Annotated in this window: 88 protein-coding genes; 74 read left to right on the plus strand and 14 right to left on the minus strand. The window is 39.3% G+C overall.

What is annotated here, in order from left to right; genetic code table 11:
- Positions 1 to 72 precede the first annotated feature (72 nt).
- The 3 genes from EF384_RS00230 to EF384_RS00240 all read right to left on the minus strand — a co-directional run bounded on the left by EF384_RS00230 (position 73) and on the right by EF384_RS00240 (position 3553).
- Complete coding sequence (locus EF384_RS00230) at positions 73 to 1392, minus strand: GntP family permease (RefSeq protein ID WP_123779000.1); 1320 nt, start codon at positions 1390 to 1392, stop codon at positions 73 to 75.
- A gap of 104 nt (positions 1393 to 1496) precedes the next feature.
- Complete coding sequence (locus EF384_RS00235) at positions 1497 to 2825, minus strand: FAD-binding oxidoreductase (RefSeq protein ID WP_123779001.1); 1329 nt, start codon at positions 2823 to 2825, stop codon at positions 1497 to 1499.
- A gap of 89 nt (positions 2826 to 2914) precedes the next feature.
- The gene (locus EF384_RS00240) at positions 2915 to 3553 is read right to left on the minus strand and encodes a YigZ family protein (protein WP_123779002.1); all 639 of its coding nucleotides are present in this window, start codon (positions 3551 to 3553) and stop codon (positions 2915 to 2917) included.
- A 238-nt stretch (positions 3554 to 3791) separates the two neighbouring features.
- Between EF384_RS00240 and EF384_RS00245 the strand changes: the two genes are divergently transcribed.
- The 28 genes from EF384_RS00245 (at position 3792) to whiA (ending at position 38019) form a co-directional block, all read left to right on the plus strand.
- On the plus strand, positions 3792 to 4658 hold the full coding sequence (locus tag EF384_RS00245; RefSeq protein ID WP_123779003.1) for a DegV family protein: 867 nt from the start codon (positions 3792 to 3794) through the stop codon (positions 4656 to 4658).
- Between the two features lie 102 nt (positions 4659 to 4760).
- A complete protein-coding gene (locus tag EF384_RS00250; protein WP_123779004.1) occupies positions 4761 to 6134 on the plus strand; it encodes an ATP-dependent helicase ComFA in 1374 nt (457 codons plus the stop codon).
- Positions 6127 to 6876, plus strand: a complete 750-nt coding sequence (locus EF384_RS00255) for a ComFC family protein (protein WP_123779005.1) — start codon at positions 6127 to 6129, stop codon at positions 6874 to 6876. Before EF384_RS00250 ends, EF384_RS00255 begins: the two co-directional genes overlap by 8 nt.
- A 124-nt stretch (positions 6877 to 7000) precedes the next feature.
- Positions 7001 to 7591 carry a ribosome hibernation-promoting factor, HPF/YfiA family gene (hpf, locus tag EF384_RS00260; RefSeq protein ID WP_123779006.1) on the plus strand — a complete coding sequence of 197 codons (591 nt, stop codon included), beginning with the start codon at positions 7001 to 7003 and terminating at the stop codon, positions 7589 to 7591.
- A 331-nt stretch (positions 7592 to 7922) separates the two neighbouring features.
- Positions 7923 to 10301, plus strand: coding sequence for a preprotein translocase subunit SecA (gene secA, locus EF384_RS00265; protein ID WP_123779007.1), 2379 nt, complete (start codon positions 7923 to 7925; stop codon positions 10299 to 10301).
- Positions 10302 to 10394: 93 nt separating this feature from the next.
- Positions 10395 to 11514 (plus strand): peptide chain release factor 2 gene (prfB, locus tag EF384_RS00270; RefSeq protein WP_199729682.1). Its coding sequence is split into 2 segments (ribosomal slippage): positions 10395 to 10466 and positions 10468 to 11514, totalling 1119 coding nucleotides; the frame shifts between segments, so codons are not numbered across the junction.
- Positions 11515 to 11694: 180 nt separating this feature from the next.
- Positions 11695 to 12459, plus strand: coding sequence for a response regulator transcription factor (locus tag EF384_RS00275; RefSeq protein ID WP_123779009.1), 765 nt, complete (start codon positions 11695 to 11697; stop codon positions 12457 to 12459).
- A complete protein-coding gene (pnpS, locus tag EF384_RS00280; protein WP_123779010.1) occupies positions 12459 to 14330 on the plus strand; it encodes a two-component system histidine kinase PnpS in 1872 nt (623 codons plus the stop codon). The genes EF384_RS00275 and pnpS overlap by 1 nt, the downstream gene beginning before the upstream one ends.
- Positions 14331 to 14543: 213 nt before the next feature.
- A complete protein-coding gene (locus tag EF384_RS00285) occupies positions 14544 to 15464 on the plus strand; it encodes a substrate-binding domain-containing protein (RefSeq protein WP_123779011.1) in 921 nt (306 codons plus the stop codon).
- 208 nt (positions 15465 to 15672) lie between these two features.
- Positions 15673 to 16548 (plus strand): phosphate ABC transporter permease subunit PstC, encoded by an 876-nt coding sequence (gene pstC, locus EF384_RS00290; RefSeq protein ID WP_123779012.1) that lies wholly within the window; start codon positions 15673 to 15675, stop codon positions 16546 to 16548.
- Entirely contained in the window at positions 16548 to 17363 is an 816-nt protein-coding gene (pstA, locus tag EF384_RS00295; protein ID WP_123779013.1) for a phosphate ABC transporter permease PstA, read from the plus strand. The genes pstC and pstA overlap by 1 nt, the downstream gene beginning before the upstream one ends.
- A 2-nt stretch (positions 17364 to 17365) precedes the next feature.
- Complete coding sequence (gene pstB / locus EF384_RS00300; RefSeq protein WP_123779014.1) at positions 17366 to 18160, plus strand: phosphate ABC transporter ATP-binding protein PstB; 795 nt, start codon at positions 17366 to 17368, stop codon at positions 18158 to 18160.
- Positions 18161 to 18404: 244 nt separating this feature from the next.
- On the plus strand, positions 18405 to 21224 hold the full coding sequence (gene uvrA, locus EF384_RS00305; protein ID WP_123779015.1) for an excinuclease ABC subunit UvrA: 2820 nt from the start codon (positions 18405 to 18407) through the stop codon (positions 21222 to 21224).
- 100 nt (positions 21225 to 21324) lie between these two features.
- Positions 21325 to 22473, plus strand: a complete 1149-nt coding sequence (locus tag EF384_RS00310; protein ID WP_123779016.1) for an exonuclease SbcCD subunit D — start codon at positions 21325 to 21327, stop codon at positions 22471 to 22473.
- A gap of 1 nt (position 22474) precedes the next feature.
- On the plus strand, positions 22475 to 25705 hold the full coding sequence (locus EF384_RS00315; RefSeq protein ID WP_123779017.1) for an AAA family ATPase: 3231 nt from the start codon (positions 22475 to 22477) through the stop codon (positions 25703 to 25705).
- 115 nt (positions 25706 to 25820) lie between these two features.
- Positions 25821 to 27296: a DUF4097 family beta strand repeat-containing protein gene (locus EF384_RS00320; protein ID WP_123779018.1), complete on the plus strand. Its 1476-nt coding sequence runs from the start codon at positions 25821 to 25823 to the stop codon at positions 27294 to 27296.
- 2 nt (positions 27297 to 27298) lie between these two features.
- The gene (locus EF384_RS00325; protein WP_123779019.1) at positions 27299 to 27481 is read left to right on the plus strand and encodes a PspC domain-containing protein; all 183 of its coding nucleotides are present in this window, start codon (positions 27299 to 27301) and stop codon (positions 27479 to 27481) included.
- A 12-nt stretch (positions 27482 to 27493) separates the two neighbouring features.
- Entirely contained in the window at positions 27494 to 27808 is a 315-nt protein-coding gene (locus tag EF384_RS00330; RefSeq protein ID WP_123779020.1) for a PspC domain-containing protein, read from the plus strand.
- 2 nt (positions 27809 to 27810) lie between these two features.
- Positions 27811 to 28158 carry a phage holin family protein gene (locus tag EF384_RS00335; RefSeq protein WP_123779021.1) on the plus strand — a complete coding sequence of 116 codons (348 nt, stop codon included), beginning with the start codon at positions 27811 to 27813 and terminating at the stop codon, positions 28156 to 28158.
- A gap of 176 nt (positions 28159 to 28334) precedes the next feature.
- A complete protein-coding gene (gene hprK / locus EF384_RS00340; RefSeq protein ID WP_123779022.1) occupies positions 28335 to 29261 on the plus strand; it encodes an HPr(Ser) kinase/phosphatase in 927 nt (308 codons plus the stop codon).
- 15 nt (positions 29262 to 29276) lie between these two features.
- Entirely contained in the window at positions 29277 to 30137 is an 861-nt protein-coding gene (gene lgt, locus EF384_RS00345; protein ID WP_123779063.1) for a prolipoprotein diacylglyceryl transferase, read from the plus strand.
- Positions 30138 to 30149: 12 nt separating this feature from the next.
- Positions 30150 to 31202, plus strand: a complete 1053-nt coding sequence (locus tag EF384_RS00350) for an NAD(P)H-dependent glycerol-3-phosphate dehydrogenase (protein ID WP_123779023.1) — start codon at positions 30150 to 30152, stop codon at positions 31200 to 31202.
- Positions 31203 to 31247: 45 nt separating this feature from the next.
- A complete protein-coding gene (gene galU / locus EF384_RS00355; protein WP_123779024.1) occupies positions 31248 to 32120 on the plus strand; it encodes a UTP--glucose-1-phosphate uridylyltransferase GalU in 873 nt (290 codons plus the stop codon).
- A 188-nt stretch (positions 32121 to 32308) separates the two neighbouring features.
- Positions 32309 to 33190 carry a thioredoxin-disulfide reductase gene (trxB, locus tag EF384_RS00360; RefSeq protein ID WP_233569990.1) on the plus strand — a complete coding sequence of 294 codons (882 nt, stop codon included), beginning with the start codon at positions 32309 to 32311 and terminating at the stop codon, positions 33188 to 33190.
- Between the two features lie 185 nt (positions 33191 to 33375).
- On the plus strand, positions 33376 to 35100 hold the full coding sequence (locus tag EF384_RS00365; RefSeq protein ID WP_123779026.1) for a phospho-sugar mutase: 1725 nt from the start codon (positions 33376 to 33378) through the stop codon (positions 35098 to 35100).
- 45 nt (positions 35101 to 35145) lie between these two features.
- Positions 35146 to 36033 (plus strand): RNase adapter RapZ, encoded by an 888-nt coding sequence (rapZ, locus tag EF384_RS00370; RefSeq protein ID WP_123779027.1) that lies wholly within the window; start codon positions 35146 to 35148, stop codon positions 36031 to 36033.
- Positions 36027 to 37049: a gluconeogenesis factor YvcK family protein gene (locus EF384_RS00375; protein WP_439647001.1), complete on the plus strand. Its 1023-nt coding sequence runs from the start codon at positions 36027 to 36029 to the stop codon at positions 37047 to 37049. The genes rapZ and EF384_RS00375 overlap by 7 nt, the downstream gene beginning before the upstream one ends.
- A gap of 25 nt (positions 37050 to 37074) precedes the next feature.
- Entirely contained in the window at positions 37075 to 38019 is a 945-nt protein-coding gene (whiA, locus tag EF384_RS00380; RefSeq protein ID WP_123779029.1) for a DNA-binding protein WhiA, read from the plus strand.
- 362 nt (positions 38020 to 38381) lie between these two features.
- On the opposite strand, the gene EF384_RS00385 is transcribed toward whiA, so the two are convergent.
- The gene (locus EF384_RS00385; protein ID WP_123779030.1) at positions 38382 to 38762 is read right to left on the minus strand and encodes a single-stranded DNA-binding protein; all 381 of its coding nucleotides are present in this window, start codon (positions 38760 to 38762) and stop codon (positions 38382 to 38384) included.
- 262 nt (positions 38763 to 39024) lie between these two features.
- Here EF384_RS00385 and EF384_RS00390 point away from each other — a divergent pair, with 262 nt between their 5' ends.
- The 4 genes from EF384_RS00390 to EF384_RS00405 all read left to right on the plus strand — a co-directional run bounded on the left by EF384_RS00390 (position 39025) and on the right by EF384_RS00405 (position 43177).
- Positions 39025 to 39747, plus strand: coding sequence for a response regulator transcription factor (locus EF384_RS00390; RefSeq protein ID WP_123779031.1), 723 nt, complete (start codon positions 39025 to 39027; stop codon positions 39745 to 39747).
- Between the two features lie 2 nt (positions 39748 to 39749).
- Complete coding sequence (locus tag EF384_RS00395) at positions 39750 to 41192, plus strand: ATP-binding protein (RefSeq protein ID WP_123779032.1); 1443 nt, start codon at positions 39750 to 39752, stop codon at positions 41190 to 41192.
- A 121-nt stretch (positions 41193 to 41313) separates the two neighbouring features.
- The gene (locus EF384_RS00400; RefSeq protein WP_123779033.1) at positions 41314 to 41964 is read left to right on the plus strand and encodes a VanZ family protein; all 651 of its coding nucleotides are present in this window, start codon (positions 41314 to 41316) and stop codon (positions 41962 to 41964) included.
- Complete coding sequence (locus EF384_RS00405) at positions 41957 to 43177, plus strand: class I SAM-dependent rRNA methyltransferase (protein ID WP_123779034.1); 1221 nt, start codon at positions 41957 to 41959, stop codon at positions 43175 to 43177. The genes EF384_RS00400 and EF384_RS00405 overlap by 8 nt, the downstream gene beginning before the upstream one ends.
- Positions 43178 to 43267: 90 nt before the next feature.
- Here EF384_RS00405 and EF384_RS00410 read toward each other — a convergent pair whose 3' ends face one another.
- On the minus strand, positions 43268 to 43690 hold the full coding sequence (locus tag EF384_RS00410) for a cupin domain-containing protein (RefSeq protein WP_094518145.1): 423 nt from the start codon (positions 43688 to 43690) through the stop codon (positions 43268 to 43270).
- A gap of 254 nt (positions 43691 to 43944) precedes the next feature.
- Between EF384_RS00410 and EF384_RS00415 the strand changes: the two genes are divergently transcribed.
- The 4 genes from EF384_RS00415 (at position 43945) to EF384_RS00430 (ending at position 50460) form a co-directional block, all read left to right on the plus strand.
- Complete coding sequence (locus tag EF384_RS00415) at positions 43945 to 44646, plus strand: ABC transporter ATP-binding protein (RefSeq protein WP_094518146.1); 702 nt, start codon at positions 43945 to 43947, stop codon at positions 44644 to 44646.
- Between the two features lie 13 nt (positions 44647 to 44659).
- Positions 44660 to 47500, plus strand: coding sequence for an ABC transporter permease (locus EF384_RS00420; RefSeq protein WP_123779035.1), 2841 nt, complete (start codon positions 44660 to 44662; stop codon positions 47498 to 47500).
- 125 nt (positions 47501 to 47625) lie between these two features.
- Entirely contained in the window at positions 47626 to 47862 is a 237-nt protein-coding gene (locus EF384_RS00425) for a hypothetical protein (RefSeq protein WP_094518148.1), read from the plus strand.
- A 216-nt stretch (positions 47863 to 48078) separates the two neighbouring features.
- Positions 48079 to 50460, plus strand: coding sequence for a 5'-nucleotidase C-terminal domain-containing protein (locus EF384_RS00430; RefSeq protein WP_123779036.1), 2382 nt, complete (start codon positions 48079 to 48081; stop codon positions 50458 to 50460).
- A gap of 351 nt (positions 50461 to 50811) precedes the next feature.
- Here EF384_RS00430 and EF384_RS09925 read toward each other — a convergent pair whose 3' ends face one another.
- Entirely contained in the window at positions 50812 to 51741 is a 930-nt protein-coding gene (locus EF384_RS09925; RefSeq protein WP_094518150.1) for an AEC family transporter, read from the minus strand.
- A gap of 594 nt (positions 51742 to 52335) precedes the next feature.
- On the opposite strand from EF384_RS09925, the gene EF384_RS00440 reads away from it, so the two are divergent.
- The 15 genes from EF384_RS00440 to gatB all read left to right on the plus strand — a co-directional run bounded on the left by EF384_RS00440 (position 52336) and on the right by gatB (position 72482).
- A complete protein-coding gene (locus EF384_RS00440; RefSeq protein ID WP_094518151.1) occupies positions 52336 to 53517 on the plus strand; it encodes an ABC transporter substrate-binding protein in 1182 nt (393 codons plus the stop codon).
- Between the two features lie 412 nt (positions 53518 to 53929).
- A complete protein-coding gene (locus EF384_RS00445; RefSeq protein WP_123779064.1) occupies positions 53930 to 55114 on the plus strand; it encodes an ABC transporter substrate-binding protein in 1185 nt (394 codons plus the stop codon).
- Positions 55115 to 55345: 231 nt separating this feature from the next.
- Positions 55346 to 56539, plus strand: coding sequence for an ABC transporter substrate-binding protein (locus tag EF384_RS00450; RefSeq protein WP_123779065.1), 1194 nt, complete (start codon positions 55346 to 55348; stop codon positions 56537 to 56539).
- A 539-nt stretch (positions 56540 to 57078) separates the two neighbouring features.
- The gene (locus EF384_RS00455) at positions 57079 to 57957 is read left to right on the plus strand and encodes a branched-chain amino acid ABC transporter permease (protein ID WP_094518154.1); all 879 of its coding nucleotides are present in this window, start codon (positions 57079 to 57081) and stop codon (positions 57955 to 57957) included.
- 7 nt (positions 57958 to 57964) lie between these two features.
- Entirely contained in the window at positions 57965 to 58951 is a 987-nt protein-coding gene (locus tag EF384_RS00460; protein ID WP_123779037.1) for a branched-chain amino acid ABC transporter permease, read from the plus strand.
- Between the two features lie 2 nt (positions 58952 to 58953).
- A complete protein-coding gene (locus EF384_RS00465; protein ID WP_094518156.1) occupies positions 58954 to 59727 on the plus strand; it encodes an ABC transporter ATP-binding protein in 774 nt (257 codons plus the stop codon).
- Between the two features lie 9 nt (positions 59728 to 59736).
- Positions 59737 to 60450: an ABC transporter ATP-binding protein gene (locus EF384_RS00470; protein WP_199445725.1), complete on the plus strand. Its 714-nt coding sequence runs from the start codon at positions 59737 to 59739 to the stop codon at positions 60448 to 60450.
- A 195-nt stretch (positions 60451 to 60645) separates the two neighbouring features.
- Entirely contained in the window at positions 60646 to 61374 is a 729-nt protein-coding gene (locus EF384_RS00475; RefSeq protein ID WP_123779038.1) for a glycoside hydrolase family 73 protein, read from the plus strand.
- Between the two features lie 92 nt (positions 61375 to 61466).
- Positions 61467 to 62123 (plus strand): GntR family transcriptional regulator, encoded by a 657-nt coding sequence (locus EF384_RS00480; protein ID WP_123779039.1) that lies wholly within the window; start codon positions 61467 to 61469, stop codon positions 62121 to 62123.
- 1167 nt (positions 62124 to 63290) lie between these two features.
- Positions 63291 to 65822, plus strand: a complete 2532-nt coding sequence (locus tag EF384_RS00485) for a UvrD-helicase domain-containing protein (protein WP_123779040.1) — start codon at positions 63291 to 63293, stop codon at positions 65820 to 65822.
- A gap of 38 nt (positions 65823 to 65860) precedes the next feature.
- Positions 65861 to 67873, plus strand: coding sequence for an NAD-dependent DNA ligase LigA (gene ligA / locus EF384_RS00490; protein ID WP_123779041.1), 2013 nt, complete (start codon positions 65861 to 65863; stop codon positions 67871 to 67873).
- A 72-nt stretch (positions 67874 to 67945) separates the two neighbouring features.
- Positions 67946 to 69067 (plus strand): CamS family sex pheromone protein, encoded by a 1122-nt coding sequence (locus EF384_RS00495; RefSeq protein WP_094518160.1) that lies wholly within the window; start codon positions 67946 to 67948, stop codon positions 69065 to 69067.
- Positions 69068 to 69280: 213 nt separating this feature from the next.
- Positions 69281 to 69586: an Asp-tRNA(Asn)/Glu-tRNA(Gln) amidotransferase subunit GatC gene (gatC, locus tag EF384_RS00500; protein ID WP_233487688.1), complete on the plus strand. Its 306-nt coding sequence runs from the start codon at positions 69281 to 69283 to the stop codon at positions 69584 to 69586.
- Complete coding sequence (gene gatA, locus EF384_RS00505) at positions 69586 to 71040, plus strand: Asp-tRNA(Asn)/Glu-tRNA(Gln) amidotransferase subunit GatA (protein WP_123779042.1); 1455 nt, start codon at positions 69586 to 69588, stop codon at positions 71038 to 71040. Before gatC ends, gatA begins: the two co-directional genes overlap by 1 nt.
- Positions 71041 to 71054: 14 nt before the next feature.
- Entirely contained in the window at positions 71055 to 72482 is a 1428-nt protein-coding gene (gene gatB / locus EF384_RS00510) for an Asp-tRNA(Asn)/Glu-tRNA(Gln) amidotransferase subunit GatB (RefSeq protein ID WP_123779043.1), read from the plus strand.
- 573 nt (positions 72483 to 73055) lie between these two features.
- Here gatB and EF384_RS00515 read toward each other — a convergent pair.
- A complete protein-coding gene (locus EF384_RS00515; RefSeq protein WP_123779044.1) occupies positions 73056 to 73973 on the minus strand; it encodes an MBL fold metallo-hydrolase in 918 nt (305 codons plus the stop codon).
- A gap of 47 nt (positions 73974 to 74020) precedes the next feature.
- On the minus strand, positions 74021 to 75205 hold the full coding sequence (locus EF384_RS00520) for an acetyl-CoA C-acetyltransferase (protein WP_123779045.1): 1185 nt from the start codon (positions 75203 to 75205) through the stop codon (positions 74021 to 74023).
- A gap of 731 nt (positions 75206 to 75936) precedes the next feature.
- Between EF384_RS00520 and EF384_RS00525 the strand changes: the two genes are divergently transcribed.
- Positions 75937 to 76347, plus strand: a complete 411-nt coding sequence (locus EF384_RS00525; protein ID WP_094518580.1) for a cupin domain-containing protein — start codon at positions 75937 to 75939, stop codon at positions 76345 to 76347.
- 74 nt (positions 76348 to 76421) lie between these two features.
- A complete protein-coding gene (locus EF384_RS00530; protein WP_123779046.1) occupies positions 76422 to 77234 on the plus strand; it encodes an HpcH/HpaI aldolase family protein in 813 nt (270 codons plus the stop codon).
- A gap of 571 nt (positions 77235 to 77805) precedes the next feature.
- Here EF384_RS00530 and EF384_RS00535 read toward each other — a convergent pair.
- Both EF384_RS00535 and EF384_RS00540 read right to left on the minus strand, forming a co-directional pair.
- Positions 77806 to 78372 (minus strand): hypothetical protein, encoded by a 567-nt coding sequence (locus EF384_RS00535; RefSeq protein ID WP_123779047.1) that lies wholly within the window; start codon positions 78370 to 78372, stop codon positions 77806 to 77808.
- Positions 78373 to 78475: 103 nt separating this feature from the next.
- Complete coding sequence (locus tag EF384_RS00540) at positions 78476 to 79009, minus strand: transcription repressor NadR (RefSeq protein WP_123779048.1); 534 nt, start codon at positions 79007 to 79009, stop codon at positions 78476 to 78478.
- Positions 79010 to 79560: 551 nt separating this feature from the next.
- Here EF384_RS00540 and EF384_RS00545 point away from each other — a divergent pair.
- Together EF384_RS00545 and EF384_RS00550 are read left to right on the plus strand one after the other, a co-directional pair.
- Entirely contained in the window at positions 79561 to 80034 is a 474-nt protein-coding gene (locus EF384_RS00545; RefSeq protein ID WP_094518576.1) for an S-ribosylhomocysteine lyase, read from the plus strand.
- A gap of 24 nt (positions 80035 to 80058) precedes the next feature.
- Positions 80059 to 81198 carry an ArgE/DapE family deacylase gene (locus tag EF384_RS00550; RefSeq protein ID WP_123779049.1) on the plus strand — a complete coding sequence of 380 codons (1140 nt, stop codon included), beginning with the start codon at positions 80059 to 80061 and terminating at the stop codon, positions 81196 to 81198.
- A 90-nt stretch (positions 81199 to 81288) separates the two neighbouring features.
- Here the strand turns inward: EF384_RS00550 and EF384_RS00555 are convergent, their stop codons facing one another.
- Positions 81289 to 81999, minus strand: coding sequence for an LrgB family protein (locus tag EF384_RS00555; RefSeq protein ID WP_123779050.1), 711 nt, complete (start codon positions 81997 to 81999; stop codon positions 81289 to 81291).
- A 6-nt stretch (positions 82000 to 82005) separates the two neighbouring features.
- Positions 82006 to 82392 (minus strand): CidA/LrgA family protein, encoded by a 387-nt coding sequence (locus EF384_RS00560; RefSeq protein WP_123779051.1) that lies wholly within the window; start codon positions 82390 to 82392, stop codon positions 82006 to 82008.
- A gap of 191 nt (positions 82393 to 82583) precedes the next feature.
- Here EF384_RS00560 and EF384_RS00565 point away from each other — a divergent pair, with 191 nt between their 5' ends.
- Both EF384_RS00565 and rlmD read left to right on the plus strand, forming a co-directional pair.
- The gene (locus EF384_RS00565) at positions 82584 to 83510 is read left to right on the plus strand and encodes a LysR family transcriptional regulator (RefSeq protein ID WP_123779052.1); all 927 of its coding nucleotides are present in this window, start codon (positions 82584 to 82586) and stop codon (positions 83508 to 83510) included.
- A 162-nt stretch (positions 83511 to 83672) separates the two neighbouring features.
- Entirely contained in the window at positions 83673 to 85064 is a 1392-nt protein-coding gene (rlmD, locus tag EF384_RS00570; protein ID WP_123779066.1) for a 23S rRNA (uracil(1939)-C(5))-methyltransferase RlmD, read from the plus strand.
- Between the two features lie 201 nt (positions 85065 to 85265).
- Here rlmD and EF384_RS00575 read toward each other — a convergent pair whose 3' ends face one another.
- Together EF384_RS00575 and EF384_RS00580 are read right to left on the minus strand one after the other, a co-directional pair.
- Positions 85266 to 86165: a GIY-YIG nuclease family protein gene (locus EF384_RS00575; RefSeq protein WP_123779053.1), complete on the minus strand. Its 900-nt coding sequence runs from the start codon at positions 86163 to 86165 to the stop codon at positions 85266 to 85268.
- A 25-nt stretch (positions 86166 to 86190) separates the two neighbouring features.
- Positions 86191 to 88992 carry a type I restriction endonuclease subunit R gene (locus tag EF384_RS00580; RefSeq protein ID WP_199729684.1) on the minus strand — a complete coding sequence of 934 codons (2802 nt, stop codon included), beginning with the start codon at positions 88990 to 88992 and terminating at the stop codon, positions 86191 to 86193.
- Between the two features lie 121 nt (positions 88993 to 89113).
- On the opposite strand from EF384_RS00580, the gene EF384_RS00585 reads away from it, so the two are divergent.
- From EF384_RS00585 to EF384_RS00665, 17 genes are all read left to right on the plus strand, one after another.
- Positions 89114 to 89695, plus strand: coding sequence for a hypothetical protein (locus tag EF384_RS00585; RefSeq protein WP_033860800.1), 582 nt, complete (start codon positions 89114 to 89116; stop codon positions 89693 to 89695).
- The gene (locus EF384_RS00590) at positions 89692 to 92163 is read left to right on the plus strand and encodes a glycosyl hydrolase family 18 protein (RefSeq protein ID WP_033860799.1); all 2472 of its coding nucleotides are present in this window, start codon (positions 89692 to 89694) and stop codon (positions 92161 to 92163) included. Before EF384_RS00585 ends, EF384_RS00590 begins: the two co-directional genes overlap by 4 nt.
- A 78-nt stretch (positions 92164 to 92241) precedes the next feature.
- Positions 92242 to 92649 carry a phage holin family protein gene (locus EF384_RS00595; RefSeq protein ID WP_033860798.1) on the plus strand — a complete coding sequence of 136 codons (408 nt, stop codon included), beginning with the start codon at positions 92242 to 92244 and terminating at the stop codon, positions 92647 to 92649.
- Complete coding sequence (locus EF384_RS00600) at positions 92649 to 93350, plus strand: N-acetylmuramoyl-L-alanine amidase (protein WP_033860797.1); 702 nt, start codon at positions 92649 to 92651, stop codon at positions 93348 to 93350. The genes EF384_RS00595 and EF384_RS00600 overlap by 1 nt, the downstream gene beginning before the upstream one ends.
- A 135-nt stretch (positions 93351 to 93485) precedes the next feature.
- The gene (locus EF384_RS00605) at positions 93486 to 93716 is read left to right on the plus strand and encodes an SHOCT domain-containing protein (RefSeq protein ID WP_024400884.1); all 231 of its coding nucleotides are present in this window, start codon (positions 93486 to 93488) and stop codon (positions 93714 to 93716) included.
- Positions 93717 to 93768: 52 nt separating this feature from the next.
- The gene (locus EF384_RS00610) at positions 93769 to 95334 is read left to right on the plus strand and encodes a recombinase family protein (protein ID WP_024400883.1); all 1566 of its coding nucleotides are present in this window, start codon (positions 93769 to 93771) and stop codon (positions 95332 to 95334) included.
- Entirely contained in the window at positions 95335 to 95748 is a 414-nt protein-coding gene (locus tag EF384_RS00615; protein WP_000510187.1) for a recombinase family protein, read from the plus strand. It begins immediately after the preceding gene.
- A 3-nt stretch (positions 95749 to 95751) separates the two neighbouring features.
- Complete coding sequence (locus tag EF384_RS00620) at positions 95752 to 97323, plus strand: recombinase family protein (RefSeq protein ID WP_123779054.1); 1572 nt, start codon at positions 95752 to 95754, stop codon at positions 97321 to 97323.
- A 433-nt stretch (positions 97324 to 97756) separates the two neighbouring features.
- Entirely contained in the window at positions 97757 to 98983 is a 1227-nt protein-coding gene (mef(A), locus tag EF384_RS00625; RefSeq protein ID WP_123779055.1) for a macrolide efflux MFS transporter Mef(A), read from the plus strand.
- Between the two features lie 113 nt (positions 98984 to 99096).
- Positions 99097 to 100560 (plus strand): ABC-F type ribosomal protection protein Msr(D), encoded by a 1464-nt coding sequence (gene msr(D) / locus EF384_RS00630; RefSeq protein ID WP_123779056.1) that lies wholly within the window; start codon positions 99097 to 99099, stop codon positions 100558 to 100560.
- Between the two features lie 135 nt (positions 100561 to 100695).
- A complete protein-coding gene (locus tag EF384_RS00635; RefSeq protein ID WP_123779057.1) occupies positions 100696 to 101142 on the plus strand; it encodes a DUF5946 family protein in 447 nt (148 codons plus the stop codon).
- 34 nt (positions 101143 to 101176) lie between these two features.
- Positions 101177 to 101815 (plus strand): Vat family streptogramin A O-acetyltransferase, encoded by a 639-nt coding sequence (locus EF384_RS00640; RefSeq protein ID WP_123779058.1) that lies wholly within the window; start codon positions 101177 to 101179, stop codon positions 101813 to 101815.
- A 196-nt stretch (positions 101816 to 102011) separates the two neighbouring features.
- Positions 102012 to 102506, plus strand: coding sequence for a nucleotidyltransferase domain-containing protein (locus tag EF384_RS00645; RefSeq protein ID WP_123779059.1), 495 nt, complete (start codon positions 102012 to 102014; stop codon positions 102504 to 102506).
- A gap of 62 nt (positions 102507 to 102568) precedes the next feature.
- Complete coding sequence (locus EF384_RS00650) at positions 102569 to 102826, plus strand: hypothetical protein (protein WP_052514478.1); 258 nt, start codon at positions 102569 to 102571, stop codon at positions 102824 to 102826.
- A 143-nt stretch (positions 102827 to 102969) separates the two neighbouring features.
- The gene (locus EF384_RS00655) at positions 102970 to 103848 is read left to right on the plus strand and encodes an AraC family transcriptional regulator (protein ID WP_041844908.1); all 879 of its coding nucleotides are present in this window, start codon (positions 102970 to 102972) and stop codon (positions 103846 to 103848) included.
- A gap of 769 nt (positions 103849 to 104617) precedes the next feature.
- Positions 104618 to 106159, plus strand: a complete 1542-nt coding sequence (locus EF384_RS00660) for an ATP-binding cassette domain-containing protein (protein WP_123779060.1) — start codon at positions 104618 to 104620, stop codon at positions 106157 to 106159.
- A 414-nt stretch (positions 106160 to 106573) separates the two neighbouring features.
- Positions 106574 to 108124, plus strand: a complete 1551-nt coding sequence (locus tag EF384_RS00665) for a helicase HerA-like domain-containing protein (protein ID WP_123779061.1) — start codon at positions 106574 to 106576, stop codon at positions 108122 to 108124.
- Positions 108125 to 108314: the final 190 nt, after the last annotated feature.

Consider the following 108314-nt stretch of genomic DNA (forward strand, 5'->3'; position numbering starts at 1 on the left):
GGTAAATAAAAAAGCCCAGGACATCAGTGTCCTAGGCTTATTCAGCAAGTATATGCTGATACTTTTTACAGATTAATAGAATAAAGTTGCTACGATTACGACTGCAATCAAGGCAAGTACATTGGCACCTGTTACGGCGATGAAAATGTTCTTGAAGCTGTTTTTGTGGTTCAATCCGGCTAGGGCCAAGAATGAGATGATACCACCACTATGCGGCATTACGGCAAGTGTTGAAGAGGCGATTGCGGCTACTCTGTGGATGACTTGTGGATCAAGTCCCATGTCGATATAAGTTTGGCCGAATGCTTCCATGACGATACCTAATGAACCTGTTGCTGAAGCGGTAATGCCACCGAACAAGGCTGATGCGAATGAAAGTGAAATTAATGGATTGCTTGACATGTTCAAGATGAAGTCTGAAATGAAGCTAAATCCTGGTGCTAAGGTAATAATTACCCCGAAAGCTACGGCTGAACCTGTTAATAACATGGGGATAATCCCTGAGTTCGCACCTTCGTTGATCACTTGTTTTTGTGAATCGATTTCTTTATTGAATAAGATGGCTGATAAAATGATGGCCACAGCTAGGGAAATCAAGACGATATTTTCAACTTTGTAGAATGAACCTACAAGGTTGATGATGATTAACACGGCAATCGGTGTGATGGAACGTGCAAATGAAGGACGCGCTTCTTCGGTGATTTCAACGTCGTTACCAGTGTAATAATCGGCGAAGGTTTCATTTTTCGCAAGACTCTTGTCCATTGCATATTTCATGTACCATAAGCCGAATAGCAAGGCTACAACGGAACCGATGATACCAAGTACGGGTGCTGCGGTTAGGGTTGTACCTAGGTATGCTGTTGGGACAACGTTTTGGATAGATGGTGTACCTGGTAGCATGGTCATTGTAAAAGTACCTAAACCTAATTCAATCGGAATAGCAACCATGTTCCAAGCGATGTTTAGTTTCTTGAATAATGGTTTTGCTAGTGGAATCAAGACGAAGATAACTACGTAAAGGCTAACACCACCGTAAGTTAATAGGGCAGTGATTAATAATAAAGCAACCAATACTGAGTATGGTTTTTCAGTACCGGTTAATTTTAAGATTTGGTTGGCAATAGATTCTGCCGCACCACTCTTGTCTGTATATTTGGCTAAAATTGCACCTAATAAGAAAACAGCAAAGAATTTCAAGATGAATCCAGTTAAACCGGTTAAGTATGATGCCTCGCTACCTAAAAGGGCAGTTGAGATGTTCATACCGTTCGTTAAGATAACGATTAGTGATGCGATAGGGGCTGCAACTAAAATGTTTAAGTTTTTAGCAGTCGAATAAATGATAAAGGCAATAGCTAAAATGATACCGCTGATTTGTAATAAGTCCATGTGAATTCCTTCCTAAAGTAAAATGGCCTAAAAAAAGAATTGATGGCTTAGCACCAATTCCCTTTTGTTTGTATGAATATTCAGTTAGTTTGTTTAATAGATAATTAGTCGAACATTTTACCTGGGTTTAATAAACCTTTTGGATCCAATGCTTTCTTAATTGAACGAAGTACGTTTAGGTAAGCTTCGTCTTTAAAGTATGGTAAGTATTCTTTCTTTTCAAGACCAACACCGTGTTCTGCTGAAAGTAATCCACCTTGTTTAGCAACGTATGGGAATAAATCATTTTCGTAGTCTTCTTTTAATTTTTCCCATTCTTCGTCAGTTTGGTCTTCACGTAATACACAAATATGGATGTTACCATCTCCGGCGTGTCCGAAGAAACCAGTTTGAACGTTGTATTTAGCACCTAGACGTTTACCTTCTTGCACTAAGTCAGTGAATAAGTGGTTTGGTACAACTGGATCGTACATTTTCCAGTCACCGTTGTTTACGATACCGTTTAAGATATTGTCACGGATTTCCCACATTTCTTTGGCTTCAGTTTCAGAAAGTTCGCGTGTTTCAATAGCGCCGGCTTTTTTACCTAAAGCTTGGATAGCTTGTAATTGGAACGCTAAACCATCAGCAGCGTTGTCTGCAACAGTTGCTAATAAGAATGCTTCACCTTTTACTTCAGGCATTTTCTTGTTGATGAATTTTTCAGAGTAGTGGATACCTGATTCTTCCAACAATTCCAAAGCAATTGGTTGAACTGGTGATTTCACCACTTCAAAGATTGCGTTAGATACGCCGTCTAAGCTTTCGAAGCCCATGATTAATGATTTTTCGTAAGCAGGTTTTGCTGTTAATTTCAATTGCATTTCAGTGATGATACCTAAAGTACCTTCAGCACCAATGAATAAGTCTTTCAAGTCGTAAGCAGTGGCATCTTTTTTGTTTAAAGAACCAACGTGGATTGTTTCACCACTTGCTAAAACGACATCGTAACCACGGATATTATCACGTGTTACACCATATTTGATGGCACGCATACCACCAGCATTTGTAGAAGCGTTACCACCTACAGAGGCATTTTTATTACCTGGGTCAGGCGCATAGAAGTATGGTGTTTCAGCAAGGAAATCTCTGATTTGGAATAAAGTCACACCAGCTTGAACATTCAAGGTTAATGTTTGTTCATCCAATGATAGGATTTTATCCATTTTTTCCATGCTGATTAACCATGCGTCATTTTGTGGATAAGTCGCGCTAGTCAAACCAGTTTGACGTCCAATGGTGATGACTGTCTTGTTTTCAGCGTCCGCTTTTTTTACAAATTCGGCAACTTCTTCCGTTGAAGTTGGGAAAGCGATTAGGGCTGCTGAACCGGGTTCATCTTCTGCCATGTAAGTTTTTAAATACTTATCGGCAACTGTTTTTTCAATTTCCATTCTTTGACCTCCTATTTGTAAATGCTTGCATCATTAATTGTCTACCAAAGGCTAATAAAAATCAATATTGAATCATAAATACCTAAAAATTATGCATTGATCGGTAAATCGACATAGATTTCGTCGCCGATTTCAAATTTTACTTGACCTGATGTTAAATTAATTAAACTATTTTGTACTTTATCTAGTTCATTTGTAGGGATTCCTAGATGGAAAGTCACATCCGCCAAATAGCTGGTATCCAATAATTGATAGGTGGACTCTTCAATCCAATGTTCCACTTTGCCACTCAAAGTATAGGCAACTTCGATTGCTAATTGTGTTTGTAATTTACGCTCTACCTGACCAATAGTATCCAAACCTTCGGAAACGGCCGATGAATAAGCGCGAATTAAACCACCCGAACCTAATTTGGTACCACCAAAATAGCGTGTTACTACCACCACGATATTTTTTAGGTCACGTTGTTTTAATACTTCAAGCATTGGTACGCCGGCAGTACCGGATGGTTCACCGTCATCTAAAGCACGTTGTATTTCATTGTTATCACCAATTTGAAAGGCAACACAATTATGTGTCGCTTTGTAATGTTCTTTACGAATCGCTTCAATAAATTCAATTGCTTCTGCTTCAGAAAACACTCGCTTGGCATTACAAATAAAACGAGATCCCTTTACATCAATTTCGTGCGTCCCACCCTGGGCGACCACCGTACGGTATTCAATCATACTAAAACACTCCTTATTCGAACTGATTTTCATAACTTGAGCCTAGCATATTTACCACAATTTCGCTAACAAGTAAGTTTTATAATTAAAGTGATAATTTGCGTTTGAAAAGGCTTTTCTACATATATATGTCGAAATTTTGCTTGAGTTTTGATAGAATAATTGATATGTTATTCTTTCAGTGCTTTATAGAAAGAACAGTCAGTATTAGAGATCTAGGGATAAAGGGGAATCATTCATGTCAGTTGCCATTGTTACGGATAGTACAGCCTATCTTACCGACGAATTCGTCAGTAAGCACGATATCACAGTACTACCATTAACCATTACATTTAGTGATGGATCATATCTAGACAATATCGATATCTCAATTGATGCCTTTTATGAAAAAATGGCGACCCTTGACGAAATCCCAACTAGCTCTCAACCAGCTCCTGGTATTGTAAAAGAGGCATTCGAACGCCTAGCCAAGACCCATGACGAAATTATCGCCATTACCTTATCTAAAGGTATCTCAGGCACTTACCAAACCTTTACCATGATTGGGAATCAGGTAACGGAAGACACAGGTGTGCTAGTGAAGGTCTACAATTCAGGTATTTCATTAGTTGGTCAAGCTTTCTATGTATACGAAGCTGTTCGCTTACGTGACCAAGGCTTGTCAGCAATGGAAATTTTACCGAAACTGGACCTATTGAAAAAATCGACTAACGCCTACTTCTCAGTTGATAACCTAGGTCACCTAGCTAAAGGAGGCCGTATCAATCCAGGTGCAGCCAGCATTGGGAACTTACTACAAGTAAAACCGATTCTACATTTTGACGATGGCTTGATCAATGTATTTGAAAAAGTGCGTACCCACAAGAAAACAGTGCGTCGTATTACCGAATTATTTGAAGAAGACTTCAGTCAAAATCCAAATTTACGTGTAGCCATTGTCGGTGACGATGCTACACCTCAAGTGCAAGCTTTGGTGAGCTATTTTAAAACAGAACATCCAGACTTATTGTTGGAAAGAACACCTGTTGGTCCAGTAATTGGGACGCATTTAGGTCCAAATGCCTATGCCTTAGCATGGTGCGAAGATACGACAAAAGAGGCATAATATAAATGATTTGAATGAATCAAAACAAATTCTTGTTTTGATTCATTTTTTTTTTGCGCAATTTTACTTTTGTCTCGTATATATTTACTGAGGGGGTTAAGTATGGATATTGCTGCACAGATTCAAGGTCGTTTGGTTTCGGCCAAAGAAATAGCTACAAGTGACCGACAAATTAGGGACCTAGGTATGAATCAACTCCAGATATTTCCGGCCATTCAACAAGACGGCAAACAATTGACTTGCCAACGTTGTGGGAATCAAAGGCATTTCATGGAAAACATCTGTAATTGTAGTCAGGACTGTTTTTATTGCTTGCAATGTCTGGCTTTCGGCAAACTGCGGACCTGTGATTTTCTCTATCATTTACCAGCGGATGGACAAAACTACACCTGGGCACGGAAGTCGACTTATTTGACTTGGTCAGGTCAATTGTCTGCCCAACAAGCTCAAGCATCTATGGAAATTTGTCAGTCTTATCAGGATCATGTTGATAAGCATCTTGTTTGGGCGGTGACAGGGGCAGGAAAGACAGAAATGGTGTTTCAAGCCATTGATATAGCCTTATGTGCAGGCAAAAAGGTAGCTGTTGCCACACCAAGAATTGACGTGGCCAACGAATTAGCTCCACGATTTCAAGCTGCCTTTCCAAATATATCTATTCAAGTTTTACACGGTCAGTCTGAACAAACCTATGACCCAAACAGACCCATGACAGTTTGTTCCACCCATCAATTGATTCGTTTTCGCCAAGCTTTTGATTTACTCATCATCGACGAAATTGATGCCTTTCCCTATGACGGAGACCCCATGCTTTACCGAGCTAGCCAGGTTGCCGTCACTGAAATTGGGACCCAAGTTTTACTGACAGCAACACCTAATACCAATCAAATGGCTGCAATTCAACAAAAACAGGTAGCTGTGTCGATTTTACCAGCCCGTTATCATCGCCACCATTTACCAGTACCCAAACATGTTTGGGTAGGTGATTGGCGAGAAAGTGTACAAAAGGGCAAAGTGCCGACAGTTTTAAAACGGACGTTGTTGTCGTTATTAAGCCTGAAACGTCGTGTGTTAATTTTTGTGCCCAATATCGACTATATGTTGCAGTTGGTAAAAGCATGTCGGGGCATATTCTATAATTACCAGTTTGAATCTGTATCCTCCAAGGATCCAGACCGTATTACAAAAGTCCAAGCCATGCGGGAGGGGCAATATGATTTTCTTTTTTCGACAACGATTTTAGAGCGAGGTGTGACCTTTGCGGCGATTGATGTCATTGTCCTAGGTAGTGAGGACCGGACCTTTACAACGGCATCGCTCGTTCAAATAGCCGGTCGGGTTGGGCGTAAACCAGATTTTCCGGATGGCAGTATTTATTTTCTACATTACGGGAAAACGAAAGCATCCAAGGCAGCTATTCAGCAAATTCAAGAGATGAACCGTCAAGCTCGGGAGAGGGGGCTAATTGATGATTAAGCTAGCGAATAATAAAGTAGCGCCGCTAACACCTGCATGCCTGATTTGTCAGGAGTCTTTGCCAGATACCTTGACCTTAAGACAGGTATTGTCATGGTCAAAAATAGACCAGCCCTTATTTTGCCAGTCTTGTTTAGAGGGATTTTGTAAAATCCAAGGACCAACTTGTGGTCAGTGTGGCCGAGAGATGGCTGAAGAAGACCAAGAACACTGGTCTGATGGGGTGTGCCGAGATTGCCAGCGCTGGCGTCATTTTCACCAATGGACTTTCCGCCATCAAGCAAGCTACCATTATAATGAAAGTTTTAAGCAATGGTTGGTGGTGCTGAAGGGGCAAGGGGATATTCGGGGGCGTTTTCTGTTTAAGCGTGATTTACAAAGTGTGTACCGCAAGCACAGTGATGCGGTATGGGTGCCAATGCCATCATCTAGCAGTAAGTTGACGAATAAAGGGTTTAACCAGACGGCTTTGTTGCTGGATGCTGCGAATATTCCTTATGTGGATATGCTAGAAATGAAGCCGACAACGACTAAGCAAGTGTATAAAAGTCGCCTGGATCGGTTGAAGGATCGTGATAAGATTCAAGTGAAGGCAGACAGTGGTGTTGAATTAATGGATAAGCAAAAAAATATCCTTTTATTTGATGATGTTTATACGACGGGAACGACCATGTTTTCGGCCTATAAAGCCTTACGAAACGAGGGTTTCAGTCATATTGGGGGCTTTAGTTTAGCTAGATAATTTTTCAGAAAAGAGAGTGTCTTATTTGTATAAGAAAGCGATTTCGAGTATAATTAATATACTATAAAAGAAGCAGAAAATGCTTCCCAGTAAATTTATTTACTGGTAGAAAGGATGAAAGATTATGTTTACATATAATGTCCGCGGTGAGAATATTGAAATTACGCCAGCAATTAGAGAGTACGCTGAAAAGAAAATCTCTAAAGTGGAGCGATTCTTTACGAATTCACCAGATGCAACTGTTTATGTAAATGCTAAAGTTTATCCGAACAAGGATGCCAAAGCAGAAGTTACGATTCCTTTAACAGGTGGTTTAACTTTACGTGCAGAAGAAACGTCTCAAGATTTATACGGATCTATCGATTTAGTGGTAGATAAGTTGGAACGTCAAGTACGTAAGTATAAAACTAAAATGAACCGTAAGTCTCGTGAAGGCGAAGGTTTAACGGAGGCAGTGAACATCCAAGTAGAAGCTGACCGTCAAGAGTTTGAAGCGACTGATGAAACTTCAAATGAACAAATCAAAATTGTTCGTCGCAAAACCTTGTCTGTTAAACCAATGACAGCTGAAGAAGCCGTTCTTCAAATGGAAATGCTAGGCCACAATTTCTTCATCTTTGAAGATGCAGAAACTGGTAAAGGAGCTTTAGTTTACGCTCGTCGTAAAGGTTCTTATGGTCTAATTGCTATTGAAGAAGATGCTGACGAAGCATAGAAACACTTCTTTCTAATGTTTTTGAAGGAGGGTAGGATATCATGTCCTACTCTCTTTTTTGCATTTCCGAGCAAATACAAGCTAGGACATATTCTGAATCCATCCTTACAGCGTACCTTCCATTCAGTTGTTTTTATTCATTCGATGGCTTTATTTGAAACGCTTGTCTCAGATATTTCGAAAATCCTTAAACAATAGTGGTTTTAATGACAAAATTTTAATGCTATCATATAATAGAATATAAATAAATTGGGTTAGTGGGCACTAAACGATTACATGAAGCCTACAAAATCAACATTTATCCAAGTTTCTAACACCGAAGGAGAAAATAATGGCTAACGTATTAAAGAAAATCTTTGATAACCAAAAGAAAGATTTGAAAAAATTCAATAAACAAGCAAAACAAGTCGAGGCTTTAGAGGATCGATTTGCTAAATATACTGATGACCAATTAAAAGATATGACTAAGTCATTCCAAGATCGTTTGGCTTTAGGTGAAGATCTAGAAGATATCTTAGTAGAAGCTTTCGCGACTGTTCGTGAAGGTGCGAAACGTGTGTTAGGCTTATTCCCTTACCATGTACAAATCATGGGTGGTTTGGCTTTACACTACGGTAATATTGCCGAAATGAAAACGGGTGAAGGTAAAACTTTGACTGAAACAATGCCTGTATACTTAAATGCCTTAACTGGTAAAGGTGTTCACGTAGTAACAGTCAATGATTATTTGGCAAGTCGTGACTCGGCGCAAATGGGTGAGTTATACCGTTTCTTGGGCTTAACAGTTGGGTTGAACCAAGCAGGTATGAATAATGATGAAAAACGTGCTGCTTATGCATGCGACGTTACGTATTCAACAAATAATGAATTAGGTTTCGACTACTTACGTGACAACATGGTCGTTTACAAACGCCAAATGGTACAACGTCCATTGTATTATGCTGTTGTCGATGAAGTGGACTCTATCTTAATTGATGAGGCGCGTACACCATTAATCATCTCAAACCAAGCAGAACAATCAACTGCTTTATACCAACGTGCAGACTACTTTGTAAAGAGCTTGAAAGAAGATGAAGATTACATTATCGATGTATCTTCTAAAACAATCGCTTTAACTGAATCTGGTATTGAAAAAGCGGAAGAAGTTTTCCATGTGAAAAACCTTTACGATATCGAAAATGGTCGTTTAATTCACCATATCGATACAGCTTTACGTGCCAACTACATCATGATCTTAAACATCGACTATGTTGTTGTAGATGGTGAAGTAAAAATCGTTGATGGCTTTACTGGTCGTATCATGGAAGGGCGTCGCTTCTCAGATGGTTTACACCAAGGGATTGAAGCGAAAGAAAATGTTGGGATTCAAAACGAATCTAAAACAATGGCAACGATTACTTTCCAAAACTACTTCAGAATGTATGAAAAATTATCAGGTATGACTGGTACAGCGAAAACTGAAGAAGAAGAATTCCGTGAAATTTACAACATGAACGTTATTCAAATTCCAACAAATAAACCAGTTATTCGTGAAGATAAATCGGACGTTTTATATCCAAACTTGAAATCTAAATTTAGAGCGGTTATTGCTGACATTAAAGAACGTCATGAAAAAGGACAACCAGTACTTGTAGGTACGGTTGCTGTAGAAACATCTGAAATGCTTTCAGCTGAATTGGACCGTATTGGCATTAAACATAATGTGTTGAATGCGAAAAACCATGAACGTGAAGCGCAAATTGTAGCGGATGCTGGTCAACAAGGTGTCGTTACGATTGCGACAAACATGGCTGGTCGTGGTACCGATATTAAACTTGGCCCTGGTGTTCGAGAATTAGGCGGTTTAGCTGTTATTGGTACTGAACGTCATGAATCTCGTCGTATTGATAACCAGTTACGTGGTCGTGCTGGTCGTCAAGGTGACCCTGGATACTCTCGTTTCTACCTATCATTAGAAGATGACGTAATGCGTCGTTTCGGTTCAGAACGTATCCAACAATTATGGGAAAGCCTAAATATTGATCAAGATGATCCTGATATGGTGATCGAATCAAAAATGATTACACGTCAAGTTGAAGGTGCACAAATTCGTGTTGAAGGGAATAACTACGATACACGTAAAAACGTCCTTGAGTACGATGAAGTAATGCGTCAACAACGTGATATCATCTATGCACAACGTTTTGAAGTGATTTCTGCTGAAGAATCATTGGATGATGTAATGTGGCCAATGATTGAACGTACAATTCAACGCCAAGTTGACCTATACACATCTGGTGACAAGGCTGACTGGAACTTAGAAGCCCTTGCTGACTTTGCGGAAACTAGCCTATACCGTAATACGAAAGTTGAAATTTCAGATTTAGAAGGTAAGAATCCTAAAGAAATTACAGCGTATATTACAAACAAGGCGGCTGACCGTTTTAACCAAAAACTAGACTCAATCAACAATAAAGATTTAGCCCTAGAATTTGAAAAAGTAGTCATCTTGCGTGCGGTTGATAGCCACTGGACAGATCATATCGATGCAATGGACCAATTGCGTCAAGGTGTGGGTCTACGTGCTTATGCGCAAAATAACCCATTGGTAGAATACCAATCTGAAGGTTTTGAACGCTTTAATGAAATGATTGCTGGTATCGAATATGATGCAACACGTATGTTTATGCAATCAGAAATTCGTCAAAACTTAGACCGTAGCCAAGTATAATTATATAAATTGTAAACAAATAGAGACTAAACACGGTATCATATTTGAATGATTAGGTTTGGTCTCTATGTTTTTATGAGGAGAGAACGACAAATGGAACAATATGAAATAAATGCCTTATTAGAGCAAAACAAAACACAAATCGATAGCTTCAGGGGGTCTCTTTGACTTAGATAAATTAGAAGCTGATTTAGCTGCACTTGAAAGTGAAATGGTTCAACCCGGATTTTGGGATAACTCTGAAAAAGCCCAAGCTGTGATTGACCAAAACAACAATTTGAAGAAAGTCTATGACAGTTTCAATGATTTGGCAGCTGAATGGGAAAATTTATCTCTTTTAAATGAGATGGTAAAAGAAGAGCCGGATGCCGAATTACAGGCTGAATTAGAGGAAGGTATCACGGCATACCAAAGTAAAATTTCGGCTTATGAACGGAATATTTTACTGAGTGGAGAATATGACCATAATGATGCCTTATTAGAAATCCATCCAGGTGCTGGTGGTACAGAATCCCAAGACTGGGCTAGTATGTTACTTAGAATGTACCAAAGATGGGCAGAGCAACATGATTACCAAGTTACCACTTTGGAATATCAAAATGGTGATGAAGCAGGGATTAAATCAGTAACCTTGGAAATTAAAGGCCTAAATGCTTATGGTTTCTTGCGTTCTGAAGATGGTATCCATCGTTTAGTTCGTATTTCGCCATTTGATTCCAATAACCGTCGTCATACATCTTTTGCGTCGGTAGAAATTATGCCTGTACTTGATCAAAATACAGAGATTGATATCGATGAATCGGATATTCAAATGGATGTTTTCCGTGCCTCAGGTGCCGGTGGACAACATATTAATAAAACATCATCAGCGGTTCGTTTGACCCATGTGCCTACAGGTATTGTGGTGGCGTCTCAAAGTCAACGTTCGCAATTCCAAAACAGGGATACAGCGATGAAAATGTTGCAAGCAAAATTAGCGCATTTGTTGGCTGAGAAAAATGCTAAAGAATTGGATGAAATCCGCGGTGAAAAATCTGAGATTGCTTGGGGTTCGCAAATTCGTTCGTATGTCTTCCATCCGTATAATATGGTAAAAGATCACCGTACCGGACACGAGACAGCCAACGTTCAAGGCGTAATGGATGGCGATTTAGACGGTTTTATTGATGCTTATTTGAAAGGTCAATTAGGCGACGACGATACGACTATTTAGAAGTCGGCTGGCTGTTGCTTTGCGTGAAAAAGGCCGTGCTTGTCTTTTTCACCTTAGGAACGGCATTTTCAAATTGCAAGTATTCGTTATATAATAAGGCGAAAGCACACGTATGAATCAATTGATGGGGTTTAGCTTGCGTAAGCTATGGAATCCTCAAATTTTCTTTGGAGGAAACGAATGAAAAAAGTATTAATTGTGGATGATGAGCAATCTATCCTAACCTTATTGAAATATAGCTTAGAAAAAGAAGGTTATGAAGTGATTCAAGCGGAAGATGGTCAAACTGGATTTGACATCGCTATGAAGGATGACCTTGATTTTATTATTTTGGACTTAATGTTGCCCAAAATGGATGGTATGGATGTATGTAAAAATCTACGTTTAAATAAGGTGAATACACCAATTTTAATGTTAACTGCCAAGGACGATGAGCTTGAACGTATCATTGGTTTGGAATTAGGTGCAGATGATTATATGACAAAACCCTTCAGTCCGCGTGAAGTATTAGCGCGTATGAAGGCGATTTTACGTCGTGCTTCTTATTCTTCATCAAATGTTGTCGTTGAAAAAAATGATGAAAAACATGAAATTACCTTAACAAAGGATTCAGTGGGTAATTATAAAGATGAAGATGTTGAAATTATTCGTGCTGGTGACATCGAAATTCACGTCAATGACTACGTGGTCTACGTGCGCGGTGAATCTATCGAAATGACACCGAAAGAATTTGAATTGCTTACATATATGGCGCGTCGTGTGAACCGTACCTTATCTAGAGAGCAATTGTTACAAAAATTATGGCGCTTTGACTACGCAGGCGAAACACGTATTGTGGACGTTCATGTGAGTCATTTGCGCGAAAAAATCGAACTAGACACCAAAAATCCTGAATACATTATTACTGTACGTGGATTCGGCTATAAATTCGAGGTACCAAACTAATGCAAAAATTGATTCAAAGCATAACAACAGTGTTCGCACTGTTGTTTATTTTATATAGTGTGATCTTTGCTCTTACCGTAAATAATTTTGTGTCTGAAACTGTGAATACTGAGGTCCAAAATACCTTGGTCAATGTTGTGTCCACAATCCGACCAAGTTTCCGTTCAGTAGAACCGGATGATTTGGTGGAAAATACCAATGAATTTAGGGAACTAAAACAAATCATTCAACCCATGGTCAATCTCAATGACCGTATCTTGATTTATTCTGCGGATGGGAAACGTGTGTATAGCATGGGGAATGAGCAATTATCCAATGATGCTGCCTTTAGATCCTATGAAGCTAATATGGATAACCGTTTTGAGCAAGAAACTACAGAAGAAAATTCAGTGATTTATTCCTATACAGAACGTATCTCCAATTCAAAGGGAGAGGTTTTAGGATATATACAAGTCTTACGTAACTTCCCAATGAATGAGCAAGTTCAAGATAATATCACAAAAATAGCTGTCTTCATGGGATTGGCAGCAGTATCCTTACTTGTGGCATTTTTCATGCATTTTAACCGCAAAATGGTGCTACCTATGGCTGCAATTAACGATCAGCTTACGCATATGGCCAATAATGACTATGATGTGCAATATAAAAAGGTTGATATCAAAGAGTTTGACGAAATCGGTGAGAATATCAATATTTTAGCCGATGAATTGGCCTTACAAGAATTTCAAATTTCTAGCCAAGCCCACCGGATGAACAAGTTAGTAGAAGCGATGATGTTAGGTGTCGTAATGGTAGATAGCAACCACACCATCCAATTGGCCAACCCAGCCGTCTATGATATTTTAGGCTTGGATGAACAAATTGAGGGGCGCCGCTTCGAAGAAGTTTTGCAATCCTACCGTTTGATTCAAATGTTGAACAAGGCATCAAAAACCAAACAAAAAATCAACGAAGAAATTTACCTATACTATCCGCGCGAAGTGATTCTAGATGTCAATATCATCTATTTAAGTGCCCAAGAAATGGACGTTGCTTACAACCCAGATAGCGCACATGAATACGATGGAAACGACTCATCGGAACAAATCATTCTATTAATATATGATATTACCGATATTCGCCGTTTGGAAAAAGTACGAAGCGACTTTATTTCTAATGCCTCTCATGAGTTGAAGACGCCGGTTACCGCATTGCAAGGTTTCTCTGAAACACTACTGGATGGTGCCATCGAAGATCACGACACAGCAGTAGAATTCGTTAAGATTATGCAGAAAGAAAGTAATCGCCTCGGTTCATTGATTCAAGATATTTTAGATTTAGCTAAAATTGAACAAGATCAAGTGCAACAAAAAGTTGAATTGCTAGTGCCTGAGGACATTGTAAATGATGTCTTCCAACACTTAAGTGGACGTGCACAGGCTAAATCGATTGATATACGTTTGATTAATTCAAGTGGTCAATCCGTTCATTTTAGAGGAGATAAGGGACGGGTCATGCAAGTCTTGACCAATCTAGTTCATAACGCAATTATTTACAATAATCCATATGGCTATGTAGAAGTTGCAGTGGGCGAAGAAGGGGATTTTGTCCGTTTTGACATCAGCGATAATGGTTTAGGTATCCCTCAAGAAGATTTACCACGTATCTTTGAACGTTTTTATCGGGTAAGTAAAGACCGATCTACCGCATCAGGCGGGACAGGCTTAGGACTTTCCATTGTACGGAATATTATCGAGCATATGAATGGGCGTATCGAGGTAGAAAGTACCTTTGGAGAAGGCACTCATTTTACAGTCTATATTCCTAAAGTAGCAGTAGAAGTAGCGGCTTATGACGTTGATGAAGACGAAGATATGGATGACGATGATTAATTTTTATGCAGATATTGTCGTTTGAAAATGAAAACCTGGATTAAATGAGCATTCTTTAATCGAATTTACACAACCTTTACAATTAATTTACACAAAACCACCATATTTACATTTAAACATCTTATTTTTTAACAATCGTTCTATATAATAAGCACTGTAATCGTTTGGAACTATGTTTTTATGGATTAAGAAAAGAAAAGGTGGAAATATTAAATGACTTTTAACAAGTTTTCTAAATTAGTTTTAGCTTTAGGTGCATCAGCTGCATTAGCTGCATGTGGTAACTCTGCATCAACTGAAGAATCTTCAGCTGCATCATCAGATGCAACTTCAACTGAATCATCTTCAGCAGAAGCTACAAACGCTGTTACAGGTGCTATCTCAGTAATCTCTCGTGAAGAAGGTTCTGGTACTCGTGACGCTTTCATCGAAGCTACTGGCGTTATGGAAGATGACGTTGATAACACAAGTGCTGCTGCAACAATCATGAACGGTACTGACCAAGTTATGACAGCTGTTGCTGATGATCCAAATGCAATTGGTTACATCTCATTAGGTTCATTAAACGACACAGTTAAAGCTGTATCTGTTGACGGTGTTGCACCAACTGAAGAAACAGTTGCTGACGGTTCTTACGCTATTTCTCGTCCATTCAACATTGTATACCAAGGCGAATTAGAAGGCGTTGTAGCTGACTTCCACGACTTCATCTTCTCTGAAGAAGGTCAAGCAATCGTTGTTGAAGAAGGTTACGTAGCAGCAGATGCTGAAGCAGCTGCTTACGAAGGTGACGGTTCTCAATCTGGTTCAATCAACGTTGTTGGTTCAACTTCAGTTTCTCCAGTAATGGAAAAAATTGCTGAAGCTTACCAAGCTGCTAACCCAGATGTTCAAGTAAACATCACTTCTAACGGTTCATCTGCAGGTGTTACTGCTGCTGCTGAAGGTACTGCTGACTTAGGTATGGCTTCTCGTGCATTAGCTGAAGACGAAACTGGCGTTACTGCTGAAGCAATCGCTACTGACGGTGTTGCAGTTATTGTTAACCCTGAAAATGGTTTAGAAGACATCTCAGTTGAAACAATCAAAGGTATCTTCACTGGCGAAATCACTGACTGGGCTGACGTTCAATAATTAACACTCGTTAGTAACAACTAATGATTTATCTTATTAGAGCTGCTACTCCTATATAGTAGCGGCTCATTTTTTATTAAAAAGGAAGAACAATCAATTATGGTATCAGCAAGAGGATTATGAAATTATGGGTGCAAATAACCCTTTGAATACGTTATAATTCTTTGGTAGATATTTTTTATTCAATTGAATTTGATAAGGAGAGCATATGAAACAAAATAATTTGTTGGAAAATGTCATGAAGTATGTCTTCATGTTTGCGGCTTTTACATCAATTCTTGCTTTGTTAGCTATCTGTTACTTTATTTTTGCAAGAGGTATTCCATTTATGGCCGACTATGGCTTTGGTAATTTCTTGTTTGGTGACACTTGGCAACCATCTCAAGAAGTATTTGGCTTAGCACCAATGTTAGTAGGATCACTTTATGTAACGCTAATTGCATTTGTTTTAGGAGTACCAACTGGTATTTTTACAGCAATGTTTATGGCATACTACTGTCCACCAGCATTACATAAAATTTTAAAACCTGCGACTAACTTAATGTCAGGTATTCCTTCTATTGTATTTGGTTACTTTGGTTTACAAGTTTTAGTACCCGCTATTCGTTCACTTGCAAGAGCGTTAGGTTTTGCTTCAAATGGTATGAGTATCGCAACTGCAGGTATCGTATTAGCAATTATGATTTTACCTACTATTATTACAATGTCTGAATCTTCATTACGTGCAGTACCGAAAACTTACTATCAAGCATCTGTTGGTTTAGGTGCCGACCATGATAGAACTTCATATTCAATCATGATGCCTGCTGCTCGTTCTGGTATTTATTCATCAGTAATCTTAGGTATTGGTCGTGCTGTTGGTGAAACAATGGCCGTAGTAATGGTTGCTGGTAACCAAGCAATGTTCCCTCAGAGCTTGTTCTTAGGTGCCCGTACAATGACTGCCAATATCATCTTGGAAATGGCTTATGCAACTGGTACACACCAAAGTGCATTGATCGCTACTGGTGCTGTTCTATTTGTTATTATCCTAATCATTAATGCTATTTTTGCATACGTGAAGAGAACGGGGGTAAATAACTAATGTCTAAAGTATTACGTGGATTCACTTATTTCTTTGCGGCAATTACATTTGCTTCTTTAATTTGGATTGTTGGTTACGTTCTTGTATCTGGTATCCCACATTTAACAAGTGACTTGTTCGCATGGAACTACACAACAGATAATGTTTCTATGGTTCCTTCCATTATCACAACTTTATATGTTATTGCAGGTTCATTACTAATTGCCATTCCTTTTGGTGTATTTGCTGGTTTTTATCTAGTAGAATATGCTGGTAAGAACAACAAATGGGTTGAAGGTATCCGTATCGCAACAGATACTTTAACAGGTGTACCTTCTATCGTATTCGGTTTGTTCGGTATGCTTGCATTTGTTTCCGCTGCACAATTGCAGTATTCATTAATTTCTGGTATCTTAACCATGGCAATCATGGTTTTACCGTTAATTATTCGTAACACAGAAGAAGCATTAATGTCTGTAAAAGATAGCTTACGTCAAGCAAGTTTTGGTCTAGGTGCTGGTAAATTACGTACAATCTTCAAGATTGTTTTACCAATTGCTATGCCTGGTATCTTATCTGGTATCATCCTTGCAATCGGACGTATCGTTGGTGAAACGGCTGCGTTAATGTATACATTAGGTACGTCAACTTCACTTCCTAACTCAATCTTCTCTTCTGGTCGTACATTAGCGTTACATATGTATGTACTATCAAGTGAAGGTTTACACCGTGATCAAGCAAATGCAACAGGTGTTGTCTTATTGCTTGTTGTGTTGATTGTTAATGGTTTGTCAACTTGGCTATCACAACAGTTTACAAAAGGAGAACAAAAATAATTATGGCTGAGAATAATTTAAATATTAAAATGAATGCTGAGAACATGGATTTATTCTATGGTAATTTCAAAGCTTTAGAAGGCATTAATATGCCAATCTATGAAAAACAAGTAACTGCGTTAATCGGACCTTCAGGTTCTGGTAAATCTACTTTCATTAAAAGTTTAAACCGTATGAATGACCTTGTAGAGGGCTGTAAAGTAACAGGTCAAATTACTTTAGACGGTAAAAACATTTATGATCGTGACGTAAACTTAAACCTTTTACGTAAAAACGTTGGTATGGTTTTCCAACAACCAAACCCATTCCCAATGTCAATCTACGATAACATCGCTTACGGTCCACGTACCCACGGTATCAAAGATAAAAATGAACTAGACGAAATTGTAGAAACTTCATTACGTGGTGCTGCAATTTGGGATGAAGTAAAAGACAATTTAAACAAGAGTGGTATGTCTATTTCTGGTGGTCAACAACAACGTGTATGTATCGCTCGTGCCTTAGCAGTAAAACCTGATGTTTTATTGATGGACGAACCTACATCTGCATTGGACCCAATCTCAACTTTAAAAGTTGAAGAATTGGTACAACAATTACGTGATGACTACACAATCGTTATCGTTACACACAACATGCAACAAGCTGCGCGTGTTTCTGACTACACTGGATTCTTCTATGCTGACCCAGAAACAGGCCCAGGTAAATCACATATCATCGAATTTGGTGAAACTGATCAAATCTTCAATAACCCAACTAATTCGCAAACTGCGGACTACGTTGCAGGACGCTTTGGTTAAGCCATTTAAATTCAAATTTGACTACTCGGAGTCACCAACGTTGGTTGGTGGCTTTTTTTGTAATTACTAGCTGAAATATTGCATGACTTTTAACCGTTAACATTGAACAAAGAACATGTGTTTGGTATAATTTAAATGCAATCAAGCGATTTGATGAAATGACTTTTAAAAAATATGTCATAATAAATAAATGAAGAAATATCGTTCCAACTACTAAGAGAAAAGATTGTAAGGAGTGGCATTAGTGAGAGATTTGATAAAAGTAAGAGGCGCACGTTCCCACAATTTGAAGAATATTGATATCGATATTCCACGTGATCAAATGGTCGTTGTGACAGGTCTATCAGGATCTGGTAAATCCACTTTGGCCTTTGATACCCTATATGCAGAGGGACAACGTCGTTATGTAGAAAGTCTATCTGCATTCGCTCGTCAATTTTTGGGTAATACAGAGAAACCTGAGGTAGACAGTATTGAAGGATTAAGTCCAGCTATCTCTATTGACCAAAAAACAACAAGTCGTAATCCACGCTCAACAGTTGGAACAATTACTGAAGTGAATGATTATTTACGACTTTTGTATGCGCGTGTAGGACAACCTATCTGTCCTAATGACGGCACAGAAATTACGAGTGAATCTTTGGACCAAATGATTGACCGTATATTAGACTTACCAGAGCGTACAAAAATCCAAATTTTGTCACCCATTGTCTATGGCAAAAAAGGACAACATAAAAAAATTATCGAAGGTATCCAAAAGCAAGGATACGTTCGTGTGCGTATTGATGGCGAAATTTATGACATCGATGATATTCCTGAATTGGATAAAAATAAAAAACATCAAATTGATATTGTCATCGACCGTTTGGTAATTAAAGACGGTATCCGTTCGCGTTTGGCTGACTCTTTAGAAGCAGCTTTACGTTTAGCAGATGGTTATGCAGTATGTGACTTAATTGATGGTGATGAAATTTTATTTTCTGAACATTATTCATGTCCACACTGTGGTTTTACAGTAGGTGAACTAGAACCTCGTTTATTCTCTTTCAATGCGCCTTATGGTGCCTGTGAAGAATGTACTGGTCTTGGCTCTAAAATTGAAGCTGACCCTAATTTAATCGTACCCGATAGAAACAAGAGCCTTGAAGAAGGGGCTATCCAACCTTGGAATTCAAAAGGTTCAGCTTACTATCCAACAATTTTAAAACAAGCAGCTCAAGCATTTGATATTCCAATGGATGTGCCATTCAAAGAATTGACGCAAGAACAACAAGACCTTATCTTGTACGGTTCCGGAGATAAGGAATTCCATTTCCATTTTGAAAATGAATTTGGATCCGTTCAAGATAAAATGCGCGTATTTGAAGGGGTTATTCCAAACGTACGTCGACGTTATCAATCGAGCCAATCTAAAGCAATGCGCGAAGCGATGGGCCAATATATGACTGAACTTGAATGCCAAGTTTGTCATGGGAAACGTTTAAACCGTCAAGCTTTATCTGTTAAAGTTGGCGGGCAAGATATCGCTGAAGTAACACATAAAGCCATTGTAGATACGGTAGATTTTTTCAACGGATTAGATATGTCTGATCAAAATAATACGATTGCCAAACCAATCATGCGTGAAATTGGTTCACGCTTGAATTTCTTACAAGAAGTAGGTTTAGATTACTTAACCTTGGATCGTTCAGCAGGTACCCTGTCTGGTGGGGAAGCACAACGTATTCGTTTAGCTACTCAAATCGGATCAAATCTTTCAGGTATTATGTATGTCTTGGATGAGCCATCTATTGGGTTGCATCAACGTGATAATGACCGTTTAATTAAATCATTGAAACGTATGCGTGATTTAGGCAATACCCTAATCGTTGTAGAACATGACGAAGAAACAATGAAGGAAGCAGATTACTTAATCGATATGGGACCAGGTGCAGGCGAATTCGGTGGTCAAGTGGTTGCCGCAGGTACACCAGAAGAAGTTGCAAACAATGAGAACTCTATTACGGGACAATATCTAAAAGGTGTTCGTAAAATTCCATTACCGGAAAAACGACGTACAGAAGATAAAGGTGCTATCCATATTAAGGGTGCTAGTGAAAATAACTTGAAAAATGTAGATGTCGATATTCCAATTGGTCGATTGAATGTGGTGAGTGGGGTTTCTGGTTCGGGTAAATCTTCATTAATTAACGAAGTAATGAAAAAATACTTGTTGCACCAATTGAACCGTGCCAAGACTCCACATGGTGCTGTAGAGGAAATTACGGGTTATGAATCCTTAGATAAAGTGATTGATATCGATCAAAGTCCAATTGGGCGTACACCTCGATCAAACCCAGCTACTTATACGTCAGTATTCGATGATATGCGTGATTTATTCGCGCAAACCAACGAAGCTAAGGTACGTGGATATGGCAAAGGGCGTTTCTCTTTTAACGTTAAAGGGGGCCGTTGTGAGGCTTGTAAGGGTGATGGTATTTTGAAGGTAGAAATGCATTTCCTACCAGATGTATATGTACCTTGTGAAGTGTGCCACGGTACCCGTTACAACGCGGAAACTTTACAAGTTAAGTATAAAGGCAAAAATATTGCTGAAGTTTTAGACATGCGTGTAGAAGAAGCATTGGAATTCTTTGCTGCTGTGCCAAAAATCCGTCGTAAACTGCAAGCTATCGTTGATGTAGGTTTGGGTTATGTGACATTGGGTCAACCAGCACCATCTTTATCAGGTGGGGAAGCACAACGTATGAAATTAGCTTCTGAACTACAAAGAGTAGCAACAGGTAATACTTTATATGTGCTAGATGAACCAACAACTGGATTGCACTCAGAAGATATTAAGCGATTAATTGATGTTATTCAACGCCTAGTTGATGCAGGTAATACGGTTGTAGTGATTGAACATAATTTAGATGTCATTAAGACTGCGGATTATGTTATTGATATCGGACCAGAAGGCGGGGCAAATGGGGGTACGATTGTAGCAACCGGAACGCCAGAAGAAATAGCTAAAGTAAAGGCTTCTTATACAGGTAAATATTTAAAACCCTTGTTGAAAAAATAAGATTGTCGGACAAATGTAAGTAAAACACTATGAGATGTGAAGTATCATGACGCTCATAGTGTTTTTATCTAGCAGAAATTGCAGAAAGTAGGTTGATTACGTGAAAATTATACATACTGCCGATTGGCATATTGGCAAAATCGTAAATGAGCATCCTTTAATTGAGGATCAGGCAGCCATTTTAGAAGACTGGTTAAATCAAACAATTGCCTTAGCCCCAGATTTGGTTATTATGGCTGGCGATTTATATGACCGGACATTGCCAAGTCGCGATGCCGTTCAATTAGCCAATCAACTGTTGACACGTATGACCCGCGAATTAAACTGCCCAATTTGTATTATCTCTGGAAACCATGATGCAGGCGAACGTGTTGCTTATGCGAATGACATTTTAGCTAACCAGGGCTTGTATATGATTGGTTTGCCAACACAAGAAATTGCAAAAGTTTCAACTGAAGAAGCAGATATTTACTTACTACCTTTCAGTGATCACTTGACCCTTAAACGCATTTATCCAGATGAAACCATCCATAGTATTGAGGATGCAACACGCGTTCAAGTGAAAGCAATTAAGGAACAATGGGACCAAAGTCGCTTAAACATCGTCTTATATCATGGTTATGTTACAGCTAGTAGCATGGCCAATCCTGGTGAGGATTTAGAGAAATCAAAATCAGAACGACCTTTGAGTATTGGAACGAGTGAATATGTCCCAACAAATGTTTTCGAAGGCTTTGACTATGTTGCCTTGGGACATTTACACGGCAGTCAAAAAGTAGGATCTGAGCGTATTCGTTACTCAGGATCTCCTTTGAAATTTTCAAAATCTGAAGTCAACCACCATAAAGGATTCTTAGAAATCGACTTGGATAAAGCTAATGACAGTATTGAGGTGACTAAGCACGAATTAGTGCCAAAAATCGATATGCGGGTGATTCGAGGGGAATTCGAGGACCTTTTAGCTGGGAGTTCGGATGATTATATCTTCTTTGAATTAACGGATGAGTTCACACAACACGAAGCCATGAATCGCTTAAAACAACGTTATCCCAATGCGATGAGTTTGGAATATACGGCTTTGAAAAATGAGCAAAGTATCAACCATACTGCAGAACGTAAAGTGTTTCAGGAAAAACCTGTATGGGACCAGTTTGGTGATTTCTATGAGGCAAATACTGCTAAAGAATTGTCAGAATACCAAACAACAATCGTCCAAGATGTATTTAAAGAGATTTTAAAGGAGGACTAATATGAGACCCTTAGAACTTGAAATCCAGGCGTTTGGCCCATATAAAGAAAAGGTCACACTTAATTTCACCGATTTAGTCAATCAACATTTATTTCTAATTACAGGGCCAACAGGTGCAGGTAAGACGACGATTTTTGATGCTATTGTGTATGCCTTGTATGGTAAAACTTCGGGTTCATCACGAAACGTGAATGAGCTAAAATCACAATTAGCGGATGATGAAACAGTCTCATATGTGTCCTTAGTTTTTGAAATCCATGGAAAAACTTATACGATTAAACGAATTCCTAAACAACGCCGACCACAAAAACGAGGCAAGAAAATTTCTGAACAAGCGGCAGAAGTGTCACTTGAAGGGGAAGATTTTGTATATACAAAAACAACCGAAGTTGATACCAAAATCCAAGAAATTCTAGGTTTAACAGTGGATCAATTTCGCCAAATTGTTATGCTACCTCAAGGTGAATTTAAAAAATTGCTAGAATCAAATTCGGGTGATAAAGAAACTATTTTACGAAGTATTTTTAACACAGGATATATCGAAAAATTTCAAGCATCACTGGCAGAAAAGTATAAAGAGGCAGCCCAAGAAGTTGGGGTTTTGAAAAAACAAGTTGATGCGGGTAGTCAGGCTTTCATTCAGTTTGCAGACCCAGAAGTGACGATTGAGGTAGCCGATGAAACGGTAGCAATGCAAGGTGAAAATGACGATACAGCTGATAGTCAAACGAGCACAAGTCTAACTGAAAAAGAGTGGGTAGAAAAAGCTGTAACGCTAGGTAACCACTCTGAATTAGCCGCGTGGGCACAAGAAAAATTAGACTTTTTCAATCAAAAGATTGCTACTTTCGATGCTGAAATTCTTGCGGCTGACAACAAAGGGCGTGCGACAACCGAGAAAATTCAATTATTGGACGCCGCCGAGAACCTGGTTATTCGCAGACAAGCATTAGCAGAGCGTGAGCCAGCAATTCAAGACTTACGTGTGGCTTATCAAAAATATCGGGAGAGTGCCAATAGCTACCAAGTCCACAAACAAATTTTGAATTACCAAACTAGCAAAAATCAAATTGAGCAACAGTTACAAATGTCTAGTGATCAATATACAGAGGTAACGAAGCAAAAAGCAGCAATTGACCAATCTTTTAAAGAGTGGCAACCCTTTATCGATAAAGTGCCTACACTTCGTCAAGAAATTCAAAATATGGCAGTTGCTAAGAACCAGTGGCAAAGATACCACAATGATGTCACTAACTTGCAAGCGAAACAAACATTGAATCAAGATCTTATCGCGAAGGAAGGGACCTTAACCCATCAAATCGATACCTATCAAAAAAATGATTTAGCCAATCTCCAAGCAGACTTAACTGATAAGCAAACTCGTTTGGCACAAGTTAGTGATTTAAGTCCGTTTGAAAAAGACTACTTATCTAAAAAACAAGAAGTTCAAATTATGGCTGATGAATACGAAAAAATAAAGACCTTGAGGAATGGCATTTTTACGAATTATCAACAAGGGCAAGATGAATATGCTAAATATGTACAAACCTATAATGACGGAATGACTTTATCAAAGCAATATAACGATAATATGGCTGGTGAATTGGCTAAGAAATTAGTTGACGGGCAACCTTGTGCTGTATGTGGTAGTGTGCATCATCCATCGCCAGCAGTACTTCAGTATGCTGAAGTTACTAAAGAGATGGTGAATGCCAAGATGACTGAGTCACAAAATATGTTTAATCAGTATACTGTTACTTTTGAACGAGGCAAGTCACAACAAATGGAGTTGGATCATTTGATTTTTAAATATCTTCAAGAAGCGTCAATGGCTAGCAATATCGATCAGATGAATGCACAATATCCTGATAACGAATCAAAGGTGAATGCTTTTACATATTTGCAATCCCAATATGGGCAACAGTTATCTGCTGCAGAGAATGTCTATAATGCGAAAAAGACAGAAAAAACTCAGTTAGAACAAGCTGTAGTATCAGCTCAAGAAGCCCTTAATAAGGCTAATAGCACGCTTCAAAGCATGCAAATTTCTCTATCAAGTGTGAAGGGACAAATTGCAAGCAACCAACAAAGTATTCAAACAACACAAGCAGAGATTGAACAAACAAAAACACAATTAATTGGCGAATCATTGGAAGCCTTGACAGCTCAATTTAACAACAAAAATGCTGAATTAACACGTACAACAGATGCAGAGAAAAATTTGACTGCCAGCTTGAACGCGGTAACCAATGAATTAACCAAATTAGAAGCGCAAATGAATAATTTGCAGGCACAATTGCAACAAACTAACCAACAACTCGCTCAATTAGATGCATCGTTAAAAGAGATGCTTACACAAGGTAAATTCAGCCTTGAAGAAGTAATTGCCATCCATGAATCCAACAATAACTGGGGGACGATTGAAGCACAGATTAAACAGTTTGATCAAGATGCCTATGTATATCAAAATGAATTCCAGAAAAATGAAACTGCTATGGCCAACGCCTCAATTGACGACACGAAAGAGAATTATCAAGCTTTAGTAGTTGAAATCCAAGCAAGCTTAGCCCAATTGAGATCTGAAAAAGACACACTCATTGGTATTCGGGCACAACTTTCTCAAAGCTTGCTTCAATTTAATCAGAATTTACAAGCCTACCAAGATAAAGGTCAACACTATGGTGAATTGGAGCGCTTAAATCAAGTTGCTAATGGTAAAGTGAATGAATATGGCAACATTTCCTTTGAACGCTATATTCTAGGTTTGTATTTTGATGAAATCCTATCATTTGCGAATGCCCGTTTGTTAGAAATGACGCAACAACGTTATATTTTCAAACGAAATATCGAAGGTAAGGGTGGAAATGGCGCGAAGGGACTAGATTTAAATGTCTTTGATTACCAAGCAGGCGCTGAACGAAGTGTACAATCATTATCAGGTGGTGAAAGCTTTAAAGCAGCCCTAGCCTTAGCAGTAGGTCTATCCGACGTTATTCAAAATGAAGCGGGTGGAATTGAGATTGGTACCTTATTCGTAGATGAAGGTTTTGGTACGCTTGACCAAGAGTCATTACAACAAGCAATTGAAACCTTAACCGACTTACAACAAGCTAGTGGTCGTATTATCGGTATTATTTCCCACGTAGAAGAATTAAAACAACAAATTCCAGTCCACCTTCAAGTAGATAAGAGCGAACAAGGTGCTACAGCAAAATTCACTGGTCTTATATAAAACTGCCAAAAATAAGTAAATGCGAAATTAGGGCTATAGACCTATGACAAGTACTCCGCAAAATTGCACAATATAGCTATCAAGGGAAGTACAAAACAACTAGGAGGTTGTCATTATGTCAAACGATAAAGAACGCATTTTAAAACTTGTAAAAGACGGCATGTTAACCAATGAAGAAGCAATTATCTTATTAGAAAACAGAGCAAATCAAAAAACTGAAACAACAAAAACTGAAAAAACGGTGGCAGATCAAGAAGTAGAAAAAGATGTCTTAGATGATTTCTACGCTGAATGGTCAGCAGATAAGGAAGCAAGTAAACCTGACTACAGCGGACGTGACCAAAAAGTTGCAATCCAAAAAGAGTTAGAATCAAATCTTGCTGCTAAATTGACTGAACGTAATCAACTTGAAAATAGTGTTGAAAAAACACAAGGTACCAATATTCAAATTGATCGTTTAACTGAAGAAATTAATCAGTTATCTGAGCAAATTGAACAAGTGAAAGCTGATATCGCAAAAATCGATATAGAAAATCCTAAAGTTGCCACTGATTCTGCAGATACAACTGAAGAGGCAACTAATGAAACTGAAGAAACAACAACTTCTCGAAATACAAATGATTATGACTACAAAGATATTGTGAGTGATTTATTTAATAAAACACGTACGGTTATCGACCAAGTGCAAGACAAATTCAGTAAAACTGTGAAGTTTGAAAAAACTAGTGGCGGTATTCCAGTACCTAAATTAATCACACATGCTTTTGAAGCAGCTTATGATTTTGAGGCTCCTTTATCAATGGTCGATATTCAAATTGCCAACGGTAATGTTACTTTAGAAGGTTGGGATCAACCAACAAGTAAAATGACTGTTACTGGTAAATTGTACGGTGATTTTGAAGAAGCAGATGCTAAAACAGCATTTGAAAATCGCGTAAACTTGAATTTTGTGGAAGGTGCTTTAACCTTAAACATGATTTCTCGTTTTATCCAATCAGATATTCTATTACAAGTACCAAATGAACGTCTAGATTATTTAAAACTTAGAACGATTTCAGGTCCGGTAAATGTAACAAATGTAGATACCAATGATGTTTATATCCAAACTGTGGACGGCCAAATTCAATTAACAGATTTCACCGCTTCAATGATTGAAGTGGATACGAAAAATGGTCAAGTCTTATTAGGCAACGTGAATGCCTTAGACTTAGTAGCCAAATCACTGAATGGTAATCAACGTCTAAAAGGACATGTTGAAAATGTATTAATGAATACCTTAAATGGTGATATTATCGTAACCATGTTTGAAACCCCATTAGTTCGGGCACAAGTCGACACGAAAAACGGTAATATTAAATTCAATATGCCAGCAGCAACAGCTGTTGACGGCATTGCGCAAACTATGCAAGGCGAAATCATGTTCCGCAGTGATCATTTCAAGAGTCAAACACAAACTAATGAACAATGGAGCAAAGAAAAAGCCTTCTATCATGAAGTTGCTGGTGAAAAACCATATCGAGTGAATCTTAAAACGTTACATGGTAATATTCAGGTGAAAGATGATGCAGATATTCGTAAAGGAGATGCATAATCATGACAGGGAAACTAAAAAAATCAGTCAATGACAAGTGGTTATTTGGTGTTTGTGGTGGTATAGGTGAGTATTTTAATGTATCAGGTAATTTAGTCCGAATTATTGCGGTACTAATTAGCTTGACCCAGTTCCCAGTGTTCATTTTGTATATTATTTTGGCATTGATAATGCCATCGAAATAGGAGGAGATTGACATGGCAAAAACATTGACGAAATCTAACAGCAATATCATGGTTGATGGTGTGTGTGCAGGGATTGCAGAATATTTTGATATTGATCCAACGATTATCCGCGTACTTTTTGTAGTTATTAGTATTTCTGGCGGTGCAGGTATTTTGGCTTACATTATTCTGGCCTTGATTATGCCACGCGCTAGCGCTAACCGTAATGACGGTGGTCCACGTGTACGTGAAACCAAACCGTTTGATGATTCAGAGGATATCAATTATAATAAAAAAACTAAAACAAATGATACTCCGAATGAGGAAGAAAGTTGGCGTGATTTTTAATTATGAGACGTTTTATATTAGCAACACTGATTGATGCGTTAGGATTGATGGCAATTTCTTGGTTGTTGGCACCGAATGTTTACGTTGCTGATTTCTGGTCAGCAATCTTGGTAGCTATCGTATTGAGTATTGTTAATTCAACAATTCGTCCAATCGTAAATCTATTAGCATTACCGTTAAACATTATTACTTTCGGTCTATTCCGTTTAGTCGTAAATGGGTTAATGTTTATCATTGTAGGTCTGTTCTTCCCAACATCCTTTGTCTTTAGCAGTTTCATCTATGCCATTATCGCGGCATTTCTGTTTGGGATGTACCACTGGTTCTTTGAACAGTTTATGAAAGATTAAGTAAATCAAATCAATATATGTAAGGTTGAAGTAGTTAAAATACTTCAACCTTTTTCTTTTGCGGGCAATTATTTTTATAAAGATTGTTTTTCGCAATATTTTAAACAATCCAACTGCCCATATGTATTGAATATGGTAAAATGGTTACAAAGTGACGTGAAGAAAGGAACTCGAGTATGACAAAGGTAACCGTAAAAGACCTTGTAGACCAATTTGATTTTAAAATCGTTTCTGGTGACGAGTATTTAGATAGAGAAATTATCACTAGTGATATTTCCAGACCAGGTTTGGAGATTACTGGGTATTTTAACTACTATCCATCAGAACGTGTCCAACTATTTGGCCGAGCAGAATTCACTTATTTAAGCAAGATGACAAGTGATGAACGATTATTGATTATGCGCCGTTTAGCGCGCGATGACACACCACTATTTATTTTTTCAAGAGGGCAAGAGCCTGAATATGAGGTCTTACAAGCGGCAGCTGAAAATCATATTCCTGTCCTAAGTTCCACAACTACCACGACGCGTTTATCTAGTAATTTAACAGAATTCCTTCATTCCTTGTTAGCGGAACGTATTTCTAAACACGGTGTATTCATTGATGTTTATGGGTTGGGAATCTTAATTACAGGACATTCTGGTGTTGGTAAATCAGAAACAGCTTTGGAATTAGTCAAAGGTGGTCACCGTTTAGTAGCGGATGACCGTGTGGATTTCTATCAACGTGATGATACAACCATCATGGGTGAGGCACCGGAGATTTTACGTAATGTGATGGAAGTACGAGGGCTTGGCATTATTGATGTGATGACCTTGTATGGTGCAGGTGCTGTGCGTAAAGAACAACAGCTGAACTTGATTATTGACTTACGTGAATTGAAGAAAGATTCTACTTTTGACCGTTTAGGAACGGCCGAAGAACGTGAGCGCATTTTGGATGTGGATATTCCGAAAATCGCGATTCCAGTCCAAACTGGACGGAATATTTCTAGCATTATTGAAGTTGCAGCGATTAATTTCAGAGCGAAATCGATGGGATTTGATGCAGCGAAGATGTTTGACGAGCGCTTAACGAGACTGATTAATAACAACACGAATTAGAGGAGAAATAAATTGATGATGAATATTGCTGCAATCGATCCAGTGGCCTTTAGTATATTTGGTTGGCCCATTCGCTGGTACGGTATTTTTATTGGCGCTGCCATTTTAATCGCCTTAACCTTAGCGTCTAGAGATTTCCGCCGTAAGGGTTGGGATGAAGAATTTATCTTAGATGCAGCGATGTGGTCAATCTTGATTGGTTTTGTTGGTGCGCGTATTTATTACGTACTATTTGAACTAGATTATTATTTACAAAATCCAGGTGAAATTTTACAAATATGGAACGGTGGTATTGCTATCTATGGTGGTGTGATCGCCGGTGGTTTAACGCTTTACTATTACTCTAAGGCGAAAAAAATGGATCCACTTTTTGTGATGGATACTGTTGCACCCTACCTATTATTGGCCCAAGGTATTGGCCGTTGGGGAAATTTCGTTAACCAAGAGGCGCATGGTGGTGAAGTGACGGAATCATTTTTACGCGACACCTTACATTTACCAAACTTTATTGTTGAGGGTATGAATATTGATGGTGTTTACTATCAACCGACTTTCCTATATGAATCTGTATGGAACTTCATTGGGGTAGCCATTATTCTATTCCTACGTTCTCGTAAAGAGACATTGCGTATTGGTGAAACCACCTTGTTATACCTTATTTGGTACTCATTCGGTCGTTTCTTCATCGAGGGATTACGTACCGATTCGTTAATGTTTGGCCCATTCCGTGTGAGCCAAGTGTTAGCCGGCCTATTATTTATCGCAGGTATTTTCATTTTTATGTCACGTCGATTAAACGACAAACATTATGATTACTATAGTGAACACAATGGACCAGCTTACAAAGCAAATGCTGGTAAATCAGATAAAGCATAAAGGAGCGGTTGCATGACAGCCAGAAAAATTGCGGTACTCGGTGCAGGTTCATGGGGTACAGCCTTGGCAATGGTCTTAGCAGAGAATGGCCACGATGTTCGTTTGTGGACACATCACCAAGATCAAGCCGATGAAATGATAGCTACAGGCAAAAATGCTCGCTATCTTCCAGATTTACAATTACCTAAAAATATCAGTATCACAAGTGATTTAGCACTGGCGCTTGAGGGTGCAGAACTGATTAACTTCGTGGTACCGACAAAAGCAATGAGACAAGTGGCATCGCAAGTTCTTGCTGTTTTCCAAGAAGCAGGCGTTACAAACTTACCAATTTTGATGCATGCATCAAAAGGGCTTGAACAAGGAAGCCATTTACGCATCTCCCAAATTTTAGAAGATGTTTTTTCACCTTTAGGGGAAGCAAAAGTTGTTGTTTTATCAGGCCCAAGTCACGCTGAGGAAGTAGCCCAACATGATATCACAGCTATTACAGCTGCAGGGACAGACCAAGTAGCATGTGATTTCGTCCAAGAAGTGTTTATGAATGATTACTTCCGTGTCTATACCAATCCTGATATTATTGGGGTAGAACTTGGTGGCTCGTTGAAAAATATTATTGCCCTTGGTGCAGGTGCACTTGTTGGTGCAGGTTTTGGGGATAATGCCAAGGCTGCACTTTTAACCAGAGGTCTCGCTGAAATTACGCGACTAGGTGTAACAATGGGCGCTAATCCATTGACCTTTATGGGCTTATCTGGTGTGGGCGACTTAGTGGTTACCGCAACAAGTGTTCATTCGAGAAACTGGCGTGCTGGTCAACAAATTGGTCAAGGCCAGTCTGTTGAAGAAGTGGAAGCACATATGGGTATGGTAGTAGAAGGTTTAGCAACTGCTGTGTCGGCCTACGAACTTGCTCAAGAAAAAGGCGTAGAAATGCCGATTACCCAAGCCATTTACTTGGTCATTAAAGAAGGTTTAAGCATTAAAGAAGTAGTAACAGCCTTGATGACCCGTGAACGCAAGGGTGAATTACAATTCGAAGATAATTTAGCTGATTTATTCTAAAATCACTCGCCTAGTGCGATACATATAAAATTGGAGGATGTAAATATGACAAAAGTACGTAAAGCGATTATCCCGGCAGCGGGTCTTGGTACACGATTCTTACCTGCAACAAAAGCAATGGCTAAAGAAATGTTGCCAATTGTGGACAAACCAACGATTCAATTTATCGTGGAAGAAGCAATTGCTTCAGGTATTGAAGATATTTTAATTATTACTGGTAAAAGCAAACGTCCAATTGAAGACCACTTTGACTCAAACGTAGAATTAGAATCAAACTTAGCAGACAAGGGTCGTGATGATTTACTAGAAATCATTGGCGAAACTGTTGGTTTGAACCTATTCTTTAAACGTCAATCTTATCCAAAAGGGTTAGGGGATGCAGTATTACAAGCCAAAGCGTTCGTTGGGGATGAACCATTTGTTGTTATGCTTGGTGATGACTTGATGGTGGACGAAGTACCTTTAACAAAACAATTAATTGATGCGTATGAATTAACACATGCATCTAATATTGCCGTAATGCCTGTACCACATGAAGATACAGACAAATATGGTGTGATTGATCCAGAAGCACAATTTAACGAAACTATTTATAATGTGCGTCAATTTGTGGAAAAACCAAAACCAGAAGATGCCCCATCTAACTTAGCGATTATCGGTCGCTACTTATTAACACCTGAAATCTTCGAATTGTTAGAAACACAAGAAGAAGGTGCGGGTAATGAAATCCAATTAACAGATGCCATTGACCGTTTGAACAAAACGCAACGTGTATTTGCTTATGAATTTAAGGGACGTCGTTACGATGTTGGGAACAAATTAGGATACATGCAAACAAGTATTGAATACGGCTTGCAACACCCTGGTGTTAAAGATGGCTTGAAAGATTACTTGTTGTCAATTGAAGACCAACTGTAAGCTTTTTGGACAAAATAAATGATTGGAAAGATTGTGGCTTGCTTGAGCGAGTTACAATCTTTTTCGCTTCAAACATGGTAAAATAGAAATTGAACGATATATAAAATGAAAAGAGAAAGGATGTGTACATTTTGGCAGAAGAAACAAAACAATTTGATGTCGTAGTCCTTGGTGCTGGACCAGCAGGGATGACCGCTGCCTTATACGCATCACGGGCTAACTTGTCCGTAGCATTAATTGAACGAGGCGTTCCTGGTGGGGAACTAATGAACACAGCAGAAGTAGAAAACTACCCAGGATTTAAGAGCATTATGGGGCCAGACTTAGCAACAGATATGTTTGAAAGTGCTATGCAATTTGGTGTTGCACATGAATTTGGTACTGTAAAAACAATTACGCCTGGCGAAGGCATTCATACCATTCAAACTGATATGGGCAAGACTTACGAAGCAAAAGCTGTAGTCATTGCAACAGGATCAGTTCACCGTAAATTAGGTGTACCTGGTGAAGAACAATACGCCGGTCGCGGTGTATCTTACTGTGCTGTTTGTGATGGTGCATTCTTCCGTGATAAAGAAGTCAAAGTTATCGGTGGTGGGGACTCTGCAGTTGAAGAAGGTACTTATTTAACACAATTCGTTAAGAACGTAAATATCGTTCACCGTCGTGATGAATTACGTGCACAAAAAATCTTGCAAGACCGTGCTATGGCGAATGATAAAGTAGATTTCACTTGGGACACAGTTGTCAAATCTATCAAAGGTGACGACAAAAAAGTAACCACTCTTGAAATGGAAAACGTAAAAACTGGTGCCGTAACAGAAGTACCAGCTGACGGAATCTTTATCTATGTAGGCTTACTACCAAATACTGAAGCCTTCAGAGACTTAGGTATTACCGATGAAGAAGGTTGGATTATTACGGATCAAGATATGCATACAAGCATTCCAGGTATCTTCGCTGTTGGAGATGTACGACAAAAGAAATTACGTCAAATTTCGACTGCTGTTGGTGATGGTGCCATGGGTGGTCAAGAAGCTTATAATTACATCGAAAGTTTAAATGACTAATGATATAAGCAAGGTGAAGGGAGGTTGAGCCAAGTAGGGTTCAGCCTCTTTTTTTGCCTATAGATATGATCAATGGCGATGCCATAATTTTTCTCATAGCTATGTGCTTTGATATATCTTTTTTCATAATATTTGATACAATAAGAACAAAGATGTTATCGCTTTATTTTAAGGGAGGCCACATGATGGATTGGAAAGAAACTTATTTACAATGGAAAAACTTTGATGCGCTAGATGCTGATTTAAAAGCAGATTTAGCAGCCATTGAAGGCGACGAAAAATTGGTTGAGGATGCTTTTTATCAACCATTAAGTTTCGGTACTGCTGGTATGCGTGGCGTGTTAGGCGCTGGTATCAACCGTATGAATATTTATACCATTCGCCAAGCCACTGAAGGATTAGCTAAATTGTTAGAAGACTACGGTCAAGACGCTAAAGACCGCGGTGTAGCGATTGCTTATGACTCTCGTCACATGTCTCCTGAATTCGCTATGGAAGCAGCCAAAACTTTAGGGGCACACCAAATCAAATCTTACGTATTTGAATCGCTACGCCCAACGCCAGAATTATCATTTGCGGTACGTGAATTAAATGCCTTTGCGGGTATCATGATTACTGCAAGTCATAATCCAGCTGACTACAATGGCTACAAAGTTTACGGTGAAGATGGTGGACAAATGCCACCAGTTGACGCTGATGCAGTGACTGCTAACGTGCGTGCAGTTGAAAATCCTTTAACAGTTGAAGTTGGAGACGAAGCTGCTTTGAAAGCGGAAGGCCTAATCAACATTATCGGTGCGGATATCGATAAAAAATACTTAGACTTATTGCAAACAGTCATCGTTGACCAAGATTTAATCGATGAAATGGCAGACCAAGTGTCTATCGTTTATACACCGCTACATGGTACAGGACAAATGCTAGTTGAAAATGCTTTAGCAAATGCCGGTTTCACTAACGTAACTTATGTTGCTGAACAAAAAGAAGCAGATGCAGATTTCTCAACTGTAAAATCACCAAACCCTGAAGAAGCAGGGGCATTTGAATATGCAGAACGTTATGGTAAAGATAACGACGCAGATATCTTAATCGCAACTGACCCGGATGCAGACCGTATGGGTGCAGCTGTGAAATTACCAAATGGTGACTACCAAGTAATTACAGGTAACCAAATTGCCGCTTTGATGACGCATTACCTATTAACTGCAAAACAAAATGCAGGTGATTTACCTGAAAATGGTGTGATCTTGAAATCTATTGTTTCAAGTGAAATGCCAACAACTATTGCCAAATCATTTGGTGTTGAAACAGTCAACGTGTTAACTGGTTTCAAATTTATCGCAGAAAAAATCAAAAACTATGAAGAAGACAATTCAAAAACTTTCTTATTTGGTTTTGAAGAAAGCTACGGTTATTTAGTGAAAGCTTTCGTTCGTGATAAAGATGCTGTTCAAGCAACCTTATTATTAGCTGAAGTAGCTGCTTTTTACAAAAAACAAGGTAAAACAGCATACGATGGCTTACAAGACTTATTCAAGGAATTTGGTACATTCCAAGAGAAAACAATTTCTGTGACTTTACCAGGACAAGAGGGTGCAACGAAGATTGAAGCTATCTTAGCAAAACTTCGTGGTGAAGGTTTAAGCGAAATTGCTGGTCAAAAAGTAGAGGTAACAGAAGATTATCTTGAAGATAGCCGCGTATTTGCTGATGGCCGTTCTGAAGCTATGGGCATGGAAAAATCAAACGTATTGAAATATTATTTAGCAGATGAAACATGGATTGCCGTTAGACCATCAGGTACTGAACCAAAAATTAAATTCTATATTGGTGCAGTTGCAGATTCAAGTGAAGCAACACAAGCCAAAATTGAGGCTTATGAAGCAGCTTTAAATGAATTAACTGCCTAAACGTTCGAGGTAAGACAGTTTCCCCTATGAGGAGGAAAAAACAAATTGAATGATCAATTAAAATTAGTCATTATTACAGGTATGAGTGGTGCGGGTAAAACTGTAGCCCTTCAAAGTTTCGAAGATATGGGGTACTTCTGTGTGGACAATATGCCACCTTCTTTACTACCAAAATTCTGGGAATTAATTAAAGAGACCGGAAAAATTAGTAAGATTTGTTTGGTAATCGATTTACGTTCACGTTCATTCTTTGATGAACTAATGGATGAAATCGCAGGCATGGATAATACCAATACTGTTGAAATGTCGATTATCTACTTAGAAGCCGACGAACAAGCCTTAGTTTCACGTTATAAAGAAACACGCCGTTCTCATCCATTACAAACAGACGGTGTTTCTGTACTTGAAGCTATTCGTCGCGAAAAAGAAATCCTTAGCGATATTCGTACAAAGTCTTTAGTTATCGATACATCCGATTTAACACCACGTCAATTCCGTGAAAAATTAAACGCCGAATTCAGAACTTCTGACGTAGATACCTTTACGGTGAATGTGATGTCATTTGGCTTTAAGTACGGTTTGCCAATTGATTCGGATATTGTTATGGATGTACGCTTCTTGCCAAATCCCCACTATATCGATGAATTACGTCCTTTAACAGGACTAGATGCACCTGTATATGATTATGTAATGTCTCAACCAGAATCTGAAGTTTTCTACCGTAAATTTACGGACTTATTAGATTTTGAATTGCCGTTATATGAAAAAGAGGGTAAATCAAGTTTGACGATTACGATTGGTTGTACAGGTGGTCAACACCGTTCAGTTGCCTTTACTGAACGTGTTGCACACCATATTCAAGACCAAGGATTCAAAGTCAATATAATCCATCGTGATCGCAATAAAAGAAAAGAGTCGATGAATAGATCGTGATAAATCAAAAACCACCAATTAAAAAAAGACGACCAAAAGTAACGGTCATCGGTGGTGGGACAGGCTTGCCCATTTTATTAGAAGGGCTAAAAGCAGCCGATTGCGAAGTAACAGCTATTGTCACAGTCGCAGATGATGGCGGTTCAAGCGGTTCATTACGAAACGCTGTGAATACTATCCCACCTGGAGATATTCGTAACTGTTTGATTGCCTTATCTGATATGAAAGATATATACAAAGATTTCTTCCAGTATCGTTTTGGAAATGAAGACAAAGAATTCTCTGGCCACGCAATTGGGAACTTAATCATTGCGGCCATAGCTGAAATGAGAGGCGATGTTTTTTCAGCGCTTCGTTTATTGTCGTACATGATGGAAGTTGATGGTAAGGTATTGCCAGCATGTGAAGAGCCCTTGATTTTACAAGGGCACTTTGCTGACGGTACCATGATTGAGGGCGAGACAGCCGTTGTAAGCCATCCAGACCAAATCCAACATGTTACAGTACGTTTAGCTAACGAAGACCCTACAGGACCAGTTCGTCAACCTCAGGCTGGTCGTGAAGTGGTGTCTGCAATTATGCAAGCAGATACTGTCATTTTAGGGCCAGGATCCCTATTCTCTTCTATTTTGCCTAATGTAGCAATTGAAGATATTCGAAAAGCAATTGTTGACACGCCCGCCAAAGTTGTCTATATTTGTAATATCATGACACAACTTGGTGAGACAGAACATTTTTCTGATGCCGACCATGTGCGAGTGATTAATGAACACTTGGGTGCTAAGGCGATTGATACCGTCTTGATTAACAAAACCCCAGTGCCATACGAGTTTTTAGAAAGCGCTAGTGAGAAAGATTATTTGGTGCAAATTACGCACGACCGTAAAGGGTTAGCGGAACAAGCAGCACAAGTGATTGGGTGTGACTTCCTGAATATTGAAAAATCAGGTGTTTATCATAACCAAGACAAACTAGTAGATTCTATTATGGACGTTATGAAAGATACAGAAAAATAAGAGAATATCAGAAAGAGGTGAGCTGATGGGTTCGTTCGCAGGAGATGTGAAGAAAGAACTCACCCAGCTAACAGTGGATTATGAGCACGCCCGTTCAGAATTAGCAGCAATTTTACGTATGAACGGTTCAATTACCATTATGAATGGCCAATTGACCCTAAACGTACAAACAGAAAATGCCGCCATTGCACGACGAATCTACACACTGTTGAAGGAGTTTTTTCATACCAATGGTGAGTTGGTTGTTCGTAAGAAAATGAAATTAAAGAAAAATAATATCTACATCGTGCGTGTGCAAAATCATGTGGAAGAAATTCTAAAAGATATGCATATCCTAGATCAGTTAGTGATCAATCCTAATATTTCGGAAGAAATGATGGAAAATGATCAACGAAGTCGTTCTTATTTACGTGGGGCTTTCTTAGCGGGTGGTTCAGTAAATAATCCTGAAAAATCTTCTTATCATTTAGAAATTTATTCAGTTTATGAAGAACACTGCCAAGATTTAGTCACCATGATGAATAAATATAACCTGAATGCGCGCTCAGTTGAACGTCGCTCTGGTTATATTGCCTACTTAAAAGGGTCAGAACAAATTGCTGATTTCTTAGCTTTAATCGGGGCAACTGCCTCTATGCTAAAATTTGAAGATATTCGAATTGTGCGCGATATGAGAAATTCGGTAAACCGTATTGTCAATTGCGAAAATGCCAATTTGAATAAGACAGTTACGGCTGCTTCAAAACAAGTAGAAAATATTGAATTGATTCAATCCACTGTTGGTATTGGTGAATTACCAGAGAAATTGCAAGAAATTGCTTTATTACGTCTGGAAAATCCGGAAGCAAGTATCAAAGAATTAGGTGAACTCGTTGAGGGTGAGCCAATTTCTAAATCAGGTGTAAATCACCGCTTACGTAAAATTAACCAATATGCTGAACAATTAAGAGGTTCAGTAGTGAGTCGATAGACAAGTAAAAACGTTGGAATTTAGCTGATCAGGCTAAGTTCCAACGTTTTTTTTGTGAGAATTTTTGTCGTATATAGATAATCTGTGTTGCAGGTTTAAAATATGGTTGAGGTGGGCGACAAGTGGCTATCTACCCGTTGATAGCCGGATGTCACCGCTAAACATTTTTGAGGTAAATGTTTGATAATCTATTTTAAGAATGGAAGAATGATTCATTAAAAATTTTAAGCTTAGAAAATTGAAGGTTCAATGATGAGTTGAATGCATGTAATTAAATAACAACTCGAAAAATGTGTATTTCAGAAGGATGAGCAAAGTTGGAAAGCTGCTATGAACGAACTATAGGGATGAGTCAGTTATGGCTATTCTACAACCAAGGTTTCGATATTATCCAAGATTTGTTGTTCTTGGGTACGTGCTTGGTCTGTAGCAATTTTCTTGCGTAAGAACTGAACTTCAGAAACCAGTACTTCAACAGTGGACACATTTTGTCCTTGTTTTGTTTCAAATTGGCGCATGCGTAGTTGACCAACAATCGCTAATTCGTCGCCTTTTTGCATATAGGCATGGATAAGTTTGGCTGTGCCATTCCAAGCCGTGATAGGGATGAAGTCAACGTAATCAACACCGTCTTTACTTTTACGGTTGATAGCAATCGCATTGTTGATGACTTGACGGTTGTTTGATATTTCAGTCAATTCAACATCACGTGCGATTCGACCAATTAATTGGACTTGATTCATTTTTTAGCCTCCTTGTAAGTATTTGAAACAAGAGGATTACACCCTCCACTTAATATATACGTATTATGTTCTCGAAATCTGCGAAAAAAATTCAAATTCATATGTTATTTTGTAAATTATGACAAAATTTAATAGAAACTAGACGGTGATTAGCCCAATTTAGGGTACAATATAAAAGAGATAATAATGGTATTTCGTCGGATTTCTTTGAACTCAAATGACTAATATATAAAACTTAAGAAGGTTTAGGAGGATATTGAGCATGAATATCTTAATGATTGAAGACAATGAGAGTGTTGCTGAAATGATGAGCATGTTTTTCGAGCAACAAAAAGGTTGGGAAGCAACTTTTATCCAAGATGGAGAAGAAGGTTGGCAGTACTACTTAGCGAATGAAGCTGCGATTGAAATGATTATCTTAGATTTGAACTTACCAGGTAAAGACGGGATTCAAATCTGTCGGGATATTCGTAAACAAAATAAATTGGTGCCTATCATCATGTTAACTGCCCGCGATGCGGAAAGTGAACAAGTATTAGGTCTTGGTCTTGGTGCAGATGACTATGTGACGAAACCATTTGATCCAATTACTTTTATGGCGAGAATGCGTGCTTTATACCGTCGTAGCCAGTTAACTGAAGAAATTGCTAAAGATGGTGAAGTTGAAAATGCGAGCCAATACGATATTGAAACGAAATTTATACGCATTAATAGCCAGAATCGTGAAGCCTTCTTTGAAGATAAATTGATTGAACATTTAACACCAAAAGAATTTGAAATTTTACAACTATTGGCTAGTCATCCGAAACAAGTTTTTACCCGTGAACATTTATTGACGACACTTTGGGAAGATCCTTTCTATGGAGATGAACGTACAGTTGATGCACATATTAAAAAACTACGTCAAAAAATGGAAGAATATGGTCCACAGTTGATTCAAACAGTGTGGGGAGTAGGGTATAAATTCGACGAAACTGGTGTTTAAGTATGAAGTTAAACTTTTTTTACCAACAAATACTGAGTTTTCTGGTGGTAATCGCAGTGACCATTGCTGCGATGGGGGTAACCTTGTTTTCTTTTTCCAGAGACCAAGTGTTACTACGTCAGGAACAACAACTAAATGATATTGCTAAATTTGTTGGTGGTCAGACCATTACGACGGATTTCTTAGCTTCTATGGAGCCTTTGTTATCTTCATCAAATATGAAATTATTTTATTTCGATGCGAATAATAATTTGCTGTATCCAACGGAAGAAGCTGAAGAAATTCCGACAAATCAACTATCTGATGAAGCTTTGGCAGATTTGCAGAACGGTAAACCTCTAGGCTTACAAAGTTTTGAAATGGGTTTTGCTGAGAAAAATGGCGATGCGCTAGCTATTTTCATGCCACTGACAAGTGCTGAAGACCAGTCTTATGCGGGGTATTTGGTATTAGGTGTGCCATCCAGTCAATCGGATGCGATCATCGACAACTTAATGCAGAATGTGTTGAAAGGCATTGCGATTGCCTTAATTATTGCGGTACTATTCAGTGTATTTATCGCGGGTTATCAAAATAAACGTATCCGACGTTTGCGAGAGGCAACCCAACAAATTGCGCAAGGCGACTATTCGGTACGCTTAGAAGTGAGTAACATTGATGAGTTTGATGATTTAGCGGAGGATTTCAATCAGATGGCCCTATCCTTAGAGAAATCTGAAGTTGAAATCGACCGTCAGGAAAACATTCGACGTCAATTGATGATGGATGTGGCACATGAAATCCGGACACCGCTAACAACAATGATTGGTCTCTTAGAAGGATTGCGCCAAAAGGTACTACCTGAGGATAAGATTGATCGCAGTGTTGACTTGATGTACAAGGAAGCGAATCGCTTGAACCGTCTAGTAAATGAAAACTTAGATATTGAAAAAATTCGTTCTAATGAAATTGTTTTATCGAAGAGCAATTTCAATGCTGGAGATGTTTTACGAGATATTGCCTTGCAACTAACGGAAAGCGCCAAAGCGAAACATACTGTATTTGATGTCGATGTGCCGGATAATGTACCAGTCTATGCCGATTACGATAGATTCCATCAAATTATCTTTAATATTGTGCAAAATGCGGTACAATTTACCAATGATGGAGAAATATATTTGAGTACACTCTTCCAAGACGGGAAGACTTATATTAAAATAAAAGATTCAGGTATGGGCATGACGAAAGACCAAGTAGAAAATATTTGGGAAAGATTTTATAAGGCCGATATTTCACGAAAAAACAATGAATTTGGTGAATCAGGTTTAGGCCTTTCCATTGTGAAACAATTGGTTGAGCTACATAAGGCTACGATTCATGTTGAAAGTGAAGCGGGCGTTGGTACGATCTTTACGCTTGTTTTCTTAAGTCGCGAATTATTAGCACAACAAGCAGATGCAAAATAAGGAAAAGAAGAAGTTGAGTAAAAGGCTTTTATGATAGGGGCAAGGACCCTATATTTGTTTCGACAAGTAGCATGTGAAGTATAGATACTTGGCTCAACTTCAACAAAAGGATTGAATAGGTATGTATTTTTTAGGACCACTCCTTGAGTGGCTAAGAGACCTATCGAATGGACGCATCCTGAACTTTCATTTGGTGGAACTCTCGATTTTTAGTTTAGACAAAACAATTATATATATGATTGCTTTGTTGGTGATTCAAGCAAGCTATCTCATTTACAAAAAGAGAAAGCAAGACAATTTTACAATCAATTGGTTTCGCGAATTGGTGAAATTTGTCTTCGTCACATATATGATTTTATTAGTCCATTTAACGGTCTTGCGTTATGATTGGATGTGGTGGCAAGACAGTTTCAATTGGCACCGATCTTTTGATGAATTAAATTGGGTACCATTAGTTGATACAATCAAGTTAACCAAAGGTTCTACCTTTTCATATTGGTATAATTTCTTTGGTAATATCCTTTGGTTTATGCCATTTGGGCTTGTGGTGCCCTATATATTTAGAATGAAGCATGCTTTTTTCAAAACTTTATTTTGGGGATTAATGTTTAGCTTATCAATTGAAACGATGCAATTTTACTTAGAAACCGGCGTAAGCCATATAGATGACGTCATTTTTAATGGCGCTGGGGTAATTTTGGGTTATCTCATGTATGATGTATTACAAATAGGACACATGTATTTTAAGAGGAGAAGAAATAATAATGGCTAGAAAAAGCGCACAATTACCAAAGAAGGAACTTCGTAAATGGGCAACAGTCCAGGTTAAGAAGGGCCAAATTTTATTAACAGAAAAAGACTTCGTAAATCCACCACAATTTACTGAAGGTGAATTGGTGGAAATTATTGGGATTGACCACGAATTCTTAGGTTATGGTTATATGGCCAAACAACAAAAAGGTGTTGGTTGGATTTTAACAAGAGACCAAAACGCGGATACAGGTTTGTTGGATAATTTAGTATTTGTGCAAGAAAAATTGCAAGAAGCTAAGAACCAACGTCAAAGCTTATTAATCGATGATACAACAACAGCTTTCCGTATTTTCAACGGTGAAGGTGATGGTATTGGCGGTTTCACAATTGATTGGTATGCTGGATATGCCTTAATTCAATGGTATTCAGAAGGTATCTACCGTTACCGTAAAATTATTTTAGAAGCCTTGAATAATGTATTCCCTGAATTAAAGGGCATTGTTGGTAAAAATCGCTTTAACTTAGATGGTAAAGCAGATTTCCCACAATCAGAAATTCTAGCTGGGGATATTCCAGAAACATTAACTGTTCAAGAAAATGGTGTGAATTATGTTGTACGTCTTGATGATGGCTGGATGACAGGTATCTTCCTGGACCAACGTAATGTTCGTAACTTTATTCAATCTGAACTTGCACCAGGCAAAACAGTCTTAAACATGTTCTCATACACGGGTGCCTTTTCAGTGGCTGCTGCCTTAGGTGGTGCAACTGAAACCATGAGTGTTGACGTAGCCAAACGTAGCCAACAATTGACTGAAGAACAATTCCAAGCGAATGGTCTTGAAATTGGTGAACAACATAAAGTTCGTGTGATGGATGTATTCAATTACCTAGACTTTGCTAAATCACATGATTTACGCTTTGATATTGTGATTCTTGATCCGCCTTCATTCTCACGTACCAAAAAACATACCTTCCAAGCAACGAAAGACTATCGTAGCTTAGTGGCTGATGCGTTATCAATCTTAAACCGTGGTGGTTACTTGGTAAGTTCTACTAATGCAGCAAACATGTCAAGAGAAGACTTTATCAAGCAAATTGGTGAAGGTTCGGACGATGCACATGTGGATCTTGTGCCTGTAGAATCATTCAGTTTACCAGCAGATTTCCCTGCACCTAAAGGTAACCCAGAAAGTGACTACCTAAAAGTAGAAATTTTCCAAAAAGCATAACATAAGGGCTATCCTTTGAAACGAAATATGCAGCATGTAAAAAAGCTAGGACTTCATAGGTCCTAGCTTTTTTGAATGGATATATTATGATTAATGTTCGTTTGGATCGTTACGTGCGTCGTCATGGGTAGGGTGGATTGTTCCTGGTACGTGGTCGGGACCTGCGTAAATTGTGTACAATTTCAATGGTTCATCACCTTTGTTTGTGATGTTGTGCCATTTGTTAGCAGGAACAAATACTGCGTCATCAGCACTTACTTCTTTTTCGAAGTCTAAGTTGTCTTCAGTTTCCCCAATTTGGCATAATCCTGTACCTTGTTCGATACGGATAAATTGATCGATACCATGGTGAACTTCTAAGCCAATGTCATCGCCAGGAAGGATATTCATTACTGTTACTTGTAATTTTTCGCCTGTCCAAATTGTCGTACGATAATTATCGTTATTGATTGTTGTTTCTTCAATGTTAGTTACATGTGGTTGTTTACCATAATCTTTTTCGTCAATTGCCATTGTAAAAACCTCCTAATTTTAGTGCATATAGTAATGGATACTATATAATTAATTATATACCTTGCATATCGAAAACACAAATGAAATGGGGTTCAAAAATGTTGTTATTAAATCATTTTTTGACACAAAGGCGTCTTCATGCAAGTCTTGAGAATATTGACGGATGGGGCTTTTTGGCTTTCCTTTTTAAAATAGTATATGATAGTTATAGTAGATAAATATATATTAAGATGAGTGAAAAGAGGAAAAAATGTATGTCATATATCAAATTAAAGGATGTCGTGAAACAATATGGTTCAGGTGACACAGCCATCTTAGCCAATGATCATGTGAACCTAGAAATTGAAGAAGGAGAGTTTGTTGTGATTCTCGGACCATCAGGCGCGGGGAAATCAACACTACTGAATATTCTAGGTGGAATGGATGCTGTTACGTCAGGCGATGTGATTGTTGCTGATAAAAATATTGCTGGCTATGATGAAAAAGGTCTGACGAATTATCGTCGTGATGAGGTTGGCTTTATTTTCCAAAATTATAATCTCATTCCCAATTTAACAGCACTAGAAAATGTAGAAGTCTCAGAAGAAATTTCTAAAGATTCCCTATCAGCAGCGGAAGCGTTGGAAGGTGTGGGGCTTACCAAACGTAAAAATAATTTCCCAGCACAATTATCTGGTGGGGAACAGCAGCGTGTGTCGATTGCACGTGCAATCGCGAAGAACCCTAAACTCTTACTGTGTGATGAACCAACAGGGGCATTGGATTATGAAACAGGGAAAAAAGTACTCGGTTTCTTACAAGATTTAACCACTGATCATGGAACGACTGTCGTCGTAATTACCCATAACCAAGCGATTGCACCAATGGCTGACAGAGTGATAAAAATTAATGATGGTACTGTGTCCTCCCAAGAATTAAACGAGCACCCAACACCAATTCAAGAGATTGAATGGTAAGGGGGCGAATGTAATGAAATATAAGAAAATTTGGTTGGATGGTTTTCGTGAAATTAAGAATACCATCGGACGTTTTTTAGCGCTATTACTGATTATTGCCATGGGTACGGGTTTCTTCGTAGGTATTCGAGCAGCGGGGCCAGACATGATGGCTATTGCTGATAAGTATTATCAACAAGTGAATTTAGAAGACATGTCGATTCAATCAACCATGGGTCTGACTAGTGAAGATACGGCCATTTTGGATGATATAGATGGTATCCAATATGAAGCTTACGCCTTTGCCGATAGACAGGTTGCGGATAGTGAGGATTTAGTCCGTTTTTATCCCAACTTTAATGCATCCGGTGAGCTCAATCAATTTGCAGTGACAGAGGGTCGTTTGCCAGAAAGTAAGACAGAAATCGCTTTGGATAGCCAACTAGCGCAAACCAATGAATCTATTTATGGCATTGGTAAGGAGATTAGCTTATCCGATTTAGGTGTCACAGAAAGTGAAGATATAGAAGCGCCAGCCCTTTCTGAAGAAACCTTTACGATTGTTGGTTACGTGAATTCACCACTACAAATTTCAAATATCTCACGGGGTGCGACCAGTATTGGGGACGGGAAACTAAATGGTTTTGCTGTTGTTTCACCAGAGGTCATTACGGGTGATATCTTTACTAGTATCGCAATTGACATCACCGCAGCAGATAATTTAACAGCTTATTCAGATGAATACAACGAAGTGATTGCAGATAAGAAAGCGGAAATTGAAACTGCGTTTGAAGGTCGACCACAAACAGTCTATGATGAAACAGTCACCGAGGCTACTGAAGCAATTTCAAGCGGTCAGGCAGAGATTGATAGTGCACAAAAAGCATTGGCCGATGGAGCTAGCAAAATCAGCCGTAGCCAATCACAAATTGATGAGGGGCGGGATGCCTTAAATCGTCAACAAAGTGAAGTTGAAGCGCAATTACCTGAGGGGGTTACGCTAGCACAAGCCGGGTTATCTAGTGTAGTGGCACAATTAGAAGCTGGCTCAGCATCTCTGGATGATGCTCAAAGCCAAGTGGATTCAGCCCGCAAAACCTATGAAAGTGAAAGTATCAAAGCTAGCGAATCGCTCTCGTCTGCTGAATCTGAACTTGCTGAAGCACAATCGACTGTGGATGACTTGGAAGTACCTGTGTATCACATAAATGACCGCTCGAGTGTGAATGGGTATACCGCTTGGGAAAATAATGCCGCCAATATGTCAACAATTGGTCAAGCCTTTCCGGTTATTTTCTTCCTGATTGCAGCCCTCGTTTCCTTTACCAACATGCAACGAATGGTAACGGAACAACGGACACAAATTGGTACCTATAAGGCACTAGGTTATTCACCACGCGTCATTCAGATTAAGTATTTGATGTACGCCAGCATTGCCGCCATTTTGGGTATGGTCATTGGGATTCCAATTGGCAATTATCTATTCCCTAACATTATTGTGACGGCATTTGCGGATACGGTAGCTTTACCTGGCATGATATACACATGGCAAATCACGGACATTAGCTTAGCAGTATTGATTTCATTACTGACGACTGTTTTACCAGCTTACATCACTACACGCAAGACCTTGCGTGAACGTACAGCACCATTGTTACAAGCTGTAGCCGGTAAAAATGGTAAACACATTTTCTTAGAACGATTCAAAGGTTTTTGGCATAAGTTGAGCTTCCAATCTAAAATTACTTGGCGAAACATCTTCCTCTATAAGGGCCGTAATCTGATGACGATCATTGGGGTTGCTGGGTGTACGATGTTGATTGTAACGGGATTTGGTCTAAGTGATTCAATCTCAGACTTACCACAAGATCAATTCCAACAAATCAAAACCTATGATGGTTCCGTCACTTTAAATATGGATGCAAGTCAGGAAGAACGTGAAGCAGTTATTCAAACACTGAATAACCAGGAACAAGTAAATCAAACGCTAAGTTTACACCAAGAAGTAATGACAACAAATGATCCGGCAATCACCCAACAAATTGTGACTGTGATGGCTTTTAATCCTGAAAGTGATTTTGAAGATTTCTTCTTATTAGAAGATTTATCTAGCGAACAACGACTAGATCTACCGGATGATGGAATTTTGATTACGGCCAAGTTGGCATCCTTGTTAGATGTAACGACAGGAGACAAGATTGTACTAACAGACACCGAAAATGTGGAACAGTCTTTTGTGGTGAAAGGCATCGTGACGAATTATTTGGGCCACGATATCTACATGTCTGAACAATACTATGCAGATACATTGGGCACAGATGCTGAGGTGAATTCAGCCTTTGTTCAATTCGAAGCTGGCACATCAAACGATGATCAAACAGGTATCATGGAGAAGGTAAAAGATATGCCAGGAACGATTGGCAGTCAACTCAATGCAGGTTTGATATCAGACTTTGAAGAAACCCTTGCAGCCTTAGATTTAGTGACAGTTGTCTTAATTATTTCTGCTGGTGGATTAGCTTTTATCGTCCTTTATTCGTTGACCAATATCAATGTATCTGAACGGATGCATGAGTTGGCAACGGTGAAAGTACTCGGTTTCCGTTCACTTGAAGTGAGTATGTATGTGTATCGTGAAACCTTATTCCTTACATTGATTGGTATTATTGTTGGAAACTTTATGGGGTATGGCTTACTATCCTATATACTTGAAACAATATCTATTGATCAAATTTACTTCCCTATCGTGATTAATTGGGATTCCTATTTATTTGCTAGTTTCATTACCTTGGTCTTCTCACTCATTGTTATGGTATTCATGCATATCAAGTTGAAGAACATTGAAATGGTATCCGCATTGAAAGAGGAAGATTAATACAATCGAAGTACCATTATTTCTAATGAAAGTTTTAGGTTTGCAAAAATTGACAATACCCCTGAATGTATATAGAATAGGGTTGAACTGAATGTCAAGAAGGATTTACATTGTAGGAGATAATCATGTTGATGAATAGGGTAGCAATTGTGGTACAACCGGTCACTAAAGATCACTCAGGAGAGATTCGTGTCTTAGTGGATCAAACAGTATATAAAGCAAAGAGCGCCATTCCTGACGGAGAATTCATGCAGAACGAATTAGTTAAAATTTGTCGCATTGAGGACAATGTCGCTTATTGCCAACGTGGTATGCTAGACAAACAATATGATCAAGATATTGCCATGTCTACAAGCATGTAAGCATACTAAATAAATAATTATGAAAGACAGATTAGGGTAGACCTAGTCTGTCTTTTTTAATTATAATAAATGCAAGAAGCGGATGTGAAAACTGCGGAAATATTTGAATACACAAAAGGTTTACAAAACTTTTACACGATTCAAAGACAGATATTTACATTTTCACAGTAAGATAGTTGTGGGACACTTATTGGGATTTTTTCGGAGGAGGAAAACATGTCTAAGAATCATTTTATTACGACTAGTCGTTTTGTATTATCACTAACCGCAGCGGGTATCGTTGGTTTAACAACTACTCATGCAGTTCAAGCAGATGAAGTTGCCACTTCAACAAGTTCGCTAGCAGCTGAAGCTGTTTCAAGTGAAGTGACTACTGACGTTACTACCGAGACACCAACTGAAACAACCGAGGCAACAACACAAGCATCTGTTGTTGAGACGACTGCGGTTGAATCTGCAACACCAACTGAAGCAACTACTGAAACTGTTGTAGAAGCACCTGTTGTCGAAGAGATTGTGGCGGCTGAAGCTGTTGTGGCAGAGGATGTAGCAAGTGAACCAGTAGCAACTGAGGAAAAGGTTGTAAATCCTGAAGCATCAAGTGAAACAGATACTGATGGTGACGGTCGTGTTGATACCATTACGATTGCACATACAAATGATATGCATGGTCGTATTGAGCAAAGTGGTTCAAGTGTGATTGGGATTGCTAATGCCTCTCAATATTACGAAGAAGTAGGCGCAGATGTGGTCGTTGACGCTGGTGATGCATTCCAAGGTTTACCAGTATCTAACCATGATCAAGGTGCAACTATGGCGGAAGCGATGAACCAAGCTGGCTACGATGCAATGGCAGTGGGTAACCATGAATTTGACTTTGGTCAAGATGTGGCAACTGCCTATGAAGACAAAACAGGTTTTCCTGTACTATCCGTAAATACTGTATATGCTGACACACAAGAATATGTATTCACACCAAGTACTAACGTTAGTACACAAGGTTACAACTTGGGTGTTGTCGGTGTAACTACACCCGAAACAGCAACTAAAACACATCCTAATAATGTAGAAAATATCGAATTCTTATCACCAATTGAAACAACTATTTCTGAAATTTCACGCTTAATCGCAGACGATACAACAGTTGAAGATGCTTTTATCGTTTTAGCACATTTAGGTATTGATGCAACAACAAACGAAGAATGGCGTGCAACAGCTTTAGCAACAGCACTTGATGATGTTGAAGCTTTCAATGCATTCCAAATTGTCATCTTAGATGGTCACTCTCATAGTGCATATGCAGATGAACATTATGGTAACGTGTTATTACAACAAACAGGTACTGCATTAAATAATATTGGTTTGGTTTCACTTAATTTTGTAGATCCAAGCCAAACGAGTGGTCAATTAGTAGCTGCTAGTGATGTATTAACTTCATTAGGTTACGAGTTTGATGCACGTGGTAATGTGACAGTTGAAGGTCGTACTGATGAAGCGATTCAAGCAATTTTGGATGAAGCTAGTCTAGCTTATGAAGAAGAGACAGGTCGCATTATCGTTGAAGAAAATCCAGTTTGGTTTAACGGTGTACGTGAATATGTACGTTCACATGAAACAAATGCAGGTACCTATATCACTGATGCAATGGTTGAATATGGTCGCAATGGCGGTTTCGTAAACGCAACTGATTTTGCCATGATTAATGGTGGTGGTATCCGTGAACAAATCGCTGAAGGGGAAGCAATTACTGAAGGTGACGTGATCGCTGTTTTACCATTTGGTAACATCATTTCGCAAATTGAAGTGACTGGTGAAACGATTTACGAAATGTTCGAGTTAGCATACTCAGCAGCAACAATCACTGAACCATATACTTCTTCAGATGGTAATTACACTGTAGAGACAATTGATGAAGATTCTAGCTTACCTAGCCTTGCAGCTTTAGGTGGATTCTTACAAATTTCTTCTGATATCAAAGTATACTTTGATCCTACTTTAGCAGCGGGTCAACGTGTATTAGGTGTTTATGTGTTAAACCGTGAGACAGGAGAATTTGAGCTAGTAGCAAATGATACAACGGCTACATACTTCATGGCTACTAATGACTTCCTGGCACAGGGCGGGGATGGTTATACCATGCTTTCTGGTGAACGTGAAGAAGGTCCTTCTCTTGATCAAGTAGTGATGGATGCAATGGGATTTGGCTATGTAGATTTAGCTTCATACGCTGATCCATTACCACAAAATCAAATTATCCCAATCTTGACTGCGGATTATAAAGCCTTACTTGCAGCTGGTGAAGAAACGCCAGTTGAAGAGGAACCGACAACTGAAACACCGGGTGAAGAGGAACCGACAACTGAAACACCGGTCGTTGAATCAGGTGCTGCAACTACAGAAGATACAGAAACTGAATCTAATAAGGAAGAAGCGACTGATGTAACTTCAACTGAAGATGATGCAGAGAAAGTTGCTGTAGCAGCTGCAGCGACTGCAAGCTTACCAGAAACTGGTTATGCTGGTAACTTTGGTTTAGCAATCTCAGCAATCTTAGGTGGTTTAGGCCTAAGCTTATTCCCAAGCCGTAAACGTAAATAATGCAAAAAGACTGATGGACGTCTTATATAAAGATCCGTCACAATAAATAAAAAAGGCTGGGACAAAAGGCCTCTAAAAAGGCGTACACAATTCTTAATAAGCGTTGTGTACGCCTTTTACTTTGAAAAAATTCTTATACATTTTGATTGAAATATATCATGGGAACAGGTGTTAAAGTACTGAAAGTGTAGTTCCTTAGCCGTGAGAGAGGATGAAGTCGAGACCTTGGCTCGATTTCAAATTGAAAGACCTTGGCTTTCAATGGCCCCACGGCTTACAAGGAACGTACACTGTAAGGACAAAAAAGCTATGATTTTAATTCTTTGTCCTAATCTCTTTTTGCATGTACATTTACTGTAAACCAAGTAGGTTGATTAATAGTGGAATCGTGACGACTGAAACAAGGGTGGATAAGAACACATAGTTAGTTGAAAATTGTACATCTCCACCATAGAGTAAGGCATAGGGTGTAGCTACGGCTGGTCCAGGTGTTGCGATAATGACAATTAGGGTAGATAGAATAATCGCATTATCAATAAAGTTACGGAATAAGAGGAAAATAATAATTGGCAAAGCAATCATTTTGATAAACATCAGGGCGTATAACTTCGCGTTGGAAAAAGCTTGGCGAATGTTTGAATGGGCAATAGCCATTCCGATAACCATCATGGCAAGTGGTGTGGTTGCCCCACCAATCACGGTGGTTGTTTCTGCAATTAAACTAGGCAAGCGCCAATCCATCAGGAAGCAGATGAGTGAAGCTAGACCAGCTAAGAAGCCAGGTGACAAAAATAGGCGCTTAGTTAATTGTACAAAGTCTATGTTATGTTCACTATGTCTGCCCATGACCCAGACGCCAAATGTGTACACAAATAAATTACTGGGGATATTAATGAGAGAAGCATAGAACATAGCGCCCGTGCCATATAAGGCAAGAATCAATGGCAAACCCATAAAACCATTATTTTGGAAAACAGTCAGGAATTGTACAGTCCCCTCAGTGGCTCTTTGTACAACTATTATTCTGGGTACGAAGAAGGAAGCAATAATGAAGATAATCCAGGTGAGTGAAGCTATCACGAGAAATTCTAAGGCGTCAGACTTGGTGCCTAGTTCCCCCGAGGCATTAATTGTGGACAGGATGAGGGCTGGCGAGGTGACAACCGTAATCATTTGGGAAAGGTCGTTTTGAATATGGTCACTGAATATATGTTTTCGTTCAGTAAGGTGGCCTAAAAACATGATGATAACGAGAATCATCATTTGCGTAACGGACGTCATAACTCCACTCCTTATGTTGAATTTATTTCATTATATCAAACAATTTGCATGTAAAATGAGGAAAAAATCAGCTTCATAAAGATAGCTTCAATAGCTAAAAAAACCGGCAAATAAAGCAATTAAGGTCAATGTTTAGCAAATAGGATGGACGGGGTTTTGATCTTAAATGATAAAATGGTTAAAAATAACATTGAAAATGGCCAGAAATTTTGTTATATTGGATGTAACGCATAGATTAGGAAAGGGGCGAGGTTACGTATGTTTGCGGAAAATGAAATGAAGTTTGATGCGATAGCCTCAAACCAAGTACCAATTTCAAGTACATCTTTATTATTATTATTAGCTTAGTTAGGATTCTACACGATTTGGTAGGGTCCTATTTCTCATGAAATATGGGCCAAGCTAATCAGCCGGTTGCTCGTATTTCACGAGTAACCGGCTTTTTTGTTTCGTCTAACCAACGAAATCAATGATGGTACTTGCATCTATGAGGTTGATTACATCCGATAGGCAAATTTTATAAAGCGTAAGACACTTTAGCTGACTGATAGAAAAAATGTAGCGGTGATAGGTTCAAGCAAATAGGAGAAAATTATGAATAATGCAATCGTAAAGAAATTCGGGATGGTTATGGCATCAGCAATGATGATTGTGGGTTGTGGTAGTGTAACGCAAACTTCAAGTACCGCAACCAACGCGGATGACAGTGATACGATCGTAGTTGGGGGTAACTTTGAATTAACAGGTGCTGTTGCTGCCTACGGGAATGATATTTCCAATGGTGCTAAATTAGCGGTTGAGGAAATTAATGCCAATGGTGGCGTCAATGGTAAACAATTAACTTATGTCGAGGCAGATAATAAATCAGATTCTAATGAATCGGCAGCTACAGCGACACGTTTAATTGATGAAGAAGGAGCTTCTGTCATCATCGGCCCATCTACAACGGCTAACTTTGAGGCCCAAGTTAATCCAGCTGAGACAGCTAAGGTACCTTTCATTGGACCAGCTGTAACAAGTGATGGGGCGACTACGGACGAAAATGGCGACGCTTATGATTATGGTTTTTCCGTTGCCTTCTTAAATTCTTTCCAAGGTGGCGCAATTGCCCGCTTTGCTAATGACAAAGGTTTCCAAAAAGCGGCAGTCCTACAAGATAATTCAGCTGATTATGGTCAAACGTTAGCAAGTGAATTTACGGATGCCTTTGAAGGCCAAGTGGTTTCCACAGAATCTTATGTATCAGGGGATAGTGATTTTAGCGCGATTCTTACCAATATTAAGGGTCAAAATCCCGATGTTATCTTTATTGCGGGCTACTACACAGAGGCAGGAACAATTATTAAACAAGCGCGTGAAATGGGCATTGAAGCCGCGATTGTTGGACCGGATGGTTTCGGTTCAGAAGAATTGTCTGCACTTGCCGGTGAAGACAATATGAATGACATCTACTACGTGTCACATTTTGCAACTGGTGAAGATGCACCACAAGCAGCACAAGATTTTTCAGCCGATTTTGAAGAAACATATGGTAAAGCACCGGATGCCTACGCAGCACTAGGTTATGATGCGGTAAATATCTATGCTGCAGCAGTTGAAGCGGCGGGTACTACTGAAACAACCGCAGTTGCTGAAGCCATCGCAGCAACCACAGATTTTGAAGGGATTACAGGCACCATCACCATGAAAGATGATCATACACCAAACAAAACTGCTTCCATTCAAGAAATTCAACAAAATGAAGTGGTAGGGTCAACTGCCGTAGCACCGGAATAAGGGGTTATGTGAGATTATTTCCGTATTATTAAATATTTCTGTGAAAATTTGAAATTTTAACTTGAAAAGATGACATAGGTTTGTTATATTATGGACAACTCATTAAGAACAAATTAGAAAAGGGTGGTGAAATCAGATGGGTTTATTGGTAGAAAATAATACGCTATGTAAAGCATATCTTGTTTCAGCATCTCAGGCGAAAATTATTATTTTGATTAACTAAGTGGATTCTACATTAGAGTAGGGTCCTATTTCCCCATCAGTGAGGGCCTTAGTTAAACGGCGGCCCCCATGATTAGGGTCGCCGTTTTTATTTATCCTTAAACGGCGGATAGTAATTTTTGAACCACTATTTGTCGACTGACATGAGCCAAAAATATTGAAAATAAATAGTTCTGGGGAGGACTTTATGATGAATTTTAAAAAGATGGCTTTAACTTTAGTCTCAGCGTTAACTTTAGCAGCCTGTGGTGCGGCAACGTCTACTACTAGTGGTGCGGGTACAACTGCAGACAACGAAACTTTCAATGTTGGTGGTAACTTCGGTCTATCTGGTGCTTTCTCTGCTTACGGTACTGCAATCAATGATGGTGCTACCTTAGCATTCAAAGAAATCAATGAAAATGGCGGTGTATTAGGTAAACAAGTAAATTACGTTAGCGTCGACAACAAATCTGATGCAACTGAATCTACGACACAAACTGCTCGTTTAATCGATGAAGAAAACATTTCTGTATTAATCGGTGCGGATACAACAGGTTCAACTGAAGCACAAATCCAAACTGCTACTGACGCAGGTGTACCTATCGTTGCACCAGCAGCAACAGGTGATACCTTAACTTTAGATGGCGACGGTAATGTATTAGAATACGTATTCCGTGTGCCATTCCAAGATGCTTTCCAAGGGGCAGTTCTAGCTGAATTTGCCAACCAAGAAGGCTACGGTAAGGCAGCAATTATTCAAGATAACTCTTCTGACTACGGTCAAAACTTAGCAGCAGAATTCGAAAAAACTTTTGAAGGTGAAATTGTTGCGACTGAATCTTACGTTTCAGGTGATACAGATTTCAACTCAATCATCAGCAATATTTCAGCAACTGATCCAGATGTAGTATTCATCGCTGGTTACTACACTGAAGGTGGTCCATTAGTGAAACAAGCACGTGAAGCTGGTTTAGACAGCGTTGTCTTAGCTCCTGATGGATTCGGTGCGCAAGAATTTATCGATTTAGCTGGTGCTGACAACGTAGATAACGTTTACTACGCAGCTCACTATACAACTGGTGAAGGTGCAACAGATAAAACTGCTGACTTTATTGAAGCATTCAACGCTGAATACGGCGAAGATCCTAACATGTTCGATGCTTTAGGTTACGATGCAGCGTACTTAGTTGCAGATGCAGCTGAACGTGCCGGTTCTGATGATCGTCAATTAATTACAGACGAATTAGCAGCAACAACAGACTTCGAAGGTGTAACTGGTACATTCTCAATGGATGAAAACCACAACCCTATGAAAACTGCATACATCATTGGTTTAGAAGATGGTAAAGAAGTATCAACTTCTGCAGTATCTCCAGAAGACTTACAAAACTAGTGAAACATACACTTGATTAAATGAAGAAGGGTGGGCTGAGGCCTACCCTTCTTTTTGTGTATTTTGGTAAAATAGCAACCGTCAACAAAACGGAAGCGTCAATTGACGTATTTCATTGTCTATTTACATTAGAATTAAATTAAAATTCACCTTGAATTTTTCAAATAAAGTCAATATAATAACTGTAGTCTTATTTTTATTGTTCCAATTAAAAATTTGGAGGAATAGATGATGAAAATGAATAAATTAATGTTAACGTTGGGTTCTTTACTATTGTTAGCGGGCTGTGGTTCAGTGACGCAAACATCAAGTACAGATAATACGAATACTGGTGATGCCAGTGAAACAATTAAGATTGGTGGTAACTGGGATCTTTCTGGTGCCGGTGCAGCCTACGGTGGGCCAGCTAATGATGGGGTGAAATTAGCCTTTAAATTAGCCAACGAAGCCGGTGGTGTGAATGGCCAACAAATCGAATACGTTGAAGCTGATAACCGGACTGATGCCAATGAATCGGCAAATACGGCAGCACGTCTATTAGATGAAGAGAACGTACAGATGATTATTGGACCTGCAACTACGGGTGCTTTTGAAGCACAAATTCCAATTGGTACGAGTGCTGAAATTCCTATGATTGCGCCTGCAGCAACGGGAGATTCACTAACTGTTGATGATGAAGGCAATACGTTGGATTATGTGTTCCGTGTGGCTTTCCAAGATGCCTTCCAAGGGTTAGCATTAGCTACTTTTGCCAATGGTGAAGGTTATGAAACGGCAGCGATCATCCAAGATAATTCAACTGACTACGGTCAAAATCTTTCAGTAACCTTTAAAGACGCCTTTGAAGGGGAGATTGTTGCAGAAGAATCTTATATTGCTGGAGACACTGATTTCAATGCGATTTTAAATAACGTTGCGGCTAACGATCCAGACGTAATCTTTATAGCTGGTTACTATTCAGAGGGTGGTCCGATTGTTGGGCAAGCGCGTGAAATGGGCATTGATAGTGTGATTTTGGCACCAGATGGGTTTGGTAGCCAAGAATTCGTTGATTTAGCCGGTGCTGAGAACGTAACAGACTTCTACTACACATCACACTATACAACTGGTGAAGGTGCGAGTGAAGAGAGTGCAGCCTTTATTGAAGCGTATGAAGCTGAGTATGGCGTAGAGCCTGATATGTTTGCAGCCTTAGGTTATGATGCTGCGAATCTTGCGATTGATGCAATGACGCGTGCAGAATCATCTGATCCAGCAGCTGTTACGGCAGCGATAGCTGAAACAAAGGATTTTGCTGGAGTAACAGGTACATTCTCATTTGATGACCAACATAACCCAATCAAGACAGCATATATTCAAGAAATGCAAGATGGCGAAGTTGTGGGTACAACTGCAATTTCACCAGAAGATATTGCAGCACAATAGTTTTTATTGAATCAACTAGTGGTTTAATAGCTAGAGGGGTGTTCTTAGTGAAATGCAAACATTGTACATGTTTGGCATTTACCTTGAAGAACAACCCCTCTTTTTTTGCAAAAAAGGGGAAAGTTAAGCGTTATCATCCATAAAAATCAAGCGTTTCAAAAATAAGATTAGAAATGTATTAAAAAGCATTGCATTAATTTTGGCGTATTCTTATAATGAAAACAGTCTTATTCTTTATAAAATTTGCGGAAATGAAACATTTTTATCGGTAGTGAATGATTATCACTATCATAGCTTGATAATGTTAAGGATATACTTTTAGCCTGTGGTGGGTGGTTCCCCTGGGGTCTAAGGCATATATGTGTGAGATGGGAGAAAAACTCATTTTCTCATAAAAATCTGACATGGCTAATAACAAGCTTGTTTTATAAGAAAGAAATGTGTGATCCAACTAGTTCACTGCAAGTTAAAGAGGACTAGATGCAGATTGCTTGGGTGTAAACCCGTATAAGTATTAAAGGAAAAGGAAGTGAATTATTATGGAGATGTTTATGCAACAGCTCGTAAACGGACTCTCTTTGGGTAGTATTTATGCCCTAATGGCGCTTGGTTATACAATGGTTTATGGAATCATTGGTTTGATTAACTTTGCCCACGGTGATGTATATATGGTTGGGGCCTTCTTTGGCTTTTGGTTGATTACAGGGTTAGGTGTGCCTGTTATTCCAGCACTAATTATTACAATGATTTTTACAGCAATTTTAGGGGTTATCATCGAACGTGTGGCTTATAAACCACTACGTAAATCAACTCGTATTGCAGCCTTAATTACAGCCATCGGTGTTTCTTATTTATTACAAAATGCAATGATTTATTGGGTTGGACCGGAAGTTCGTGCTTTCCCTACAACTTTACCAAATCTAGCAATTGACTTGGGTATCTTTACGATTTCGACACAACAAGTTGTGATCTTTATCGTAACAATCATTTTAATGGCAGCTTTACAATATATTGTAAAATCTACCAAAATGGGTCAAGGTATGCGTGCCGTTTCTGTTGATGCAGATGCAGCGCGATTGATGGGGATTTCAGTAGATACAATTATTTCCTTTACCTTCGCAATTGGTTCAGCTTTAGCTGGTGCTGGTGGGGTATTGGTAGGTATCTACTATAACTCAATCTCTCCAACAATGGGTCTTACCCCTGGTATTAAAGCTTTCGTAGCGGCAGTACTTGGTGGTATTGGTTCAATTCCAGGTGCGATGTTGGGTGGATTATTAATCGGTGTTATTGAATCTATGGTATCTATGATCGGCCTTTCTACTTGGCGTGATGCTGCAGTTTACTTCATCTTGATTATTATCCTTGTCTTCAGACCTAGCGGATTGTTAGGTAAGAGCACGCAAGAGAAAGTATAGGAGGGTTATGATGAAAAAAGAATCATGGGCAAAGAGCTTCTTTACGAAACCAACATTAACTTGGATTGCTGTGATTTTAGGAGTTTTCTTCTTAATCATGGCAGCCTATCTTCTAGGTTTAGTAACGTCGTTCTATCAAAACATTTTAATTACAATTGGGATCAATATGATCCTTGCAGTAGGGCTTAACCTTGTAGTAGGTTACGCAGGTCAGTTCTCTTTAGGACATGCCGGATTTATGGCGATTGGTGCCTATGTGGGTGCTATCGTTTCAATGCAAATCCCTGGTGAAGGTGGTTTTCTTTTAGGTATGGTTGCGGGTGCAGTACTAGCAGCAATCGTGGCTTTAATCGTTGGTGTACCGACTTTACGTTTAAAAGGTGACTATTTAGCAATTGCTACGTTAGGTGCATCTGAAATTATCCGTATCGTTATTCAAAACTTGGAAATTACCAATGGTGCCGCTGGTATCTCTGGTATTCCAATGAACGTTACTTGGATTACGCTATACATCTTCATCGTACTAACAACCTTATTAGTTGTTAACTACATCCACTCTAGTCCTGGTCGTGCAACGATTGCCGTTCGTGAGAATGAAATCGCAGCTGAATCAGTTGGGGTCAAAACAACAAAATATAAAATTATTGCTTTCGTAATTGGTGCGATTACTGCATCTATTGCGGGTAGTTTATATGCTGGTTACTTCTCTGTTATTAACCCATCTCAATTTACCTTCCAACGTTCAATCGATGTATTAATCATTGTTGTATTCGGTGGTATTGGTTCTATTACTGGTTCATTCGTAGCAGCAATCGTGCTAGGTTTGTTAAACTCAGTGTTAGCACCTTTAGGTCAATTACGTATGGTATTCTACGGTATCGCTATTATTGCCATCATGATATTCAAACCATCAGGCTTAATGGGTGAATATGAATTACAATTCAGCAAATTCTTTAACCGTAAAAAGAAAAAATCTGACAAAGAGGAGGCATAACCATGTCATTATTAAGCATCCAGGATTTAAGTAAAAATTTTGGCGGGTTAGCCGCCGTTTCTAATGTAAACATTGAACTAGAAAATAATGAGCTTGTTGGTCTTATCGGTCCCAATGGTGCTGGTAAAACAACACTTTTCAACTTGTTGACTGGTGTATATGTACCAAGTTCTGGTGAAGTTAAAATGACCACCGAAAAAGGTGAAGTTTTATTAAACGGTAAAGAACCAAGCGTTATTAACGAACTTGGTCTTGCACGTACTTTCCAAAATATTCGTTTATTCGGGAACTTGACTGTTTTAGACAATGTGCTAGTTGCATTGCATACAAAACATGGGGCAAACTTCTGGGCGTCTGTATTACGTACACCTAGCTTCTACCGTAATCGTCAAGAGTTAGAAGAACGTGCAATTGAGTTGCTACGTATTTTTAACCTTCAAGATTTAGTAAAAGAAAAAGCGAAAAACTTACCTTATGGGCAACAACGTCGTTTGGAAATTGTCCGTGCCTTAGCTACTGAACCTAAGATTTTATTCTTAGATGAGCCAGCTGCAGGGATGAACCCAAATGAAACAGCCGAATTAACTGAATTGATTCGTCAAATTCAAAAAGATTTTGATATTACTGTAGTCTTGATCGAACATGATATGTCATTAGTTATGAACGTTTGTGAACGTATCTATGTACTTGAATATGGTAAATTAATTGCCCACGGTACTCCAAGCGAAATTCAACAGAATCCAGCAGTTATCAAAGCGTACTTAGGAGGCGAGTAAAATATGGCAATGTTAGAAATTAATGATTTGAAAGTCTCTTACGGGATGATTGAGGCCATTAAAGGGATTAGCCTTGAAGTAAATCAAGGTGAAATCGTATCTTTAATCGGTTCCAATGGTGCAGGTAAATCTACGACACTTCGTACAATTTCAGGTATTAAGCCTGCTAAGAGCGGATCAATTGTATACGAAGGCAAAGATATCACGAAAGCATCTGCAATGAGTATTGTGAAAGATGGTATTTCTCAAGTACCAGAAGGACGTCACGTATTTAAAGGGATGACCGTTAAGGAAAACCTTATGATGGGTGCCTTCACTCGTAAAGATCGTGATGCCTTGAAAGCCGATATGGAAAAAGCATTTGAATACTTCCCAATCATCAAGGAACGTCTAAACCAAGATGCCGCTACTTTATCTGGTGGGGAACAACAAATGGTTGCCATGGCGAGAGCTTTAATGTCTCAACCTAAATTGTTACTATTGGATGAACCTTCAATGGGGCTTGCGCCTTTATTCATTAAACAAATCTTCAATATTATTCAAGAAATTAATGAAGCGGGTACCACAGTACTATTGATTGAACAAAATGCTAAACAAGCACTAACCATTTCTCATCGTGCATACGTAATGGAAACTGGTCGTATCACTTTAACCGGTACAGGTGCTGAGTTGTTAACATCTGAAAAAGTCCAAGAAGCGTATCTTGGTGGTGCGAAAGCATAATATAATTATCATATAAACGTAATAAAGAGTTGGGTAATCGTAATGGATTATGCAACTCTTTTTTTGTATAATGCATGTGCACATTATGGACAAGTGGGCCATGAGCTAGCCGTGTGATTTTTGATTGTAAGACTAGACTCAAGACCTAAGCTAGGGACTTATATAAATGATATGATTTGAGGGAGGGGGTGACATATGTTGAAACAGAAACGACGGAAGGGTTTATTGGCGAAGACAGGCATGCAGTTACAGCAGAAGCTGCAGCGTGCATTTCGTAATGGTTTGAAACATAAGAAAAGATATATGCCTAAGAAAAAACGTGACGCGCGAAGAAAGTGGCTGTGGCTTTTGCTAGTCTTCTTTGTGGGTCTATTTTTGTGGCAATCACAGGACACCACAGTTGAAGACGGCAGTACAGGTACAGTAACCGAAACGCCAACTGAGGACTACACAGACCAAGAATTTATTCAGTTAATTGGAGAATATGCGGTGGCAGAATATCCAAAATCGCAAGTACTACCAAGTATTGTTGTTGCGCAAGCAGTGCTAGAATCTGATTTTGGTCGTAGTGACCTATCCAGTAAGTATTTCAATTTATTCGGACGTAAAGCCTATTCAGAATCGGAACCAAGTGTGGATTTACCAACCCAAGAATTCGTGAACGGCGCATTTGTCACTGTGGATGAACCTTTCCGTGTATACGCCTCTTGGCAAGAATCTGTTGCAGACCACGGGGAATTGTTGGCCAATGGTACTTCTTGGAATAATGCGCATTACGATCAGGTGATAAATGCCGCCGATTATCAACATGCGGCATACGCTTTACAAGAAGCGGGTTACGCGACAGATCCAAATTATGCCGAGACTTTGATCGACGTAATTGAGGCATATGATCTAACAAAATTCGATAACTTAGTAAAATAAACAAATTATGTTTGCAATGGATTATATTCCGGTGTATTATTAAAGATGAACAATATCTCGGTATATTGTACTTTTTACAGGGGGGTAGAACCGTGGCAAAGTCTAAAAGCTATAAGGATATTGCATACCAATATCTGAAAGAACAAATTGATAGCAATCTGCTATTACCTGACACACACTTAAAAGAAGTAGAAATTGCAGAGACATTAGGTATGAGCCGAACGCCGGTTCGAAAAGCCATGGCTCAACTTGCTGAAGAGGATTATATCCGAATTGAACAGTATAAAGGGGCAGTTGTTGCAAAGAATGCCTTGAATGCGCGGGCGATTGTGGAACGTTTGCAATTTATTGAATTGTTGACGATGAACTTATTCCAACAGATGCAAAATAAAGATGTACAAGTGGATGTTCAAAAGGTCGAAACCTTGAAAGACGAGATTAATGCATCTTTGACAAATTTCCAATTGGAGGCCTATTTTGATACGGAATTTAGAATGTTTACCTATTTAGTATCATTCTATCCAAACTCTTACTTCAGACAGGTGACCTTAAATACAATTCAACCTTTGCATGAATTGTATATCAAAGAATCTAAGGAAGATCCAACTTTCTTCAGACGTGAAGCGAAGGACTTGAATGAGAACTACGCGACCATGCTAGAAGCCTTAATAGAAAAGGATTATGCCTTGGCGCGTAAACAAGCCCGTATCTGGATTAACCAACTGATCTTATATCAAATCAATAAATAACGTTTTTTAAGAGAATTGGCCACTGTGGTCAATTCTTTTTTTGTGAAAAAGGGTGTGGATGATATTTGGTATTTTTTCTGTCGGGTGGTGAACGTCTAGGGCAATTGGATATTCAGACGAAAGTTTTTTTAAAGTTGGGCTATCAATCATAAATTTTTAGGCGCTTTTCAAATATGGGATTTCATATTTGAATATTTCGCTATTTTTTCAAGTATAGGATTTCGTTCTTGAATATTTCGCTATTTTTTCAAATATGGGATTTCATTCTTTAATCTTGCTGGATAGGGGCTGAACATTTTTCCTATCATCCTATCCAGTCGAGTTCGGATCTCCAGAAAGCCTCTCGCTTCAGATTAGCTCGCCGATGACTTACATCATCGTCATCACTAATCTTCCAACTGATCTTATATCAAATCAATAAATAGCATTTTTTAAGAGAATTGGCCACTGTGGTCAATTCTTTTTTTGTGAAAAAGGGTGTGGATGATATTTGGTGTTTTTTCTGTCGGGTGGTGAACGTCTAGGGCAATTGGATATTCAGACGAAAGATTTTTAAAAGTTGGGCTATCAATCATAAATTTTCAGGCGCTTTTCAAATATGGGATTTTATATTTGAATATTTGGCTATTTTTTCAAGTATGGGGTTTCATACTTGAATAGTTCGCTGTTTTTTCAAATATGGGATTTCGTTCTTTAATAGTTAGTTACTCGTATTAAGTATGGGATTTCATATTTGAATATTTCGCTATTTTTTCAAGTATAGGCTGTCGTTCTTGAATATTTCGCTGTTTTTTCAAATATGGGATTTCATTCTTTAAACCAAGCTGGTTAGGAGCTGAACATTTTTTCAATTATCCTATCCAGTCGAGTTCGGATCTCCAGAAAGCCTCTCGCTTCAGATTAGCTCGCCGATGACTTACATCATCGTCATCACTAATCTTCCACCGACGGCTTTCTAAGCGTCGATCCTCTCATCCTATCCAGTCGAGTTCGTTCGGGCAGACAGGTCTCCACTTCGAACATATTTGCAGCAAGTTGCACTCGCTACTGCATATGTCCTTCAGTGTTACCTGTCTAAACGCCCTCCCTCTCATCCTATAATTATTGAACGGGTGTTCTATTAATGGTAGACTTATCATTGAAACTATAGGGAAGGTGGCCTAAGAAATGGCACTGAATCAATTTACCAAAGGCTTGAATGATAAGCAAAGAGAGGCTGTTGAGCATACTGAAGGTCCGCTCTTAATTATGGCCGGTGCGGGTAGTGGGAAGACACGTGTTTTGACCCACCGTATGGCTTATATTTTAAGCGAGAAGGATGTGAATCCATGGAATATCTTAGCAATCACCTTTACCAATAAGGCTGCTAAGGAGATGAAGGAGCGTGTGTCTGCGCTTGTCGGTCCGGATGCCAATGATATGTGGGTCTCGACTTTTCACTCCATGTGCGTACGTATTTTGCGTCGTGAGGCGGAGGCAATTGGCTTTACTCGTTCGTTCACCATTGCTGATCCATCTGAACAACAAACTTTAGTGAAACGTATTATCAAAGAATTAAATCTAGATAAAGACAAATTTTCCCACAAAATGATTTTGGGGAAAATTTCTGATGCGAAGAATAATCTGATGTTACCAGATGACTATCGTGAAAATTACTCAGGCTACATCGAAGATATTATTGCGGATGTGTATGAACGCTACCAAAAAGGCTTACAAGCGGCGCAATCATTCGACTTCGATGATTTAATTATGTATACAGTGAAATTATTCGATCAACAACCTGAGATTTTGAAATATTACCAACAAAAATTTCACTATATTCATGTCGATGAATATCAAGATACCAACGAGGCCCAATATAAATTGGTGAAACACCTAGGGGCTTACTTCAAAAATGTTTGTGTGGTTGGGGATGCTGACCAATCAATCTATGGTTGGCGTGGTGCCAATATGGAAAACATCTTGAATTTTGAACATGACTATCCAAATTCTACGACGATTTTGCTAGAGCAAAATTACCGTTCTACCAAGAATATTTTGCAAGCGGCCAATAATGTCATCAATCAAAATAACAATCGTAAGGACAAAACCCTGTGGACTGATAATGACAAAGGGGATTTGATTTCTTATTACCGCGCGCAAAATGAACGCGATGAGTCCAACTATGTCATCTCTAAAATTAAGGATCACCTAAAAAATGATGGTTATCATTATGGTGATTTTGCGATTTTATACCGTACCAACGCCCAATCGCGTGTAATGGAAGAAAATTTGGTGAAAGCCAATATGCCATACCGCATTGTCGGTGGTTTGAAATTCTACGACCGTAAAGAAATTAAAGACGTCTTAGCTTACTTGAAATTACTAGCTAATCCGGCTGATAATTTATCTTTTACCCGTATTATCAATGTACCAAAACGTGGGATTGGTCCGGGGACGTTAGAAAAATTAACCCGTTTTGCAAGCCAACAAGGCATTTCTTTACTTCAAGCAGCATCGTTAGTGGACTATTCGCCTATTACAGGTAAGGGTGCAACGAGTTTGAAGGAATTTGCCCAAACCATGACTGATCTCCAAGCTGAGCGTGCCTTCCTACCAATTCAAGAATTAGTGGAAGAAGTCTTGAAAAAAACCAACTATCTCAAAGACTTGGAAAGTCAAAAAACACTTGAAGCGGATGCCCGTATTGATAATATTCACGAATTCATTTCCGTAACCCAAGAGTTCGACAAACGTTGGGAAGCGGACCGTAATTTGCGTGAACAAGAAGCGACAATCGCTGCACAAGAAGAGGAAAATCGTGATTTCGACTTAACACCAACCAATCTAGCAACAGGTGACCAAACGGCAACACCATTAAACGCAGATGGTACCTTCAACTTATTTGACACCAATGAAATTCTAGCAGAACTCGACAATGTGATGGATCAACCAATCGAGGAAGATGCCTTAATGGGCTTCATTACTGACCTGGCCTTGGTATCTGACTTAGACAATCAAGACGTTAACCAACAAGGCGAACTAACCCTGATGACCCTTCATGCGGCCAAAGGACTTGAATTCCCGGTTGTATTCATTATTGGGATGGAAGAAGGCATGTTCCCATTGGCGCGTGCAGCCAAGGACGAAGACGAATTAGAAGAAGAACGCCGTCTAGCCTATGTGGGTATCACACGAGCAGAACAAAAACTCTATATTACCAACTCTCTATCACGCTTGCTGTACGGGCAATACCAATCAAATCCAGCCTCAAGATTCATCGCTGAAATTGACCCAGAAGTCTTAGATGATAGCGAAAATGAGCGCTCTGTATTCCAACCTACCAGTTCCTATGATTCACCATTTGGCGCTAGTAGTGGGTCATCCTCATATGCATCAACGACTAGCTTCGGTGGTGCGAGTGCGAATCGTCGCTCAGCGAACACCTATGAGCGCGCAAACGTGCGTTCATTCTATGACCGCAAGCAAGAGGAGAAACGTTCTGTCTTTGATCCAGTAAACAAGAAGCCAGATGGTGAGGTGGTCGAAGGGCCTGTAACCTGGGCAATTGGCGATAAGGCCGTCCACAAGAAATGGGGCGTGGGCACGGTGGTGAAAGTATCTGGTTCCGGAAATGACCAGGAGTTGGACATTGCCTTTCCAAACCAAGGTATCAAGCGCTTGCTGTCAGCCTTTGCACCTATTCAAAAACAAGCGTAATACTTTTTGTAAAAAGAGATTTTTAAAGGAGATTGAAGATGACAAAGGATGCGCAACAACATATTGATGTCTTGCGAATGGAAGAGTTGACGGATCAGTTGAATGATTATGCCTACCAATATTATGCTTTGGATAATCCAACGATTTCGGATCAGGAGTATGACCAACTGTATCGTGAGTTGCAGGCGTTAGAGGCCAAGTATCCTGAGTTTGTGTTGGCAGAATCGCCAACGCAACGAGTGGGGGATGCGGTGAGTGAGGTCTTTTCTAAGGTGACGCATTCGCAACCCATGATGTCGCTAGGGAATGCCTTTAATTTTGCTGAAGTGAATAAATTCGTGGAGGATGCTAAACGTTTGGTGGATGGGCCAATTCGTTTCGTCTGTGAATTAAAAATTGACGGTCTGTCCGTAGCCATTCAATATGAGAACGGCCGTTATGTCCGTGCTGCAACGCGTGGAGACGGGGTGGTGGGTGAGGATATCACTAACAACGTTCGGACCATTAAGTCAGTACCGATGAAGCTACGTCAAGCGATTGATATCGAGGTGCGTGGGGAAATTTATATGCCGAAAGCATCATTCGTAGCCTTAAATGAGCAACGCGAAGAGGCTGGTCTGCCAACCTTTGCCAACCCTCGTAACGCAGCAGCAGGGTCTATTCGTCAGCTAGATGCTAATGTAACATCACGTCGTAACTTGAGTATTTTCCTATATTCAGGTGTATTCTCTGACCAAGTGCCTATTCATAGCCAATCTGATCTGTTCGAGATTTTCCCAGATTATGGTTTGCGGGTAAATCCTATGTATCGTATTTGTGAAACAGCTGCTGAAATTCAAGCCTACATTGAAGAGATGACGGCTAAACGTCATGAATTACCGTACGGTATTGATGGTATCGTTATCAAGGTAGATGCGTTTGAAGACCAAGAAACGCTGGGCTATACAGTGAAAGCACCGAAATGGGCTATTGCCTACAAATTCCAAGCCGAAGAAGTGGAAACAGTGGTGCATGATATTGAGTGGACCGTTGGCCGTACGGGTGTGGTTACACCAACTGCCATCATGGAGCCAGTCTTATTAGATGGTTCAACCGTACAACGCGCGAGCTTGCACAATATGGACCTCATTGAAGCTAAGGATATTCGTTTACATGATACCGTAGTGATCCATAAAGCAGGCGATATTATTCCGGAAGTGGTACATGTGGTTTTAGATAAGCGTCCGGAAGACTCAGTAGCTTATCCAAAACCGACAGTTTGTCCGGCTTGTCATAGTGACTTGGTGCATCTTGAAGATGAAGTCGCATTGCGATGTGTGAATCCAGCTTGTCCGGCGCAGGTCAAGGAAAAATTGAACCATTTCGTTTCACGTGACGCTATGAATATTACAGGTGTTGGCCCAAGTGTCTTAGATCAAATGTACGAGAAGGCGAACGTGAAAAGTCCGGCTGACTTATACCATGTGACAAAAGACCAATTGATGACGCTAGATAAGATTGGCGACAAGTCCTCTGATAAAATTATACAAGCCATTGACGACTCTAAGGATAATTCCTTAGAACGATTGCTGTTTGGTTTGGGTATCCGCCATGTTGGCGCGAAAGCGGCCCGTCAAATTGCGGAAGTCTATCCTTCGATGGCTGAAATCATGGTTCAAGATGTTGCAGCCTTTACTAATATTGAAGGAATTGGCGAAACGATTGCTGATTCGGTGGTTGCCTTTTTCGCAACAGATGGGGTACAAGATTTAGTAACATCCCTAAAAGATAGTGGGGTCAATATGACCTATAAGGGACCAGCTAAGGCCGAAATTGAAGCGGTGGATTCCTTCTGGGCGGGTAAGACGGTCGTCCTAACAGGTAAATTGAGTCAATACACACGTCCGGAAGCCAAGAAAGCGATTGAAGCACTTGGTGGGAATGTGACGGGATCAGTTTCTAAGAAAACGGATATTTTGGTGGCCGGTGAAGATGCTGGTTCGAAATTGACGAAAGCCCAAGATTTAGGGGTTACGATTTTCTCTGAACAAGACATGGTGGACAAGTTATAATATAATAAGACAATAGAAGAAATAGAATGTACTTGGGATTGGGTAAAAACTCAAGTGAAGAAAGGGAATGCTGTGTTGAAAATAAAAAAATACCATTCATTAGCAATCGTAATGCTAGCCAGTTTTGCCTTAGCGGCATGCCAAAATGGCGAATCTGATGTGAGCCAAGCATCGAGTACATCCTCAACAGAGACACAAAGTAGCCAAAATCAAACGGATCAATTATCGACGGAATACTATTCCTCATATATTCAAGATGGCACTTACCAAATTAATGGGGCTTCAGGATTGGTATCCGGTGATACTTCTCAAGCCAATTTAGAAAATTTGGAGCGTGGTCTATATGACTTAGCCCAAAATATCTTTGCAACAGAAGACTATTCACTAAAAGAAGGCCAAGTGCTCAGTGAAGATACCGTTAACGAGTGGTTGGGCGCTAAATCTGATGACAATCCAAATGGTTTGAACCCAGCTGGTGCCTTATCTGAAACGATTGATGGCTTTGAACCGCGTTATCTAAACTCCATTATGGAATACGATTTTGTGAATGCCAATGGTGACGTAGCTGGGATTTCAATCGGTTTGGCCATGAATTATGCTGATACCTTTACCAGTGATTCAGATTCACAAGAGGTGGAAATCACCGCTGATCAACGTATTGAACAGGGGAAAGCGATGGCTGAAACCATTGTCAGCCGTATCCGTGAGAATGAGGCCTACGCCAACATACCTATCCACATTGCCGTTTTTGAAAATGCGGCTTCAGGTGACTTGGGTGGCGGTACGTACACGACAGACGCCGTATCCTCAAGTGGTACGAGCTTTGGTGACTGGTCTAGCTATACCAAAGATTATGTAGTATATGGTGTCGATGATGCGCCAAATGAAGAAGACACTGTCTCTTTCACACGATTCCGTGATCAAGTTTCAAGCTTCTACCCACAACTTTCTGGTTTATCAGGCGTTGGTTACTATGAAGATAATGAATTGAAGAAGATCAACATCATCATCAATAGCCAATTTGATGGCTATTCTGAAGTCATTGCCGTAGCGCAACAAGCAATTGCGACTGCCAACAGTGTCTTCAAAACAAATGTCGAAATTCAAATCCAAGTCGTGACAGCAGATGGCGTTCGTGCCCTGTTATCACGTCCACAAGATGCGGATACATTTGACTATGTCTTGGTAAATTAGTTCTGGTGTTATATTTTTTAACATAAAAGAATTGATTAACAAGGTGATACCTGGTGTAATAGGCAAGACCTTGATGAAAAGGCTTGCCTATTGCTTTTTCAAAAAAATACCAATGTTAGTTTAATTAACATTGTTGATATAGTCGGTTTATGCTAAAATTAAGCAAGTAAAATAAGGCGAAAACTAAGCTGAAAAATGAAGGAGGAACCCGTTATGGCGATTTCTGAAGAAGAAGTTAAACGGATTGCTAATCTAGCAAAATTCCAAGTAGAAGATGAAGAAGTGTTACACTTTACCAATGAATTTGGCAACATCCTAAATATGATCAACGAATTACAAGCGGTAGATACGACGAATGTAAACCCAATGTTCTGGGCAGTTGATTTCAAAAACGTAATGCGCGAAGACAAAGTTGTGGAAACACAAACACGTGATGAATTATTCATCAACGCAAAGACAACATCAGATGGGTTCATCGAAGTACCATCAATTATTGATACAGACGGAGGCGAAGCTTAATGGATAAATTTACAGATACGATTCGCTCATTGAACGAAAAATTGGTTGCTGGCCAAGTAACGGCTGTAGAATTAGTTCAAGAAGCCATTAACCGTGTAAAGGCAGACAATGATATCATCAATGCGGTAATCACATTAGATGAAGAAAATGCCTTAGCGAAAGCCAAAGCATCTGATGCAAAAGGTTACTCAATAGAACGTCCATTACAAGGTATTCCTATTGGGTTAAAAGATAATATTCTTACAAATGGCGTAATAACAACAGCCGGATCTAAAATGTTAGCTGATTTTGTCCCAATCTACGATGCAACTGTAACTGAACGTTTAGAAGCAGCTGGTGCAATCAATATTGGTAAATTGAACATGGACGAATTCGCAATGGGTGGTTCTAACGAAACATCTTACTTTGGCCCTGTGCGTAACCCATTCGATACAGACCGTGTACCTGGTGGTTCATCAGGTGGATCTGCAGCCGCTGTAGCAGCAGGTCAAGTCTTAGCAACTTTAGGTACTGATACTGGTGGTTCAATCCGTCAACCAGCAGCATACAACGGTATCGTAGGTATGAAACCTACATATGGCCGTGTATCTCGTTGGGGAGTGATTTCTTTCGCATCTTCATTAGACCAAGTTGGGCCAATGACACGTACTGTTGAAGATAATGCCATCATGTTACAAACCATCGCTGGTTATGATGAAAAAGACTCAACTTCAGCACCATTAGAAGTACCAAACTACGTGGCATCTATGAAAGATGGCGTGCAAGGTTTAACACTAGGTGTACCTGCAGAATTCTTCGATGATGCAGTTGATCCACAAGTGAAAGAACAGGTACAAGCAGCGATTAAACAATTAGAAAATGCTGGTGCAACCGTAAAAGAAATTAGCTTTGCGAACTTGAAATATGGTATTCCAGTCTACTATATCATCGCTTCTGCTGAAGCATCTTCAAACTTACAACGTTACGATGGTATTCGTTATGGTTACCGTGCGGAAAACTTCTCTAACTTAGAAGAACTTTACGTTAAAACACGTACAGAAGGCTTCGGGGATGAAGTAAAACGTCGTTTGATGACTGGTACATTCTCAATCGCTTCTGAAAATATTGATGACTACTTCATGCAAGCAGCCAAAGTACGTATGTTAATTAAAGAAGCTTTTGATAAGATTTTTGAAGAAGTCGACTTAATTGTTAGCCCAGTAACCACTGGTACAGCCTTCAAAATTGGTGAAAAATCATCTGATCCAATCGAAATGTACATGGCTGACTTGTTAACAGTACCTGTCAACTTAGCTGGATTACCAGGTCTTTCAATGCCTGTAGGTTTTGATGATAAGGGGCTACCAATTGGTATGCAAATTATCGGTGACCGTTTTGCAGAAGAAAAAATCTACCGTGCAGCTTATGCCGTAGAACAAGTGAACGACGCTTATACAAAACATCCAGCAGAGTAAGAGGGGGAAAAAGAATGAACTATGAAACAGTCATTGGGCTTGAAGTCCATGTTGAATTAAAAACAGAATCAAAAATGTTCTCTCCATCTGCCGCTCATTTTGGAGCTGAACCAAACACAAATACTAACGTAATCGACTTTGGTTACCCAGGGGTTTTACCAAAAATGAACCGTCGTGGGATTGAATTTGCTATTAAAGCTGCTTTAGCTTTAAACTGTACAATCAACCCAGTACAACATTTTGACCGTAAAAACTACTTCTACCCAGATAACCCCAAAGCTTTCCAAACAACTCAATTGTGGCAACCAATTGGTGAAAATGGTTGGATTGAAATTGAAGTCGGTGGCGAAACGAAAAAAATCCGCATCGAACGTCTACATTTAGAAGAAGATGCTGGTAAAAACATTCACGGTAGCGGTTCTTCATTAGTGGATTTAAACCGTCAAGGTACACCATTATTGGAAATCGTATCTGAAGCTGACATGCGTTCTCCAGAAGAAGCATATGCTTACCTAGAAAAAATCCGCGAAATCATCCGTTTCACAGGCGTTTCTGATGTGAAAATGGAAGAAGGTTCTATGCGTTGTGACGCCAACATTTCTTTACGTCCTTACGGTCAAAAAGAATTTGGTACTAAGAACGAATTGAAGAACTTGAACTCATTCAACTACGTACGTAAAGGTTTAGCTTACGAAGAAAAACGCCAAGCACAAGTATTAAACGCTGGTGGCGTAATTGAACAAGCTACTCGTCGTTACGATGAAAACACAGGTAAAACACAATTGATGCGTGTCAAAGAAGGGGCAGCGGACTACCGTTACTTCCCAGAACCTGACCTACCACCATTTACAGTATCTGATGCTTGGTTAGAAGAAATTCAAGCAAGCTTACCAGAAATGCCTGCTGATCGTCGTAAACGTTATGTAGAAACTTATGAATTACCAGAATACGATGCACAAATCTTGACGCAAACCCTAGAAATGTCTAATTTCTTCGATGCAGCTGTTAAAGCTGGTGCGGATCCAAAACAAGCATCTAACTGGTTAATGGGTGAAGTATCTGCTTACCTAAATGATAATGAGAAAGAATTAGACCAAATCGGTTTAACACCAGAATCACTTGCTGAAATGATTCTATTGATCGAAGATGGTACAATTTCTAGCAAACAAGCGAAGAAAGTATTCAAATCATTAGCTGACAAGGGTGGCTCTGCGAAAGAAGTTGTTGAAGCTGAAGGCTTAGTACAATTATCTGACCCAGCACAATTGTTACCATTGATTACTGAAATCCTTGATAACAACCAACAATCAATTGACGACTACAAAGCTGGTAAGAAGAAAGCCACTGGTTTCTTAGTTGGTCAAATTATGAAAGCAACGAAAGGGCAAGCAAACCCACAAGTTGTAAACCAATTATTAACCGAAGAATTGGATAAACGTTAATTTAATGCATTGATTTCTTGCTACATTTGAATATTCAGACAATATGAAGGCTCTCCTAGGTGTTACTGAATGGTAATACTGTAGGGGAGCTTTTTTCTTTGGCATGGGTGTTTCGTGCGGAATTTAGTGGGCATTCAAATATGAAATCTCATAGTAGAAAAAAGGACCAGATATTCAAAAATGGGCAGGTCATATTTGATAAAATGACGCCAAAATTCAAATATGAAATTTCATAATCGAAAAAGAGGCCAAATATTCTCATATGAAATTGCGTACTTGATAGACCAAATATATGCATAAAATATGGGCACTGATATTTGACAAAAGTGGGTGAGAAATCAAATATGAAACCCCATATTTGAAAAAAACCATAAAAATTCAAATATGAGCATTCATTCTTGAAAAGCGATACTGCAGGACTATAAAAAACATATAGTTAATCAAAGAACTTCAAAAGGAAAGTGTTGGTGCACGGACACCAACACTACAAGACAATCTAATACTCATCAAAAAAGTCGTATGCTGCATTCAAACTGGCATACGACTTTTCCTATTTATATAGAAGAAACTTGTTTATTTGGCTACCATGCTGTCCACTTGGCGTGGTGTGCGGTCTTGTTCTGGGGTAAATGGGATGTGGACATCGCGCGATGATTTCATGGCGTATTGGATGTTTTTACCGTCTTCTGTGTATTCAATCACGCGGTAATATGGATCGTGGTAGAACATGAAACGGTAGTGGTTGGCTAGGGCTTCGGCCATGTATTTTTCCTTGGCAGAGATTGAATCCATTGGGTAGTCGTCGAGGCCACCCACCCATAGCGGATTTGTATGCACAAATGATAGCAAAATATCTGCCATATGTAGCATGGTTTCGCCGTTTTGTTCTAGTCGGATAATCGCATGGCCTGGACTATGGCCGCCAGAGAATTCCATTGTGATGCCGTCGGTGACTTGGAAGCTGTCGTCAAAAGTGACGACTTGGCCTTGGATGGCTTCCCAATTCTCGCGAGGATAGGTATTTTTCGTACGGGCATTAGGGTGGCGCACAGCATCCCATTCAACGGCTGACATGTAAATCGTAGCGTTGGGATAGGTTGAATGCCACGCGTCATCTGCAAAATAAGTTAGGCCGCTGGCATGGTCGTTATGCATATGCGTCATCATGATGACATCGATATCTTCAGGACTAATGCCGAGCTGATCAAAATCTTCCATAATCCTACCGGGCTTTTCCAAACCAACATTACGCTTGGCTTTTTCCGTAAATTTATCTAGATTAAATGAAGCATCAATCATGTAGTTCATCCCTTGATATTGAATCAAAATGGGATCAGTTGCTTCAGCCACTTGATTGCGGTCATTATATGGATAGTAGCGGCCCCACAAAGTCCGAGGAACAGGCCCAAAAATCGTCCCACCGTCAGTATTAATTAGCGCACCATTTAGCCAAGAAATTGTCATATCGTGAAAAGTATATTGATCTATCATAGTCCTATCTCCTTTTTCTTTGTACGAATCTATCCAACAGTATTCATTTACGCCTGCTCAACAATCATTGAAATACCTTGCCCACCGCCGATACAGAGGGTTGCCAAACCATATTGAGCCTGGCGCTTGGCCATCTCATGAACCAGCGTCACTAAAATGCGCGCTCCGGATGCACCAATCGGATGGCCTAACGCAATCGCACCACCGTTGACATTCACCTTTGTCATATCCGCCTCTAGGTCTGTCAAAACTGCCAGCGCTTGCGAAGCAAAGGCTTCATTGGCTTCAATCAAATCCATATCTTGTATGGTGAGTCCCGACTTGGCTAAGGCCTGGCGGGTAGCGGGTATAGGACCGGTGCCCATAATCGCTGGATCAACACCCGCACTTGCATAACTTTTAATGGTCACAAGGGGCTCGATACCTAAGGCAATTGCCTTTTCTTTGGCCATCAATATTACCGCAGCGGCCCCGTCATTGACACCCGACGCGTTGGCCGCGGTCACTGTACCGCCATCTTTCTTGAAAGCGGGGCGTAATTTTGCGAGCGATTCAGCTGTTACGCCAGCTCGTGGATACTCATCGGTGTCGACCATGGTGATGTTGCCTTTACGGTCAGCTACGGGCACGGGGATGATTTCCGCTTTGAAGCGCCCCTCATTGATGGCAACTTCAGCTTTTTGTTGACTCTCAGCTGCTAAGATATCCTGGTCTTCACGACTAAAGCCATATTTTTCGGCAATGTTTTCAGCAGTCATGCCCATATGATAGCCCTTGAAGGCATCGGTTAAGCCATCGTTGACCATTGAATCGACCACTTTTTGATCCCCCATGCGCATGCCCCAACGTGCACCCGGTAAAATATATGGTGCTTGACTCATATTTTCCGTACCACCTGCAATCACCACATCAGCATCACCAACCATAATACTTTGCGCCGCTAACACAACTGCCTTTAAGCCCGAACCGCAAACCTTATTGACGGAGAAGGAAGGTTTTTCGATGGGGACGCCGGATGCCACTGCCACTTGTCTAGCCATATTTTGACCAAGACCAGCGCTTAAGACATTACCGAATATCACTTCATCCACCTCTTTGGGGTCTAAATCAATCTTAGATAGGGCACCAGTTACGGCAATCTTGCCCAAATCTACAGCCGATACATTTTTAAAGGCACCTCCAAATGAACCAATCGGTGTGCGTTGGGCAGCGACAATAACAACTTCAGTCATGTAAAACTCCTTTCACCATGCTTTTCCTTAAACATGGATACCAATAGTGGTGATTAAGCCAATAAAAAAAGCGAGCCTCGTAAAGGCCCGCTGTGTTACTAGCTAAGAGCCCGCATTCACGAGAAATAGGACTCTTCCAAATGATCTGGAACAATCCTAGTTAGCTAATAATAATAATAATAAAGATGTATGTGTTAGGTTGACTGGAGTCACAGACCACAATTGATCTGTCATATGTTTTTGATTCATTTGCATATTCATTGCGTCCACGCTCCTTTTGTTTTGTTGCTATAACCTTAACATCGATAAATTAAATTATCAAGTGATTTCTCATATAATTTTCATAATGCGTTTTAGGAACTGGTAACAAACATTGGACACATGGGGTTTTTATAGCAAAAAATTTTATCTCTATATTGTGAAAAGGCGTAAATTCAATCCAAAAACAAGCCTGCAAACACATAAAATACATAAATTGTATTTTATTAAGGGACCTCAAAACCACTAATCCCCCTGTGTAAACGATCATGAAATAAGCTTTCCATCATATAAGCGCCGTTATTTTCTTAGCAAGGATAAAATCAGCTTAATGGACATTTGTATTTTTTATACAAATAAATTTGCACAAAGTGACTTGTCAATTTTCAGATAGGGTGTTAATGTTTGTCTCAAGATATTTCTAATCTATTTCTAATATATAACTAAGGAAACAAATCTAGGAGGAATGAACGATGGCATTGGACAAGGTAGATTTTGGAAACGTAAACGAATTACCATACAGACCCTTACGTGCAGGGATTGATCAGGCGGTATTTGCTATGAGTGCTGAGGGTGTGAATATCACATGTAATCGTGTGGATAACGGCAACGAATTAAACCCACATACGCATGCTGATCATCAGCAAATCGCTTGGATTTTACAAGGGGAATGTGATTATTATGTGGACGGTCAACCTTTCCGAATGACAGCTGGTTCGTGGGTCGTCGTTCCCAAAGGTGTGGAGCATTATATTCATGTATACGATAGTCCTGAAACAGTGATTAACGTGGATATTTTTGCACCAGCGCGTGAAGATTATAATGACATTTACAGTAAATTCTTAAAAGAGCAAGGTTATGAAGGTTTTAATATTATCGACTAATAGGGTGTAACGAACAGTGCTTATTAGTGATTGGATTTTGCGATAAAAACAGCCAACTTGAAAGGATGATAGTTATGGAAATGAGAAACCTAGTCAAAGAAAAAATTGAGGAAAAAGGGTATGCAATTGGGGCATTTGTAGCCTCCAGTTCATCCATGAATGTGGAAATTTTAGGCGTGAATGGCTTTGATTTTGCCATGATCGATTTTGAACACGCCCAAACGAGCCTAGAAACAGCTGTGGATATGATTCGTGCGGCTGAATTATATGGTGTTGCACCCTATGCCCGTGTGTATAATCCAGAAGATGGTCCAATGATGGGTCGAATGTTGGACGTGGGGATTCATGGTTTGATGGTACCAATGATTAATACGGCTGAAGAAGCTGAATTTGTCATCCAAAATACCAAGATGCCACCTATCGGGATCCGCGGTAAAGGGATTGGCCGTGGACCACTTTGGGGGGCTTACGAAAACTATAATAACGGTGAAGTAGACGAAAAATCGATGGTTATCGTCCAATGTGAAACACCAGAAGCTGTGGAAAATATTGAAGAAATCGTGCAAGTGCCGGGGATTGACTGTGTTTATATCGGTCGTCTAGACCTTGCCCATGCTATGGGTGTGGAAGATCCGTCTACAAGTCCCGAACTTGAAGCCAATATTCAACGCGTATTGCGTGCCTGTAAAGATGCAGACGTCATTCCAGGTATCTTTACGGCTGGTCCTGAAGATGCAACCAACCGAATTGAACAAGGTTTCCAATTCGTAACGGTATTGAACGACCTTGCCTTCTTCAGACAAGCGACCAAACAACGAATCGACGCTGTACGTCAAGCGGTTGAAGGTGACGAATATCTGGTGACAGACGCAGTATTTTTGAAATAATTTATAGGCAGAATCTAGTGGAAAGAACAAGCGGTTGGGGCAGGTGGTTCCAATCGCTTTTGTTGTCTTGTGAACAAGGTTATTACTGAATAGTTTGAGATTGTGGACAAAAAGTGAAGAGCGTATTCAAATCGTTAGCTATATATTCAAAAATGGGAAGGTCATATTTGACAAAATGATGCCAAAATTCAAATATGAAATCTCATAGTCGAAAAAATGGCCAAATTTTCTCATATGAAATTGCGTACTTGATACAATAAATATAAGCATAAAGTATGGGGATTTATATTTGACAAAATGATGTCAAAAATCAAATNCAATAAATATAAGCATAAAGTATGGGGATTTATATTTGACAAAATGATGTCAAAAATCAAATATGAAATCTCATACTTGAAAAATACCGCAAATATTCAAATATGAAAACCCATACTTGAAAAAACCGTAAATCTTCCAGTATGTGCATTCATTACGGAAAATCCATGCCCGCATGAAAGAAATGCCCGTTTCATAAATAGAAAAAGACCGGACAGATTGATGTCCGGTCTTTTCGTATGCCTATCTATAGTGATTAAAGTTCAACTTGTGCAAAGTTAAGGTGTGCGCGTTTTTCAATGGCTTTTGTAATTTGGTAAGAGATTTCGAAATCGACCATACCATGAACTAGGGTACCAATACCAATTAAGACGATTAAGGTATATAAGAATCCATCGCTAGGTGCACTAACGCCTGTAGCGGTTAGAATATAAACAATTGCGACTTCACCAAGACCGTGTAAAATGTTGACCCATAAGCTGAAAATTGTACGGCTTGCAGTTTTTACAAGGGTCTTAGGAAATTTTTGTAAGTAGTAGGCACCAATTGTTGCGAAAATTAGATGGGTCAAAGCACGAGCTACGATGACGATTGGGAAACCAGCTATTAAGAAGCCAATTGTTGTACCAATTGCAACGATTGCTGCAGTCGAAGGTTTTCTGAACATGGCCATGTCAACTGGCACATGTGAACCAAGTGTGAATGATGCGGGGCCAATCACGACTTTAAAAGGCATAATCATTGGAATAAAGATACCAATCGCGGTCAATAGACCAGTAATCGTTAAGTTTTGTGTTGTTTTTTTAACCTCATTGCGTTGCATGTGTAATCCTCCCAAAGTTTGTTTTTCTCCATCATACGCCCTGAATAGTAGAGGTGTCAAGACAGGTGTCTTGACATACGAGAAAGATACAATTGATACTAACCTAGATTGATTCGTCTAGCAGGATGCCTGCAGCGAATAAGTCGCGTTTAATCTCATCAAATACGGTTTTATCTGGTGCAGTAATCGTATGTAAATGAATCCCATTCGTCAATGATGACAACATGGCACCTTTATGGCTAGCCATTTCTGCGGTGAAATGTGTAATATCGGCATGCGATTGAATGGTCAATGTGGCCTTGATGATGCCATAGTAAGGGTGATCAATTTCAATGTTTTCCACCCAGCCACCTCGGTCAACGATCATAGCTAACTCATTGACTACCTGGTCAGAATCGTGTTGGCAGACGATTTTACCTCGGTAACGGCTGTTATCCTGGGCGGTGGCTTTTGTGGCTAATAGATAGCCTTGATTGGTTGCGATGATATCGTGGTCACTAGCGCGTAAAATCGCTACATCGCCTACAATAATCTGGCGACTGACTCCGAAGGCATCGGCTAGGGTATTGGCTTTTAGTGGTCCTCTTGCATTGGTTAGGGCATTTAATAATGCGTCTCTTCTGTCGGCTGCTTTCATGCTATCTTCTCCTTTGAATCTTGCTTAAATTATAGCATATGCAGGCCTTTTCACCACGCGCTTTGGTCATGAGCATTCGTTTGAAATCGCGTGTGACTTATGTCAAATGATAGGCCACAAGATGCCGGGGATTTGTGACTTGTTTGTGGGAAAAAGGCACACATGGTGAATAGTAGTGACTTATCTACCAGGATTTGTCATAGGTTAACCAGGTATGTGACTTACCCGGAAATATCAGTCACCTGTGATAAAGGTTAGTGGACTTTTGATGTCTAATACGTCACTTTTCATACTAACAACAGGCCACTCATGATTGGCGCTGAATATTTTCTGGATAGGTGCATCAAGTAGGCTACTGCACGTCAGCAAATGTTGCGGTATAAATGAAGCAAGGTGTTAAGTGATAAGAATAGCCAATCACGAGTGTTCGTCAGGTGATTTCAAAGAATCAGGCCGCCCCGTTGACTGAAGGTGGATTCATGGTAAAATGAAAAAGCAGTTAGAAAAGTACAGGTTAAAAATAATGAATCATAGAAAAGGAAGTTATTGAAATGGCAAAAGTTGAAAGTTTTACATTAGATCATGATGCAGTAAAAGCACCTTATATCCGCGTGGCGGGGGCAGAAACAGGACAATTAGGCGACAAATTATCTAAATTTGACGTGCGTTTCTTACAACCAAACGAAGATTCTATGCCGACAAGTGCCATCCATACCTTGGAGCATTTATTAGCAGCTTACACTCGTGACTACCTAGATGGCGTCATTGATATTTCACCAATGGGTTGCCGTACAGGTTTCTACATGATTGTATGGGGCACACCGTCTGTTGAAGAAGTGGCTACTGTAATGACGAAAGTATTAGAAGATGTTGTGAAAGCAGAGTGGACTGACGTACAAGGTACTGAACGTGGCGAATGTGGTAATTTCCGTGACCATTCGCTATGGGGTGCACAAGAATATGCGAAAGATGTCTTAGCGAAAGGCTTCTCTGTAGATCCATTTGAACGTAAAGTATTAAAATAATCGTCTTTTTCTAAGGAGATTGAAATGGATAGACAAGAGAAAATTCGTATTCTTCAAGATGTGATTCAAATTCAGTCACCTAATGGCAATGAAGAGATTGTGGCCTTATATTATAAAAATCTGCTTGAAGCATACGGGATTGATGCGCGCATTATTCCTTATAGTGACGGGCGTGCCAACTTGGTGGCTGAAATTCATGGTCAAGACCAGGGGAAAATTTTGGCGGTTTCGGGGCATATGGATGTGGTAGATGCCGGTAATGCCGACTTGTGGGATTTTCCACCGTATGCTGCTGAGATCCATGACGGCCTGATTTATGGACGCGGGACAACAGATATGAAGGCTGGCTTAACGGCGCTGATTATCGCCATGATTGAACTGAAAGCATCTGATGAGCCCTTCAAGGGGACAGTCCGTCTTTTGGCAACCGTTGGCGAGGAAGTTGGTATGATGAGGGCTGAACAGCTGACCCAAATGGGATTCACACAAGATATCACAGGTATGCTGATTGCAGAGCCAACGAAACCCTTCTATCATACGAAACATAAGGGTTCTATTCAGTATCAGGTCATTGCACATGGCCGAGCTGCCCATTCTTCAACGCCTGACAAGGGCATTAATGCGATCTTGTTAATCAATGAGTTCATCAATAAGACCAATGCCAAAATGGCAGCCGCAACCAAGTTAGCCTACAATGATACCTTGGGTGCTACTTTAAATGTCTTTACTATGATTGCAGGGGGCAACCAGATTAATTCTGTGCCAGAGGCAACCATCCTATCAGGAAACGCCCGCACGGTGCCAGAGGTGGGCAACGATGTGGTGATTGGTATTTTTAATGAGGCGATTGACAGTATTAATGCCAAAGGTCAGGGGTCATTGGCCTTGAATATTCTACAAAATAATCAATTTGCTGACGGTGCCAATGACTCGGACCTAGTCGCGAGCATCTTAGCGGTTGATCCGGATGCGGAAAACCGCGGGTTGAGTGCCGCAACCGATGGGGCAATTTTTACTGATGTTGACAATGATTTTGATTTTGTCATCTATGGTCCAGGCGATATGGCGGATGCGCATACCATCAATGAAGCGATTGGTGTCGATGAGTATCTTGAGTTTATCGCGCGTTATGGGGCAATTTACCGTTCGTATTTAAATGAATAGGCAACAAAAAAACGGATCGCAAAGATCCGTTTTTTTTATCGTTTTAAAATTATGAGAGATTTGGTATTACTGGTAAAATATGAAGTGTGATTAGCCGAATAATAAGTTTGTAATTGGTACTGTAAGTGGTGATAAAACTACTACAGTGATACCAGTTATAACCATTGATAATCCAGACATTGCACCTTGAACTTCACCCATTTTGATTGCTTCAGTTGTACCCATAGCGTGGGCAGAAGTACCCATGGCAATACCTTGCGCAACTGGGTCGTCGATTCCTGCAAGCTGGTAAACTTTCTCACCAATAACAGCACCGATAACACCTGTAAAGATAACAACGGCGGTTGTGATAGAGACAATCCCACCTAATGAATCAGAAACCCCAACTGCGATGGCAGTTGTAACTGATTTAGGAATCAATGTACCAACCATTTCTGGTCCGAAATTGAAGATTAACGCAAAAATATAAATCATTGCTGTATGGATAATCACACCTGTTAAAATCGATAAGATAATTGGTTTCGCATATTGTTTCAAGTATTCAAAGTTCTTTTCAAGTTTCACAGCTAAAGAAACTGTCGCAGGTGTGATGAATAGTTTGAAGAAGCCACCACCGTTATTATCGTAGGTTTCTAGTGGAATACCCGTGAATAAAAGGAATAAAATAATGACGATGATCGAGAAAGCTAGTGGTATAAATAATGGGTTAGGCCATTTTTTATTTAAGTAGTCTGCAAGTAAGTAGATACCAATAGTTAATGTTACCCAAAACATTGAGTTATTCATAAGTGTTTCTAACATAATTGGCTAGTCCCCCATTCTTTCTTTATTTAATTTTTTAGCATCATCACGACGCTTGATTCCTTGAACGCTACGTCCAACTAGAATCATAGTAAGGGTAGTTGTTACTAGCATGATGATAATTAATTGCCACCATCTGTCCGCTAAGACATCGAAATTAGCCATGATACCAACCCCAGATGGTACGAATAAAATAGCCATGTTTGCTGTAATCCATGTTGCTACGCTATCTACTTTTTCAATATCCAATAGTTTAGTGTGTAGCGCGAAGAACATTAGAATCATCCCAATTACACTACCAGGAATCGCAATGAATGATGAAATTAATTCAGAGACGATTGTACCCAATAATGAGAATAGGAAAATCCAAAACAATTGTTTGATGATTTTCATTTTTGTTTCTCCTTATTTCCATTTTTTGTTATTTTTAGAACGATTTTGTATCTCTTATCTATAATAATACTTTGAAAGCGCTTCACGAACAAATTCATTAAATTTATAGTATTATAAATTCTGTTAATATATAATAGAGAGAATTAATAGCAATAAAATGCTTATGACCACGTACATTTTGGAGGTAAACAGTGAATATCCAAGATCTTATTTATTTTAATGATTTAGCGAAAACCCTAAATTATACTGAAACAGCGCACAATTTTTTTGTCTCCCAGCCCACAATTTCATTAGCTGTGAAACGTTTAGAGGAAGAATTTGATACAAATTTGTTCAATCGCCAACGATTTAGCAAGGGCATGACCATAACTGAAACGGGTGAATTATTGTTAGATTTTTCCAATAGGCTCGTCTTACAACTAGCAGCGACCAAACAAAAAATTAGAGACACCAGCAACAATGTTGTTTCATTCGGTTTTCTCCCTACTATTGGTGGGGCTTTATGGCCGCGTTTTATTCCACAAGTGAAGAAGGCTAGCCCAGATATTCATTTTTACGAAGAAGAAAGTTCAGATGTCATGTTCGAACTTGTTAAAACCGGGGAAGTACCAATTGCCATTGTCGGCCACGATAAACCTAATATTTCCGATGAAAGCATTCAACAGACACCCATTTTAAAAGAGGCGTTTACTTTGTGGACGAAGGCAGACCACCCATTAGCTAAGAAAAGCTTCATTACCCCAGCTGATTTGAAGGGTGAGACGTTACTGTCTTTGTCACAAGGGTATACGCATCAACGTATTTTCCATGACTGGTTAGCAGCGAACCACTTAGAAGATGAGGTAACACTGCTTTATACTAAAGAGATTAGAACAGCCTTATCAATAGCGAGTACGTCACATATGTTGGCTTTCATGTCCCCAATTATTGCTGACCGACATTTAGATTTGGTCCAATTGACCATTGAAAATGCACCAAAATTCTATATTTCACTCGTTGTGAATACCGCAGAACAATATGGCCACAATCAACGCATTTTTAATGAAGAGATGGCCGATATCGCCTCTGATTTGTATGAACAATTCAGTGCATTAGAAACTAAACGATCAATTGAATAGGGCAGCAGTACAAGTAACGCAATAGATGCGCATAAGTTATGGGACTATTGATAGAAAAGAGTAGGCCAAAATGAGAATCCTTCCATAAAGGGTGGATTCCTTTGTCCTTGTTTTGTCAATCCAGTAAAGCGTGGTAGAATGAAAAGACTGAAGAAAAGGATGATGAACGTGAAACAAAAATATACAACACCTGTACAAAAAAATGATACCTTTGAGGGCACCATTGAAGATTTAACATTCCAAGGATTGGGCGTAGCCAAAGTTGAAGGCTATCCAATTTTTGTTGAAAATGCCCTAACAGGCGAAGAAGGAACGATTTTAGTCGTTTCTGTCGGCAAAAAATACGGCTACGGTAAGATGATTGACTTGAAAAAAGCCTCTCCAGACCGGGTTGAATTAGTTGATAAAGTATCAAGCCAAGTTGGTACTATGCCATTACAACACATGACTTACCAAGCACAACTTGCCTTCAAGCAAAAACAAGTGGCAGATGCCCTACATAAATTCGGCTTGGATAAAGGTCGTACTGTTCACCCAACAGTAGCAGCGGACCAACCATTCAACTACCGTAACAAAGCCCAAATTCCAATTGGCACCAACGAAGAGGGTCAATTATATTCAGGTTTCTACCGTAAAAACTCACACGACATCATTCCTGTTGAAGACTTCAAAATTCAATTACCAGGCATCGATGAAGCAATTGCCACCATCGTTGCTATCTTAAACAAACATAATTTAAAAGGCTACAACGAACAACATCACAGCGGGTTAATCCGTAATCTTGTGATTCGTAAAGGTTACTACACTGATCAAATGATGGTCATCATCGTTGTGAATGGTCATTCATTACCTGAAGAAGAAACCATTGTAAGTGAAATTGTAGAAGCTTTACCAAATGTTGTGTCTATTATGTTGAATGCCAACGTGAAACAAACAAATGTTGTCATGTCAGGCCAACAACATATCCTTTATGGTGCAGACCGTTACGAAGATAAGATGTTTGATTTAACTTACGAAATTTCAAGCAAATCTTTCTTCCAAATTAACACACCACAAGCTGAAAAATTGTATCAATTAGCGATTCGAGCTGCAGACTTACAAGGTGACGAAACAGTTATTGATGCATACTCAGGTATTGGTACCATTACTTTATCACTTGCCCAAAAAGCCAAGACCGTTTATGGGGTAGAAGTTGTAGCTGACGCTGTGAAGATGGCGAAAAATAATGCTGCGAAAAATGCCATACATAACGTACACTTCGAAACTGGCCAAGCTGAAAGAGTCATGGGCGAATGGGTCAAAGCCGGCGTTAAACCAAACGTTGTCGTGGTCGATCCACCACGTAAAGGACTTGATGACTACTTCATCAACTCAACAATTGAAGCAAATCCAGATAAGATTGTTTACGTATCATGTAACCCAACAACGATGGCACGCGACGTTGCTAAATTTGTTGAGGCAGGTTATGACTTCACCGAAGTTCAACCATTAGATATGTTCCCGCAAACTTGGCACGTCGAGTGCGTGGTATTGATGTCAAGGGTTGAGAAGTAGCTCTACTAAAAATACTGATAAATAAAGGGTTTCCAGACATTAGGTTTTTCTCACGGTTACTTTGCCGGAAGAAATAATGTCAGAAAACCCTTATTTTTATTGTTGCGGTAACATATCAACTGCCTTGAAAGTGATAGGGTTGAGTTGATAGGTTAGATATATTAACAGGGTTGAGGAGACAGGATGGATGTAAATTTCCGCTTAATTTTCTTCACTGTTTTCTATTTCTTTCAATGATACCCCGTCTTTCGTTTTCCATTCTACCAGTCCATTTACATGGCCCCCGATGACAAAAGCAGCAGCATATGATGGACTACGGAATAAGATATTTTCTTGAAGTATTCCATTTTCATCTATTTTGGCTTTTTGTCTGCGTTCTTTAATTCCAGGTGGAATGCTATCAGAATCTATAGTTTCTATACGACTGCCTTGTAAGACGACAAAGCCCTCGTTTGTTTGCTTACAGCTTGCCTCAATTACTTGTCCACTCTTACGACTTTTTCGCTTCATAAAGAGAAGCAATTCTTCTTCGGGAGATTCTACAGTGATAGCTGCTTTTGGTTTATCTGTTAGTGGTTCGAATAATTTGTGTCCAAGAGTGCCCATTATAATCTTAGCGTAATCAATGAACTCTTCAAGCTCACTTTCTTTTTCCTCAGTTATATTTCCTGGAGTAGGGTCGTTTCCATTCTTAACCACATACCGGTTTGCCTCTACTGCAAGTCCACAAAAGCGGTTCTCAAGATAACTTATCTCTGTGGGACCAAAGGAGTTATTGGACGTAGTGAATACAACAGCCTCTGTCCAATAATCTTTATCAGGATTTCGCTTATGTTCTATCAACCGACAGAGAAGACCCTCTCCATTTTTTCGTACTCCAGCTTGACCAATATAAACCATATTGTCGTCTGTTTGATCGGAAGTGCCAAATAAGAAGTAAACACCGCTCTGTGATAAATCTTCGCGTCCCTTGCACTTATCTAGTTCTGTTCGAGGTATTTTGTAAGCCACGCCTGTCCAATTAGCAAGAGTACACTTTATTCTCCCGTTTGGTGTGCCATCCATTAAAAACAGATTTATACTTTTTCCTCGTTTAGCCATAATCCTTTACCTCCCTCGTAGCAGCTTATTTGTTATTTGAATCATTGGAAGGAGTTTCAAATGGCTTTCCTTCAGGGTTATACGTTAAATTGAAAACAAGATCCGACAGCCATTTCTTAAACGAAGGATTATCATTAAACTGCTTAAATAACTCCATATTATCGGCCATTATACTAAATATAACAGACTGAAGGGCACGTTCACTTTCCATACGCGCATTTTGCTTGTCTGAATTTTTCATTGCGTTAATATAGCGCTCGTCTTTTGTAACCATTCCTGGTATTTCTAGAATTTGGCGGCGAACATTATCAGCATCGTTCCAGTCTATATTGCCGAACAAGTCATTAAATGATGAAAGAATGCTAGAAAGCAAATCCATTTCTGGCTCCACTATGCCACCTACACGACCAGCAGGTACAGGGCCAATCTCAGCGTCAGCATCATCTAATACAAGAGACATAGAATCACGAGCTTCCACTCGGTAACTATCTAAATCAATTGAATCTAGTATCCCTTGAGATAAATCATCTTCCTTGGGAGAAGGAAGTTTAGGTATTAATAAATTTAAAAATATTGATAGCTTTTCCCATTCTGCATTACCGTAAGGAAGAATAGCTCCAAGAAAGCCGTATGTTCGAACAAATGCTTTTGCTGCACTTTTGAATTCAATTTTCCCTTCGTCATCCAGCTCTTTGTAAATAGCAGTACATGCATCGAGGATAGGATCTAACCTATCGCGATCTGCACCATTTAAGTAAAGTTCAACAAGCGAATCAACATGCCCATTTTCGTATACTTGATGGGCTTCCATAATTGCTATGAGATCATAAAGCTTGTTGGGATCAGTTTCATTAGACAGAATAGTTGTCCGATAATATTTTGAGAATGCTGCTTCAATGGTCTCTGTTTTATTTGCAAAATCAAGTACAAAAGTATCATGTTTCTGTGGATGAGAGCGGTTCAGTCGAGATAGAGTCTGAACAGCCTTTATATCAGATAGCATTTTGTCAACGTACATTGTATGGAGTAGTGGTTCATCATAACCCGTTTGGAACATATCAGCCACTATAAGAAATCGATATGGATCCTTACGGAACACTTTCTCAATTGTATTATCTGGGAAGCCATTAATTGCTGCAGAGGTTAAAGTTTTACCACCATATTCTTTTTCCCCAGAAAAAGCAATAATAGCTTTATAAGGACTACGCCTGTCAGCAAGGCATTTATTAATTGCGTAATAGTATTCTATACAGCGCTCTATACTACTCGTAACCACCATAGCTCGCGCTTTTCCTCCGATTTTCCCTTTTGAAATAACCTGATCATGAAAGTGGTTCACCATGATTTCTGCTTTTTGTGATATGGCAAATTTATTGCTTTCTACAAATTGACGGAGTTTCTTTTGTGCTTTTTTCTTGTCAAATAAAGGATCATCTTCAATGGTTTTAGCAAGCCTGTAATAACTGTCAACAGGGGTATAGTATTTAAGTACATCTAAAATAAAACCTTCTTGAATTGCTTGCTTCATTGTATATACATGGAACGGACGATGTTTAATTTCATCTCCGTCTTGGTATGGGATACCAAACATTTCAAGGGTTTTGTTTTTCGGAGTAGCGGTAAATGCAAAATAGCTGGCGTTCTTCAGCATTTTGCGTCCTTCCATAAGACGGTTGATTTTATCTTCAAAATCTTCCTCTTCTCCAGTAACTTCACCTGATAATACAATATTCATCTTAGCCGACATGTTACCGCTCTGTGATGAATGGGCCTCGTCAATAATTATGGCGAAAGAGCGCCCTTTGTGTTCTGAGCCTATACTATCAAGAATAATAGGAAACTTATGGACAGTAGTTATTATAATTTTCTTACCGCCATTGATTGCCTTCCTTAAATCATCAGAGTGTTCTGCCCATGCTACAGTGCTAGAAACCTGCATAAACTGTTTTATCGTATCCCGAATTTGTTTATCAAGTATTACACGATCTGTAACAACGACCACAGAGTCAATGATGGCTTTGCCATTCTTTTCGAGCCCTACGAGTTGATGAGCCAGCCATGCAATAGAATTTGATTTTCCACTACCTGCACTGTGTTGAATCAGGTATCTCTGGCCAACACCATTATGACGTACATCTGCAAGGAGACTTTCAACAGCAGACAGTTGATGGTAACGTGGGAAAATTTGTGTATATGTTTTCTTTTTTGTTTCCTGGTCTACTTTTTCAACAACTTGAGCGTAATTTTCGATTATATGTGCAAGCATATATTTCTCAAGGATGTCCTTCCATAAATAATCTGTCATTATACCAGAAGGATTTGGAGGGTTGCCGGCACCATCATTGTACCCTTTGTCAAATGGCAAGAACCAGGAAGCTTTACCATCAAGCTTAGTACAGAACTTGACTCTTGCATCATCTACTGCAAAATGAACCATGCAGCGTTTAAATTGGAAAAGCAGTTCTTTTGGATCACGATCAGTTTTGTATTGATAAACCGCATCATCAACATTTTGCTTTGTAAGTTGATTCTTAAGCTCGCATGTTATAACAGGCAAGCCATTGATAAAAATGCACAGATCAAGCGCAAGACGAGTCGCGTCCTTTGAATATTGGAGTTGTCGTGTAACGCTGAAAATATTTTGCTCAAATAGAGCTTTTGCTTTTACGTTCTTCTCACTTGGTGTTAGATAAAACATAACCAGGTCGGCAGGATAAACCTTAATTCCATTACGAAGTACATCAATAATTCCGCGTTTTGCTATTTCACCACGCAGTCGGGTTAGAAACTGAGCCTTTTTTAAGTCGCTTACCATCCGTCTTTTCATTACTGATTGTTCTGGTGAGGTGTTCTTTACAGATATGCTTTTGCAAGGTGGTTCTGTTGCTACGGGCTGGATTGGTCATGTATCAGAAATTAAGTGGACGTTGGATGGGTAGGTGGTGCAGATGCCAGTTACATTTACCAGGTTTGCTGAGACGATTCATTGTAAAGAGGATAAACGAGTAGTAAGCGTAACAGTGAAACTACTTCTTGGAGATTGCACAGGTACTGTTTATTTCACTGATATTCAGGCTCAGGAAGGTGATCGTCTAACCGGTTATACAATTAATACAGAAACGATGCTTCAAAAATTCCGGGAGGGCGGTGTTATTGTTCCCGCTCGTTTTTATAACGGAGTGGTTCGTAGCGGAGAGACGGTTATTCTCTTCAATCTGGGTTCAACTTCCACAGGTCTTGACTGTCATATCTATCCTATACAGAATATGGCTGCGGGTAGTATCCAATTGTCTCAAGGGGCAGGGGCGCATAGGGTAAAGTTTAAAGAGGTCGCTAGCCCAGGCGATACCTTTTCACTACTAGCATCAACCAGACAGTGTTTAAAGAATGGAAATCCAACTGATAAGGAAGGATTTTTTCAATATACAGCATCCGGTGATAGCAAACATGTGGTGAAGCTAGAGGACAGAAAATCAGCTCGGTTATTGTTCGAATTTCAAGAAATGCAGGAAGGAAGTGAGCGCCCTTGATTGATTACCTAAAAGGTAAGCGGTGCATGGTTTGGAGTTTCATGGGAAATGCCCGCATGTATCAGGCGCTACGAGACTATGGCGATCGAATTGATACGGTGGGTATTTTTACTTTTGAAGTGGATATCACCGGGACCATAACAGAAACAGGAACAAGCATATCCAGTATGCTTACTTACATTAACCGCTGGCCTCATATCAAATGGCTACTTACAATCATGAATCATGGTACGGCTTCTATTTTTACAGCCCTTAGAAATAACACCAATGGTGCAAAGGATAAATTTCTTACTGAGATTATTCGCATCATGAATAAGTATCCTTGGTGTGCTGGAGTGGATATAGACTTGGAACGTGGAGGTGGCTATGAAAACAAGGATGCTGCTAATGATCTATTTCGAGACATATATAACACTGTCAAAGCCTATGATTCTTCGAAACTCGTAAATATTTGTCTACCGGGCATGACTGGAGTACAAGGCTCGGTTGGTGGCGAAAACTGGTGTGTTTATGAAGACTTGAATCCCTATTGTGATACAGCAACGATTATGAGTTATGGCATGGCATGGGCAGGATCTGCACCGGGTCCGGTATCTCCCAGGGATTGGTTGGAAGGCATTTATGATTATGCAGTCCGGGTTATGACTCCTGAAAAAATTTTTTTAGGACTGCCTGCATATGGTTGGAACTGGAGAATCCACGATACACCAGAAAATCTGGGCATCACTTATCGTGGGATTTCAAACACATATTATGCGGCACAGCTTTGGATGACAGGGGGATATAACTTTACAGATGATGGACCACCACAGCCCATGATTCCTATCATAGCGTATTGGGATGATTATGATAAGGTGCCTTGGGCCTTGCCACATGTGTATGACTACATGGAAGGCTGGGATGCAGTTTCAAGAACCTATCCTTTACTGGGTGAAACTTATAACCGTCGCAGGTATTTGACTGCCTACAGCAAGCAGCAAAAAACTGAATTTGGCACGATATATGTAGATCGTAGTGGCGGAACCCCTGATAGCTATACTGATAATGTATCGGTTTCTTCTCAAATGATAACACTTGGTGAAGAAGGTGAAGCCGAATACGAATTTGAAATTTCATCTGCTGGTATTTATGATGTAGCCATTCGCATCTCATTTCCCTTCTGGGATAAGAATAGTATTCATGTTTCACTTGACGGGACAAGTAAGGTATTTAGCGAGAATAGGCTGTGGTGGCCATACTGGCGAACAACTTGTTGGCTTTCTTTGGTTTCTGGTGTATTTCTTTCAGCTGGTATCCATACTGTCAGCGTTAGTACCTCAGTACCAGGTGTGCAGTTCTATGGATTTCGAGTATGTTCGAGTTTTTCTGAAGAACCTTCTGCTGGAGAGGCAGAGTTTATGCTATCCCCTCGCAAATTTAAAGATGTGAACGGTTTAATGGCTGAACCCGATAAAGGTTTTATATTGACCACTGAGGTGCTACGCAGAAAGCCTGATTCAGCACTAATTTGGTATGAAGACTTCAGAGATGACAATCCACTTCCCTCCAGCTACTGGACAGCACTTAGCGGCGAGTGGCAGGTATGGCAAAATCAAAATGATCCCGCCAGTCGTCCCTATTCGCAGCTTGACGGGTATGGCCAAGTGGCGTGGAAGTATAGCGGATTTTCAGATGTTCATTTGCGGGCAAGGTTGGCCTTTACTCCAGAGGGAAGTGGTCGTGCAGGCATTTTTTGTGGTAATGTCTTTTGCTGTTTAAACTTTAATACACAGCGTATTGAACTATATAATGGTTCTTCTCTAATCGGCAGTTATGCCACTGAAATCGTTAAAACGGCATCAGCAGATCTTCGCTCAAATCCAAGAATGTACACCATTGAAATGAGGATACGAGGTAACTCTGTGAGGGTTTATTCTGGAGCAAGCAATGTTTTGCGCTTTACAGCGACGCTTAGTGGTTTTTCAGGAGGGTATGCCGGGGTTCGGTCTGATGGACGTATTCTATGCGAATTACTTAGACTGGGAGATGCCTGGACTTATGAACCTTATGAAAGGTTTGATGTAACCTTCCCGGATGGAACCACAACTGAGTATGGGCGGCTGGCAAGAACCGGTGTAACATGGGATAGTGAGTTTCAGGTTTTCACAGTTAACAATGATGTGGAGGAAGCTTCTACACGAAACCAGGACATCTCTATGGATTATGATTTCTTCCATTCAGGGCTTTTGCCGCTGGCCTGTGGAAATGATTATTCAGTAAAAATCGTGCCCAAGGACATCAATGTCTGGATTTCACGTTTGTTTCTTGGAGATGCTGACGGTTTTTCTATTCTTTATTATCAGGATGTAGACAGCCTTGTTTATTGGGCAAACGAGGCAGCGTATCGATGGAAGCTTAGAGGAATTGCCATATGGTCTTTAGGACAGGAGGATATGAGACTTTGGGAGGCACTGCCTAAACAAATATAATTAACGATTCAGGAGTGTTTGCGAAAAATTGCAGGCACTCTTTTTATATATTCACCAATCATGAAGGAGGTAAAAATCATGAAGGAAATATGGAATTGGGTACAAGCTGCACTTACAGCATTTGGTGGATTCTTGGGCTGGTTTTTAGGAGGTTTTGATGGTTTTTTATATGCATTAGTGGCATTGATGGTAGCTGATTATATCACTGGTGTCATGTGTGCCATTGTTGATAAGAAGCTATCTAGTGAGATCGGATTTAGGGGCATCTTTAAGAAGGTGCTTATTTTTGTTTTGGTCGGAATTGGACATATGATTGATACGAACCTTATCGGAGAGGGTAGCGTGCTCCGGACAGCCATTATCTTTTTCTATTGCTCCAATGAAGGAATATCTATGCTAGAAAATGCTGGTCGACTAGGACTGCCAATACCAGAACAGTTAAAAGACATTCTTGTACAGTTGCATAACAAAGGAGGAAATGAGTAATGAATCTGAGGAAACTTATTCTAACTGAAAATGCGTGTTATAAGGCAGGCAGAAAGATTACACCGAAGGGCATTATGGTTCATAGCACTGGTGCAAATAATCCGTATCTTCGTAGATACGTTGGACCGGACGATGGCCTGTTGGGTGTAAACGAGTACAACAATCACTGGAATCAGGATAAACCAGGTGGGAGGCAAGTATGTGTTCATGCATTCATTGGAAAGCTTAAGGATGGTTCAATTGCCACTTATCAAACCCTGCCATGGAACCATCGTGGATGGCATGCAGGTGGAAAGGCAAACGATACTCATATTGGTTTTGAAATCTGCGAGGACGGTTTGACCGATGCCGCGTATTTTAATGCGGTTTATAAGGAAGCGGTAGAACTGTGTGTGTATCTCTGCAAGCTCTATAACTTGACCGAAAAAGATGTTATTGGTCACTGTGAAGGATATCAAAAAGGCATAGCAAGTAATCATGGCGATCCGAAAAACTGGTTTCCAAAGCATGGAAAAGGCATGGATACCTTCAGAGCGGATGTGAAAAAGCTATTAAGTGAAGGAGAGAAGCCTGCAGAACAGGAGAAAAAGAAATATTATCGTGTGCAAATCGGTGCCTATTCTGTAAAAGCCAATGCGGAAGCGCAACTTGCCAAAGCTAAGAAAGCTGGTTTTACCGATGCCTTTATTAAGTACGATTAACGAACAGCTAATTTTTATGACCCGAGGAGTATAACAGCTCTTTGGGTCATTTTTTTTGCCTTTTAGGGGTTCGAATCATCAAGGATTTTTGCATATAGGTGCAGGGTTTTCCCTGTAGAAATGGAGGTTGCCTATATGCAGATAACTAAAATTACAGATAAACAAGATTTACTATTAAATCCAAAAAAGAAATATTTAAGTGCTGAGGTGCTTCAAAGAGAATTTGATTATTATAGAGCAGAAAAATTGCTTAGAAAGATGCTCGAAAAAGGCTTAATAACGGAAGTGGAATTCAACAAAATAGACGCACTAAATCGCCAAACTTTCTCTCCATTTTTGAAGGAGATAATGCCCTCAAATCGTTGATATATAAGGGTTTCAGAGGTAATATGTGACCTACCAAGAAGGAGGTGAGAGGATGAAAAAGATAACGAAAATAGAAGGAAATACGGCCAACTCTTTTATTAAGCCAAAAACACGAGTAGTTGCCTACTGTCGAGTTTCTACAGGCAGTGATGAACAACTTGTCAGCTTGCAAGCACAAAAGGCCCATTATGAGAGCTATATAAAGGCTAATCCAGAATGGGAATACGCAGGCTTATATTATGACGAGGGTATCAGCGGCACGAAAAAGGAAAACCGCTCTGACCTACTTAGAATGTTATCAGACTGTGAAACTGGGAGAATTGACTTAATTATTACAAAGTCAATTAGCCGATTTGCCAGAAATACTACAGATTGCTTGGAGATGGTTCGAAAACTGATCGACCTTGGGGTTCATATCTATTTTGAGAAGGAAAACATCAATACGAGTTCAATGGAGAGCGAATTGATGCTCTCCATTTTAAGTGGGCTTGCAGAAAGTGAGTCAATTTCCATTTCCGAAAATACGAAGTGGGCCATTCAAAGACGATTCCAAAACGGAACCTTTAAAATTTCCTACCCACCATATGGGTATCAAAACATTGACGGTCAGATGATAATAAACCCCAAGCAAGCTGAAATTGTGAAGTATATTTTTGCAGAGGTATTATCGGGCAAAGGCACACAGAAAGTTGCAAATGATCTTAATCAAAAGGGTATCCCTTCAAAAAGAGGTGGTCGTTGGACAGCTACTACGATTAGAGGGATTTTGACCAATGAAAAATATACTGGCGATGTTATTTTGCAAAAGACTTATACTGATAGCCATTTTAACAGGCACACCAATTATGGTGAAAAAAATATGTATCTAGTAGAAAACCACCATGAGGCAATTATCAGCCCTGAAGATTTTGAAGCTGTAGATGCCATTCTCAATCAGAGAGCCAAGGAAAAAGGAATCGAAAAACGCAACAGTAAATATCTAAACCGATATTCCTTTTCTAGCAAAATTATCTGCTCGGAATGTGGCAGTACCTTTAAAAGACGGATTCATTCATCTGGTACAAGAAAATACATTGCTTGGTGCTGCAGTAAGCATATCAGCAATATAACGGAATGTTCCATGCAGTTCATTCGAGATGAAGATATAAAGACTGCATTTGTTACGATGATGAATAAACTCATATTCGGTCAGAAGTTTATATTAAGACCACTTTTTCATGGGTTACGTAACCAAAACAATGCAGCGAGTTTTCGTAGAATTGAAGAGTTGGAAACTAAAATTGAAAACAACATGGAGCAGAGCCAAGTACTGACAGGTTTAATGGCCAAAGGGTATCTGGAACCTGCTCTGTTTAATAAAGAAAAGAATGCACTGGAGGCAGAAAGAGAAAGGCTTCTTGCCGAAAAGGATCAACTTACTCGTTCCGTCAATGGCAATTTTGCTAAAGTAGATGAAGTTGACCGTCTGCTTAAGTTTGCCACTAAGTCCAAAATGCTCACAGCTTATGAGGATGAGTTGTTTGAAGATTACGTAGAGAGGATTATTGTCTTTTCACGGGAGGAAGTAGGTTTTGAATTAAAATGTGGAATCACATTGAAGGAAAGGTTGGTGAATTAGATGGGTCACACACCCTATGGATATAGAATTGAAGATGGAAAAGCTGTTGTGGATGAAAAGACTTCTGAGCAGGTAAAAGAATTATTTTCCGGATACTTGGCAGGCCTTTCTTTGAAGGAAGCTGCTAAAAAAGCTGGGATAGATTGTTATCATGCCACAGCAGGTAAGATGTTGCAGAACAAGCACTACCTAGGCGATGAATTTTACCCTCCCATTATTGATGAGGAGACATTTGAAAAAGCCAGAGAAGAAAAACGAAAACGAGCAGAAAAGCTCGGGAGGATAAGGGAACCTAAAGATGAACCGAAAACGGATTACCCTGTAAAGTTCAAAGCAAAACCTCTGGTGCAAAAATATGAAGACCCATACAAGCAGGCGGAATATGCCTACAGTTTGATAGAAAGTGAGGTGTAACAAGTGGCAGTGAGTAGAAATGTCACAGTGATTCCGGCAATTAAACGAGTCGGAAATAATAAAACTAGTGAGAGCAAACCCAAAATACGAGTGGCTTATTACTGTCGTGTTTCAACGGATAGTGAGGAGCAGGCTTCAAGTTATGAAATTCAGATTGAACATTATACAAACTATATTAAGAAAAACAAGGAATGGGAATTGGCAGGGATTTTTGCGGATGATGGTATCACAGGTACAAATACCAAAAAGCGTGAAGAGTTCAACCGCATGATTGAGGAATGTATGGCAGGAAAAATAGACATGATCATTACAAAATCCATCAGCCGATTTGCCAGAAACACGTTAGACTGCCTTAAATACATCCGTCAGTTAAAAGATAAAAACATCGCTGTATTCTTTGAAAAAGAAAATATCAACACCATGGATTCCAAGGGTGAAATTATGCTGACTATTATGGCTTCCCTTGCCCAACAGGAAAGCCAATCCTTAAGTCAGAACGTTAAGCTGGGCATTCAGTATCGATATCAACAAGGTGAAGTCCAGGTCAACCATAAGCGTTTCCTTGGATACACCAAGGATGAAAACAAGCAACTAGTCATCGACCCCGAGGGTGCAGAGGTTGTTAAACGGATTTATAGAGAGTACCTTGAAGGAGCTAGTCTTTTACAAATATCAAGAGGACTAGAAGCAGACGGTATTCTTACAGCGGCAGGCAAAGCCAAATGGAGACCAGAAACACTAAAAAAGATATTGCAGAATGAAAAGTACATCGGTGATGCCCTTCTACAAAAGACATATACGGTTGATTTCCTTTCTAAAAAGCGGGTCAAGAATAACGGCATCGTTCCCCAGTATTATGTAGAAAACAGCCATGAGCCGATTATTCCAAGGGAGCTTTTTATGCAAGTTCAAGAAGAGATGGTTCGAAGAGCAAATCTTCGTGGCCGCAAAGGCGGTAAAAAGCGAGTCTATAGCAGCAAGTATGCTTTATCGAGTATTGTTTACTGCGGACACTGCGGCGATATTTACCGACGGGTACATTGGAATAACAGAGGCTACAAGTCTATTGTTTGGAGATGTGTTAGCCGATTGGAGGAAAAAGGGTCTGAATGCACTGCTCCTACCATAAACGAGGAAACATTGCAGACAGCAGTGGTCAAGGCTATTAACGAGCTTTTGGCTAAAAAAGAACCCTTCCTCTCAACCTTGCAGAAAAACATAGCTACTGTATTTAATGAAGAAAATGATAATGCCACCGATGATATTGAAGGCAAATTGGAAGAATTACAACAACAGCTTCTTATACAAGCAAAGTCCAAGAATGACTATGAAGAAGTAGCTGACGAAATTTATCGACTTCGGGAGTTAAAGCAAAATGCACTTGTAGAGAATGCAGAGCGAGAAGGGAAAAGGCAACGAATCGCTGAAATGACTGATTTTTTGAATGAGCAATCCTGTGAGTTAGAGGAGTATGATGAGCAGTTGGTAAGGCGGCTTATTGAAAAAGTTACGATCCGCGATGACAGGATTGAGGTGGAGTTTAAGTCAGGTGTGAAGATTGAAGAAATGATATAGATTATTGAGTCAACCGCAATTAAGGAAACTATCGCCTTTGGCGGTATTTCCTCCCTTTATATTTTTTGTGTTGAATATAGAACCTTATTGTGATAAAATATACGCTGATACAAATAAGAATTTAGGAGGAACCGAAACTATGACAGCCTCAATGCGTTTAAGATAAGCTGGCAATAAAAAAAGCAGAATCTATCCCCGATGATAGGCTTTTTTGTTGTGCTTATTTATACGATATTGAGCATTCATTAGTTACGGTGAGGATATAGGTCATTTAACTATACCTTTATTTAACTATGTCTTTATTATGAATGTTTCTATATTGTATGTATGCAGACCAAAAGCCACATTGTGGACTTAGGCCTGCATTTTTTATTGCCTAGAATGCTATTCAAAATAGAAATTCAAGCAAAATAATATGCAGGGGATAACAAAAATGGAAAAATACAACAATTGGAAACTTAAGTTTTATACAATATGGGCAGGGCAGGCAGTATCATTAATCACTAGTGCCATCCTGCAAATGGCGATTATTTTTTACCTTACAGAAAAAACAGGATCTGCGATGGTCTTGTCTATGGCTTCACTTGTAGGTTTTTTACCCTATGCGGTCTTTGGACCAGCCATTGGTGTATTAGTGGATCGTCATGATAGGAAGAAGATAATGATTGGTGCTGATTTAATTATCGCAGCAGCTGGGGCAGTGCTAGCTATTGTTGCATTGTATATGGAGTTACCTATCTGGATGGTTATGGTAGTATTGTTTATCCGTAGCATTGGAACAGCTTTTCATACCCCGGCTCTCAATGCGGTTACTCCACTTTTAGTACCAGAAGAACAGCTTACGAAATGTGCAGGCTATAGTCAGTCTTTGCAGTCTATAAGCTATATTGTTAGTCCGGCGGTTGCAGCATTGTTATATTCTGTTTGGGAATTAAATGCTATTATTGCCATCGACGTATTGGGTGCTGTGATTGCATCTATTACGGTAGCAATTGTACGTATACCTAAGCTGGGTGATCAAGTGCAAAGTTTGGAACCAAATTTCATAAGAGAAATGAAAGAAGGAATTGTCGTCCTGAGACAAAACAAAGGATTGTTTGCCTTATTACTCTTAGGAACACTATATACTTTTGTTTATATGCCAATTAATGCACTATTTCCTTTAATAAGCATGGAATACTTTAATGGAACACCTGTGCATATTTCTATTACGGAAATTTCCTTTGCATCTGGAATGCTAGCAGGAGGCTTATTGTTAGGAAGATTAGGGAGCTTCGAAAAGCGTGTATTACTAATAACAAGTTCATTTTTTATAATGGGGGCCAGTTTAGCCGTTTCGGGAATACTTCCTCCAAATGGATTTGTAATATTTGTAGTTTGCTGTGCAATAATGGGGATTTCGGTGCCATTTTATAGCGGTGTGCAAACAGCTCTTTTTCAGGAGAAAATTAAGCCTGAATATTTAGGACGTGTATTTTCTTTGACCGGAAGTATCATGTCACTTGCTATGCCAATTGGGTTAATTCTATCTGGGTTCTTTGCTGATAGAATCGGTGTAAATCATTGGTTTTTACTATCAGGTGTTTTAATTATGGGCATTGCCATAGCTTGCCCGATGATAACTGAGGTTAGAAAATTAGATTTAAAACAAAATTCATAGGAGGGACATATTTATGTATTTAATTTTCATGTAATTCTTCCTGCTAAAATCGCAGGGTTTTCCCTGCGTACAAGCAAATGAAAACGTGCGATTATAGACAGGAGGAAAATGTTATGGAATTGATATTAAAAGCAAAAGACATTCGTGTGGAATTCAAAGGACGCGATGTTTTAGATATAAATGAATTAGAAGTATATGATTATGACCGTATTGGTTTAGTAGGAGCAAATGGTGCAGGAAAAAGCACTTTACTCAAGGTACTTTTAGGAGAATTAACTCCCCCAGGATGTAAAATGAATCGTCTGGGTGAACTTGCCTATATTCCCCAGTTGGACGAAGTAACTTTGCAGGAGGAAAAAGATTTTGCACTTGTAGGCAAGCTCGGTGTTGAGCAATTAAATATACAGACCATGAGCGGTGGTGAAGAAACAAGGCTTAAAATAGCACAGGCCTTATCGGCACAGGTTCATGGTATTTTAGCGGATGAACCTACGAGCCATTTAGACCGTGAAGGAATTGATTTTCTAATTGGACAGTTAAAATATTTTACAGGTGCACTGTTAGTTATTAGCCATGACCGCTATTTTCTTGATGAAATAGTAGATAAAATATGGGAACTGAAAGATGGCAAAATCACTGAGTATTGGGGAAACTATTCTGATTATCTTCGTCAGAAAGAGGAAGAACGCAAGAGCCAAGCTGCAGAATACGAACAATTTATTGCGGAACGTGCCCGATTGGAAAGGGCTGCGGAGGAAAAGCGAAAACAGGCTCGTAAAATAGAACAGAAGGCAAAAGGTGCCTCAAAGAAAAGAAGTACTGAAGGGGGAGGCCGTTTAGCTCATCAAAAATCAACAGGAAGTAAGGAAAAAAAGTTGCATAATGCCGCTAAGTCCCTAGAGCATAGGATTGCGGCATTAGGAAATATAGAAGCTCCAGAAGACATTCGCAGGATTCGTTTCAGGCAAAGTAAAGCATTGGAGCTCCACAATCCATATCCTATTGTCGGTACGGAAATTACTAAAATATTTGGAGATAAAGTATTGTTTGAAAATGCATCTTTTCAAATTCCGCTTGGAGCAAAAGTGGCGTTAACTGGTGGTAATGGAACCGGAAAAACAACTTTATTCCAAATGATCTTAAACCGTGAAGATGGAATATCTATTTCACCTAAAGCAAAAATAGGTTACTTTGCACAGAATGGTTACAAGTATAATAGTAATCAAAATGTCATGGAGTTTATGCACGAGGATTGTGATTACAATGTTTCAGAAATTCGTTCAGTGCTAGCATCCATGGGGTTTAAACAGAACGATATTGGGAAAAGCTTAGCTGTTTTAAGCGGCGGAGAAATTATTAAATTGTTGCTAGCTAAAATGCTTATGGGCAGATATAACATCCTACTAATGGATGAACCAAGCAACTTCCTTGACATACCAAGCTTAGAGGCTTTGGAAATTTTAATGAAGGAGTATGCTGGAACTATAGTGTTTATCACCCATGACAAACGGTTGCTTGATAATGTGGCTGATGTGATTTATGAAATCAAAGATAAGAAAATAAATCTGAAACATTAAACTTAAGGTAGTCGCTGGTCAGAATAGTCTTCTCTGGCTGGCGGCTTCGTTGTTAAAGTAAAAAGACTTTTTTTCTTTGGCAAACATTACATTAATGAATATTAAAATAATTTAAATAAGGGAGGTTGGTTATAGGTGGTTGATAATAACACAGTCATGAAATCTGGGAGATGTATAGAATGTGGAGCTAAAGAGACCGATGGTTTTTCATGCCATGAGCTATTCGGGTTCCCTCTTGTATGGGAGCATAATGATCCAAAGCTATATGAGTTACATTTTTGGCTTGTTTCGTGCTATATGATCCAGCATCCTTCGAATTTTACTGAAGAAGGATATACAAATTTAGTAAATCTTTTTATTAACGCTTTTGATAATGATTGGGATACACCATATATTCTTAAGAAAAATCGAGAAATAGTAAAGTCATTAAGCAAAATAACAAACCCTTTACCAAGCAACGCAAGAAAGCGTGAACTAAGACTTTGGCCTATGACAATTGAAGATATATATTTAGGTCGGGAGCAAAATGCAATCGTTAATATTAATAAATGGAAAGAGCAAATAAGAAACGAATTAAGGTAATGAAGTAATTAAAGATTAAAGGAGCTAATATTTTATGATAGGACCAGATAAGAAAAAACTTTATCCAAATGAAAATATAAAGACGGTTTGTTTTATAAGCAATCTACCTAAAAGACCCAATGTGGAGATTGGGGAAAATACCTATTATAGCGATAATAAAAAAACACCGGAGAAATTTTATGATAATATAGAGCACCATTACGAATTTCTAGGGGATAAACTTATAATAGGAAAGTTCTGTGCAATTGCAGAGGGTGTTAAGTTTATTATGAATGGTGCAAATCATAGAATGGATGGAATTACAACCTATCCCTTTAATATCTTTGGCCATGGATGGGAAAAGGTGACTCCTACAATTGAACAACTTCCTTTTAAGGGAGATACAGTGATTGGCAATGATGTATGGATAGGTCAAAATGTTACCATTATGCCGGGTATTAAAATTGGTGATGGTGCGATTATTGCCGCTAATTCAACAGTAGTGAAAAGTGTTGAGCCATATACAATATATGGTGGGAATCCAGCTAAGTTTATCAAAAAACGCTTTAGTGACGAAAAGATTGAATTCTTGCTAAAGCTACAATGGTGGAACTGGAGCGAAGAGGAAATATTTAATAATCTTGAAATGTTAACATCCAAAGCAGGGTTAGAGCAATTCATGAAAAATTCCTAGACTTGGGGCCTTTCTACCACGGCACAAAAGGGAACTTAAATCTAGGGGGTGCTGGAACCTCGATTTAGCTCTAATTATTGCGAGCTAAAGAAGGCAAGCTTCATCTTTAGCTTTGATTGGAACAATAGACATTATATTAAGGAGAAATAGCTTTGAGATTTATCACTTATAGATTTAATTTGAACGGAGGGATTACATGGTAAGTAAAACTGATGCCATTGAGATAATAACATACGCTGAAGAAAATGGAATTAACATATGGATTGATGGCGGTTGGGGAGTAGATGCACTATTAGAAGAAGAAACAAGAGCACACAATGATATTGATTTATTTGTGGAAGAAAGTAATAGTAAAAAGTTTATTGAAATAATAAAAGAAAAAGGCTTTGCGGAAGTTACAGAAGCATATACCACCACATCTCACACGGTTTGGAAGGATACTAAAGGTAGGGTAATTGATCTTCATATATTTAATTTCAACGAAAAAGGATACATTGTTTTTGAAGGAGAAGCATATCCACCAAAAGTGTTTAGTGGCATTGGGAAAATAGGCGATAAAATGGTTAGATGTATTGATGCTGAAAATCAAGTATTATTTCATCTGGGCTATGAGTATGATGAAAATGATATGCATGATGTAAAACTATTGTGCGAGAGATTTAATATTCCTGTTCCGAGTGAATACAAGTAACTGACAAATTCCAATTTGTCTATTAATAGTGCAATAAATTAGAATTTAGAGGAGGAATAGATATGGCACGTTCAATTAGAGATTCCCTTTCGGGATTTGGAAGTGAACTGTTGGAACGAATAAGAGAAGATAGCAATGCATGGCTAGATGAAGCTGCCTTTGAAGAAAGAGTCATTGGGATTGAAAAGGCAACTGCGGCTCTGAAGGAAGCCAAAGTTGAAGATGAGAAAATCATTTACCTTTTGCAAAAATATTGGGATTTACGCCTTAGCGAGGCAAAGGGATTTTTGCAGCAAGAAAGACACACTGAAGAAAAGTAAAGGATTCCTGTGGTAAACATCCCAAAGATAAATTCAGTTTAACGATACTAATTACATGAAAGGGAATCGACAATACTGTGCACAGATTGTCGGACGGGTAAATGCATCCCCTGATAATATTGATGATGAAAGGAGGTTGTTTGATGGATTCTTTAAGAAGTATGAATAATGCATTGGAGTATATTGAAGAGCACTTAACAGAGGAGATTGATTATAGTGAAGTATCTAAAATCGCATATTGTTCGGAGTATCATTTCAAGCGAATGTTTTCTTTTTTAGCAGGAATAAGTTTATCAGAATATATTCGGAGAAGAAGACTGACGTTGGCTGCACTTGATTTGAAAGATAGGGATTTGAGAATAATTGATGTAGCCGTCAAATATGGCTATAATTCGGCTGATTCATTTTCCCGTGCTTTTCATTCTCTGCATGGCTTTCTCCCTTCTGAGGCAAGGTGTGAGAATACACAATTAAAAGCTTATCCTCGAATGACCTTTCAATTATCAATTAAAGGAGGATGCGAAATGAACTATCGTATTGTTGAGAAAGGACCTTTTAAGTTAGTAGGATTTAAGAAGAGAGTTCCAATTATTTTTGAAGGTGTCAATCCAGAGATTGCAAAAATGACTGAACTTTTAACCATGGATGTTATTAATCAATTAAAAGCAATTTCAAATGTAGAACCTACAGGTATTATTAGTGCTTCCACTAATTTTTCAGAAGGTAGAATGGAAGAGAAAGGAGAATTAGATCATTACATCGGGGTAGCAACATCAAGTAATGAAACTGCAGATTTTGATGTATTAAAAATTGATGCTAGTACCTGGGCTGTATTTGAATCGATTGGACCATTTCCGGAAACACTTCAAAATGTGTGGGGTAGGATATACTCAGAGTGGTTTCCATCTTCAGGATACGAGGCGGTTGAAGGTCCTGAAATTTTATGGAATGAGAGTCCAGACACTGGAAATCCAAAGTATCGAAGCGAAATCTGGATTCCAGTAAAGAAAAAAGACTATTAATGACATCAATGTTTATGATTGAGGGCGCTCTAGTAAGAGTGCCCTTTTCGTAAATGGTACGATTGGTGGATATGTTCCCGTCTACTGACAGTGCCAAAAACGTAGTGGATATGTTTCCGAGAACGGGCAACTTCAAATGACATTCATTCTGTCCTCTCGAGCCATACAGAAGCAGTACTTGTGTTGAGTAAATAATTTTTAGCTTAATGTAATCAAAAAATTAGGCATACTTAACTCCCTCTTGTAGGGGGGAGGTGTGTTTTTTTGTATTTGTAAAAAATAAATAACCATTATTTAGGATCTATTCGCCTAGATAAGTTCCGCAAATTTAGAAAAGGGCATTTATTTTTACAAAAAGATGCTTAATCCACAAAATAGGAAATCTATTTGAACAGATAGATGCCCAAATTTATCAAAAAGGCATTTATTGTATGAAATAAGTCCCCTTACATTGATAAACAATTTGTCGCATTTCATTATGTTGTCGCTTCATTCCTGCTAGGTAGATGGGCAAATCAATTGCTTAAGGATAATCATTTATAAGTGTTGACTTTCGGCATGCCATACTCTAGAATGTGAATAAATATCATTCAGTAAGGAGAATCAATTAGAAATGCGCATTTAATCTCAGAGTAGCTAAACTTAAACCAGGAAAAAACGCTGGGATAAGTCTGCTTATTTGAGAGAATGCCATATCTATTGGGATCCAATTAAGTTTAACTGCTCTTTTTTCATGTCGGTAGCTTTGCCACAGTAAAGGAGTTTTTTTATGTTACAAATTCAATCTTTAAATATGCACCACACACGAAACCACCAACAATTAATTGAAGAAGCCAATTTTGTCATCAATCCCGGAGATCGAGTAGCCTTAATAGGCGCAGAAGGAACAGGTAAAAGTTCCCTACTTCGCTGGATTTATAATCCGAGTCTTACTCCCGAATATATCAATATAACAGGTCAAATGAAAAATGACTTCGGTAAAATGGCTTATCTGCCCCAAGTGATGGACGCAGAGACACTTCAATCAACCATTGATGACTATTTATTCAACCCTGATGATGCAGCGACAACAGATTTTAATTTGTTATTTCAAGCTGCACAAACCTTAGACTTTGACGTTAATGCCCTTGATGGAGGATTGAAAATGTCTCAATTATCGGGCGGTCAACAAATCAAATTACAATTGGTTAAGTTGATGGCCTCAGATCCTGACTTTTATTTGTTAGACGAGCCGAGTAATAATTTAGATTTCGCAACCCAAAAATGGTTGATTCATTTTATTAAGACAACGCCAGCAACCTTCCTTTATGTTTCTCATGATGAACACCTCCTTCAAGAAACGGCAACCAAAGTAATCCATTTAGAGCAAGTGCACCATAAAACGAAGCCTCGGTTTACGACCAAACAAGCCAATTATCAAGCGTATGTAGATGAAAGGCGAGAACGTTTTACCAAGGATACGCAAATTGCCAATAAACAAGTACAAGAATACAAAGGCCTCAAGAAGAAAAACAATGAGATTCAACAGTCGGTTGATCACCAGTTGGAAATCACCAAAGATGTTTCAGTTGGTCGCATGTTAGCAAAAAAAATGAAAAACTTAAAGTCACAAGAAAAAAGATTTGACCGTGAGAAAGGCAATTTTACGGAAAAACCGCTTGCGGATGATTTAATCAATATCGAATTCAATAGAACCAAACCTTTGGATAACAAATTATTGCTAAGCCTTTACCAATATGAGTTGAATGAACCTGTGCCACATTTGATTCAAAACATTCATTTTAATTTTCATAGCCACGATAAGGTTGGTTTTTATGGCGAGAATGGTGTTGGCAAAACGAGTTTGCTAGCAGTTTTATATAATATGCTTAGTCAACGTGAAGATATTCAACTGGGCTACATGCCACAAAATTATCAAGACCAGTTTGATATGGAACAAACGGCGATTGATTTTCTGACAGTGGTTGGTGATAAAGAAGAACATACGCTAATTATGACCGTTCTTGGCAGCAGTCTGTTCACTGTTGAAGAAATGCAACAACCAATTAAACGACTGTCAGGTGGACAACAAGCCAAGCTATTTCTACTGAAAATGAGTATGGAAGGGAGTAATGTCATCTTGTTAGATGAACCTACGCGAAATTTTTCTCCTTTGTCACAAGGGGAATTACGTACCATGTTCCAGGAATTTACAGGTGGCATCATTGCTATATCACATGATTTATTATTTATGGAGGCGGTATGTGACAAGATCTATGAAGTAACGAGCAATGGTCTTCTTGAACATAAAAATAATCAATTTAGCAATTAAATATAGGCACACTCAAATTCCCTTGTAGGGGTGTTGAGTGTGTTTTTTTCGTGCGCTCAATGTAGATAAGGTCCTCAATTTTTCAACCATAGTACTTTTAAAAAATAAAAACCACTTATTCTGAACCTATTTGCATAGATAGGTCCTGCAAATTAAGAAAAGGGCATTTATTTTCCCGAAAAGATGCCAAATCCATAAATTAGGGAATCTATTTGTATAGAAAGATGCCCTAATCTATCAAAAAGGAATGTATTGTATCAAATAAGTTCCACCTTCATCTCAGACAACGCTAATCTAAATCCACCCAAAATGATACTTGTCACTATTCAATCTGTTCGTATACTTAAACATACCATTTAGATGATGAAATCGCTATAATAAGGATAACGATCGACTGCCAAGGGGGATGGAAAGATGTTTAAAGATGGCAAAGTATATTTAGGATTGAGTAGTGACAATAAACCAGTAAGTATGGACTTAGCAATGGCTAACCGTCACGGGTTAATTGCAGGGGCGAGTGGTACTGGGAAGACCATTACAATGAAAGTATTAGCGGAATCATTCGCGGATGCTGGTGTACCAGTATTTATGTCTGATATTAAAGGGGATGTTTCTGGAATCATTGAGGCCGGTGAATCATCAGATAAGATGGAAGAACGGATTGACCGATTTGCCGTGCGTGATATTTTCCAATTTAAAGGCTATACCACAACATTTTGGGATGTGTATGGCCAGCAAGGACATCCAGTTCGGGCAACGATTTCTGACATGGGGCCAGATCTATTATCTCAAGTATTTAATCTAACGGAAGCGCAAGAAGGCGTCCTCAACATCATCTTCAAGATTGCAGATGACAAAGGCTTGTTACTGACCGATTTAAAAGATTTGAAAGCCATGATCGCCTATGTGGGTGAACATCGTAAAGAATTCCTGCTCGATTACGGGAATATCACTAGTCAGTCGCTTGGCGGTATCACACGAGCCTTAATCCCGATTGAAGCCCAAGGTGGCGATCAATTCTTTGGGCAACCAGATTTAGATATTCATGACTGGATTCGTACCGATAGTAACGGCAAGGGAATGATTAACTTACTAAATGCCGTGCAATTGGTGCAAAGTCCTAAATTGTATGCCATGTTCTTATTGTGGTTGATGTCAGAATTATTCGAATCATTACCAGAAGCAGGGGACAGCGATAAACCAAAACTAGTCTTCTTCTTCGATGAAGCGCATTTGTTGTTTACAGATACACCGAAAATTCTTGTCCAAAAAATTGAACAAGTAGTGAAACTTATTCGATCAAAAGGTGTGGGTATTTACTTTGTTACTCAAAGTCCTGCCGATATCCCTGATCCAGTCTTAGCCCAACTATCCAACCGAATCCAACATGCCTTGCGTGCCTATACACCGGCTGAACAGAAAGCTGTGAAAACAGCAGCCGAGTCCTTTAGACCCAACCCATCATTTGATACATCGACGGTTATCTCAACTCTCGGCGTTGGTCAAGCCCTAGTATCTACGCTTGACGGTGAGGGAATCCCACAAATGGTCGAACAAACGGCGATTATATTGCCACAAAGTAAAATGGCACCAGCAGCACCAGAAAACATTCAACAAGCCATGGCCGATGATGGGATGAGCAAGTACGATCAAACGGTTGAAAATGATTCGGCCTATGAATTATTACAAGCAAAACAAGATGAAACACAGGCCGAAGCGCAACTATCTGCAGAACGCGAAGCCTTCGAAAAAGAAAAAGCAGAATATGCCGCAGCTAAGGAAAAAGAAAGTGAAGCCCAAGCGAAAGCAGCTGAAAAAGCGCAAAAACAAGCCGAAAAAGCTGCCGCCGAAGAAGCCAAACGCGCAGAACGTCGCCGCGCCAAAATTGAAAGCCAGGTCATCTCTACAGCAAGCCAACTGATCAAACGAGGCATCTTGAATACCTTGAAGAAGAGCTTTATGTAACATGTTTCGAATGTTTGATTACTCAAAGTTGGCAAAAAAAATAGGTCTCACCAAGTGAAAATTTAACACAATTATTTTAGAGCAGATAGCGCTACGCTATTTGCTTTTTTATTAGAGTTATAAGGAAAATTAGTAGTAGCAGAATATGAAATTTTCAATGATAATAGGTCCTGAATAATTCATACCTCTA

The organism is Aerococcus agrisoli (assembly GCF_003797145.1).
GTDB lineage: Bacteria > Bacillota > Bacilli > Lactobacillales > Aerococcaceae > Aerococcus > Aerococcus agrisoli.

What these genes read in the sequence shown, in the direction of transcription:
- EF384_RS00230 (WP_123779000.1), bottom strand. Translation starts at nt 1,392, where the DNA reads ATGGACTTATTACAAATCAGCGGTATCATTTTAGCTATTGCCTTTATC.
- EF384_RS00235 (WP_123779001.1), bottom strand. Translation starts at nt 2,825, where the DNA reads ATGGAAATTGAAAAAACAGTTGCCGATAAGTATTTAAAAACTTACATG.
- EF384_RS00240 (WP_123779002.1), bottom strand. Translation starts at nt 3,553, where the DNA reads ATGATTGAATACCGTACGGTGGTCGCCCAGGGTGGGACGCACGAAATT.
- EF384_RS00245 (WP_123779003.1), top strand. Translation starts at nt 3,792, where the DNA reads ATGTCAGTTGCCATTGTTACGGATAGTACAGCCTATCTTACCGACGAA.
- EF384_RS00250 (WP_123779004.1), top strand. Translation starts at nt 4,761, where the DNA reads ATGGATATTGCTGCACAGATTCAAGGTCGTTTGGTTTCGGCCAAAGAA.
- EF384_RS00255 (WP_123779005.1), top strand. Translation starts at nt 6,127, where the DNA reads ATGATTAAGCTAGCGAATAATAAAGTAGCGCCGCTAACACCTGCATGC.
- hpf (WP_123779006.1), top strand. Translation starts at nt 7,001, where the DNA reads ATGTTTACATATAATGTCCGCGGTGAGAATATTGAAATTACGCCAGCA.
- secA (WP_123779007.1), top strand. Translation starts at nt 7,923, where the DNA reads ATGGCTAACGTATTAAAGAAAATCTTTGATAACCAAAAGAAAGATTTG.
- EF384_RS00275 (WP_123779009.1), top strand. Translation starts at nt 11,695, where the DNA reads ATGAAAAAAGTATTAATTGTGGATGATGAGCAATCTATCCTAACCTTA.
- pnpS (WP_123779010.1), top strand. Translation starts at nt 12,459, where the DNA reads ATGCAAAAATTGATTCAAAGCATAACAACAGTGTTCGCACTGTTGTTT.
- EF384_RS00285 (WP_123779011.1), top strand. Translation starts at nt 14,544, where the DNA reads ATGACTTTTAACAAGTTTTCTAAATTAGTTTTAGCTTTAGGTGCATCA.
- pstC (WP_123779012.1), top strand. Translation starts at nt 15,673, where the DNA reads ATGAAACAAAATAATTTGTTGGAAAATGTCATGAAGTATGTCTTCATG.
- pstA (WP_123779013.1), top strand. Translation starts at nt 16,548, where the DNA reads ATGTCTAAAGTATTACGTGGATTCACTTATTTCTTTGCGGCAATTACA.
- pstB (WP_123779014.1), top strand. Translation starts at nt 17,366, where the DNA reads ATGGCTGAGAATAATTTAAATATTAAAATGAATGCTGAGAACATGGAT.
- EF384_RS00315 (WP_123779017.1), top strand. Translation starts at nt 22,475, where the DNA reads ATGAGACCCTTAGAACTTGAAATCCAGGCGTTTGGCCCATATAAAGAA.
- EF384_RS00320 (WP_123779018.1), top strand. Translation starts at nt 25,821, where the DNA reads ATGTCAAACGATAAAGAACGCATTTTAAAACTTGTAAAAGACGGCATG.
- EF384_RS00325 (WP_123779019.1), top strand. Translation starts at nt 27,299, where the DNA reads ATGACAGGGAAACTAAAAAAATCAGTCAATGACAAGTGGTTATTTGGT.
- EF384_RS00330 (WP_123779020.1), top strand. Translation starts at nt 27,494, where the DNA reads ATGGCAAAAACATTGACGAAATCTAACAGCAATATCATGGTTGATGGT.
- EF384_RS00335 (WP_123779021.1), top strand. Translation starts at nt 27,811, where the DNA reads ATGAGACGTTTTATATTAGCAACACTGATTGATGCGTTAGGATTGATG.
- hprK (WP_123779022.1), top strand. Translation starts at nt 28,335, where the DNA reads ATGACAAAGGTAACCGTAAAAGACCTTGTAGACCAATTTGATTTTAAA.
- lgt (WP_123779063.1), top strand. Translation starts at nt 29,277, where the DNA reads ATGATGAATATTGCTGCAATCGATCCAGTGGCCTTTAGTATATTTGGT.
- EF384_RS00350 (WP_123779023.1), top strand. Translation starts at nt 30,150, where the DNA reads ATGACAGCCAGAAAAATTGCGGTACTCGGTGCAGGTTCATGGGGTACA.
- galU (WP_123779024.1), top strand. Translation starts at nt 31,248, where the DNA reads ATGACAAAAGTACGTAAAGCGATTATCCCGGCAGCGGGTCTTGGTACA.
- trxB (WP_233569990.1), top strand. Translation starts at nt 32,309, where the DNA reads ATGACCGCTGCCTTATACGCATCACGGGCTAACTTGTCCGTAGCATTA.
- EF384_RS00365 (WP_123779026.1), top strand. Translation starts at nt 33,376, where the DNA reads ATGGATTGGAAAGAAACTTATTTACAATGGAAAAACTTTGATGCGCTA.
- whiA (WP_123779029.1), top strand. Translation starts at nt 37,075, where the DNA reads ATGGGTTCGTTCGCAGGAGATGTGAAGAAAGAACTCACCCAGCTAACA.
- EF384_RS00385 (WP_123779030.1), bottom strand. Translation starts at nt 38,762, where the DNA reads ATGAATCAAGTCCAATTAATTGGTCGAATCGCACGTGATGTTGAATTG.
- EF384_RS00390 (WP_123779031.1), top strand. Translation starts at nt 39,025, where the DNA reads ATGAATATCTTAATGATTGAAGACAATGAGAGTGTTGCTGAAATGATG.
- EF384_RS00395 (WP_123779032.1), top strand. Translation starts at nt 39,750, where the DNA reads ATGAAGTTAAACTTTTTTTACCAACAAATACTGAGTTTTCTGGTGGTA.
- EF384_RS00400 (WP_123779033.1), top strand. Translation starts at nt 41,314, where the DNA reads ATGTATTTTTTAGGACCACTCCTTGAGTGGCTAAGAGACCTATCGAAT.
- EF384_RS00405 (WP_123779034.1), top strand. Translation starts at nt 41,957, where the DNA reads ATGGCTAGAAAAAGCGCACAATTACCAAAGAAGGAACTTCGTAAATGG.
- EF384_RS00410 (WP_094518145.1), bottom strand. Translation starts at nt 43,690, where the DNA reads ATGGCAATTGACGAAAAAGATTATGGTAAACAACCACATGTAACTAAC.
- EF384_RS00415 (WP_094518146.1), top strand. Translation starts at nt 43,945, where the DNA reads ATGTCATATATCAAATTAAAGGATGTCGTGAAACAATATGGTTCAGGT.
- EF384_RS00420 (WP_123779035.1), top strand. Translation starts at nt 44,660, where the DNA reads ATGAAATATAAGAAAATTTGGTTGGATGGTTTTCGTGAAATTAAGAAT.
- EF384_RS00425 (WP_094518148.1), top strand. Translation starts at nt 47,626, where the DNA reads ATGTTGATGAATAGGGTAGCAATTGTGGTACAACCGGTCACTAAAGAT.
- EF384_RS00430 (WP_123779036.1), top strand. Translation starts at nt 48,079, where the DNA reads ATGTCTAAGAATCATTTTATTACGACTAGTCGTTTTGTATTATCACTA.
- EF384_RS09925 (WP_094518150.1), bottom strand. Translation starts at nt 51,741, where the DNA reads ATGACGTCCGTTACGCAAATGATGATTCTCGTTATCATCATGTTTTTA.
- EF384_RS00440 (WP_094518151.1), top strand. Translation starts at nt 52,336, where the DNA reads ATGAATAATGCAATCGTAAAGAAATTCGGGATGGTTATGGCATCAGCA.
- EF384_RS00445 (WP_123779064.1), top strand. Translation starts at nt 53,930, where the DNA reads ATGAATTTTAAAAAGATGGCTTTAACTTTAGTCTCAGCGTTAACTTTA.
- EF384_RS00450 (WP_123779065.1), top strand. Translation starts at nt 55,346, where the DNA reads ATGAAAATGAATAAATTAATGTTAACGTTGGGTTCTTTACTATTGTTA.
- EF384_RS00455 (WP_094518154.1), top strand. Translation starts at nt 57,079, where the DNA reads ATGGAGATGTTTATGCAACAGCTCGTAAACGGACTCTCTTTGGGTAGT.
- EF384_RS00460 (WP_123779037.1), top strand. Translation starts at nt 57,965, where the DNA reads ATGATGAAAAAAGAATCATGGGCAAAGAGCTTCTTTACGAAACCAACA.
- EF384_RS00465 (WP_094518156.1), top strand. Translation starts at nt 58,954, where the DNA reads ATGTCATTATTAAGCATCCAGGATTTAAGTAAAAATTTTGGCGGGTTA.
- EF384_RS00470 (WP_199445725.1), top strand. Translation starts at nt 59,737, where the DNA reads ATGTTAGAAATTAATGATTTGAAAGTCTCTTACGGGATGATTGAGGCC.
- EF384_RS00475 (WP_123779038.1), top strand. Translation starts at nt 60,646, where the DNA reads ATGTTGAAACAGAAACGACGGAAGGGTTTATTGGCGAAGACAGGCATG.
- EF384_RS00485 (WP_123779040.1), top strand. Translation starts at nt 63,291, where the DNA reads ATGGCACTGAATCAATTTACCAAAGGCTTGAATGATAAGCAAAGAGAG.
- ligA (WP_123779041.1), top strand. Translation starts at nt 65,861, where the DNA reads ATGACAAAGGATGCGCAACAACATATTGATGTCTTGCGAATGGAAGAG.
- gatC (WP_233487688.1), top strand. Translation starts at nt 69,281, where the DNA reads ATGGCGATTTCTGAAGAAGAAGTTAAACGGATTGCTAATCTAGCAAAA.
- gatA (WP_123779042.1), top strand. Translation starts at nt 69,586, where the DNA reads ATGGATAAATTTACAGATACGATTCGCTCATTGAACGAAAAATTGGTT.
- gatB (WP_123779043.1), top strand. Translation starts at nt 71,055, where the DNA reads ATGAACTATGAAACAGTCATTGGGCTTGAAGTCCATGTTGAATTAAAA.
- EF384_RS00515 (WP_123779044.1), bottom strand. Translation starts at nt 73,973, where the DNA reads ATGATAGATCAATATACTTTTCACGATATGACAATTTCTTGGCTAAAT.
- EF384_RS00520 (WP_123779045.1), bottom strand. Translation starts at nt 75,205, where the DNA reads ATGACTGAAGTTGTTATTGTCGCTGCCCAACGCACACCGATTGGTTCA.
- EF384_RS00525 (WP_094518580.1), top strand. Translation starts at nt 75,937, where the DNA reads ATGGCATTGGACAAGGTAGATTTTGGAAACGTAAACGAATTACCATAC.
- EF384_RS00530 (WP_123779046.1), top strand. Translation starts at nt 76,422, where the DNA reads ATGGAAATGAGAAACCTAGTCAAAGAAAAAATTGAGGAAAAAGGGTAT.
- EF384_RS00535 (WP_123779047.1), bottom strand. Translation starts at nt 78,372, where the DNA reads ATGCAACGCAATGAGGTTAAAAAAACAACACAAAACTTAACGATTACT.
- EF384_RS00540 (WP_123779048.1), bottom strand. Translation starts at nt 79,009, where the DNA reads ATGAAAGCAGCCGACAGAAGAGACGCATTATTAAATGCCCTAACCAAT.
- EF384_RS00545 (WP_094518576.1), top strand. Translation starts at nt 79,561, where the DNA reads ATGGCAAAAGTTGAAAGTTTTACATTAGATCATGATGCAGTAAAAGCA.
- EF384_RS00550 (WP_123779049.1), top strand. Translation starts at nt 80,059, where the DNA reads ATGGATAGACAAGAGAAAATTCGTATTCTTCAAGATGTGATTCAAATT.
- EF384_RS00555 (WP_123779050.1), bottom strand. Translation starts at nt 81,999, where the DNA reads ATGTTAGAAACACTTATGAATAACTCAATGTTTTGGGTAACATTAACT.
- EF384_RS00560 (WP_123779051.1), bottom strand. Translation starts at nt 82,392, where the DNA reads ATGAAAATCATCAAACAATTGTTTTGGATTTTCCTATTCTCATTATTG.
- rlmD (WP_123779066.1), top strand. Translation starts at nt 83,673, where the DNA reads ATGAACGTGAAACAAAAATATACAACACCTGTACAAAAAAATGATACC.
- EF384_RS00575 (WP_123779053.1), bottom strand. Translation starts at nt 86,165, where the DNA reads ATGGCTAAACGAGGAAAAAGTATAAATCTGTTTTTAATGGATGGCACA.
- EF384_RS00580 (WP_199729684.1), bottom strand. Translation starts at nt 88,992, where the DNA reads ATGAAAAGACGGATGGTAAGCGACTTAAAAAAGGCTCAGTTTCTAACC.
- EF384_RS00585 (WP_033860800.1), top strand. Translation starts at nt 89,114, where the DNA reads ATGCCAGTTACATTTACCAGGTTTGCTGAGACGATTCATTGTAAAGAG.
- EF384_RS00595 (WP_033860798.1), top strand. Translation starts at nt 92,242, where the DNA reads ATGAAGGAAATATGGAATTGGGTACAAGCTGCACTTACAGCATTTGGT.
- EF384_RS00600 (WP_033860797.1), top strand. Translation starts at nt 92,649, where the DNA reads ATGAATCTGAGGAAACTTATTCTAACTGAAAATGCGTGTTATAAGGCA.
- EF384_RS00605 (WP_024400884.1), top strand. Translation starts at nt 93,486, where the DNA reads ATGCAGATAACTAAAATTACAGATAAACAAGATTTACTATTAAATCCA.
- EF384_RS00610 (WP_024400883.1), top strand. Translation starts at nt 93,769, where the DNA reads ATGAAAAAGATAACGAAAATAGAAGGAAATACGGCCAACTCTTTTATT.
- EF384_RS00615 (WP_000510187.1), top strand. Translation starts at nt 95,335, where the DNA reads ATGGGTCACACACCCTATGGATATAGAATTGAAGATGGAAAAGCTGTT.
- EF384_RS00640 (WP_123779058.1), top strand. Translation starts at nt 101,177, where the DNA reads ATGATAGGACCAGATAAGAAAAAACTTTATCCAAATGAAAATATAAAG.
- EF384_RS00645 (WP_123779059.1), top strand. Translation starts at nt 102,012, where the DNA reads ATGGTAAGTAAAACTGATGCCATTGAGATAATAACATACGCTGAAGAA.
- EF384_RS00650 (WP_052514478.1), top strand. Translation starts at nt 102,569, where the DNA reads ATGGCACGTTCAATTAGAGATTCCCTTTCGGGATTTGGAAGTGAACTG.
- EF384_RS00655 (WP_041844908.1), top strand. Translation starts at nt 102,970, where the DNA reads ATGGATTCTTTAAGAAGTATGAATAATGCATTGGAGTATATTGAAGAG.
- EF384_RS00660 (WP_123779060.1), top strand. Translation starts at nt 104,618, where the DNA reads ATGTTACAAATTCAATCTTTAAATATGCACCACACACGAAACCACCAA.
- EF384_RS00665 (WP_123779061.1), top strand. Translation starts at nt 106,574, where the DNA reads ATGTTTAAAGATGGCAAAGTATATTTAGGATTGAGTAGTGACAATAAA.